Source organism: Pseudotabrizicola sp. L79, from assembly GCF_036553525.1.
Taxonomy (GTDB): Bacteria; Pseudomonadota; Alphaproteobacteria; order Rhodobacterales; family Rhodobacteraceae; genus Pseudotabrizicola.
On record NZ_JAZHDA010000041.1, the window covers coordinates 168,594 to 280,952 of the forward strand.

Sequence of the window (112,359 nt, forward strand, 5' to 3'; positions counted from 1 at the left end):
GCTGTGTTCTGGGCATTTGCCGCGACGGTGGCACCTGGAGCCGGGTGAAATAAGCAAGCTTCGGGTCGCCCTGCCCGGCCGGAACGGCCTATAAGGCCCAAAAGGCGGGGCACCATGCAGCGACAAGACTGGATCATGATTGCGACCCTCTCTGTGCTTTGGGGAGGGTCGTTTCTTTTTGTGGAAATCGGGCTGGAGGCGCTGACACCCCTGCCGCTGGTCTGGTGGCGCGTGGCCCTGGCGGCGCTGGTGCTGGCCTTTGCCCTGCCCGTCATGGGGATTGCCTTTCCCGGGCGTGGCAGTTGGGCTGCATTGCTGGGGATGGCCGTTTTGAACAACATCCTTCCGTTTTCACTGATTGCGGTGGCGCAGGGCGAATTGACGGGGGCCTTGGCCTCTGTGCTGAATGCAACGACGCCGCTGTTTACCCTGCTGTTGGCCCATCTGTTGACCCAGGATGAACAGATCACCCCCGCCAAGGCATTGGGGTTGGGGTTGGGCTTTGGCGGCGTGGTGGTCATGCTGGCCGGGGGCGAGATGGGCGGCGCGCTGGTGGCCAAGCTGTGTTCCTTGATGGCCGCGATCAGCTATGCCTGTGCTGGTATCTTCGGGCGCCGTTTTCGGCGCATGGGGCTGGCGCCGTTGGCAACGGCCTTCGGGCAGGTGACCGCATCGGCGCTGGTGCTGACGCCGCTTGTGGTGCTGGCCGCCCCCCCGTGGGATATGGGCTGGCCGGGCGCACGCGTGGCGGGGGCCATCCTTGCGCTGGCGGTGCTGTCAACCGCCTTGGCCTATGGGCTGTTCTTTCGCATTCTTGAACGGGTCGGGGCCACCAACCTGTCGATTGTCACCTTTCTGATCCCTGTCAGCGCCACGTTGTTGGGGGCGGTGGTTCTGGGCGAACGGTTGTTGCCACAGCATCTGGTCGGCTTTGCGCTGATTTGCGCGGGCCTGGTTGCGATTGATGGGCGGGTGCAGAAATGGCGACAGCGCTAAGCGATGCTGACTGGCAAGCCCTGTGCCAGCGCCTTTCCCAGGGCGGGCTTTACGGCGTGATCACGACGGGCATTTTCTGCCGCTTCGGCTGTGGCGCGCGCAGGCCGCTGCGGGCGAATGCGATCAGGCTGGAGTCACCGGCAGAGGCCATTGCCCTTGGGCTGCGGCCCTGCAAGCGGTGTTGCCCAGATGTGCGAAAAGGGCAAGATCTGGCCCCCTGAACCCCGCTTTCAGGGGTTCCATTGCAGGAAATTGGCAATCAGCCGCAGGCCGGTGGTTTGCGATTTTTCAGGGTGGAACTGGGTGCCCACCATGGTGTCGCGGCCAATGATGGCCGTGATATCGCCCGCATAATCGCAGTGCGCCAGACGCTGGGCCGGATCGGCAACCTGAAAATGATAGGAATGCACGAAATAGGCGTGATCGCCGGTCTGGATGCCTGCAAGCACAGGGTGGGCATGGTCGATCACCAGATCGTTCCAACCCATATGCGGCACCTTGAACTGCGGATTGCCGGGGGTGATCTTGACCACCTCTCCCGCAACCCACCCAAATCCGCGAGTATCCTGATATTCGCGGCCCCAGGTTGCCATCATCTGCATGCCGACGCAGATGCCCAAAAACGGGCGCGCGCGTTGGGTGACAGCCTCTTCAATGGCATCAAACAGCCCACCATAGCTGCCAAGGGCCTTGCGGCAGGCCGGAAAGGCACCATCACCCGGCAGCACGATCCGGTCCGCGCGGGCCACATCTTCGGGGCGAGAGGTAACAATCACCTCGCCACCGCCCACCTCTTGCGCCATGCGCTGAAAGGCCTTTTCGGCAGAGTGAAGATTGCCGCTGTCGTAATCGACCAGAACCGTCAGGGTCATTGGTTTTCGCTGTGCTCCGCGCAAGAATTTGACAGGCTGACCTCGGGCCACCCCTGCTTACAAACTGCCTTTGGTCGACGGCAGCACCCCGACCATGCGCGGATCAGGCTCGACCGCCATGCGCAAGGCCCGCGCCACTGCTTTGAAAGCAGCCTCGGCAATATGGTGGCTGTTGATGCCGTGAATCAGATCGACATGCAGCGTGATCCCGCCATGGGTGGACAGGGCCTGAAAAAACTCACGCACCAATTCGGTGTCAAACTGGCCGATCTTGTCCGTTGGAAAGGGCAAGTTCCACACCAGAAAGGGGCGCGCCGAAAGATCAAGCGCGCAGGCCACCTGCGTGTCATCCATCGCCAGATTGAAATGACCATAACGGCGGATGCCCTTTTTATCGCCCAAGGCGCTGGCCACCGCCTGACCCAAGGCAATGCCGCAATCTTCGACCGTGTGGTGATCGTCGATATGCAGATCACCTTTGGCCATCAGCTGAATGTCGATCAGCGAATGGCGGGCCAGTTGGTCGATCATGTGATCGAAAAAGCCAACTCCGGTTTTGCAGTCATATTGCCCGGTGCCATCCAGATTGATCGACACTTTGATTTGCGTTTCGGCAGTGCTGCGAGTGAGTTCGGCACGGCGCATGGGCACCCCCTGTTTTCAGTTCATCGCCTTATAGGCTCGAGATTCGGGGTTGGGAAGAGATCAGACCCCGCTGCCTGGCCTTAGCCCTGCGGTAGCGCCTTCTGGCAACAGCGCGGCAAAGATTGCTGCCAAACCGGGCCATCCCTTTCGCCGGCAGCCCAAGCCGACTAGACTTTGGGCGAACACGGTAAAAAGTGACCCGCATGCCCGACCATCCGCCCCAGCGGCAAGACCACACGATCATGGCCATCGGCCAAAAAGGCCGCCTGCAATATGAAGCCGTTTTACTGGCGGCCTCGCTGCGGCTGACCAACCCCGATTTTGCCGGGCAGCTTTGCATTTGTGAACCACAACCGGGCCCGCTGTGGAAGCAAGACCCCCGGATGGATGAACCGGTGCGAGAGTTGCTGGAACATCTGGGTGCGGTGATCACGCCCTTTGAAAGCAAGGTCTTTGGCCAGTCGTATCCCTATGGCAACAAGATCGAGGCCCTGTCGGCCTTGCCGGACAAGCCATTTCTGTTTCTGGACACCGACACACTGATCATCGGCGATCTGGGCACCGTCGCCTTTGATTTTTCGACCCCATCGGCCAGTATGCGGCGCGAAGGCACCTGGCCGCAGATAGAGTTGTATGGGCCGGGTTATGGGCAGATCTGGAAATCGCTTTACGACAAGTTCAACCTGAGGTTTGAGCCGTCGCTGGATCTGAGCCAACCTGACGAATATTGGCAGCGCTATCTTTATTTCAACGCGGGCTGGTTCTTTCACGAAAGCCCCAAGTGGTTCGGGTCACGTTTCTTGACCTATGCGCGCGCCATTCTGGAAAGCCCTCCGCCGGAGTTGGTCTTGCAAGAAATGAGTCCGTGGCTTGATCAGATCGCCCTGCCCCTGGTCATTCATTCGTTCAAAGGTGGGCGTCCGGGGCCGGGGCTGGCCGGGCTGGATGGCGATGTCACCTGCCACTATCGCACCCTGCCCCTGCTTTACGCCCGCGAAGGCGACAGGGTCGTCGAGGTGCTGGAAACCGTAGCCGAAGACAAGACCCAGCGGCGCATTCTGCGCGATTATGAACCGATCAAGACCATGGTCTATCAGAACAAGGGCCGCAAAGCGCGCGGCCTGTTTGATCGCGACAACCTGCCCCGACGTGAACAGGTGATCCGCAACACACTGAAAAGAAACGGCCTTTGGCTACGCTAATACCGGCCACAGGCTCAGAACCAGCAACAGCGCCATAGTCCAGTTGAACACTTGCAGCCGGCGGTTGGTGGTCAACCATTGCCGCAGGGCCTGGCCCGCATAAGCCCAGACCGAAACCGACGGCAGGTTGGTGGCGCAGAACACGGCCGCCACAACGCCCATGGCCCCCCATCCGTCGCCCCCGGCGTAAACGGTTACCGCCGTCAAGGCCATGGCCCAAGCCTTGGGGTTGACCCACTGAAAGGCCGCCGCTTGCAGAAAGGTAAACGGGCGCCCGCCGGCATCGCCTTCGCGCGGGGGGGCGGCATGGGCGATTTTCCACGCCAGCCAAAGCATATACGCCACCGACACCACCTTAAGCGCCAGATCAAGCCCGGGCCAATGCGTGAAAATCTGCGCAAGCCCCACGCCAACCAGAAACACCATCAACCCGTGGCCCAGACTGACGCCCAGCATATGCGGAACCGTGCGGCGAAACCCAAAGTTCACCCCCGACGCCAAGAGCATCATGTTGTTCGGCCCCGGCGTGACCGAGGTGGCAAAGGCAAAGCCCACAAGGGCGAAGAGGATTTCCCGTGTCATGCGCAACATATTGCGGAAAATTGGGGAATTATTATTGCAATTGCATCGCTTTATAGCATTTATTTGCAATCCATGGCCAAGAATGACGACATAACCCACCGAATATTGCACGAGCTGCAACGCAATGGCCGCTTGTCCAATCTAGAGCTTGCCGAACGCGTTGGCCTCTCGCCTTCGGCGTGCCTGCGGCGCGTGCAAGATCTTGAACGGTCTGGCGTGATCAAGGGCTATCGCGCGGTGACGGACAGGGCGAAAATGGGCCTTGGGTTCGTTGCCTTTGTGACGGTCGGGCTGAACACACACACCAAGGCCGCGCAAGAGGCGTTTGAACGGGCCGTGGCGCGTGCCCCGCAAGTGATCGAATGCCACAACATCACCGGAGCGGTTGAATATCTGCTGCGGGTCGAGGCCGAGGATCTGGCCGCCTACAAGCATTGGCATACCGAAGTGCTGGGGGTGTTGCCGCAGGTGCGATCCATCACCACCTTTGTGGTGATGGACAGCCCCAAGGATCTGCGGGGCTAGCGCCGTTACAGCTTGGACAGCTTCTTTTGCAACTCGGCCAGTTGCTTTTTGATCTGCGCCAGATCATCGGCACCTGCCGCCGCATCGGCCCCGCCTGCGTCTTGTTCGGGGCCCGAAGCCGACCAGCCCGGCACGCCACCCATCATCGACTTCATGAACACTTCCTGCTGCTTGCGCATCGCCTGAAAGCCCGGCATCGCCGCCATCGGATTTGGAAAGGTGTTCATGTTTTCCATCATCTTCGACTGCCCCTCGCGCAGCATTTCAAAGCTGGCGGCAAGGAACTGCGGCACGACAGAATGAACATTGGTGGTATAGCTGCGCACCAGATCGGTCAGCACCGAAATCGGCAGCACGTTTTCGCCCTTTGACTCATGCTCGGCCACGATCTGCAACAGATACTGCCGTGTCAGATCATCGCCGGATTTCAGATCAACGATCTGCACCTCGCGCCCTTTGCGAATAAAGCCCGCGATATCTTCCAGCGTCACATAGTCAGAGGTTTCGGTGTTATACAGACGCCGACTGGCATAGCGTTTGATCAGCAAAGGCTTTTCAGTGTCGGCCATTGGCCCCTCCCACGTCTTTTTGCTTGTGCAGAGAAGCTTACGCAGGCGCGAAACAAAAAGAAAGCACTACAGAGGCACCCAAAGAAAAAGGCGGACCGCGAAGGGCCCGCCAAATCTGTTACGCCACTGGGAGGAGGTGTGGCGCAACGCCCGTAAGGGAATTACTTTGCAGCTGCAGCAGCTTTCTTGGCGACCGAGGTCACGTCAGCGGTTGCTTTTTTCACAGCGGCAGTTGCGTCTTCCGACATGTCCTTGCCAGCAGCCAGCATCAGCTCGACGGTTTCCATCTGCACTTTCTTGGCGACTTCAGCGAAAGCAGCCATGTTCTCGGCAGCCAGCTCAGCAGCAGCCGAAGCGAAATCGGTCGCAGCTTTGGTGTAGTCGGTCGGTTCGGTCTTGGCTTTCGACAGATCGCCCATCTTGCCCAGGGTTTCCTTGGCCCACTTGGCCGAGATCTCGGTCGATTTTTCAGCAGCTTCCAAAGCCACTTTCGACAGCTTCTCGCCCATGGCGGCTTGGGTCTTGAATGCATTTTGCATGGCCGAGGCGTCGACCGGGAACGAAGCCATCATGTCCTGCATAACTTTTGCGAAGTCTGGGGTCTTGGTCATTTCAATTTCTCCTGATCATCCGGGTGGTTCATCCCGTCTCTATGCCTGATCTTATACATGCTGCAGCGCAGCATTTCAATCATTATTCTGCAATGCAGCATTTCACACGGAGACACAGGATAAGCGGTTGATCCCGCACACAAAGTGACCCAAGGGAAACCACTCCCCCTGCCCTTAATCCCCCGCCAACACCGGTTTTGCGACCACGTAAGTGCCCGGAGCGGGGCAAAGAGCGGGGTTTGTCGAATCGCCCGGATTGCGCGCGGGAACCTGTTTGCCCGACCGTTTTTTCAGCCAATCGCGCCACCGCGGCCACCAGCTGCCCTTGTTGAACGTGGCACTGGCCTTCCAGTCCTCGGGCGCACCCTCGATCAAGGCCTCGTTGGTATAGTGCCCGTATTTGTCTTTGCTGGGCGGATTGATGATCCCGGCGATATGGCCGGATTCCGACAAGATAAAGGTCTTGTCCTTTGACCCCATCTGCCGCACGCCGTTAAAGCAGCCGCGCCAATGGGCTATATGGTCGGTTTCGCAAGCGATCGAACACAGCGGCAGGGTCACGCCAGCCAGACTGACCGGCTCTCCGAACACCGGAAAGGTGCCTTGGGCAAAGCCGTCGGTCTGGCACAGCCCGCGCAGATATTCGACCGCCATCTTGGCGGGCAGATTGGTGCCATCACCGTTCCAAAACAGCAAGTCAAAAGCGGGCGGCGCCTCTCCCATCATATAGCTTTTGATGGCTGGCTGATAAATCAGATCGTTCGAGCGCAAGAAGCTGAAGGTGCGGCTCATGAAGGTTTTGGACAAGATCCCGTCGCGCGCCGATTGCCGTTCGATGCCATCGACGAAATCATCTTCCAAAAACACGCCCACTTCGCCGGGGTCACTGAAATCGGTCAGCGTGGTGAAGAACGTGGCCGATTTCACCGATGTATCCCCGGCCCGCTGCAAATGCGCCAGTGTCAGGCCAAGGGTGGTGCCGGCGATGCAATAACCAACGGCATTGATCTGCTTTTCCCCGGTGATGCGCCGCGTCTCGGCCATCGCCCGCAAATAGCCGTCACGGATATAATCATCCATGCCCACATCGGCATAGCTGCTGTCAGGGTTGACCCATGACACCACAAACAACGTAAAGCCTTGATCGACGATCCATTTGATCAGCGAATTGGCAGGCTTGAGATCCATGATGTAGAATTTGTTGATCCATGGCGGGAACAGCAGGATCGGCGTCTGATAAACCGTTTCTGTTGTCGGCGCGTATTGGATGATCTCCATCATGCGGTTGCGATAGACGACGGCCCCTTCGCTGGTTGCGATGTTTTCGCCAACCTTGAACGCGTCCTTGTCGGCCAGGGTCACCAGCAGATCGCCACTGTTGGCCTCTATGTCGCGGACCAGGTTTTCCAAACCCTTGACCAGGCTTTCACCATCGGTGGCCACGGCCTTTTCCAGCGCATCTGGGTTGGTGCCCAGAAAATTGGTGGGCGAAAACATATCAACGATCTGGCGGGTAAAATATTCCACGCGCCGACGATCTGCCGGGTCAAGCAGTTCCATATCCTCGACGGCACTGGTGACGGCTTCTGAATTCAGCAGATATTGCTGCTTAAGGTAATTAAAGGCGGGGTGGGTTTCCCACAGCGGGTTCGAAAAGCGCCGGTCTTTCGGGGTGTGATCTTCGGGCGCCGTGAATTCGCCGCGCAACAGCTTTTGCTGGGCTTCGACGTAATGCTTCATGGTCTTGCCCCAATAGCCGACCTGATGCTCAAGAATTTTCGAGGGGTTTTGCATCATTTCGGCCAGATAAGCGGCGGCCGCCTTCATATAGACGTCAGAAGACGGGCCAGACAGCGCCGCGTCGGCCTGCTTTCGCTTGGCCAGAGCCGCCATAAGACGCTGGTTCAGCGCCTCGACCCGCGCAAGATTGGCCTGCAGACGCTCAAGCTTTTGGGCTGCGTCGTTCTCATCTGTTGTCATAATGATTTTTCCCCCCTATCGTGCCGCTGTGCAGCATAAGTCCGTAACTGTTTCGCAGCATAAGGCAGCATAACGTCGCGCTACCGGGGGGGAAAGCGACGATTTCGCCGGGCAATTCCCGGCATTGGAGACGCGAATGAAATACATGATGACCTACGATCTCATGGAAAGCGCCAGAAACACCAACGAATGGTTGGGGGCCACGGCGCGGGCCATGGCGTCTTATCCGGCCTTTGCGCTGTCGATGAACCCGATGTTCCAGATGACCGCCGCGTGGGGCCAGGTGACCGAGCGCACCTTTGCCCGCATGGTGGCCAAGCCTGACTGGGGCATCCGGTCGATCGTCGGCCCCGACGGCCAGGATCACCTTGTCGATGTGAAAACCGTGGTGGAACGCCCGTTTGGCGATCTGATCCAGTTTTTCGTGCGCCGCCGCGCCCCGATGAAGCGCAAGGTTCTGCTGGTGGCACCGATGTCGGGCCACTATGCCACGCTGCTGCGGTCAACCGTGCATTCGCTGCTGCCCGATTGCGATGTCTATATCACCGATTGGCACAATGCCCGCGACATTCCCGTCAGCGCGGGCAAGTTCGATGTCGAAGATTACACGCTGTATCTGGTTGATTACATGCGCCACCTTGGCCCCGACACCCATGTGATCGCCGTTTGCCAACCTGTGCCGCTGACCTTGGCCGCCACCGCCTATCTGGCGGGCGAAGACCCCAAGGCCCAGCCCCGCAGCCTGACGCTGATCGGTGGCCCGATCGACCCCGATGCCGCACCGACCGAAGTCACCGACTTTGGCAACCGCGTCACCATGGGCCAGCTTGAACAACTGGCCATCCAGCGCGTCGGGTTCAAATACAAAGGCGCAGGCCGTATGGTTTATCCCGGCTTGCTGCAACTGCACAGCTTTGTGTCGATGAACATGGAACGGCACTCCAAGGCCTTTTCCGAACAGATCATGCGCGTCGCCCGGGGCGAGGCCGCCGATCACGATGCCCACAACCGCTTTTACGACGAATATCTGGCGGTAATGGACATGACAGCCGAATTCTATCTTTCGACGGTTGAGCGGATCTTTAAGAACCGCGAAATCGCAAAGAACGAATTTGTCGTGGCAGGCAAGAAGGTTGACTTTGGCGCGATCACAGATGTGGCCGTGAAAATCGTCGAAGGCGCGCAGGATGATATCAGCGCTCCGGGCCAGTGCCTTGCGGCGCTTGACCTGCTGACCAACCTTCCGGCCGAGAAAAAGGCCAGCCATCTTGAAGACGGCGCCGGCCATTACGGCATTTTCGCCGGCAAATCATGGCGCCTGAACATCCGCCCGCTGGTGCTGAACTTCATCGACCAGAACTCTGCCGCGCCCGAGCAACCCAAGGCCAAGCCCGAGATCAAGCTGGCCCAAGCCTGATCAGCGCAGGATCATCGGCCCAGACAGGAAAGCCTCGATTGCGGAAGACACCGCTTCGGGGCTTTCCAACATTGGCAGGTGCCCGGCGTCGGGCAGAACCTTCAGCACCGACTTTGGCATCAGATCACGCGCGAATTCCTGACGCCGCAGGGGCACCACGCTGTCATGCTGGCCCGCGATGAACAGGGCCGGAACCTCGGCCTTGCGCAGGGTCTTTTGCTGGTCGGGGCGGCGCTGCAAGGCCCGGCACTGGCGCAGATAAACCCCCTCACCCAAGCCGTAAGCCATGTCACGCAGCAGCATTTGCAGCGCCGCACGGTCAGGCGTATCGGCCAGGGCGGCGTCGGGCACATCCTCGACAATTGCCTGTTTCAACCGGCCCGAGCGCGCGGCCACCATCCGCGCCTCGCGCGCGGCGGCGATCTGGGGCTGTTCCGACAACGGGTCGGTGGCCAGCAAGATCAGCCGCATCACCCGGTCGGGCGCACGGCGCAACATATCCAGCGCCACATTGCCACCCAGACCATGGCCCACCACCGTGAACTGCGCCGGGGCCGCCGCCAAAGCCAGTTCAGACTGACGCTCGATCGTATCGGCATCGCCCACAAACACCTGCACCGACCGCCCGGTGCCAAGCGTTACCATCTGCGGCAGAAAGGCGCGGGCATCCTGCATCAGCCCCGGCAAGAACAGGATCGGTTCCTTCATTTCAGCCAACCTGCGGCCTTACAGATTTGCCGCATCTGATCCCCCGGCCAAAACGTCTTCGATCGCTGCGGCAATCATCGCAAGACAGGGCGGCGTTGAAAAGCGGTGATCCGCCCCCTTGTGCAAGGTCAGGCGCAGATCGGGGCCGCTGGCATGATCCAGCAGGCGCAAGGCCACCGAAACCGGCACATCGGTGTCAGCCGTGCCCTGCAACAGGCGCACCGGAAAGGGCAGATCCAGCGGCGCCCGCAACACCAGCCGCTGACGCCCCTCTTCGATCAGACGGCGGGTGATGACATAGGGGTCGTCCGAATAGTCCGACGGCAATTCAACCCGCCCCTGCACCTGCAAGGCACGGCGCTGTGTGTCGTCAAATCCGGCCCACATGCTGTCTTCGGTAAAATCGGGCGCGGCGGCGATGCCGACCATTCCGGCAACCCGTTCGGGCAGGGCCCGTGCCAGCAGCAGGGCGATCCACCCCCCCATGGACGAGCCGACCAGAACCTGCGGCCCCTGCGTCAGATGGGTAATTGCCGCCTGCGCATCTTCAAACCAGTCGCCAATGGCCCCATCCAGGAACGCGCCCGACGACTGGCCATGACCGGAATAGTCAAACCGCAGAAAGGCGCGGCCCTGCTGCTTGGCCCAGTCTTCCAGGAAAAGCGCCTTAGAGCCCTGCATATCCGACCGAAAGCCCCCCAGAAAAACCACGCCCGGCCCCGAACCTGCGGTCTGGTGATAGGCAATGCGGCGGCCTTGGGGCGTTGTCAGAAACTGCGGCTGGGTCATGCAATCCTCCATTCGCTTGGCTTCTAGCGCCTCTGTGTTGACTTTGCCATGCCAAGGGCGCACAAGCCGCCCCGATATAACCCGCAACCGGGCGTTTCGTAGACGCCAAACCGACGAGGACGCCGCTATGGCCCAAATCTCCCTCACCTTTCCCGATGGCAACAAGCGCGTCTATGAGGCGGGTGTAACCCCGGCCGAAGTGGCTGCCTCGATTGCGCCCTCGCTGGCCAAGGCTGCGATTTCCGCTCAGGTGAATGGCGCCCATTGGGATCTGGCCTGGCCGATCCAGGCCGATGCCACGCTGTCGATCAACACGCTGAAAGATGATGGCCCCGCGCTGGAGCTGATCCGGCATGACCTGGCCCATATCATGGCCCGCGCCGTGCAAGAGATCTGGCCTGATGTGAAAGTGACCATCGGCCCGGTGCGCGATTACGGCTGGTTTTACGATTTTGACCGCGCCGAACCCTTTACACCCGAAGATCTTGGCCAGATCGAAGCCAAGATGAAACAGATCATCAACGCGCGCGATCCCGTGCGGACCGAGGTCTGGGACCGCGCCCGTGCGCTGGCCTATTACGAACAGCGCGGCGAGCCCTATAAGGTGGAACTGGTCAACAAGATCCCCGCCGATCAGGATTTGCGGATGTATTGGCACGGCGACTGGCAAGACCTGTGCCGTGGCCCGCATTTGCAACACACCGGTCAGGTGCCCGCCGATGCCTTCAAGCTGACGCATGTGGCCGGGGCCTATTGGCTGGGCGACAGCACGCGCCCCATGCTGCAACGCATCTATGGTGTGGCCTTCAAGAACCGCGATGACCTGAAGGCCCACATGACCATGCTGGAAGAGGCCGCCAAACGCGACCACCGCAAGCTGGGCCGCGAGATGGACCTGTTCCATATGCAGGAAGAAGCGCCGGGCCAGATCTTCTGGCACCCGAATGGCTGGAATATCTACACCACGCTGCAAGATTACATGCGCCGCCAGCAGCGCCGCGATGGCTATGTCGAGGTGAACACGCCACAGGTTGTGAACCGCAAACTGTGGGAAGCCTCGGGCCATTGGGAAAACTACCGCGAAAACATGTTCATCGTCGAAGTGGACGAAGAAGGCGCGCGGGAAAAAGTGGTCAATGCGCTCAAGCCGATGAATTGCCCCTGCCATGTGCAGATCTTCAACGTCGGGCTGAAAAGCTATCGCGACCTGCCGCTGCGCATGGCCGAATTCGGCTCTTGCGCCCGCTATGAACCCAGTGGCGCGCTGCATGGCATCATGCGGGTGCGCGGCTTTACACAGGATGACGCGCATATCTTCTGCACGCTGGATCAGATCGAGGCCGAGTCGAAAAAGTTCATCGAGTTTCTGGCCAAGATCTATGCCGACCTTGGCTTTGACAAATGGCGGGTGAAACTGTCCACCCGGCCCGAAAAGCGCGTGGGCAGCGATGAGATCTGGGACAAGATGGAGGCGGCACTGGCCAATGCCTGCACCGCCGCCGGATATGCCTATGAACTTTTCCCCGGCGAAGGCGCGTTCTATGCGCCCAAGCTGGAATTCGTGCTGACCGACGCCATTGGCCGCGACTGGCAATGTGGCACGCTGCAACTGGACCCGAACCTGCCCGAGCGGCTGGATGCCAGCTATATCGGCGAAGACGGGGCCAAGCACCGTCCCTTCATGCTGCACCGCGCCTGCCTTGGATCGTTCGAACGGTTCATCGGCATTCTGATCGAAAACCACGCAGGCAAACTGCCGCTGTGGCTGGCCCCGCGTCAGGTTGTGGTCGCCTCGATCGTGTCGGATGCCGATCCCTTTGTGCATGATGTCGTGGCCGCGCTGACCAAGGCCGGGATTCGGGCCGAGGCAGATACGCGCAACGAAAAGATCAATTACAAGGTGCGCGAGCATTCGGTGGGCAAGGTGCCGGTCATTCTGGCCGTCGGCATGAAGGAAGTCGAGGAGCGGACTGTTTCAGTGCGCCGTCTGGGTGAAACACAAACCCGCACCATGGCCCTTGACGCGATCATCGCCGACCTGGTGGCCGAGGCAACGCCACCCGACCTGCGCTGACCCTAAGCCATTGATAAATATGAAAGGCGTCGCATCGTGCGGCGCCTTTTTCGTTTGATCTCACCGATCCGTTACAGCGATCACGGCGGTTTTCCCTCTCAATCTCGTGACTGTGCACAGACCATCCGCCCCGACATGGTGACCCCATCGCCGCGATGCGATGTAACCAAAAAAGGGATGAACCAGATGTCTTACCAAGTGAAAACCCTCGCCGTGGCCGGTGCTTTGGCTGCCAGCTTTGCCGCCCACATCGCCACCCCCGGCGCCGCTGCGGGCGAGATGGAAAAGTGCTTTGGCGTGGCCCTTGCCGGCCAGAATGATTGCGCCGCGGGCCCCGGCACCACCTGCGCGGGCACCTCGAAAGTCGATTATCAGGGCAACGCATGGAAGCTGGTTCCCGCTGGCACCTGCACCACGATGGAACTGCCCGAAGGCCGCATGGGCAGCCTTGAGAAGCTTGACCGCGACATGGCGGGCTAAGGCCTGACCGCGACTGGGGGGCGTTGCGCCCCCCAGACCCTAAGCAAGATTTTGAAAAACCGATGAAAGGGGCCCTTGATGTTTGACACCCCCCCCAATGTTTTGCGCCAAACCCCGGGTGTGGGCTACAAGCCCCAGCATTTCAGCGCCCTGTTGGCCGATCCGGGCCCGGTGCGCTGGTTAGAGATTCATGCCGAGAATTACATGGGCGCCGGTGGGCGGCCCTTGGCGCAACTGCGCCATCTGGCAGAACGTTTTGCCATTTCGGTGCATGGGGTTGGCCTGTCCATCGGCGGCGAGGCCGACCTGGACAGCGACCATCTGGCCCGGCTGAAGCATCTGTGTGATTGGCTCAGGCCGGCAAGCTTTTCCGAACATCTGGCGTGGTCTACGCATGAAGGCAGCTTTCTGAACGACCTGCTGCCCCTACCCTACACCACCGCCACGCTGGCGCGGGTGGTTGACCATATCGACCGCGTGCAAGAGGTGTTGGGCCGACGCATGTTGCTGGAAAACCCGTCCACCTATCTGGCCTTTGCTGAAACGCAGATGGACGAGATCGACTTTCTGTCCGAAATTTCCCAGCGCACGGGCTGCGGCCTGCTGCTGGATGTCAACAATGTGCATGTGTCTTGCACCAATCAGGCACAGGATGCGGCGGCCTATCTGGCCCGCTTTCCACTGGATCGGGTGGGCGAAATCCATCTGGGCGGCCATGCCGAAGATATGGCCGACCATGGCATGCCGCTGCTGATTGATGCGCATGGCTGTGAAGTCGCAGATCCGGTCTGGGCGCTTTATGCGCAAACCCTGCGCTCGGGCGGGGCCAAGCCGACGCTGATCGAATGGGATAATGACGTGCCCGACTGGCCCGTTCTGGCAGCCGAGGCACAGCGGGCCGCCCGATTGCTGGAGCCAGTGGCATGACATCCGCCGAATTCGCCACCGCCCTGCTGGCCCCCGACGCCCCCCTGCCCGCCGGAGTGACCGATCCTTTGGGCCGCGCCGCACCGCGCCGGTTTGCGGTTTCTCGCAACAACGTGGTGGTCAGCCTGACCAAGGCGCTTGAAGATGCCTTTCCCGTCATCCGCCAGTTGGTAGGCCCCGAGTTCTTTGCCGCAATGGCCGGGGTTTTCCTGCGCGCCCATCCTCCTCAATCGCCGGTGCTGATGCTGTATGGTGCGGGGTTTGCAGGGTTTCTGAACGACTTTCCCCCCGTGGCGCACCTGCCGTATCTGGCCGATGTGGCGCGGCTGGAACAGGCCCTGCGGGAAAGTTATCACGCCGCCGACGCCCCCCCCGTGGGTGGCGAAACCCTTGGCCAGATCGGGATAGAGGCCCTGATGCAGCGCCGCTTGCGCCTTGCGCCGTCCTTGCGGCTTGTGGCGTCGGCCTTTCCCATCGTGTCGATCTGGCAGGCCAATCGGCAGGGCGGCGCGACGCCTCTGCCCCGGCCCGAAACCGCGCTGATCCTGCGGCCCGGATTTGACCCCATGCCGCATCTTTTGCCCCCCTGCGGGCAGCCCATCATCACCGCCATTCAAGCCGGCACCCCGCTTGGCGCAGCACTGTCTGCCGCCCCCGAGGATGAGGCCGCGCAGGTCTTGTCGCTGTTGCTGACTGGCCAGGCCATAGTGGAGATCTTGCCATGAAACCCCTTTTCGCCCCGTATGACCGCCTGACAGCAGCCATTGCCCGCACCGCTGTCGACCTGTTGCCGCTGCTGGCACGCCTGATTTTTGCCGGGGTGCTGGCCGGGTATTTCTGGGCTTCGGCCCTGACCAAGTTTGACGGCCCCCTTACCCCCAGTGTTGGCGCCTATGCACAAATCTTCCCCCGCGCGCTAGAGGCTGCGGGCTATAACCCCGGCGCGCTTGGGCTGTGGCATGGGTTGGTGGTGCTGGCGGGCAGCTATGCCGAGTTTGTGTTGCCAGCCTTGCTGATCCTGGGGGCGCTGACCCGTTTGGCCGCCCTGGGCATGATCGGGTTCATTCTGGTGCAAAGCCTGACCGACATACTGGGCCATGGCGCCGATGCCACCACCATCGGGGCGTGGTTTGACCGTATCCCAGATGCACAGATCATGGATCAGCGCGCGTTGTGGATGGTGCCCCTCTTGGTGCTGGTCACCTTGGGGGCCGGGCGACTTTCGGTGGATGCAATGGCCTTGCGCCTGCGCAAAAACCTGCCCGTTTCCGCCTGATTTCGGCAAGCGAGCACGAATCTTGCGCCAGCCTTGCCTGATTCTGCTTGATTTATGCCTTGGCTGCGGCATCCTGATTGCAAGTGACAACAGACTTTCTGCTCGCCTCTCTGACCGAAGGCCTGAAATCTGGCTGCACGGCCCATGGCAATTCCGCTGTGGGAGGGTTTGAGAGGAGAGACGGATGGCCACTGGCACCGTGAAATGGTTCAACGCCACCAAGGGCTTTGGCTTCATTGCACCTGATGATGGTGGGAAAGATGTCTTTGTTCATATCTCGGCCGTCGAGCGGGCGGGCCTGAAGGGGCTGAACGACAATCAGAAGATCGCTTATGAACTGCAATCGGGCCGTGATGGCCGTGCTTCGGCCAGCGATCTGCGACTGCTCTGAGCAGACCAGGAATAAAGACGGCCCGCGCCCTGTTGGGGTGCGGGCCGTGCTCTTTTGTCAGCCCAGCCAGACCTGTTGGGCGGCGGCGTCCCAGGCGATCGTCCAGCGGCCCTCATGTTCGATGACCGGGCGCTTCATCACTGTGGGCTGCTCGGCGATCTGAACCTCGGGCTCGGATTCGCGCAGGAAGGGGTTGAAGCTGCGATAGGTGGGCGAGGCCTTGTTGATCGCCCGGTCCCCGAATTCCTGCACGATGGCGGTAATTTCTGCGGCTGACAGCGGGGTGGCCCGCACGTCGCGGAACTGGGGGTCATGTCCTGCCTCTTTCAGGGCTTTCAGCGCCTTTTTGCAGGTGTCGCAGGTTGAGATGCCATAGAGGATCATGCCGGGCCCTTTGTCGATGCCTGTGTTAATCAGTGTCTCTGGCAGAGACGTTTTCAAAGCGCCAGCAACTCAAGAGCTTAGCGTTTCACATTAAGACATTCCTAACAGATGCCCCGCGGCGCGCCAAGGTTCAGTTGGTCAGCGCGCGGGTGATTGCCAGCCCGGCCCAGGCGGAAAAGGCGGTCAGCACCGCGCCCCAGGTGGTGTCTGTGACAACCATTGTCCAATGCCAGTCGCGCATGATGGCATAGCTGGTGAATTCATAAGTGCCATAAGCCATGGCCCCGATCACCGCCGCCGGGATCAGCACCCCGCCCCCCGATTTCAGCGCGGGCCACGTCACCAGATACAACAGCCCCGCCACATAGGCCGCATAGAACAGTGCTGCCGGGCCAAGCCGGATCGGATCGGCCATCAGCGCCCCGATATGGCGCGAAAACAACGGTTTCATCACCAAGGTCAGCATGATCGCATCCACGATCAGGAACACGGCAGCGGTTGAGACATAGAGGATGGCGACTTGCATGGGGCTTCTCCTTTGACCGATACCTAGTGCCCGCAAGCCCGCTGCACAGGGGCGCGTGTGATTTCAACCCAGATCACGACAGCAAAATCACGGCCCAAGCCACCCCGCCCGCAAGCGCCGTCAGCGCCACGGCGGCCGAGCCGCAATCCTTGGCCTTTTTGGCCCGAGGGTCGATCTGCGGCGAAAGGTAATCAACCACCTCTTCCACGGCGGTGTTCATCAGTTCAGCCGCCAGAACCAGCAGCCCCAAGGCAAGGATCAGCGCCCGTTCGCCCGAGGTCAGGTCCAGCCAAAAGGCCAAAGAGGCCGACATCAGGTTGACCAGCGTCCATTGCCGCAGTGTCTTTTCACTGGCCCAAGCCGCACGCCAGCCCTGCCACGACCACAAGACGGTATTGGCCAGCCGACGCGCTTCGGCCCGGATCAGATCATGCATGGTGTTTGCCCCATTCCGCCAGAAAGGCGCGGGTGCAGGTGACGACATGGGCAAAGCGGTCGCCGCCCAGATGTACCCCGCCATACCAGCGCGTGACGACCACGACCGTATCGGTCAGCCCCTCACGCTCTAGCATTTTCAGGATCACGGCCCCGGCGCCGGACTCGCCATCATCATTCTTGACCGGGCCTTCATCGCTTAGAACGACAGCCCAAGTGTTATGGGTGGCCTTGGCGAATTTCTTGGCCTTTTTCAGATGTTTGACAAAATCATCCACGCCCGCCCGGCCAGAAACAGCCCCGCCCGACACGGCATAGCGCGACCCACGGTCGCTGATCACATTCAAAAGCTGTAGCATGCGGCCCCTTCCCCCGCCCAAACTGGCGCGAGCCGCGGGCCACGTCAATCAGGTCTGACGCAAAGCGCCCCCGACTGATGATGTGGGCCTGACGTTGTGGGCCTAATGCTGCAAGGACAGAACCTCCAGCTCTCGCTTGTTGGGGCAGAACACCGGCAAGCAGGGCGAGGTGGCCGCAGTTGCCAGCCAAGCGGTGCAGGCGGCCTGTTGCGAACAGGCCTGACAGCGGTTCACCAAGGTTGCCAGTTCGGCCCGGCTGAGCCAGCCATCAACCACCGCCGTGGGAAGGTTGACCCCCAGCACACGCGCCATGCCACGGGTCAGGCCCCAGGCCATTGGGGCTTCGGAATAGCCTATCATCTTGTGCCGTCCTTTTGTTGCGCCAAGGGTCGGCGCACAGCCGACCCTGATGCCAGCAGCCTGCGCCCAACGACGCAACCCCGCCTTGACGCAGATCAAAGCTGCCGGGGGTGACGGCGCGGTGCGCCCACGCTGCGGCTGATGGCGCGCGATACCTCTTCTAGCCGGGCGATGTCTTCGGGCCGCAGATCTGCGCCGCGCGCCGCGTGCAGGGCGCGTTCGGATTGCGCAATGGCCTCGGGGCCGAAATCGGCAGGCGAAAGCTGGGCCAAGGCCAGCAAGGATTTTTGCAGCCGCAGCTGAACCGAGACCTTGGCCGCGCCATCATGGGCAATGGCGGGAAACACATCATCGAACAGATCGCGCACATTCAGCGGCGGCACCATGATCAGCGGATAGGCGGGTTCATTCGGGCTGCGATCGGCCCAATGCGACAAGACCCGCACCGCGCGGCCCAGAACATCGATCGCCGTGCCGGGGTCGTTTACCGCAGGCGACAGCGCCCGTTCGGCAATTTCGGTCAGCACGCACAGGCCAAAGCGCGGGTCTTGGTCAAAGGTGCGGGCGTCATTGATTGTAAACGCCTCTTGCACCTGGGCATCCAGATCGGCCTTGATCCGGGGCGAGGCCCAAAGCAAGGCCGCGGCCGGGTGCAAAAAGCTGCCCGGCAGGCAGGCCAGTTGCATCAGAGGTTGCGAGCTGCCGCCAGACACAGATTGCACGATGGTGGTCAGGCGCGGCAGATCGACATGGCACAGATAGCCGATCTTGGGCGCAAGAACGGGCCGCCAGCCCTTGGGTGCGGTAGGGCCATCGGCGGGAATGCCGCCAAGGGCGGGCCGTTTGGCGCGGGCCACCAGGGCGGCGGTGGCGGCCTTTTCAACCCGGTCGGTGGTATCGGCCATGCGGCCAAAGGTGGTCAGATGCTGAATCCAGCGGATCAGCGCCACCACGACCAGGGCAATCACCACGATGGTGGCGAAGAACAGGACGACCAGCCCCTGATTGCCAAAGGCCCCGGCCTCGACCCCGATGATGCCGACGATCGAGAACAGGAACGCCCCGATGAAGGTGGACAGCACGGTTTGCGAGGTGCGATCTTGCAACAGCAGGGCAACGGCACGGGGGGTGACGGCAGCCGTGGCCCCCGAATAGGCCGAAACCATGATCGACAGCGAAAAGGTGGTGACCGCCAGCATGGACGAGGCGACGATGTTCAGGATGCCGTTCACCGCGCCGGCGCCTGTCATCTCTTCCATCTCTGCGGGCAGGATCGGGCCCAACAGCCGGGCCAGTGGCACGATGGCGATGCCCAGAACCGCAAAAGCCGCCGCCCGCACCCATAGCTTGCGCGACAGGTGGCGCAGGATAAAGGCAATTCGGGTTTGTGCGATGGACATGGGGAACCTGCAGGGCTGGGGGGGCCAGTATGGCGGCTTATTGGAACTTGGCAACAACCCGGCGGATGGTTTCCTTGCGCTGCGCATTGGGCGGGTGGGTGCCCAGGAACTGGTCGCCCGGATCGGGCAGGCGATCAAAGAACGCAGAGCCCCGGATCGGATCATAGCCCGCGCGCAGGGTGATTTCGGCACCAAGGGCATCGGCCTCCAGCTCGAACTCTTTCGCATAGCTGCGCGCGCCAAAGGTGGCCCCGGCCTGTTGCGCGGCCCGGATCTGATCGGGGCTGGCGCCGGTCATGCTGGCCAGAACGCCGGCCACCATGGCGCCGGTGACGGCCGTTTGCTGGGTTTGCGGAATGTGGTTGGCGATGTGATGGGCGGCCTCATGGCCGACGACAAAGGCCACCTCATCGGGGTTGCGGGCATCGGCGATCAGGGCAAGGGTAAAGCCCACCACCGGGCGGCCATCGCGGTCCAGCGTCTGAAAGGCGTTGGGGGGCTGATTGGGGCGGTCATCGACCACGATCAGAAAGTCGCAATTGGCGCGTGGCCGGGTTTCGATGCAGACCTGTTCGGCCACCGGCTCCAACCGTTCCAGCACCGAGACAAAGTTGCGCGCCGCCTGTTCGGGCGCCAGCGGGCCGGGGTCGGCGGCATTGGCCGACACATCGGGCGCGGGCGTGGCGACCGGCCCGGTGGCCGTGACCGGCACACAGGCAGACAGGCCACCGGCCAAAAGGACAAACCCCAGAAGACCCCGCATCAACAACGCCTCGACTCTTTTTCTTTTGTCCAAGGATAGCAGGCTGGGGGGCAAGGGAAAGGCCAAGTCCGCCGAAACGGCGCGATCACGCGAAACTGAATGTCGCAAATGCGGTAGAGGCAAGGCACCCACTCTGCCAGCCTGCCATCTGCCCCCCTTGCACAAAAGGCCCGCGATATGACGCCCAAGCTTGCCCCCTTTGCCGATCAGATCAGCTTTCCCAAGGCCCCGGTGCGCAATGCCGCTGGCGATACCGGGGCGATTGCCGAGACGGTAAGAACCATTCTGGCCGCCGTGCAGGCGCGGGGCGATGCGGCGCTGCGCGACTTTTCGCGCCAGTTCGACGGGGCCGAGATCGAGCAGTTCGAGGTCAGCGCCGCAGAGCGTGCGGCGGCCTTGGCCGCGCTTGACCCGCAGACCCGCAAGGATACTGAATTTGCCATTGCCAATGTGCGGGCCTTTGCGCAGGCGCAACTGGCGACCATGCTGCCGCTGGAGGTAGAGTTGCTGCCCGGCCTGCATCTGGGCCATCGGGTGATCCCGATCCGCACGGTGGGCTGCTATGTGCCGGGCGGGCGCTATCCGCTGTTGTCGGCCCCGATCATGACGCTGGTTCCGGCGCGGGTGGCGGGCTGCGAAACCGTGATTGCCTGCCTGCCGCCCAATGCCCACCCCGCGATGATTGCGGGCTGCCATCTGGCCGGGGCCGACCGGATCTTTCGCATCGGTGGCGCGCAGGCGATTGCGGCCATGGCCTATGGCACCGAAACCATTCCGGCGGTGGACAAGATCATGGGGCCGGGCAATGCCTTTGTGAACGAGGCCAAGCGACAGGTCTTTGGCCCGGTGGGCATCGATGCGCTGGCAGGCCCCTCTGAGATTTACATCGTGGCCGATGAAACCGCGCGGCCCGAAATGGTGGCGACCGATCTGCTGGCGCAGGCCGAACATGATGTGCGCACCCGTGTGGGGCTGATCACCACCAGCCGCAGCCTGGCCGAGGCGACGCTGGCCGAGGTCGAGGCGCAACTGGCCACCCTGTCCACCGCCGCTGTCGCAGGCGCGGCCTGGCGCGATTATGGCGAGATCGCCCTGTGTGCCACCGAGGCCGCGATGATCGCCTATTCCGAACATATCGCGGCCGAGCATTTGCAGGTGCATACCCGCGACCCGCATGCCACGGCGGCCAAGCTGTCAAACTATGGGTCGCTGTTCATCGGCGAACGGGCCAGTGTGGTTTATTCCGACAAATGCTGCGGCACCAACCACACCCTGCCCACGATGGGTGCGGCGCGCTATACCGGCGGGCTGTGGGTGGGGTCTTATGTCAAGATCTGCACGCATCAATGGCTAACCGATCAGGCCGTGCAGGCCGTGGCCCCCCCGGCCTGCCGCCAAAGCGCCTCGGAGGCGTTGGAGGGCCATCGCCGGGCGGCGGCCATGCGGTTGCAATCCAACATGCGGTCGTGACCGCGCCATTTTGCAATTGCAGCGCCCCGAAAACCGGCCCACGATGGCGATATGTTTACCATAGAACACGAATTCGACTCGACCGTGATCACGCTGATCGACGAAGGCCATGACGGCCTGATGGCGGATGTCACCATCCTTGCCTTTGATGATTGCGTGGTGCTGGAGCAAGAAGACCCACTGACGGGCGAGGTGGTGCGCGTGTCGCTGTCGATGGCGCAACTGACCGATCTGGCGGCGGCGCTGGACCTGCCCGAAGGCAGCTATCGGCTGGATCGCCCCGCCAAGGGCTAGGGCCGGTCGGATCAATCCAGCCGAAAGGTCTTGTCGCGTGCCGTTGCGCCGCGCAACAGCGTCAGGCGGGTTTTCGCCACGCCAAGGGCATGGGCCAGCGTCTCGGCCACGGCGGCATTGGCGCGGCCATCTTCGGCCGGAGCGGTGACGGCGATGCGAAACACACCGCCTTGCAGCGACAGGCCAGGCTGCCGCGCGCGGGGCGTGGCGCGCACCGCAAATTCAGCGCCCGGTTGGGCCAGATGGGCAAAGGCGCCTTTGGTCATGGTTTGTCCTTTTTGCGCAGTGTGGCCCAGCCTTGGCGGCGCGGCAATTGTCTGCGCCATCTGGCAATCGCGGCCCCAAGGGCTTAGTTTTGCGCCAGACCACAGGAGAACCCCATGCCCCCGCGCAATCAGGCCGCCCTTGATTTCCTGGCAAGCCGCAGATCGCTGCCCGCCAAAACCTTTACCGCCCCCGTGCCCAGCCGTGCCGAAGTGACCGAGATTCTGGCCGCGGCGACCCGCGTGCCCGATCATGGCAAGCTGGAACCCTGGCGGCTGCTGGTTCTGGGCCGCCCGGCCCTGACCGGCTTGGCGGATCTGGCCGAAGCGCGGGCGCGTGATCTGGGCGGGGATGCCGAAAAGATCGCCAAGGGGCGCGGGCAATATGACCTTGGCCATTTGGCAGTGGTGGTGATTTCCAGCCCCGTCGCGCATGAGAAGATCCCCCAGGTAGAGCAGGTTTTGTCGGCAGGTGCGCTGTGCATGAACATTGTCAGCGCGGCAACGGCCGCGGGCTGGGGGGCCTGTTGGCTGACCGGTTGGCCCGCGCATGATGCCACGTTTTGCCAGCAGGCCTTTGGCTGCACGGCGGGCGAAACCGTGGCCGGGATCATCCATATCGCCACCGCCCCCGTCACCCCGCCCGACCGGCCCCGGCCGGACCTTGCGGCCAAGGTGACATGGCAGGGCCTGGAGGAGTAAGGCGATGATCTTCGCCGATTTTCTGAAAGCGGTTGGCCAATTGACCGACCGGCGCTTTCGCCGCGTGATGGGCATTGGTGTGGCGCTGTCGCTGGCGCTGCTGGTGGGCGTTTATGCGCTGTTCCTGATGTTCATCCAATGGGCCACGCCCGAGGCGGTGCAGATCCCCTTTGTGGGCCCGGTCGAGGGTTTGCAGACCTTGCTGTCTTGGGCCTCGGCCTTGTTCATGATCGGGCTGTCGGTGTTCTTGATGATGCCCGTTGCCTCGGCCTTTACCGGGCTGTTTCTGGACGAGGTGGCGCAGGCTGTCGAGGATCGCCATTACCCCGCCCTGCCGCCAGCGGCGCATGTGCCGTTCATGGACAACCTGATCGAGAGCGTGAATTTCTTTGCCGTGCTGGTGGCGGTGAACATCGGCGCCCTGCTGCTGTATGGCTTTGCCGGGCCGTTCATTCCGGTGGTGTTCTGGGCGGTGAACGGGTTTTTGCTGGGGCGCGAGTATTTCACCATGGTGGCCACGCGATGCATCGGGCGGGCGGGGGCCAAGGTGTTGCGGCGGCGCTATCGCGGCCAGATCTGGCTGGCGGGAACCTTGATGGCGGCGCCTTTGTCGGTGCCGCTGGTCAACCTGCTGATCCCGGTGCTTGGGGCCGCGACCTTTACCCATCTGTTCCACCGCCTGCAAAGCCAGCGTTAGACAGAACTGCCGGGGCGGGGGAAAGTCCCTGCCCCGGCATGGTTTTAGATGCGAAAGCGGATCAGGCCGCCCAGTCCCATGGGGTGCTGAAGCTGCCGAGGGTTTCGCGCACCCGTGCCTCATCCACCTCGCCCGATTTGGAAAGTTTCGCCACCAGACCGCGCTTTTTGTCTTCGGCAACCGACGTGACGGTGACGGGCAGATTGGCCTTGGCAAGGGTGGCATCGAAGATGCGCGTGATGGCCAGCCGCCGCAGATCGGGCTTGAAGACCTTGCCCACAGCGGTTTTCGGCAGTTCGGGCAGGATTTCCAGATATTTCGGCAGGGCCGCGCGTTCGTGGATATGCTGGTTGGCATAAGTCATCAGATCTTCGACCGTGACCGTGGCCCCCTTGACCAGTTCGACATAGGCGCAAGGCAATTCGCCGGAATGGGCATCGGGTTGGCCGATGGCCCCGACAAAGGCCACGGCTTCGTGGCCCATCATCGCCTCTTCGATGATCGCCGGGTCGATGTTATGGCCGCCACGGATGATCAGATCCTTGGCGCGACCGGTGATGAACAGATAGCCATCGGCATCAATCCGGCCCAGATCGCCGGTGCGCAGAAAGCGGCCTTCGGCAAAAAGATCGCGGTTCTTGTCAACCTCGGTATAGGTTGAGCCATCGAAAACGCCGGGGTTGGAGACGCAGATTTCGCCGATCTGATCGACGCCGCAATCGCGGAAGCCGTCGGCAGTTTTGTGCAGGATGCGCACATGGGAATAGGGAAACGGCAGGCCGACCGAGCCGATTTTCTTGGTGCCGCCCGGCGGGTTGATCGACACAAGGCAGGTGCATTCGGTCAGGCCATAGCCTTCGACGATCTCGATGCCGGTTTCTTTCTTGAACCGGTTATACAGCTCGATCGGCAGCGGGGCCGAACCGGAAAAGGCATTTCGCAGCGACGAGATGTCGGCATTGATCGGGCGCTGCATCAGCGCGGACAAGGCCGTGGGCACGGTGACCAGATAGGTGTTCTTGTAACGCTCGATCAGCTTCCACAGATTGTCGAACACGCCTTCGCCGCGATAGCCCGCCGGGGTGGGAAACACCACATGACAGCCCGAGGCGATGACCGACATCATGATCGGATAGGCCGCAAAGACATGGAACAGCGGCAGCGGGCACATGATGCTGTCTTGTTCGGTGAACAGCAGTTCACGCCCCAGCCAGCCATTATAGACCATGCCCGACACCTTGTGCTGGGCGACCTTGGGCATGCCGGTGGTGCCGCCTGTGTGGAAATAGGCAGCAACGCGGTCGGCGTGCTTGTCTTCAAAGGTCAGACGGTCGGCGGGCTGTTTGGTCAGTTCGGCATTGAACGATTTGACATTCGCGGCATGGTGCAGCGGGTTCTTGGGCCGAATCAGCGGCACGATGAACCGTTTGGCGCCCGACAGATAGCCGACCAGATCGACCTCCAGAACGGTTTTCACATTGGGGGCGTGGCGCACGGCCTCGGCCACCTTTTGCGGCACATCGGTTTTCGGAAAGGCCTTGAGCGTGACAACAACCTTGGCCTTGGTTTCGCGCAGAATGGCGCTGATCTGTTCGGGTTCCAGCAGGGGGTTGATCGGGTTCACGATACCCGCCACCGCCCCCCCCAGCAGCGTGACGGCGGTTTCAAGGCTGTTGGGCAGCACATAGGCCACCACATCGCCTTCGTTCACGCCAAGGCTGCGGAACAGATTGGCCGCCTGTGTGACCTTGGCGTGCAGGTCTTTCCACGACAGGGTAAGCGATTTCGAGGTGGGATCAGACAGAAGCTGATAGCTGATTGCCGGACGGGCCCCATGTTTGGCCGTGGTCTGACTGATGAATTCATACATCGTCCGTGCCACTGGCCGATCGGCCCAGGACATCTCGGCCTCAATGGCTTTGACATCCGCGGCGCTCGCGAAATCTTTCATGGTAACCTCCCCTGATGGCCCCGTTGATGGGGGGCCTTTTCTCCCGTCGCATGAAGATGGGCATAAAACAGGCATTTGCCAAGGCATCTGCGCCCGCCGAACGCCGCGCGGAACGCAACGTCAAAGCGGCAACACCCGATCTGTCGCCGTGCCGGGCTTATGCGGCGCCGTCGGTGAATTGCAGCCGCGCAAGGCGCGCATACAGCCCGCCTTGGGCCACCAGATCGTCATGCTTGCCAATGGCGACGATCTGGCCGGCCTCGAACACCACAATCCGGTCGGCGCGTTTCACCGTGGCAAGGCGGTGCGCCACCACCAATGTGGTGCGACCGCGGGCCAGTTCTTCGACCGCCTGCTGCACCAGCCGTTCGGATTCGGCATCCAGCGCCGACGTCGCCTCGTCCAGAAGCAACACGGGGGCGTCGCGCAGAATGGCACGGGCAATGGCGATGCGTTGCTTTTGCCCCCCCGACAGCATCACGCCGCGTTCCCCCAGATAGCTGTCATAGCCCTGCGGCAATGCCATCACGAAATCATGGGCCGCCGCCGCACGGGCCGCGGCCTCTACTTCGGCATCGCTGGCCTCGGGGCGGCCAAAGCGGATGTTTTCACGCGCAGAGGTGGCAAAGATCACCGGATCTTGCGGCACCATCGAAATGGCCCGGCGAAAATCGCTGCGGGCCAGATCGCGCAGATCATGGCCATCCAGACGCACCGCCCCCTGTTGCGGATCATAAAACCGCATCAGCAGTTGCAAGATCGTGGTCTTGCCCGCGCCCGATGGGCCGACCAGGGCAATGGTTTCGCCGGGGGCAACATGCAGCGACACCTCTTGCAGCGCCGAGGTGTCGGGGCGGGCGGGATAGCGGAACGTCACCCCTTCAAAGGCGATGTCGCCGCGCACCGGGCGTGGCAGGGCCTTTGGCTGGGCTGGGTCATTCACCGGGTCTTCGGCATTCAGCAATTCGACCAGACGCTCGGTCGCGCCCGCTGCGCGCTGCAATTCGCCCCAGATTTCCGACAGGGCGCCGACCGACCCTGCCACCATGACGGCATAGATCACGAACTGGATCAGCTCGCCCGGACTCATCACCCCGCCGCGCACATCGCGCGCGCCCATCCACAGCACACCGACAATGCCGGTAAACACCAGAAAGATCACGATGATCGTCATGATGGCGCGGGTGCGAATGCGGGTCTTGGCCGAAAGGAACGATTTTTCAGTGACATCGGCAAAGGCCGCGCGGGTGGGGCCTTCGTGGGTAAAGGCCTGCACGGTTTGCACCGATGACAGCGCCTCAGAGGCCGAACCAGAGGAACTGGCGATCCAATCCTGATTTTCGCGCGACAACTGGCGCAGGCGGCGGCCCAGAATGACAATCGGCACCACAACCGCCGGAACGATCAGCAGCACCAGCCCCGTCAGCTTGGCCGAGGTGAGGAACATCAGCACGATGCCGCCCAGCAAGATCAGGGCGTTGCGCAGGGCGATGGAAACGGACGAGCCGATCAGCGACAGGATCAGCGTGGTGTCGGTGGTGATGCGCGACAGAACCTCGCCCGTCAGCAGCTTTTCGAAAAAGGCGGGCGACAGGCCCATCACCCGATCAAACATCGCGCGGCGAATATCGGCCACCACACGCTCGCCCAGACGGGTGACAAGGTAGTAGCGCAGGCCCGACCCAAAGGCGAACAGGGCCGCGATCACGATGGCAGCGGTGAAATAAAGGTCGAGAATCTCGGCCTCGGCGTTGAAATTATCGACCACCCGGCGCACGGCCATGGGCAGGATCAGGCTGACCGTCGCCGTCAGAACCAGGGCCGCAATCGCCAGCCCCAGCAAGGTGCGATAGGGTTTCAGGAACGGCACAAGCCCCCCCAACGCCCCCACTTTTTTCGAGCGGGCGCGATCTTCGGTCTTTGCGTCGGTCGGTGCCATGCAGTCTTTCCCCGTCTGTCGGGCCTTGCGGCCCCGTCCTGTTCTGCGCCGCATGGGTTTAGGCAGTTCGGCGCGATGGGGCAAGCGCCGCGATTGCCGCGCCCCCTTTTCGTTCGCGCCGGGCTGTGCCACGGTCGCCGGCAGGGGGACGATATGATGCGACCGACTGCCTTTGTCTTTGACGCCTATGGCACCTTGTTTGATGTGGCCGCCGCCGCGCGGCTTGCCGCCGCCGAACCGGGTGGTGCGGCCTTGGCCCAGCTTTGGCCCCGCCTGGCCGAGGACTGGCGGCGCAAGCAACTGGAATACACCTGGCTGCGCGCGATCATGAACCGGCATGCCGATTTCGCCCAAGTCACCGCCGATGCGCTGGATTGGGCCTTAGAGGCGCAAGGATTGGCCGACGACCCCGCGCTGCGCGCCCGCCTGCTGGCGCTATATGATGAACTGGCCGCCTATCCCGAGGTGCCCGGCGTCTTGCAGGCGCTGAAAGACGGGGGCGCGCCGCGCGCCATTTTGTCGAACGGCACGCCTGCCATGCTGGCCTCGGCCATGCGCGCGGCTGGGATCGTGCCACTGATCGACTGCGCGATTTCGGTGCAAGAGGTGGGCATCTACAAACCCGCGGACAGCGTTTATGCCCTGGTCGAGGCGCATCTGGGCGTGCCACCTGCGCAAGTTATGTTCGTATCGTCCAACGGCTGGGATATTGCAGGGGCGGCGGGATTTGGGTTTCAGACAGCTTGAATGAACCGTGCCAAGGCCCCGGTTGACCGCCTGCCGCACCGGCCTGACCATATCTTGCCAGACCTGACCCCTTTGCCCGACTTTCTGTGAAAAGGCCCCTTGATGACTGATTTCTTCACCGCCGAAGATGGCACCCGTCTGGCCTTTCGCGATCAGGGCGCGGGCCTGCCCGTTCTGTGCCTGCCGGGGTTGACCCGCACCATGGCCGATTTTGACGATATGGTGCCGCATCTGCCCCCCTGCCGCCTGATCCGCATGGATTATCGCGGGCGGGGGGCCAGCCAATGGACGGGCGCGGCCAGCTATACCGTGCCGCAAGAGGCCAAGGATGCGCTTGATCTCATGAACCATCTGGGGGTGGAACAGGCGGCGATCATCGGCACCTCACGCGGGGGGCTGATCGGCATGTATCTGGCCGCCGTGGCCCATACCCGGCTGAAGGGGCTGTTGCTGAACGATGTCGGCCCCGAGATCAACAAGCCGGGGCTGGATCGTATCTTTGATTATGTCGGCCGCAATCCGGTGTGGAAAACCCATGCACAGGCCGCTGCCGCCCTGCCCCAGGTCTCGCCCGGCTTTGCCGATGTGCCCCCCGACCGCTGGCTGGCCGAGGCCAAGCGGCACTATAGCGAAACCGACAGCGGGTTGAAGATCACCTATGACCCGGCCTTGCGCACCGCGTTTCTGGCCGCGTTCGAGGGCCCGCCCGTGGACCTTTGGCCGCTGTTTCAGGCCACGGCGGGCCTGCCCCTGGCGCTGATCCGGGGGGCGAATTCCGATCTGCTGTCGCCCGAGACAACCGCCGAGATGCGACGCCAGCGGCCCGACATGATCTTTGCCGAAGTGCCCGACCGCGCCCATATTCCCTTTCTGGACGAACCCGAATCTGTCGCGGCCATTCGCGCCTTTCTGGAGGCCTGCGCATGACACCCCAGATGATCAAGGATGCCGCCGCCCGGTTGCGGGGCCATGCCCGCGTCACGCCCCTGCTGAACGCGCCCCTGCTGGATGCGGCCTTTGGCAAGCGGATTTTCGTCAAGGCCGAATGCCTGCAACTGACCGGATCGTTCAAGTTTCGCGGCGCGTGGTCGGCGGTCTCGGCGCTGCCCCCCGGTGTATCCGGGGTGCTGGCCTATAGTTCGGGCAATCACGGCCAGGGCGTGGCACTGGCCGCCGCGCGGCATGGGCTGGCCTGCGTGATCATCATGCCCGCCGATGCGCCCGCCATCAAGATTGCCAATGTCCGCGCCTATGGGGCCGAAGTGGTGCTGTATGACCGTGCCACCGCCAACCGCGATGCCCTTGGCGACAGGCTTTGCGCCGAACGTGGCCTGCATCTGATCAAGCCCTTTGATGATGCTCAGGTCATCGCAGGCCAGGGCAGCGTGGGGCTGGAACTTGTCGATCAGGCCGCCGAGGCCGGGATCACGCAGGCACAGGTGCTGGTCTGCTGCGGGGGCGGCGGGTTGTCGGCGGGCATTGCCACCGCCCTTGCCGACCGCGCCCCCGGCCTGCGCGTGCACCCCTGTGAACCGGTTGGGTTTGATGACATGGCCCGCTCGCTGGCCAGTGGTCAGCGGCAGGCGAACACGGCCGCCACCGGGTCGATCTGTGATGCGATCCTGACGCCTGCACCGGGCGAGATGACCTTTCCCATCTTGCAGCGCCTTGCCGGGCCGGGGCTGACCGTCAAGGACACCGAGGCGCAGCGGGCCATGGCGCTGGCCTATACCCATCTGCGCATCGTGCTGGAACCGGGCGGGGCGGTGGCGCTGGCTGCTGCCCTGTTCCGCGACACATCACCTTGCGTGATCGCCATCGCCAGCGGTGGCAATGTTGACCCCGCGCTGTTCCGCGAAACCCTTGCCCATTACGCCTGAGGCCCCATGCCCCTGACCTTTCTGCCCGACCTGCGCCTGAATGCCGAAATCTCTGGCCCTGTGGACGGCCCGCCTGTGGTGTTTCTGCACGGCTTGGGCACATCGCTGCACATCTGGGACGAGGTGGTGCCGCATCTGCCCAAGAACCGCCTGATGCGGCTGGATATGCGCGGTCATGGCCTGTCAGATGTGCCGGATGGCCCCTACAGCATGGGGGCGCTGATCCATGATGTCGAACGCATGATGGCAGCGCATGCGATGAAAGAGGCGGTGATTGTCGGCCTGTCAATCGGCGGGCTGCTCGCGCAGGGGCTGGCGACCAAGCGGCTGGATCTGGTGCGCGGCATGGTCTTGTCGAACACCGCGGCCCGCATCGGCACTGCCAGCCAATGGCGCGACCGGATCGAGACGGTGCGCCAGGGTGGCCTTGCCGCCATCGAAGACGCCACGATGGAGCGCTGGTTTGGCCGCAAATGGCGCGATCTGCCCGAAATGCCCACCTTTCGCGAGATGTTCCGGGCCACTGCGGCCGAGGGCTGGATGGGCGGGGCCGCAGCCATTGCGGGCACCGATTTCTACACCCCCACCGCCGCGCTGACCCTGCCCACGCTGGTGATTGCCGGGGCCAATGATGCGGCCACCCCGCCCGATCTGGTGCGCGAAACCGCCGATCTGATCCGGGGCAGCCGCTATCATCTGATCCGGGGGGCGGGCCATGTGCCGACGGCGGAAAAGCCCGTCGAATATGCAACGGTGCTGCGCGATTTTCTGGAAAGCATCGGCCATGGCTGAGTTTTTGCTGATCCACGGATCGGGCCACGGGGCATGGTGCTGGCACCGGGTGATCCCGGCGCTAGAGCGCCTTGGCCACAACGCCCGCGCCATCGACCTGCCGGGCCACGGGCGCGACCGCACCCCGCTGGATCAGGTCACGCTAGACAGCTATGCCGCCGCCATCACCGGGGCGTTGCGCGTGCCCACCATTCTGGTGGGCCATTCGATGGCAGGCTATCCGATCACCGCAGCGGCCCAGCGTGATGCCAGCCAGATCGCGGCACTGGTCTATCTGTGCGCCTATGCGCCCCGCTCGGGGCTGTCGCTGGCCGATATGCGCCGGGCCGGGCCACGCCAACCGCTGGCCGGGGCGATCCGGGTGGATGAAACCCGCACGGCCTTTGGCTTTGACCCGGATGCGGTGAACGATCTGTTCTACCACGATTGCGATGCCGAGGCGCAGGCCCTGGCCGCGCTGTGCCTGTCGCCGCAGCCGATCGTGCCGCAGGAAACCGCGCTGACGCTGACCGCACAAAGCCAAAGCCTGCCGCGCCACTACATTCGCTGCACCCAAGACCGGACCATTCCCCCCGAGTATCAGCAGGTGATGGCCGCAGATTTCCCGCCCGACCATCACACCACCCTGCCCTCGTCGCATTCTCCGTTCTTTTCCATGCCCGACAGGCTGGCCCAACGGCTAAGCGAGATTGCGCAGGGCCTGAGCCCGGCCTAGGGTGGCCGCCGCCCCCTGTCGGGGCACGGCATCCCGATGTTTCAAAAACCCCACCTCTCGCTTGCGTTCATTCTGGCCACGGTCACGCTTGATGCCATCGGCATTGGCCTGATCTTTCCGGTCATGCCCGACCTGATCCGCGAGGTGACGGGCAATGACATCGCCGATGCCGCCCTGTGGGGCGGGCTGCTGGCCACGTCTTTTGCGGTGATGCAATTCCTGTTCGGCCCCATTCTTGGCGCGCTGTCGGATCGGTTCGGCCGCCGCCCTGTGCTGCTGGCCTCGCTGTTGATCATGGCCATCGACTATATCGTGATGGCGCTGGCCCATACGATCTGGCTGTTGATGGCGGCCCGCATTGTGGCGGGCATCACCGCTGCCACCCATGCCACGGCCACCGCCTATGTCGCCGACATCACCCCGCCCGAGCAGCGCGGGGCCCGCTTTGGCCTGATCGGCGCGGGCTTTGGCATCGGTTTTGTGTTGGGGCCGATGATTGGGGGCCTGCTGGCCGGGGTGGATACCCGCGCGCCCTTTTGGGTGGCGGCGGGGCTGGCCTTTGCCAATCTGATCTTTGGCGCGCTGGTTCTGCCTGAAACCGTCACCCCCGCGCTGCGCCGCCCGTTTCGCCTGTCGCGCGCCAATCCGTTGGGGGCGTTGCGCGCCATGGCCGATCTGCCCGGCACCCGGCTGACACTAGCGTGCTTTTTGATCCTTGGCATTGCGATGAATGTCTATCCCTCGGTCTGGGCCTATTACGGGCAAGCCCGCTTTGGCTGGGATTCGGGGATGATCGGCCTGTCCTTGGGCATCTATGGCATTTCCTATGCGCTTGGTCAGGCGCTGCTGGTTGGCCCGATGATCCGGCGCTGGGGGGAACACCGCGCCGCGCATTACGGCATGTGGGTCGATGCCGCCACTCTGGCCGCCATCGGCCTTGTCACCTCGCCCGTCGCCGTTCTGATGCTGACCCCGATCACGGCACTGGGCGGGGCGGTGACCCCGGCGTTGCAGGCCCTTGCCTCACGCGCGGCACCCGCCGATGCGCAAGGACAGGTGCAAGGCGTGCTGGCCAGCCTGAATGCGCTGGCGATGATCGCGGCCCCCCTGATCATGACCGGCACATTTCAGCATTTCACCAGACCCGAGTCCCCGGTCTTTGCCCCCGGAGCGCCCTTTCTGCTTGCCTCGGCCCTGATGCTGATCTGCATTGCCCTGCATGTGCTGGGCCCGCGCTTGGGGCGATATCTGCGGCGCTGACCACCCATTTGCGCCACGTCCTGTCGCAAACCGGTTTGCACCTGTGGCCGCGACCAGTATCGTGGCGGAAAATACCCACGGGGAAGATGGGGCGTGCCTGCGCGGGCATCGCCCACTCAGCCCGGTTTCAACCTGCGAAAGGCCGCCCATGAAGCTTAAGGATCTGGAAATCTTCATCGTGGCCCCGCCTTTTCCGGGCTGGGGCGGGCGCTATTGGATCTTCCCCAAGGTCACCACGGATACCGGAATTGTGGGCTATGGCGAATGCTATGCCTCGACCGTTGGGCCAAAGGCCATGGTGGCGGTGATCGAAGATGTGTTTTCGCGCCACATGCAGGGCGAAAACCCCGAAAACATCGAACTGATGTTCCGCCGCGCCTATTCGTCAGGCTTTACCCAGCGGCCCGATCCGACGGTGATGGGGGCGTTTTCGGGGCTTGAAATCGCCTGTTGGGATATCTTGGGCAAGGCGCGCAACCGCCCGGTCTGGGCGCTGCTGGGGGGCAAGATCAACCAGCGGATTCGCAGCTATACCTATCTTTATCCCGAACCGGGGCAGGAATCGGCTGATTTCTGGGTTGATCCCGATGCCGCGGCGGCGGCGGCGGTGCGGTTCATGGATCTGGGCTTTACGGCGGTGAAATTTGATCCGGCCGGCCCCTATACCATTCGCGGCGGCCATGAACCGGCGATGAGCGACATCACCCGCTCGGTCGCCTTTTGCAAGGCGATCCGTGCAGCCGTGGGCGACCGGGTGGATCTGCTGTTTGGCACCCATGGCCAGTTCACCACCCCCGGCGCCATCCGCATGGGCCGCGAGTTGGAACCCTATAACCCGCTGTGGTATGAAGAACCGATCCCGCCGGACAATCTGCTGGAATTCGCTGAGGTGGCGAAATCGGTGCGGGTGCCGCTGGCCACGGGCGAGCGGATGACGACCAAGGCCGAGTTTGGCACCCTGCTGCGCGCAGGTGGCGTCAAGATCTTGCAGCCCGCACTTGGCCGGGTGGGCGGCATCTGGGAGGCCAAGAAGATCGCCGCCATGGCCGAAATCTTCAACGCCGAAATGGCCCCGCATCTTTATGCGGGCCCGGTGGAATGGGCGGCGAATGTGCATTTCGCCGCCTCGATCCCGAACCTGCTGATTGCCGAGACAATCGAAACCGGGGGCGCGTTCCACCAAAAGCTGATCCGCAATTCGATCACATGGGAAAACGGCTATATTCTGCCGCCCGAGGCCCCCGGCCTGGGGATCGAGTTTGACGAAGATGTGGCCCGCGCCCATCCCTATGACGGCAACGGCCTGCACCTTCAGATGCAAGAGGCGCCTTGCGACTATTCCGAAGGCAACCGGTTTGAGGGCGGCGCACCTTCGACGCTGCCGCACAAGACCTGACACCTGCATGATGGGCCGCGCGTCCCGGGTTTTGAGGCGGGCGGTTTGGCGCGCGCGGTTTGGGCCAGCTTTACGACCGCTCGGCCTTGGGGCCGAACCCTGCCGTCAGCGCCCCGGTCGGCTTTTTACGCGCCCGCAGTGCGGCAAGCGCCTCTTCGACCAGCCCGTTGCAACTGGCGCAGACGGTAAAGGCGACACGCGCCGGATGCGCCTCTCCCAGATCATCGGCGGTGATCCACTCTTGCCCGGCGGGTCTTACAGCATGGCAAAAGGTGCATTTCTGATCCTCGGCCTCGGGCGTGTGCACCCAGACTTTCAGGGGCGCGGGGAAAGATTGCGCATCGCGCAAGTCATGCACCACCAGCACACGGCTGTCCTTCATCGGCTGCACCGTCATGTGAAACCGGCGCAGCATCGACGGGCTGTCGCAGCGGTAATCGATGCGAAACGCCTCCTGCATCTCGACGACCGTTTCGACGATGGTGCGGGTGATGCGCCGGGTTTCCTCATCGGCGATGTGATCCAGCAAGGATGTGGCCAGCACTTCATTCGAGCGCGCGGCCTCTCCGGCGTTTGACAGTGCAAACTCATCCCATTCGCCCCCGATCCAGAGCAAACGGAATTCCGTATCCAATACAAAATAGACCTGTTGGAACTTCAACGATCCGTCCGAATTCTGCGCAAATGCGCGGCCCCCCTTTGGCCGCTGCACAGTTTTGTCACGCAAGTTTACACTTTCGCAAGTCCTTTGAGCGAAACCGGAACAATATGTCACTTCATCCTGACAATATTTGACGCTTGGCCCGCGCCCAACAGGCCACGCGCGGTGCGGCAGATATCATCCACCGACAGGCCCGCAGCCGCATACATGCGGGCCGGGCTGGCCTGATCGATAAAGCAATCGGGCAGAGTCATGGTGCGGATCTGGCGGCCCCGCGCCAACAGCCCATGGGCAGCCAGATGGTGCAACACCAAGGCGCCGAACCCGCCGGTTGACCCCTGCTCGATGGTGATCAGGGCGGTATGGGTGTCCAGCAACTGCTCGATCAGGGCGGTATCCAGGGGCTTGGCAAAGCGGGCATCGGCCACCGTGGCCGAAATGCCTTCGGCCTCCAGCGCCTCGGCGGCGGCCAGAACCTCGGCCAGATGCGCGCCAAAGGACAACAGCGCCACATCCGACCCGGATTTCAGCACCCGCCCCTTGCCCAATGGCAGGGCCGTGCCCCGGTCTGGCATCTCGACCCCGCGCCCTTCGCCGCGCGGATAGCGAAAGGCAATCGGCCCGCTGTCATGCGCCACGGCAGTGGCGATCATATGGCACAGATCAGCCTCATCCCCGGCGGCCATCACGGTGAAATTGGGCAGATTCGCCAGAAAACAGATGTCAAAGGCCCCGGCATGGGTGGCCCCGTCCTGCCCCACCAGCCCGGCCCGGTCTATGGCAAAGCGCACTGGCAGGTTTTGCAAGGCCACATCATGCACGATCTGATCATAGCCGCGCTGCAAGAAGCTGGAGTAAATCGCGCAAAAGGGTTTCATCCCCGCCGCCGCCAGCCCGGCCGCAAAGGTCACGCCATGCTGTTCGGCAATGCCCACATCGAACACCCGCGCCGGAAAGCGCGCGGCCATCACATCCAGCCCGGTGCCCCCCGGCATCGCGGCGGTGATCCCGACGATGCGCGGGTCACGCGCGGCCTCATCCGTCAGGCGCTGGCCAAAGACGGCGGTATAGCTTGGGGCGTTTGACTTGGCCTTGACCTGCTGGCCCGTGGCCATGTCGAATTTCGCCACACCATGATATTTGTCATCGGCCCCTTCGGCGGGGGCATAGCCCTTGCCCTTGACCGTCACGGCATGGATCAAGACCGGCCCCGTGGCCCGCGCCCGCGCGGCGCGCAGGGTTGTCAGCACCTGCGCCATGTCATGGCCATCAATCGGGCCGATATAGTCAAAGCCGAATTCCTCGAACAAGGTGCTGCCACCCGGCATACCCGTCACCATCGCCCGCGCCCGCCGTGCGCCTTCGCGCATCGGGCCGGGCAAATGCGCCTCGACCCCATCGGCCACAGCCCTTAGCTTGGCCAAGGGGCCCTTTTCGGCAATCGTATTCAGATAGCGCTGCAAGGCCCCAACGGGTGGGGCGATCGACATGTCGTTGTCATTCAAGATCACGAACATGCGGCTTTTCAGGTGGCCGGCGTGGTTCATCGCCTCATAGGCCATGCCGGCGGTAATGGCCCCATCCCCGATCACGGCAATGGTATCGCCCACGGGCATGCCCATTTCGCGCCCGACAGCAAAGCCAAGGGCCGCACTGATCGAGGTTGACGAATGCGCCGCACCAAACGGGTCAAAATCCGACTCGGCCCGCTTGGTAAAGCCCGAAAGCCCCCCCTCTTGGCGCAGGGTCAGCATCCTGTCACGCCGCCCGGTGATGATCTTGTGCGGATAGCACTGGTGGCCCACATCCCAGATCAGCTTGTCCAGCGGCGTGTTGAACACCGCGTGAATGCCCACGGTCAGTTCAACCACCCCCAGAGACGACCCCAGATGCCCCCCCGTCTGGCTGACCACGCGGATCGTCTCGGCACGCAATTCATGGGCCAATCGCGCCAGTTCATCATCGGCCAGCACCTTAAGATCGGCAGGGCCGGTCACACGGTTCAACAGCGGGGTATCAGGGCTGATCTCGCGGGGGCCGTCGCTCATGGCTGCATCCTTTGCGATGAGGTCGGTGAAAAGGGGTGCCGTGCGGCAGGGCCGACACGGCACCAGGAGCCTGTTGCCAGCAGGAAGGGAACCGGGCTGTGGTTACGCCCAGGATCCGGGCAGGCGTGCGCCCGAATGAAGACGCCACGGCCGGGGGCATATGCCCGCGCCCGTGGCCGTAAGATCAGGCCAGCCGGTGCGCCTGCACCGTCTGCGGGGCGTCAAGCGCGCCATAGGGTGACGGGGCCTGTTTGCTTTCTTCGGGCAGCAGCAGGCCAACCGCATAGATCGCCCCCAGCAAGATCCCGATGGCCAGCAGGAAAGCCGCGGCATAGCCCGCGCCTTTCAGCATCTGGGCAAGGCCCCAATAGGTCAGGCGTGCCGTCCGTCCTTCGTCGAAATAATCGTCAGACATCACTTTCTCCTTAGTCGAGCGGCGCATAGCCATGTTCCTGAGCCCAGACAAACCAGTTATCAACCACCGTGCCTGTCAGCAGGATGCCAATACCGCCCGTCAGCGTGACCAGCACCGCAAACCACCAGGCCCAGCGGTGAATGCCTTCCATCGTTGCATTGAACCCCATGGTCCAGCGCCAGAACAGCGCAGCGCGTTCCGAGGCCGTGCCGCGGTCGGCGATCTGTTCCAGTTCACGGTCCCCGCCAAATCGGCTGACGGCCAGAATGGTTGCCCCATGCATCGCAAACAGCAGCGCCGCGCCATACAGGAAGACAATCGAAAGCGCGTGGAACGGGTTATAGAACAGGTTGCCATAGGTCAGGCTGAACAGGTTGGTCCAGTCAAGATGGCTGAAGATGCCATAGGGCACGGCATGGCTCCATGACCCCATCAGGATCGGGCGGAACAGGCCCAGCACCAGAAACAGCCAGATCGCACTGGCAAAGGCCCAGGACACATGCTTGCCCATCCCCAGTGCTACGGCACGCAGATAGGTGCGCACCCACCAGGCACAGACGCTGACCAGCAGGAAAAAGCTGGCGATCAGCCACAGCCCACCCTCGGCAATCGGGGCAAAGCCCAAGCCGTATTCTTCAGCCGGCGGCTCAAGGCTGAACCAGAACAGATCGCGCAGGAACACCGCAGGGTTGAACCCCGCCTGATACCAATACCAGGCCCCCACCAGCATGAACCAGATCGCGCCCGACGCAAGCGAGATAAGGCCCATGGCCCCCAGATAGATCGGGCCAAGCTGGGCGTTGCCGATCCAGCCCATCAGCGTGGAAAAGGTGGCCGATTTGCTGCGGTTGCTAAGATCCACGTCTTCGACAAGACCCATCTCGGCATGGCCCTGAACCTGGACCTGGGTAAAGATGTTCTGATACTCAGCCATTGACGCCTCCCGCGATATCGGCCCACCACGGCAGCTGCAGCCACCAGTCCCACCACACAACCCACTGGTCAAACCAGATCGTCCCCGAAATCACGATACAGATCGCCGACCAGAACCCGGCATTCAGCGCCAGCAACAGGCCCACGCGGTGAATGCCAAGCGTGCCGACCGAATAGCCGATCAGATCGCGGAAATAGGTATCTTCATGGTCCGGTGTCCGCATCTCCTTGCCCTTTTCGGGGTTGGCCGCCGACAGGATCAGCGCCCCGTGCAGGGCCAGGGCCAGTGCGTTCGTGAAAAAGAACGACACCGCAATCATATGCGCCGGATTGTAATGGAAATTCCCGTATGTATAGCCCGTGTTCGACACCCAATCGAGATGCGTCCAGATCCCATAGGGAAAGGCATAGCCCCAGGCCCCCATCAGGATCGGCCGGATCACCACCAGCGTCACATAGGCAAAGATCGCCACACCAAAGGCCACGGGCACATGAAAGCCCATGCCCAGCTTGCGGCAGATTTCAACCTCTCGCAACGCCCAGCTGACAAAGGCGCCAATCGCGCAGATCGTGATGATCTGCCACAATCCGCCCTGTTGCAGCGGGGCCGCCGCCAGACCCATTTCAACAGGGGGCGGGTTGATCGAAATTAGCCAGGGGTTCCAGGTTCCCTGCAGGACAGCGCCCCACAGGATCAAAAGCGTGCCAAGGGCGGCGAAAAAGAAGGTGGTGACCCCGAAAAAGCCCACATAGAAAGGCCCGACCCAAAAGTCGAAAAGGTTCCCGCCCACCAAAGTGCCACCGGGCACGCGGTATTTGCGTTCGAAGCTGAGCAATGCCATGCTCTTGTCTCCGCTGTTGCGGGACGGTCCTTTGCCGGGCGCGGGGCGCGGGAACGTGCCGAGGGTTTATAGGAAGGTCGGTTTGGTCGCGGGCAAGGCGAAACGCACCCCACCCGCGACCTGTGCGCGAGGCTTACTCGGCTGCAACGTAGCCATGCTTGGCTGCCGCGATGTCGAACCAGTTGTAGGCCGGTGTCGACAACAGCACGAGGTGGATCATCGCCGCCAGAAGGAACAGGAATACGCCCTGTGCCACAAAGACGCGACGGGGATCGAAAATCAGCCAGATCTTGTAGAATTTTGACATGTCTCGATCCTCCTCAGAACCACGGACGCCAGATATACACCGCCAAATGGGCGACAACGGCAACGGCTGAGAACAGCCAAAGCCCGCTCATGTAGACAGAGTGCAGCTCTTGCGCCTGCTCGTCGGTGAGACCTGTGAAACTCAGGTCGGATTTATCAGCCATACTATCCTCCGGATGGGCAGACTGACGCCGCATCCCCTGCGGCCGGGTCACGGTCTGGCCTCATGCCATTCCGCGTTTTTCGCCATGCCCCCTGTGACCGGGGCCATGTCGAACTGGTTCACCTGACGGGCGGGCGCACCGCGTCGGGGTATTGCGGCCCGATCAGGGCCGGAAAATCGTGGGCGTCAGGGCCTCGGCCTCGCGCCAGGCGCGGGCCAGTGGGCCATGCACAGGAAGCTGACGATCGCGCGCCACAGCCCACAGCCACGCCACGGCGGCAAAGGGGATCGCGGCCAGAAAGATCAGCGCGAAATAGGTGTAGAACTCGGCACGCGGGGTGCGCGCGGGGTAATGAGTCCGGGGTTCATGCCCACTGCCGGCGGTTTGGTCACTCATGTCGCAACTCCTTTGGGTTGGGGGGCGGGCGCGGTTATGCCACGCAGCGCCTCGACATCTTCCACGACAACACGCTCGGCCCCTTGGTCCAGCGCATGTTTCTCGGCCGCGTCCCGCAGATTGCGGGCCGCAGAAATTCGGGTCAGAACCGGGTGTTCTGCAATGATGCGGTCCAATGCGGCCTGCGCATCGGCATCCCACGGCATGTCACGGCGCAGGGTGGTGGGCGTGGCGGCGGCACTGTCCATCTCGGACCCCAGGGGCAGAATGTGGAACAGCGCGTCGAACAGCCCGTTGCACACCTCTTGCAAGATCCAGACCGTGCCGGCATAGCCCATGAACGGCGTGCCTGTGGCCCGGCGGATCGCAGCACCCGGGAAAGACGCGGCGATGAACGATGGCGCAGGCCCATGCCCGCCCTTCATTTCCGCCATATACATCTTCTCGTTGATCGCCCCCATCACGATCAGGGGCCGGGTGCGGCGCAGATCGGCGCGCACCGCCTCGTTATTGGTCTTTGCCCCCGCCTTGCGCGACACAGCAAAGGCACAAGGCAGGCCCATCTCCTCTTCCAGAAAATGGCGGATCCCACGGGCATAGGTGTCATTCGCCACCACCGCAAAGCTGGCGGTTGCAAAGAAATCTTGCGTCACGCTGCGCCACAGATCCCACAGGGGCTTCAGCGTCGAATGCTTTTCGCGCGCGATGAACGGCTCGGGGTCCAGCCCCAGCATCTCGCCCAGGGTGCGCAGGAACCGTGTCGTGCTGTCCAGCCCGATGGGGGCCTGCAGATAGGGCTTGCCCAGAACCTCGGCCAGACCGCGACCAAATTCGCGATACATCACGATGTTCACATCGGCATTCACCAGATTGCGCATCTCGGCCAGATGGGCACCCAGCGGCATCACCATATTGACCTCGGCCCCGATACCTTCGACCAGACGGCGGATTTCGTGCAGATCCGATGCCATGTTGAACGTGCCATACATCGGCCCAAGGATATTGACGCGCGGCGCCGCACCCTCGGCACGCTTGGCCTCCACCGGCATCCGGCCCTTGGTCATGCCAAATTCGGAAAAGATCCACGTCATCGCGCGGTCAGCGGCCTGCCACTGATCTTCGTCAATCGTGCGCGGCAAAAAGCGTTGGATGTTGGTGCCCGCAGGCGTCACACCGCCGCCAATCATCTCGGCAATGCTGCCCGTCACCACCACGGCGGGCAGCGCCGGGTCCAGCACCTTCCAGGCCCGCGCCATCGAGGCTTCGGTGCCGGATGACATTTCATCCTCGGCAAGGCCGGTGACGACAATGGGCAATTCATGCGGCGGCAGCGCATCGGTATAATGCAGCACCGAGGTGACAGGCAGGTTTTCACAGCCCACCGGGCCGTCGATCACCACTTGCAACCCCTTGACGGCACAGAAGGCATAAACCGCCCCCCAATACCCACCGGCCCGGTCATGATCTTGAATCAGCATTCAAAACCCTCCCGGACTTCATCTGTTCTCAAATATCCCGGGGTCCGGGGCAGCGCCCCGGGGGTCGGCCCAAGAGGTGCGGTGTCCATGTGAAGGCAGATCATATCATCGCCTCCGCCTGTGCAGCACGCGCCTGCTTGTCGAGTTTCTTCTGATGGGCCGCCCGGAAATCGGGGCGCAGATTCGGCGCGCCCTCCCAGATGCCAGCCGTATCTCCGGTGCCGACGCCTTCGAAAAAGGCCTTCATCCCCTCCATCCGGCCCTTGTTGGCCATGGCGGCATTGACCACCTGTGCCAGACTTCCGGCCCCCGCTGGCCCCATCAGGGGGCGGGCGGAAATCAGGTTGGTGAAATACAGCGACGGAATTCCGGCCGCCTTGGCCTTTTGCACCACCGGTGTGGTGCCAATCGCAAGATCCGGGGCAAAGGCCGCCATCGCGGCACAATCATCTTCCAGCGAGGCGCGGAATTTCACGGCCACACCGCGCGCCTTCAGCCAGTCTTCATCCGCCGCATTCCACGGGGTGCGCGGGCAAGCCGTGCCGACATAGGGCAGATCGGCGCCGCTTTCGATCAGCAGCCGCGCCACCAGCAGCTCGCTGCCCTCATAGCCCGACAGCGTGATCCGCCCCTTGATCGGGTTGGCGGCAAGGGCGGCCTTGATGGCCGGGCCAAAACTGGCTTGTGCCGCAGCGATCCGTTCAGAATCTACCCCATAGGCCGCACCAATCGCCGCCAGCCACGCCATCGTGCCATCATGGCCCACGGGGGCTGACCCCACGATCTTGCGCCCTGCGGCCTGAAATTCGCGGATCGCGGCGGTGTAGAACGGATGGATCGCCGCCACCACCTTGCTGTCCAGCGCCGCATAAAGCTCGCGCCATTCGCGGCACGGCACCATCGGCCCCGCGGCCAGCCCAAGGGGCGCCAACAGCGCGCCGATCATCATCGGGTCAGCCGGAAACATCTCGCCCAGCAAAGTTACGGTCGGGCGGTCCGCTCGGCCTGCCGCCGGGGCTTGCACCGGGCCTGCCATCACTTCCTTGCGGGCATAATTCAGCATCGACCCGGCCAGAACATCCTTGGCCTCGGCATGGGTTGGCACGCCAAACCCCGGCACATCAATGCCCACGATCCGCACGCCGTTGATCTCATCTGGCAACAACTTCAGCGGCACGCCGCTGGCTGTCGGCACACAGAGATTGGTCACCACGATCGCGTCATAGCGGTCAGGGTCTGCCATCTCATGCACGGCGTCGCGGATGTCTTCGAACAGCTTGCCCGTCACCAGCGTTTCACTGTTGAACGGCACATATCCCACCGACCGCCGCGCGCCGTAAAAATGCGACACAAAGGTCAGCCCATAGACGCAGCAGGCACTGCCCGACAGCACCGTGGCCACCCGGCGCATCCGCAGACCCACGCGCAGACTGCCGAAGGCAGGGCACATACTTTGCGGCTTGTCATGTGGGCCTTGCGGGTAATCGGCGGCATAGCGGTCCAAAACCTCGGAATTCCCCGCAGCCCGCGCAGCGTCCGTCATAGCCTGGGCGCCGGCATGGCACCCCATCCCATTGACGCCGCCGGTTTCGGGGGACTCGGTCATGACCGCCCTCCGCCGCGCTGCATCTGGCGCAGCGCCTCTTCCATCCGCTTCAGGGCGTCCAGATCACACATTGTCATACACCACTTCCAGGCTGACGGTTTCGCCCGCATATTTGCCGCGCATGTCGGTATCGGTTGCGGGTTCCAGCACGAAATCCTTGCCGGTGGTTTCGGCACTGAACAGGCCCAGAAGCCCATCTTGGGTCAAAGGCCTGGGGCGCAACGGAGGCGCATCGGCGACATTGCCCGCCAGTTCCTCAAACAAGGCCCCCCATTGCGTGGCATTGCTGCCAACGATCTGATAATTCGCCGATTTCCGGCGCAGATCATCATCTGCCGGGATGCTGGCCAGGATCGGAATGCCAACCGCTTCGGCAAAGGCCTTGGCCTCGCCCGTGCCATCATCCTTGTTGATCACAAGGCCCGCCACGCCGACATTGCCGCCCAGCTTGCGGAAATATTCCACCGCCGAGCAGACATTGTTGGCCACATACAGCGATTGCAGATCGTTCGATCCGACCACGATCACCTTTTGCGCCATGTCACGGGCAATCGGCAGGCCAAAGCCGCCGCAGACCACGTCGCCCAGAAAGTCGAGCAGGACATAGTCGAAATCCCAATCGTGAAAGCCCAGCTTTTCCAGCAGCTCAAAGCCATGGATGATGCCGCGCCCACCACAGCCACGGCCCACTTCCGGCCCACCCAGCTCCATCGCGAACACACCGCCGCGCTTGAAACAGACATCACCGATCTTCACCTCTTCCCCCGCCAGCTTTTTGCGGGTCGAGGTTTCGATGATCGTCGGGCAGGCCTTGCCGCCAAACAGCAGGCTGGTGGTATCGGATTTCGGATCGCAGCCGATCAGCAGCACCCGCTTGCCCATCTCGGCCATCATGTGGCTCAGGTTGGCAAGGGTGAAGGATTTGCCAATGCCGCCCTTGCCATAGATGGCGATGATCTGCGTCTTTTTCGACGGCGGATCGGCGGGCACTTCCAGTGTGGGTTCCTCGGCGGCTTCGTCGCGCAAACGGGCGTCGAATTCCTTAAGGTTCGGAATGTCGAGGGTCATGCGGCGTCCTTCCAGTCGAGAATCATCTTGAGGCAGGTGGCGTCTTCAAAAGCAGTGCGATAGGCCGTTGGGGCATCGGCACCGGGGTGGCGATGGGTGATCAGACCGTCCAGCGACAGTGCGCCAGACTCGATCAGCGCCCGCGTGGCGACCAGATCGGCGGGCTGCCATTCAGCGGCGATGCGCAGGCGCATTTCCTTCATAAAGGCAGGCGGAAAGGCAAAACTCAGGGCCTGGGTGTAAAACCCGCACAACACGATCTCGCCGCCGCGGGTCAGGCGCGGGATCAGGCTGTTCAGCAAATCGGGTGCGCCCGAGGCATCATAGATCGCGCGGTAATCGCGGCGTTCGTCATCGGCGGGGTCGATCACCTGATAGCCTGCGGCACCGTCACGGCGGGCGGGCGCTGTTTCCCAGACCACGGGGGCCGGGCCGCCCGCAACCAAGGTCAGCCGCGCCAACAGACGGCCCAAGGTGCCGTGGCCGATGATCAGATCAGGCAAGGCCGTGTTGAACCCGGCCAGCGCATGACGCGCCGTTGCCGCCAGCGCCAGCAGCGCCCCTTGCGCACCAATGCCCGCGTCAAGGTGGCAGACGCGCGATGCAGGCGTGACAAGACGCCGGGACGCGCCGCCAAACAAGCCGCGCAAATCGCCGTCAAAGCAATTCGCCCCCGGCACAAACACCCGATCGCCGGGACGATAGCCCGTTTCAGGCCCAGCCTCGACCACCTCGCCAAAGCTTTCATAGCCCGGCACCAGCGGATAGCCCGAACCCGGAAAGGCCGGCATCGAGCCTTGCCAGAACAGCTTTTCGGTGCCGGTCGAAATGCCGGAATAGGCGATATCCACCACCAAATCACCTGCCACCGGCGCCTTCAGCAGCGCCGAGTCAACGGCGATGGCCTTGGGGCCTGACAGGATGACAGCTTGGGTGTGCATCGTTTCTCCCTTGCGACTCGCGGCATTCGGATCAACCCGATGACAGCGATGGCGCCCATGTGTAACTTTATACTTACAGTCTGGTATGTCAATTTGAATAGACAGTATTCGCAAGAAACCTTGGACGCTGACTTGACCTCAGGCCCTGACAGACTCGACCACCGAGGTGACAAAGGGGCGCATCGGCCGCCGCATCGGCCTGGGCGCAAAGCCGTTTTCTTGCATGATATCAGATATTTCCCGCGCCGATCTGGTGCGGCCGGTATGCATGGCCATGGTATAGACGGCAAAATACACGTCGGTTTCCGGGCAGGGGCGATCGCCACCCGACATCGGTTCTGACACGATCAGCCGGCCACCCGGGGGCAAGGCTGCATGGGCGGATTGCATCAGGTGACGCACAACAGTGTCAGGATGATCATACAGAACCCGCACCAGACTGATCGCATCTGCCCCATTTGGCAGTGCCGTGTCGCGAAAACTGCCGGGATGCACCGTCAACCGTGGAATCGCCGGATCAGCCTTGGCCACAACGGCGGGCAGATCGAACAGCGACAGGTCAAGCGATGGATAGCGCGCCGCCACCGCCCGCAGAAAGGCCCCCGTGCCCCCGCCCACATCCATCAGACGCTTTCGGTCTGACAGATCAACCAGTCGCAGCGTATCGGCGGCGACAAGGCCCTGGCTGTCCGACATCAGGGCCGAATAGCGCGCGGCCAGATTGGCATCGGTCTGCGCCAACTCGCCAAAGACATAGGGCCAGAATCCCGCCAGTTCCGGCACGGTTTCGCCCCGAAAAAACGCCGCCGGATCGGCAAGGTCGCGATACAGCACCGGATGATGGCGCACCATCGCCTCAAGCCCCGGAACGGCCAGAAAAGCTGCCCCGCGCGGCGCAAGATGCCACAGACCAGCCCTGTGCCGCACCAGCCGCAGCGCCGCCCCGGCCTGCATCAGCACCCCAAGCCGGGCCAGCGGCATCTGGGCTGTTTGCGCCAAAGTGGCCGCATCGGCAGGCCCTTCGGCCAGACGGTGCAGCAGCCGCAATTCGACCAGCGCCAACAGGGATTGCGACTGCACAAACCCCGACAGAATGGAAAACAGCGCCCGCCCCTCGGCCCGCGCATGGCTGCGCAGGAAGGGCAGCCGTTCGGCAAGGGCATGAAAACGCGGCGACAGCGCCAGACGGGTCAACAGCCCCGGTCGGCGCGTAAGGATTGGACGATCAGGAACCGGGTGATCAGGCTGCGCCGTATCTACCACGGGTCAGCCCCGCGCCGAAGCCGACGGGATTTCCATGATCCGCCGCGCATAGGCCAGCACCATCTGTGCCAGCGCCGCCTCGCCAGGGCAGGACGGGATCGACGCGATGGCCCCAGAGAGGATATCCTCAAGATGCTTGCGCGCGCCATCTACCCCCAGCGACCGCACGGCCGAAGGGCGCTGCAGAACAACATCCTGACCAGCGGGCTTGCCCAAGGCTTCGGCGGGCGAAAGGGCGTCTTTCAGATCATCCGCCACCTGAAACGCTTCACCGATCAGCTTGCCCAGATCTTCCCACGGCTCGGCCTCATGGCCGGCAGCGATGGCCCCCATCTGCGTCGCCGCCATGAACAGCGCTCCGGTTTTCGACAGGTGATAGGCGTGCAAATTGACCTGCGGCTCGCTTTCCCACGCCTGGCCCGCGCAGATGCCCCGGCCTGCACCGGTGCTTTGTGAGAGCGCGGCAATCAACTGCAACGCACGCAAGGGCGCGCTTTGCCCCGCCTGCGCCAGAACCTGAAAGGCCAGCACAATCAGGCTGTCACCGGTCAGCACCGCCAAAGGCTCGCCAAAGGCGCGGTGGATGCTGGCCTTGCCCCGGCGCTGGTCGGCATTGTCAAAGGCGGGCAGATCATCATGCACAAGGCTGGCGCAATGAATCAGTTCAAGCGCCGCAGCCGCCGCATCGGTCAGATCCGGGGTATCATCACCACAGGCCCGCGCCACCGAAAGAAGAATCGTTGGCCGAATGCGCGCGCCCCCCGGAAACACCGCGTAAGGCAGCGCCGCCGCCAGCAGAGGCGGGGAAAACTCGGCCTTGGCCAAGGCAAGCGCGCGCGCCAAAGCCGTCTCGATGCGTCCATCCTGCGGCATGTGCGCCCCTTTTCCAGCCGGTGACCGTTGTTTTGAGTTTGGCATTTCGCCCGGCATGTGTAAACTTAAACTTACAGTGCAATGTAAGTTAAAGATGACATACGGGAGTCTCGGCGTGACCGACCAGCGGAAAGTCGTGGTGATCGGTGCCGGGATGGGTGGGCTTGCGGCTGCCATCCGGCTGAATGCGGCGGGCTGTGCTGTCACCGTGATCGAGATGGCCGATGGCCCCGGCGGCAAGGCCCGCGCCGTGCCCAGCGTGGCGGGGCCGGTTGATTGCGGCCCCACCGTTCTGACGCTGCGCCATGTGGCGGATGATCTGTTTGCCCTGTGCGGCACACGGATGGAAGATGAAGTTGATCTGATCACCCTGCCCCGTCTGGCCCGGCACTTCTGGCCCGATGGATCAACGCTGGATCTGTTTGCAGACCCCGAGGCCTCGTATGATGCGATCCGCGCCTTTAGTTCGGTGCGCGAAGCCGAGGCCTTTCGCCGCTTTGACGGACTGACCCGCGCATTGTTTCAGGCCTTTGACGCGCCGCTGATGCGCGCGGCCAAACCATCGCTGCCGCGCATTGCGGTGACAGCGGCGCAAAGGCCCGCGCTTTGGCCCGCCCTGCTGCCCGGCCTGACACTGGACGGGTTTCTGCGTCGTCGCTTCAGCGACCCGCGTCTGGTGCAGCTTTTTGGGCGCTATGCCACCTATGTTGGCGGCAGGCCCAGCCACAGCCCCGCCGTGCTGTCGTTGATCTGGCAGGCCGAGGCCGCCGGGGTATGGGCGGTGCGGCAGGGCATGCATGGGCTGGCGGCGGCACTGGCGCGGGTGGCGGCGGCACGGGGCGTGCGCTTTCGCTATGCCACCAAGGCACGGCGGATTTTGCGCCAGAACAACAGGGTTTCCGGGGTCGAGTTGGACCAGGGCAGCACCCTGCCCTGCGAGATCTGCATTTTCAACGGCGACCCTGCGGCGCTGCAAGACAACCTGCTGGGCGAGGCCCCGCGCGACGCCCTGCCAAAAGGTCGGATGCCGCCCAGCCTGTCGGCTTGGGTCTGGGCCTTTGCCGCCCGCCCACAGGGGGTGGATCTGGCCCATCACAATGTCTTTTTCACCGCCGACCCGGCGCAGGAATTCGGCCCCATCGGACAGGGGCAAATGCCGCTTGCGCCCACGCTTTACGTTTGTGCGCAAGACCGCGAATTGGGCCAACCGCCGCCCGCGATCGAACGGTTCGAGATCATCATGAATGGGCCTGCGGGCCATCCTTCTTTCCGCTCTGAGGATATGGCATGCCAAAGCAGAACTTTCCCGATGCTCAGGGCGCAGGGCCTGACCTTTTCGGCCCTGCCGGACCGGGCGGCACTGACCACGCCAGCCCTGCTGGCCCAAAGCTTTCCGGGCTCGCAGGGGGCGATTTACGGGGGCTCTCCCGAGGGGGGCTTGGCCGCGTTCAGGCGACCACTGGCGACAACGGGTTTGGCGGGGCTGTATCTGGCGGGCGGGGGCACACATCCGGGGGCGGGGGTGCCGATGGCGCTGTTATCCGGCCAGCACGCGGCGACGGCCGCAATGGCGGCCCCGACTTCCGGATCAAGGTCGGCCCCGGCGGCTATGCGTGGTGGTATATCGACGGCATCTCGGACGACCACACGCGCGCCGTCTCGGTGATCGGGTTTATCGGATCGGTCTTTTCGCCCTGGTATGGCTGGAGCGGACGCGCCACCCCAAGCAATCACTGCTGCATCAATGTGGTCACCTCGGGCCTGAACGGGCGGTTCACCATGACAGATCGGGGCACCGCAGCCCTGCGCCAAAGCCGCGACAGCCTGACCGTTGGCCCCAGCCAGATGCACTGGACGGGCCGTGAACTGGTGATCGAGATCAACGAATGGGGCGCTTTGCCGATGGTGGCCCCGGTGCGGGGGCGCATCGTGCTGACACCCGCCGCGATCACCGCGGCCGAAGTGGCGCTGACACCTGACGGGCATCACCTGTGGCGGCCCTTTGCGCCGATTGCCGATATCGAGGTTGATCTGGGCCCCGGCACGCGCTGGTCGGGGCATGGCTATTTCGACGCCAATTCCGGCACCCGCCCGCTAGAGCAGGATTTCCGGTTCTGGACATGGGGGCGCTTTCCGCTGCGGGACAGGACGGTCTGCTTTTACGATGCCATCCGGCGCGATGGCAGCACCTTGGCGCTGGGGGTGCAGATCGACAAGTCAGGTCAGGTGCACGAAATCGCCCCGCCCCCACTGACCCCGATGCGCCGCAGCCTGTGGGCGTTGCGCCGGGAAAGCCGCGCCGATGCGGGCTTTACCCCGCGGCAAACGCTGTCGCTGCTGGATGCGCCCTTTTATGCGCGCGCGCTGGTTGAAACCCGTATCGACGGCGAAACCAGCCTTGGCATGCATGAGGCGCTGGATCTGACCCGCTTTCGTCAGCCCGTGCTGAAACCGATGCTGGCCGTGCGGGTGCCGCGCCGCAGGGGCTGGGCCTTTCCCGATTAGCCTTTGCTAGGGCGCAGGTCAGGCTTGACCCGGCCTGACGCTTTGGCCTGAATGGCGCGTGGCGGGCGGTTCGGCATCGGCGGGGGGGGAAACATGAAGGTTCACATTCTGGACGACTGGTCAGATACCCTGCGCCACCTGCCCAGCTTTGCGCGCCTAAGCCCGCATCAGGTGACGGTCTGGACAGATCGGGCCGAAGGGGCCGACCTGGCACGGCGGCTGCAAGGGGCCGAGGCGATTTGCCTGTTCCGTGAGCGCACCCGGATTACCGCCGATCTTTTGGACGCCCTGCCCAATCTGCGCCTGATCTCTGGCCGCGGGGCCTGGCCGCATGTCGATGTGGCGGCCTGTTCAGCGCGGGGGGTGGCCTTTGCGTCGCGCCAACCGGATGAGACGCCAAACCGCGCCGCCGCCGAACTGACCTGGGCGCTGATCCTGGCGGCAATGCGCGACCTGCCCCGCCAGATGGCCCGCGCCAAGGCGGGACAGTGGCAGGGTGGTGTGGGGCGCACGCTGGCGGGGCGCACCATTGGCATCTACGGCTATGGCCGCATTGGTCGGCTGGTTGCCAGCTATGCCGGGGCCTTTGGCTGCAAGGTGATTTGGTGGGGGTCAGACGCAGGGCGCGCGCAGGCCGCAGCGGCGGGCGAGATCGTGGCGCCAAGCCGCGAGGCGTTCTTTGCGACGGCCGATGTGGTCAGCCTGCACCTGCGGCTGACGCCAGCCACCAACGGCATCATCACCGCCGCTGATCTGGCGGCGATGGGGCCGCAATCGGTGTTGGTGAACACGGCGCGGGCGGGGCTGATCGCCCCCGGCGCCTTGCTGTCTGCCCTGAATGCAGGCCGCCCCGGCATGGCCGCGCTGGATGTGTTTGACACCGAACCTGTCACCGACCCGAAGGATCCCATCCTGTCGCACCCTCGGGTGATCGCAACGCCCCACATCGGCTTTGTCACGGAAGACGAGTTCGATCTGCAATTCGCTGACATCTATGATCAGGTGAATGCCTTTGCGGCGGGCGACCCCATCCATCTGATCAACCCCAGTTTTTCGCCGCGCCGATGAATGCGGCAGCCCCCCGGCTTCCGCGCCCAGCCTTGATCAGGGCGGCGTTGCCCGGCCCCGTTCGTTCGTCGCCTGATGGCGGTTCTTGGGCAAGTGTGATGGCTTTATCCTTGCCGATGCCCTTGAGCATCGATCCTATGGCCGTTCCGCCTTGCTGTCCGGGCGGGCAAATCCCCGATGGCAGCCGGGGCATAAGGCGAAGCTTGCCCCCAAAGAGCGCTAGTTGGCCTTGGCTGACAGGATGCGGGCAATCGACTGCAGGATGATGCCACTGGTGTTTATGTCAAAATAATCAGACATCTGGATGTCTGACGAATGGTAGATCGCGCTTTTGAAGCCCTGATCGACTCGCGCGTTGCGGCGCACGAAGTGCAAAAGGCGATCTGTAAATTCGTCCTTTCGAACAGCCCGCCACAAGTACGCCGCTTTACTGCTGGTGGCCCGCAATGAGGCCCGGAACTCCGGCGCCCTTTGCGTTTCATTGGCAAAATCGGCATCCACCGCCCAAGCATCGGGCCCCCTGTTCAAGCCCAAACCTTGATAGGTGAACCAAGGTGACCGGTCGATTGGTGTTTCAGAGGGGGCGAACAGATTGCCGCGCGCCGTCCATTCTGTCTGCTGCGCAGCCATCAACACATCACTAAGGTATTTCGCCGCGAACTGATCGCCCACATCAAGCAGATGCAGCAAAGCCGGCTCTGCCCCAATGGGACCAAGGGTCGAAACCACATCCAGCAATTCCATCTTGGCATCGGCCCCACCCTCGGCGGTGAGTGGGTCATACGGGGAAACCGCCGTAATGCCCCAGGCACGCAGACCCGCAGCCGCATAGCTGGTGTAATGCGAGCGATAATCATCGACCAGCTTTCCACCTTGAATCGAGTTGAACCGGCCATCGACCACGACACTGTCAAAGTTCCACGAGGCCACAAGGTCTTCCACACCATCGACCGGCACCTGAAAACGGCGGAGATGATCAAGCGCCAATAACAAGCGGCCGGTATCGAACGAGTTGAAGCGTCGCCGTCCCCGACCCGAGGCCGTGTCGATTTCCTCAGGCGGCAGCTTCAGGCCGCTGCGCGTGGCGCGGGCGAGAGTTGCAAGAATCTTGTCAATCCGCCTCGAAAAATCCTGCTCGGTGATCAGGCCCAGTTCTGATGCAGCCATGATGGCGTTGATCTGACTTCCGACATCCCACATCGTTGAATAGGTATAATCGGTGTCGAACCCCCCATTATAGCGCAAGGTTGACGGGCAAAGCCCCGTGGATGCATGTGTGCCTTCGGCGAAGTAACGCCACGCCACCTGCGCATCGCCGATCAACTCCTCTCGCTCGGCACTGGTGATCGTTTGCAGGGCAGCCGCCGAGCGATGGATGAAAGCTTCGGTGCGTAGAAAGGCTGGCAGCAAGCCATCACCGGGCAAAATACGCCTGACATACTGGTCCAAGGGGAGAATGGCTGTCCCCGTTGCCGCATGGACTGGAGAGATCAGGGCCATCAGGCCCGATCGCATGGCCGCCGTTGCAACAGCCTGTGGCGAGATGACAACCACGCCGTCCTCGGCATCGTCAATCGCCTTCAGAAGGGTGGTGCCGGTCATCAGGGGGCCGTCGAAATAGGCCAACAATGGCAGATGCAGGGTAGCAGCAGAATCAAACCCACGCTGCGCAGTCGGATCGGGGTTGAGGGTAACCACCTGCCCTGTCGGCAGCATGTTTTGTGCAATCCAGCGATTGCCATTTGCCGGGTTGCCACGCCGCAAGGTTGAAATCGCGGGGGCACGAACAGGCCCGACACCGTCCAGCGGGTCGGACACCGCAATCCAATAGGCATCGCCATACGTTTCCGCCTGCGGGAATGTCCCGATGGCTGGGCCATGGCTGAACGGCACCCCCTTGGCGCTAAGCATTGCGTGAAACGCGGCCATCCCCGAATCCTGCCCATCGGGCGGTGTCAGCAAATGAAGCGCGAGGTGGCGTCGGAATTTGGCATCAATCCGCATTTGTAAATCGCGGGCAAGCGGCAGAGCAATGCGCTCATCGATCTCGGCCAAAAGCATTTCATCCGCAAACCGGCTTGCCAGAGTTGCTACGGTTTCGGCTGGGGCAGCGGCAAGAGATGCGGCCGAAACCGCCACGAGATGCTGTGCTGTTCGCCCCGAAAACGATGGAAGCACGGGTGTTTTTTGCAGACTTACACGCTCGCCGCCAGACAGCGACAGCACCCCGACACCAGACATTCGTGCGATCACTTCGGTCGGCCTGTCTTCGCCAATCGCCAGAACATTCCTGAACCCTGCCGATCTGACGCTGGCAACCGGCTTCGGATCAGCCTCAAAGCCGCAGGCAATCGTTCCAAGTCTGGCCAGCGATGCATCTCGCGCATCCTTGGGCCAGATGGCTTGCACAAGGTCGTGACGGGCTTGGGCAGCAGAGCGGGCCACCTGAAAAGGGCGCAACCGCGCAAGGTCTGGCGAAAAAGCGACAAGTTCGATAAGACCAGGAAAGGCCAGCAGGTATCGGCGCAGCAATGCGGAAACCGGATGATCTGGCTGCAACCCCTGTCCCTCCGCAGCCTCTGGTGCCACGATCAAATGCACAGGCAGCCCCTTGACCGTGAAAATGCCAAGAACCGCATCAAGGGCCTCGGGCGACGTTGAAACCCCAATATCGGTCAGGGCGACAAGGGTTCTGACAGGCTTGGGCGCGACCCAGCCAAAGGACGTGCGTGGCGCGGCAAAGGCGGGCGCAGCCGCCAAACCGGTCATGAACGTCCTGCGCTTCACACCGGCGCCTTGGCCTTGGGCGCCGCCAACCCCTGACGGCGCAGCTTGTTCCACCCCGCAAGACGCCCCGACACAGCTGACCACATCGCGCGATACACAGCGATGTAAAGCAGAGGCCTGAGAGCGAAGTTCATCAGCGGCACCACGAACAAAAGGCTAAGCTTTTCACGGCCATCATAGCGCAAGGCCCGCCATGCGACAAACAGATCGACAAACGGAATGGCTATTAGAACGGCCAAAGCATAGGGGGGCATATGCCCGATTTCGAGGGCTTCCCCCTTGAGCCAGGCAGAGCCAAACACGAAAGCGAACCATAGGAACATGATGTCGAGGAGTGGTGCCAACAGCGGCAGCACATATCCGAACAGGATCATATCAACCATCGAGAACAGCTTTCGCGGCCCCCACTCACCAAAGACCCCACGGTGCTTCCACAGGGTCTGCAAATTACCCAGTGACCAGCGCAGCCGTTGTTTGATGAACGACCGCACGTCTGACGGCGCTTCTGTGTACGACAGGGCATCTTCGGCATAGGCGACGCGATAGCCTGCTCGGCGGATCGTCAGTGTCAGGTCTGCGTCTTCGGTCAGGGTTTCGTTCGAATAGCCCCCGACATCGCGCAGGGCATCAACCCGCCATGCCCCCAAAGCCCCGGGCACAACCATGATGCCATCCAGAACCTCGTGGGCGCGCCGCCCAATCTGCTGGGCTGTGGTATATTCAACCGCCTGCATTCGGGTCAGCAGATTGTAGCGGTTGGCCACAACGACTGTTCCGGCAACCGCGCCCACCCGCCAATCGAGGAACGGGTGCACCAGATGCCGCAGCGCATCATGTGCAATGCGCGAGTCGGCATCAACACAGACGGCGATCTCGGTCTCTATCATCGCAAGGGCAGCATTCAACGCCCGCCATTTGCCTTGATTGGCCTGCTTAATCAGCCTCACCTGAGGGTGCTGGCCGAAATGCCGACTGACCAGCTCGGCTGTCCGATCAGTAGAGCCATCGTCCACTACGATTACCTTGAGATCAGGGTAGTCACATTGCAGCACGTTCAGTACCGACTGAAGAACAACCACCTCCTCGTTGAAGGCGGGGATCACAACGGTGACCGAAGGCAAAGAGCGCAACGGCGGCATCAAGGACAAGTCGCGGTGGCGGGCGAGCCGCAGATAGATGTAGGCCCGCACAAAGCTGGCGATCAGCGTTAACCAGAACAGCAGCAACACCAGTCCGAAGACGCCGCCGATAAACCGGAAGGAAGTGCCGTTGAATGCCGCCGAAATGCGCTCGGCGGGTGGCATCAATGCCTCGACCGTGGTGCCCAGAATGGTTGCCAGCGGCACGATTTCATAGCCTGCGGCGCGCAGGGCCGGCACCAGTTTGCGCACCGCTTCGGCCGTATGCATGCCTTCGCTGCGACCGTCATGCAAGACGATGACATTGCCGCCCTCTTTATCCAGCTCGGTCAGCACCTGCTGCACCATGGCATCCGCGCTGATGCCGTTCCAATCGGGGGGCACGATATCGGCGCCCGCAATGACAAGCCCCTCGGACTCGACCATCGCAAAGCTGGAGGCGATGCGCCCCTCGATTGGCCCCGGACCGCGCCCGTACGGCGGGCGATAGAGGACGGGCGTGAAGCCGGTCATGCCTTCCACAAGGTTACGAACGGCATTGATCTCGGTCAGCGCGCGCAACGGCGTGACATCCTCCATCCTTGGATGAAAGAAGGTATGCAACCCGATCAGATGCCCCTCTTCGGCCGCGCGCTCCAACATTTTGGGTGCCGAGAGCGCCGCCCGGCCCACGACAAAAAAACTGGCTGGGGTCTGAGTGTCGCGCAGTGCATCAAGGATCTGCGCTGTCGCCACCGGGTCAGGCCCATCGTCGAAAGTAAGTGCAACCTGGTTCGTCTTGCTGATACCAAATCGCTCCATCTGGCTTGGCCGGGGGAGGACCGAGTAATCTGCAGAGACGATGTGACCTGAGATCGGATCTGTCATCAGCACCCGCGTGCCGGGCGCGTCCTTTTGCACCAGCCGGTAGAACGACCCCTCACCCCTGTAGGCAACGTAATCGGGCAAAGTGACCGTTTTCAGGCGCTCTGCGGCCGGCAAAGCCGCAGCCTTGTCAAAGAGGGTCCAAAGGCTGCTGTCTTCTTCTCCCATCGTGGCAAGTGCCACATTCTGGATGCCATGCTTTTCAATAATTCTCAGGCTGTTGTGGGTGGTCACCGCATCAAGCATCCAAATTCGATGTCGTACACCACTCTCGTCGGTATAGCTGGCCGTACTATTACGACTCGTCCCTGCGAACTGAGGAGACGCACCATAGCGGCTGATCCGGGACATAGCCTCGGCATAGCTGATCGTTTCAGGGGTGGCCTGACCACTTTTCCAATCAACCGCACGACTGCCAAGCGCCACGATCAGGCGGTCTTTGCCGACCCGCCTCGCGATTTCGACGACCGTTGCCTCGAACCACGGCTCTGATGCCAAGGGCCCGGGGAGCGACCCCAGCCAAGGTTCATCATACATCGTGACAACGAACTGATCGACCGCGCCTACGATCTCGGGGCTGCGCCACAGCAGATCGTCTGGTGGCGTGATCACGCACAGACTGCGCCCCGCCTCACCAAGCCTCGCCCGCAACTCTTGCAGGAACGGAGCCAAAGCCGCCTGATAACGCAGTCGAAGGCCAGGAGCGCGAAGACAGATGCCAACTGCCTGTGTTTTCTCCGCAGCCTCAGTGATGTGGGTCACAAGAGCGTTTCTGTAAGTCGCACTTTCAAGCTTTGCTGCAAAACGGGCCGGATGCGCATCATAGGCTAACGAGACGATTGGCATAACCAACGGAGCTGTCGCCTTGTTCGCAAGAATGCCCTGCACGACCTGCGACATCTCGGCGTCGCCATCGATCTTCTTGAATGCAAAATCCTTTGCATCGATCTCAAACCATTCAGGCACAAGCACGTCAATCAAGGCGCAGTTTCGCACCAAGGAAAGAAACGATTCAATTGGAGACTGCGGCATGATGGCAAACACACGCGCAGCGCCGCTTGCCGCATAGGCCGCCGAAACCGTGCCGGGCCCGGAACGCGGGATCGAGCAAGGTGCAGACATGCCCCCAGACAAGGCGCCCCCCTCACCTGCACCATAAGATCCGGCTGCCGAAGCGTTGATAACGGAGGAAAGATCGCTGCCGTGCCGATGACTGTGACCAAGCACGGGTGGCAAGACAAAGGCCGCATCGTTTTCATCCATGCGTTGCAGATCGGGTCGCGGCACATCGACCGCCAGAGCCTGGCCGCTTGAACTTGGCCGCAGGATTAAAGATCCAAAAACGCTCATCCACACCAGAGAGAACAAAAAAGCGATCAGGATCGACAGCACAAGGACACGCCGACGTCGCCCGCCACGATCTTCGAAGACCGGGTTGACTGCGACCTTTTCGCTTTTCAGCTTGAAGCCGGGCGGAAGCATGACTCTCCTTCAGTATGGCCGCTGCACTGGAAGAATAGCGCTGATGGAGCAGTGTTGTCATCACAATGGGCGAAAATAAGTAGAATCTTTGTCAAACTGTATTCCTCAACAAATCAATCATCAGGATTTGAGAGCATTGTAAATGAAATACCCCAAGTCAAAAATGCGTCGCTCAATCCAAGATTGTAAAAGTTCCACAGTTCACCGCCTGATTGAAAGCTGTGATCATCCTGCGTCGCCCTAAGGAATTGCACCTCAAAACAATCGCTTCGCGTCATGCTCTGCAATGCCGTTCGGTACAATTCAAAGGATTTGATTCAATTTCACATGGGGCGAGGTCTACACCTGGAAATGCAGATAAACCTGGACAGTGCCTACAGGCCGCTAATTGCTGCACAAAAGACCCAAGGCTCAAAGATCATATGAGCTGTAAGATCGTTTCCAATACGCTTAAAACTTGAAACGTTTGAGCCGTCGCAATTAACGATGTTTCAATTAAAAAAGCCAATCCTCAGTCAGGCAAAGACAGCCAGACAAGAAAGGCATCATGACATGAGTAAAACACCCATTGCCCTGATTTGTGTATCGTCCCTCTTTTTTGCAATGCCCGTTTTTGCAGGCGCGGCCCAGTCCGGCCATGCACCACCTTTTGTTACAGCAGAAACGTCTTCCGCCACGACGACTTCAACCGCCATACCTGTAGCGTATCAAACGACTCCTGGACAAACCTTTTCAGTTTATTTGACGGGGTACAGTTTTTGGGACAATACCCCCCCGGGATCGGCGGCAATTGCGCGCCCAGTCCTCCGTAAAAGCGCAGGCGGTACGGGCACATACAATGATCCGATCACAATCGCCGTTGGCCACAGCTTTGCCACCGGCCGTCAAGTCTTGGATTTTCCGCCCGGCACTCGCTTTTACTTCCCAGCCCTGAAACGCTATGCAATCGTTGAGGATGTCTGCGGCGATGGCCCGACACCACAATTCGGCCCCTGCCATGTCGGTCGCAACGGCATGCCTTGGCTCGACATCTATGTTGATGGCAGGCAGGCAGGACAAGCCGCAGCCAATTCGTGCATGCGCCGAATTACAGGCGTGCACAAAGTCATCGTTGACCCTCCAAATGGTTTTCCGGTCGTCAAAGGGGCCCTGACAGAAAGCGGATGCCGAACCTGACCTGGGGCAACAGGCACTTGGGGCAACAGTCAAAACACGCCCCAAGTGGGCAACGGCAACAACCGTAGTGCCGGGCCAGAGATCCTTATTACCCGTGCGTTGTGGACCGAAGATGGAGAAGCGCTTCTTTACCTTTCCGAGAGAGCGCCTCACCCTCGACAACACATGACGTACCTTTCTGTCTGATCAGAAGGTTTTCCGGCGCGATCCTATCGTTGGAATGGAAGGCACCGTGCGGCGCGAATTCGTCTTGGCATCGCCACGACGAGGCAAACCCCAGAAGACTGTCCGTCGTGCAGCCATCGTTTGTAAGGAGCAACTTCCTTTTCCCCGCCAATGCGTCGCATAACGGGTGCCTCGCGACCCGACCACGGGTTCAGCTGGCAAAGGCGTTCATCTTTTTGGCAAAATGGTCTATAAATTGGAAGAAAGCTGTGAAACGATGCAAGTGTGCCCGTTGACACGAAAACAGGGCGGCCTGAACCGTGACTCAGCTTCCTTTTGTCAGTGCAAGGCCATGCAAGTCCTCCTGTTTTCCTAGGGCGGGCCGGGAAATAAAGACGTGAGTGATCGGCCCTTAAAGACTGTGCCCTGCCCCCCAAATCCGCGCCAGCGCTCTGGCGTCATGCGCTGGCCATTGACCCTGTCGGTGCTGATCCCGCTGGCCGCCGTTGCGCAATCGCTTGACCTCACGACCAGTCCCGCCAGCCCACCGGCCGAAAGCTTTGTGAACACCAGCGATCTGGCCACGCCAAATGGCACCGAGGTTTTGGTTGATCTCCCCAATGCCTTTCACTGGTCGCGCTATCAGCGGGGCACCCTTGGGGACTGGACTTATGTTCTTTACCCAGATGGCTCGGCCAAGGTGATGGATGGCAGTGATCGGCCCAGCGTTCACGTCACACTGACTTGCGTCAAAGCCGTGGCCTGCCAGATTACCGGCCAATCCGGGCAGGCCCTGACCATTTCCGCCACCCGAGAGGCCAAGCCCCCGGTGCCCGCCGCCCCTGATGCTCAAGGGGCGGCGATCTATCTTGCCCGCTGGATCTTGGCCGGCACGGGGCCTGTGCCCCCGATACCCGAACCTGCACCAGAACCGGCCGCAGATGCGCGCGACGATGCCTTGGCCACAGCTTCTGCCCCCAACAGCCAGCCGCCCGCCGCTGACAATCCAAGCGACGGCGATGCTGGCGAAGCCGGGCAGCCCGACCCGACGGCAACAGCGGAAAGGGACGATCTGCCACAACCGGCCCCTTTGGCCGAAGATGGCACCCTGGAGGTGGCCGATGCTGCCCCCGATGCACAAGCCGTTGCCGAGGCCAAGGCAGAGGCGCTGGCCAACTTGACCGACCCAGCCTGCCCCGAAACCGAGGCCTTCGTGCCCAATGAGTGCAGCCAGCCCGCCGGGCCCATCGCGCCAGCGGCCCGCCCAGGGGCCGTGCCATCGGCGCCCGCATCGGCCACCCTGCCCGTCACGCCACGCCCCGCCACCGAGGTCGCCCCCAGCCAACCCGCACCCGGATTGTCAGGCTTTGATCTGGCCTGCACCGTCACGGGCACCACCAGTTTGCAAGATGCCTCATCCAATCCCAAATCGCTGCGCTTTGCCAAACCGCGCGTCAGCCTTGGCTGCAACACCAAGCTGACAGACAGGCTGTCGCTGCGATTTTCCCTGGTTGGCTATGGCAATGCCAGTGATCAAGGCAGTTCCGACCCCGATTTCACCTATGCCTTCACCTATCGGCTGAACGAGTCGCTGAACCTTGGCTACAGCAATTACGGCGGCCAGTTCAGCGGCGCCAATGGTAACTTCCTTGACGCGCTGAAGGATGGCGACCTGCGCGCCAACTACAAACTGCCCGTGTTCACATTGCCGAACGGCAAGTCGTTGCCCTGCACCGCAAGCCTTGGCCTGCCAAACCCAGTCAAGGACAGTCTCAGCCTGTCCTGTGGCTATGCTGTCACCGACAGGTTCCGCATCGGCGGCACCATCAAACTTTACGCCCCGGGCGTGCAAGACACCTATCAATCCGACTACAGCTATACCGCCAGCTATCGCATTTCTGACGATTGGGTTTTGTCTTACAGCAATTACAGCAACAACCGCTGGCCGTGGAATCGCGGTGCAGACCCCGGCCCCGGTTTTCTGGGGGGGAACCTTTCGCTGACTTTCAAGTTCAGCCTGTAACCCCGGCAGAACGCCATCCTGCACCTGGGCCCTACACCCCCATGCGGTCGGGCTGGCTTTGACAGCCGGCGCTTTATCACGGATGTTCAATTGCTTGCGGCCTGCCCCGAAACCCAGCCAGAGCTGATGGAAATTGGTGTAGCCTGCGGATCTGAAACCGGCTGACCCCTGTTGGCCGTGCCCCCAACCCCAAGACAGCCCCAGCGGCAGGATGTTCATGACCCCACCCCAGATGATGATCTTTGCCATCCTTGCTGCCACGCTGGCGCTGTTCCTGTGGGGGCGGTTTCGCCATGACATCGTGGCTTTGGCAGCCCTGATGGCCTGTGTCATGGCCGGTCTGGTGCCCGCCGACAGCGCGTTCGAAGGCTTTGGCCACCCGGCCGTGATCACCGTGGCCTGTGTGCTGGTCCTCAGCCAGGGCCTGCAAAATACCGGTGCGGTTGACTGGCTGGCCCGCAGCGCCTTGCCGCGCACGGCAGGGCGGCTGACAGGGATGATCACCCTTTTGGGCCTTGGGGCGGCCCTGTCGGGGTTCATGAACAATGTCGGCGCCATGGCGCTGCTGATGCCTTTGGCGGTGGTGCTGTCTGACCGGCTGAAGCTGACCAATGGTCAGGTGCTGATGCCCTTGGCCTTTGGCACCATTCTGGGCGGCATGACGACGCTGATTGGCACACCACCCAACCTGATCGTTTCGGGCTTTCGGGCCGAGGCTGGTCTGGGCCATTTCGCCATGTTCGATTTTGCCCCGGTCGGTGTGGCCGTGGCCTTGGGCGGGGTGCTGTTCGTGGCGCTTGTCGGGTGGCGCTTGGTGCCGGCCCGCAAGGCTGCCGGGGGCGACGGCTTTGAAACCGGAACCTATTTCACCGAATTGCGCGTGCCACAGGACAGCAAGGCCGTCGGCCTGACGCTGAACGACTTTGAACGCGAAATCGAGGAAAGCGATGCGCAGATCGTGGGCCTTGTGCGCAACGAGGTGCGGATGACGGCCCCTCACGGCGGCCGCCATATCCGCGCGGGCGACATTCTGGTGCTGGAAGCCGAGGTTGACGCCTTGGCCGGGGTCTTGTCGGCCTTTGGCATGAAGCTGGAAGAACATGTCGTCAAAAAGCCGACCGATGCCGCGAAAAAGGCGGCCCTTGGCCTGGACATGGCCACCGAAGACCCCGACGCAGGCCAAGACGACCCGCCCCGCGATGCGGCCGATGCGATCGTGCTGCGCGAACTGGCTGTGCTGCCCGGTTCAACCATTGTGGGCCGTTCCGCCCGCGACCTGCACCTGCGCACGCGCTATGGGCTGAACCTGCTGGCCGTCTCGCGCGAGGGGCGGTCGCCCCGCACCAGGCTGCGCACACTCAAGCTGAATTCTGGCGATCTGCTGCTGGTGCAGGGCGAAGCCGAGGCCGTTTCTGGGTTTACCAACGACACCGGCTGTGTGCCGCTGGGCCTGCGCGATCTGCGGATCCCCGACAAGCGCATGGCGATGATTGCGGGGGCGATCATGCTGGGCTCGGTCGGCGTTGTGACCTTTGGGCTGTTGCCCGCGGCGGTGGCCTTTACCTTGGGGGTGCTGGCCTCGATGGTGGCGCGCACCGTGCCCCTGCGTCAGGTCTATACCGCGATTGACTGGCCGGTGATCGTGCTGCTGGCCGCCCTGATGCCCGTGGCTGCCGCCATGCAAACCACTGGGGCCGCTGATCTGCTGGCGCGTTTTTTGGTGCAGACCGTGGCACAGGGCAATGCCATTGCCGCACTGGCCGTCGTGCTGATCACCACGATGTTCTTGTCAGATGTGATGAACAACGCCGCCACGGCCGCCGTTCTGTGCCCCATTGCCTTGGGCATATCCAACACCTTGGGCGTCAATCCCGACAGCTTTCTGATGGCCGTGGCGATTGGCGCCTCTTGCGCCTTTCTGACGCCGATCGGGCACCAGAACAACACGCTGATCCTTGGACCCGGCGGGTTTCGCTTTGGCGATTACTGGAAACTTGGCCTGCCGCTGGAACTTCTGGTCGTCGCGATCAGCCTGCCACTGTTGCTGATCGTCTGGCCGCTATGACAGTGGCCAGACAGACCCACCGTCTGTTCCTCGACGTTAACGGAAAGGGATCTGACGCCTTACATCGCTCTGTCTCGGCAGCCGCCGCCCAAAGGACGGGCGGTGCCCAGACCAATTTCCTTGGATCACACGGCCCCAAAACCACACACAGACATCGAGCGACGAGTAAGGGCCCTGCCCCCTTCGCTTGCCTGTGATTCACCCCCGACTTGCGTGCCAGAACCATCATGTCGCAAGTAGCAATCGACAGAGCGAAGTCCGGTCGTTGTGCACTAGCCGCTATCGCTACCTTCGGTTTCAATCTTCAAGGGCTCTCCGCAGTGCTTGCAGTGTATCGCATCAAGGTCATGCCGGTTCAGCCCGCATTCCGGACATTTGTATTTGATTTTCGACGGTTGAAAAATGGCTCGGGCCAGTTGCACGAACAAAGCGACACCCACCACCATGATAAACACGGTCAACACCTTGCCACCTGGTGTCGTCATGGTGATGTCGCCGTATCCTGTGGTCGTCAGGGTTGCCACCGTGAAATACAGGGCGTCGATATAGCTGGTCAGACCGGCACCTTCATCGAAGGCTACGACAAAGACCAAGGATGTGGTGACAAAGATAAAGACAAACAGATTGACCGAAGCCAGAATTGCATCTTCGTGCCGACGAAAGAACAAGCTTTCGCGCCTGAGGTCGCGCAGCAGATGATAGGCGTGAATCAAGCGCAGGCCCCGCAAGACGCGCAGAAAGCCAAGGTTTTCGGTAATCAGCGGGGCCAAAAGCAACGACAGGATCACCGCGATATCCGCCAGAGTATAGATCTTGGTTAGATCTCGGCGCCGGTTCTCGGAAATCCACAGCCGGGCCATCAAATCGATCAGGATTGGCAAACCTAGCAAGGTGTTCATCATCGTGATCATAGACGAAGACGGAAGCGCCGCCGTCGCGATGAAGTAAACGATTGTCAGAGCGTCAAAGACAATCAAGCCATATCGAAAGCGCCGAGCTTTACGGCTTTGCCCTGTGTAGAGAAGTCTGATGGTGCGATGCAGATTTTCCATTAAAGAAAGCAACACTTCTGATGAGTGAAAGATATGGCGAAGCTGGCCAGAGGGCACGCTTTCCATCTTTACTGAAATGACGAGGGATTGGAACGGGCGGGCCAAAGTTCAACGACCTGGCTCAGCCAAAGATGCCCTATCGAAAAGGCCGGTCAGCTTATGGCCGTTGCCACCCCGCGGTTCGCCAGCCAAACGCACATGCCCCCTGCCGCTATTTCTGCTGCAGCCAAATCGCTCTATGCACTGATGTATGATCGGGTGTCGTCAGCCAGTTCAGCCTAAATTCTGCCCGCAAAGTAATCGGCGTGATCTGATCAATCACCGGAGGCATGCCACGCGCAACTGCGGTTGGAAAACGGCAAGGCCAAGATCAGACGCATGTTCTTAGCGCAAGGCAAACCCAAAACACGATTGCAGGCATTCAGGTGCCCAGCGCCGCCACGCTTCTGCACGACAATCGGGTTTTCGACCAGGCCCCGGTCCTTCAGAATTCGCGCGAAAGCACCATGACGGCAGGCAAACCACCAGCGCCAACGGTACAGTCAAGCGGGCCCAGTTGTGACTGAATGCCCCAAGCGGAGGCAACTTCGGAGAGTTTGGCCCCGTTCTGTGCGCCAGTTCCACGCGCAAACGATCGTCGAAGCGTTGTAGTCCACTCTTTGATTTGCTTTGCAAGGCTACCAGTGCCCATCAGGTATCAAGCAGGGATATCTCGAAAAGCTCCTCTGGGGACACAAGGCGCGGCGCAAGAAACTGGTCGACAGAGTATCGGCACATGGCTGCGACTTCAGCGCGCGCACCACCAAAACCATAGGGCCAATAATCTGGACCCAGCGCTGTACGCGCACGCTCCATGGATGCATTTAGCCACGGCAGGCTGATGCGGTTGGCCGACCCCAGCCAAACATCGCGCAGGCGCTCCAGCGCCATGTCGCGGGCGCTCGTAAAGCCTTCGTAAAGAGCCTTTGGCAGCCAAGGGTGGGCATCAGCCAGCGAACGACGCAACGCAATCACATGCATGATCGGAAAGAAGCCGGTTCGACGGTGCCAGTCCTGCTCGACACGTTCAAAATCGGGATACACCCGCTCAATCCGGGGGTCGCCCACCAGAAACGCATTCGGTGGATTAGGCGCTAGCAGTCCGTCGATCTCGCCAGCCAAAAGCAGACTCTGAAGCGTCTCACCGTCCTGGATCGGCTTTATGTGCAGATTTGCAGGCGGAGAAAGTGCGAGTCGCTCATGACGAATACCTTTGTCCAACGCCCCCGTGCGCCATGTCACATCTGTGGCAGCCACCCCGTGATCGTCGGCCATGATACCCCGCATCCACAGCGCTGCTGTCATCTGGTATTCTGGCACACCAATCGGACGGCCTGCAAAATCTGCGGGCGTTTCGATGCCACTTCCTGCGCGGCGATAAAAGCCATTGTGCCGAAAGGCGCGGCTGATAAAGGCAGGGATGGCCACATAGGCCGCCGTCCCCCGCGCGACTTGCAGGATATGACTCGACAAGGAAAGCTCGGTTATGTCGAACCGAGCCTCTTGAACAGCAATCGGAAAAAGAGTGCCGGTCGGCAAAATATGCGAGTCAAAAGAGACACCGGGAACGGAAACGCGACCATCATGAACTGGCATGACACGGTCATGATCCCAAGTGGCCAGCGACAAACGTAGAGCTTTTGTCATGTCGAAACACCTACAGTGTGGCAGATCAGGGCAAACCGGCCGCCATTCAAACTCAGATCAATCATGATTAATCCCCCATGATATCGATAATGAGCCATATTGAAGGCATTTCAAGTACCAGTTTGCAAACTCCATCCGGGACCCAGATCGGCGAAATCTGATCGAAACAGATCAGCCTGCGGCGACAGAATGACAACAAAGCCCCTGCTGTTGCAACAACAGCAATCTAAGGCGCCGAACGCACCCCTGCCCCCTGCACCGCAACTATACGCCGCCAACCACGGAGGGAAGCCTGCCCCTGCCAAACTGATGACCAGCCGAAGACGCACCGCGGAACACGCCAGCAAGATCAATTTGGCGCAATCACATTGATTCCAGCGGCCAGAAACGGTAACGTGGCGACGGTGCAGCGGAGAGACAGGTTTGAGTGACCAAGCGTTCGCCTCAGAGTCGCAGGGTGGCAAGCACGCCAAGCTGCATGATGTGTCAGATGCTGCAGCGGTTTCACAATTGCGGGCCTTCATTGCAGAAAGTGGCTTTGCAGCCGGAGATAGACTGCCCCCCGAACGCCAACTTGGCCCCGAAATCGGTCTTCGCCGATCATCCCTGCGCAAGGCGCTTAAGGTCTTGGTTGATGAAGGGGTTTTGTGGCGTCATGTCGGCAAGGGAACCTTTCTTGCCGACAATCCGGTGCAACCCCAACAGAATGATCTGATCGCTGTTGCGCGGGAAATCAGCCCCGCCGACGTCATGCGGGCACGAACAGCGTTTGAGCCGTCAATCTCGCGCGAGGCTGCACTGCATGCGTCGGCGGCAACCATTGCGCATCTGCAAGTGCTGGCTTCACGCACTCGGCGTGCCGCGACATGGCGTGAGTATCAGTTGCTCGACGCAGAGTTCCACCGCGCCATGGCAATAGCTGCGGCCTCTCCCACCCTTTTGGTCCTGTTTGATCAACTCAGCGCATTGCATAGAATGGTGTCGTGGGGAAAAGCCAAGCGAACGGGGCCCAAACCGCCAGACGATCACCCAAGTTTCTTGGAACATGACACCATCATTGCGGCGATCGCGGCCCGCGCACCGGAGGCGGCAGAAGAAGCAATGCGCCACCACCTGATGACAGTCGCCGCAAGACTCGACTTCTGACACCATCAACCGGCAAGCTTCGAGTTCAAGCCAAGGCCTCGGCGCTGTCGATCTTGCCCAAGAAACCATCAAACCTGCATGTTCAACCAAGCGAACACGCATTAGCGACGCAGCTTCACGCTCAGCCAAGTGGTGCGGGCGGTGGGACTCGAACCCACACGGGCATACGCCCCTCAGATTTTAAGTCTGGTCTGTCTACCATTCCAGCACGCCCGCAAAGACGTGTTTCGGGCGCCATTTCGGCCCGCCCCCCCCCCCATTAACGCTGCGAAGGCATGAAAACAATGCGTTACCGGGCGAAATCCCTGAAGGCGTCGTTTCCTCCTTTTGACCCCCGCAACAACATAGCCCAGCGCCGGCGGGGCGAAAGGGGGAACATGCAATTTCGGACTGCTCGCCCGAGCTTCAGGCCCGCATCGCAAGCAAAATGCGCTGCGTTGCGGCAATTGACTTTGCTCCCTATCCTGCCTTTATGTTCTCACGGCTTTGCAGGGAAGAGAGCATGAAGAAGGTATATCCGAACGCGGCAGCGGCGCTGGAGGGGGTGTTGTTTGACGGGATGTTCATTGCGGCGGGCGGGTTTGGCCTGTGCGGCATCCCCGAGCTTTTGATCGCCGCCATCCGTGATGCCGGCACCAAGGGCCTGACGGTTGCGTCGAACAACGCGGGCGTCGATGGCTTTGGTCTGGGCCAGTTGCTGGAAACGCGGCAGGTCAGGAAGATGATCAGCTCTTATGTGGGCGAAAACGCCGAATTCATGCGCCAGTATCTGAGCGGAGAGCTGGAGCTGGAGTTCAACCCGCAGGGCACTTTGGCCGAGCGGATGCGCGCCGGGGGGGCCGGTATCCCCGGCTTTTACACCGCCACGGGTGTGGGCACGGTGATTGCCGAGGGCAAGGATGTGAAAACCTTTGACGGGCGCGACTATATTCTGGAGCGCGGGATCGTGGCCGATCTGGCCATCGTCAAGGCCTGGAAGGCCGATCCGTCGGGCAACCTTGTGTTCCGCAAGACGGCGCGCAATTTCAACGTGCCTGCAGCCACCTGCGGCAAGATCTGTGTGGCCGAGGTCGAAGAGATCGTGCCCCTGGGCAGCCTTGACCCCGACACGATCCACCTGCCGGGCATTTATGTGCACCGGATTGTGCAAGGCAGCCATGAAAAGCGCATCGAGCAGCGCACCACCCGCAAGAAGGAGCAAGCGTAATGCCCTGGGATCGTAATCAGATGGCCGCGCGGGCGGCACAAGAGTTGCAAGATGGCTGGTATGTGAACCTGGGCATCGGGATTCCGACGCTGGTGGCCAATTACATCCCCAAGGGGATCGAGGTCACGCTGCAATCGGAAAACGGGATGCTGGGCATGGGCCCCTTTCCGTTTGAGGGCGAGGAAGATGCCGATCTGATCAACGCGGGCAAACAGACCATCACCGAACTACCGCAAACCGCCTATTTCGACAGCGCACAATCCTTTGCGATGATCCGGGGCGGCAAGATCGCGATGGCGATCCTGGGCGCGATGGAAGTGGCGGAAAATGGCGATCTGGCGAACTGGATGATTCCGGGCAAGCTGGTGAAAGGCATGGGCGGGGCGATGGATCTGGTGGCCGGCGTGGGCCGCGTGGTTGTCGTGATGGACCACACCAGCAAACACGGCGAGTCCAAGGTGCTGCGCGCCTGCACCCTGCCCTTGACGGGCAAGGGCGTGGTGGATCGGATCATCACCAATCTGGGCGTGCTGGATGTGGTTGAGGGCGGGCTGAAGATCGTCGAACTGGCCGATGGCGTGACCGAAGCAGAACTGCGCGCCGCAACCGAGGCGACGCTGGTAAACTAAGGCCAAAGCTGTCGCTGTGGACCAAGGGCTGCTGAGGGGGGCAATGCACCCCCCTTTTGCAAAAGCCGACCTGCGCCCAAGGATGGTGTGAACAGATCATGTGGCCGTTCAGCCGCCCGAGGCGATGACCTTGAACACACATGGGTCTGTGACCAGTTCGGGCGGTGTCTGGCACAGGCCCTGCGCGACCTGCCAGGCCGCCAGCACTTTGGGCACATAATCCCGTGTCTCGGCATAGGGTGGCACGCCATCATTGGCCCGCACCGCACCTTCGCCCGCGTTATAGGCAGCCAAAGCCATAAGTGGGTCACGGTCAAATTCGCCCAAAAGCCAATCCAGATAGGCCACCCCGCCCTTGATGTTCTGCCGGGCCTCAAGCGCGTCAGAGACGCCAAAGCGTTCGGCCGTTGCCGGAATCAGTTGCATCAGCCCCTGTGCCCCGGCCTTAGACAGCGCCTTTTCATTGCCCGCACTTTCCACTGCAATCACCGCCAGCACCAAAGCCGGCGAAACATTGGTGCCAATGGTGGCCGCCAGAATATCCTTGCCATGGGCCGTGGCCATTTCCTGCATCTTTTGCATACGCGGCGCCGCCACAGTGGCCCCCGCCGGGCCACGCGACAAGGTGGCCAGCGCAAGCGGAAAGCGATCAGCCACCGCGCTGCGGCTGGTGGGCACGGTTTGCCAGAACCAATCATAGGCCGCTGTCTTGACCGGCATCTTGGGTGCAGGGGTGGCACCGGGGGCTGCGGCGGGCTGCACGTCTTGGGTGCCGTCCTCGGTTGGCGCGCGGGGTTTGACCTTGGGCGCCAAAGCCAGAAGGCGGGCCTGTTCGACCGGGTCGATCTGCACCGTGATGCGTTTGCCTGCGGCAGAGCCCACCTTGATGCGCTTGAACGAGAAATCGCGTTCGCCCGTCAAACCTTCGGCCTGCGCCGAAACCGACGTGCAGATGATTCCCGCGATGAAAGCGCCTGTGATGAATCGCATCGCTGCTCGATGCCCATGTGTATTTTTCTTTTGGTAAGGCTGGCATGGAATCATGCAAAAAACCATCCCTCCCCCCGCAAATTGCCCCCAATTCTGGCAGTTTCGCCGCAATTGAACGCCCCTTTAGCGCCACCCTCGCCCAGTGCGAAAATTATTACCGTTTAGAATCATATTCTTAACCGATAATTTCCAACTATTTTCGCATGCCAGAAAAAGACCAGATCGCCTCCCAGAAGTTGCCACGATTGAACTGGATAAGAGGGTCATACCGAACGGCAGACGGGGCGGAACAGAGGCCAAACCGAAAGAGACGCCAGACGGTAGGAACGACCAAAGCAACACGTGAAACAAGAGAGACACACCATGAAACTGCTGAACATCTTCAAGAACTTCTCGAAAGACGAATCTGGCGCCGTGACCGTTGACTGGGTCGTTCTGACCGCTGCTGTCGTGGGTCTGGGCCTGCTCGTGATGAGCCAGATCACCCCGGCAATCGACGCTGCTGGCGCCCAGATCACCACCGACCTGCAAAACGCCACCGCTCTGGGCCGCTAATTACCAGATTGAGCGCAGGGCAACCGATGTTGTCCGCGTGATAAAGGGCGCGGTCCGGCTTTCGGGCCGCGCCCTTTCCCTTTCGGCACAAGGCTGAATTGGCTGACTGCAACAAGACGAAGACGGATCAAGAGACACCATTCTGCGGCGATCCATCGACTGCGGACCAGGGACGGAGCAAGACAGATGAAATTCGCCAAGACTTGGACATCTTCGATAGCGCGTTTTGCAAAAAACGAAAGCGGCGCTGTCACCGTCGACTGGGTTGTCATGACAGCAGCCATCTGCGGCATCGGTATGCTTTTGTTCACCCAATTGACGCCGATGATCTTTGAACAGGCCGCCACTGTGATCGCCACGGACATCAACAATGCGGCTTCGCGCCCCTAAGGCGCGCATCAGGAGGGGAACCTTTCATTCCCCGGGTTTGAAAAGGGTATAGTCATGCGTGGAATGTTTGGGCTTGTACTGGTTGCTGGGATCGGCCTCGCCGGATCCGCAGTTTACTTGGCCAAGGGATATATCGGCCAGACGCAATCGGCGCTGGCACAGCAACAACAGATGCTGGCCAAACTGGGTCCGATCACGCAGGTCTATGTGATGAAGGACCAGAAGAATTACGGAGAGCCATTGACCATCGAGGATGTCGAACTGGTCTATTGGCCGAAGAACTCGTTGCCCGAAGGCGCATTTTCCGATGCCGCCGTGTTGTTCCCGCCGGGCACCAATCAAGAACGCTATGTGCTGCGCACCGTCGAGAAGTTCGAACCCGTGCTGCCCGTAAAGATTACCGCACCCGGTGAACCGCCCGGATTGACGGGCCAGTTGGGCAAGGGCATGCGCGCCTTTGCCGTCAAGGTCGATGCCGTTTCTGGCGTGTCGGGATGGGTGCAGCCGGGCGATTTCGTTGACATCACCTGGACTGGCAGCGTCAATGGCATGAGCGGCGATCTGACACGGTTGATCGAAAGCTCGACCAAGGTGATTGCTGTCGATCAGCAGGCCGGGGCATCTTCAAGTGCTACAGTGGCGCGCACCGTTATTGTCGCCGCGACACCATCGCAAGTGGCACGCCTGACCCAAGCGCAAGCCACCGGACGCCTGACCCTGTCGCTGGTTGGTGCGTCAGCCGATGAAATCGACGGTCTTGTCGAGGTTGACCAGAACAGCCTTCTGGGGATCACGCAAGAGGCCGTTGTCGTCACCGAAGAGGCAAAGCGCTGCACCATCTTTCAGACCAAAGGCGGTGAACGGGTCGAAATTGAGATCCCCTGCACGAACTGATCAATGAAAATGAGGACGGGGCGGCACTGTATCTGGTGTCCGCCCTTGCCTCTTTAACGACTGATTGCGGCTTGTTGCAAGTTATCCACATAAGCTTCACCCAATAAGCGTTTGATTCTTGCAAATAAAGGCCTTTGCGGGCATCCTTTGGCAAAAGACGGGCAAGCAGACCCGAGATGAGGCGTGATCGAAAGGGCAGGTCACATGCATATGAACGGTATTCTGCGGGTTGGGCTGATCGGCCTTGCCTTAGCAACAACGACGATTTCTGGCTCGGTTTCGGCCGAGACGCTTCGGGTGATGCAAGGGTCTGTTTCGGCACCGTTGAAAGTGCCGATGAACCGCGCCGTTGTGGTGGAAAGTGACACACCCTTTGCCGAACTTTCGATCGCCAACCCCGGTATTGCCGACATCTCGACCCTGTCTGACAGGTCGATCTATGTTCTGGGCAAGACTCCGGGGCGCACGACGCTGACCCTGCTTGCACCGGACGGCACGCTGATTTCGAACGTTGATGTGCAGGTCACGCCTGACGTCGCCGAGTTCAAAGAGCGTTTGCAACAGATTTTGCCGGGTGAGCCGATCGAAGTGCGCACCGCCAATGATGGCATCGTGCTGTCGGGCACGATTTCTTCTGCGGCCAAGCTGGATCGTGCCCTTGATCTGGCCGAACGCTATGCGCCAGAACGGGTGTCAAACCTGATGAGCGTGGGCGGCACCCAGCAGGTCATGCTGAAGGTGCGCTTTGCCGAAATGCAGCGGTCGGTCGCCAAGAACCTTGGTGTGTCGCTGGCCGCATCGGGCGGATCGAAAATCGGGGTTTCTGGCGAAACTGGAACCTGGCTTTCCGGCGACAACGGTATTGGAAACCCGATCGAGGTTGAAACGGGCACGGCGGGCGCGCTGGCGCTTGGGTTTACCGCAGGGTCGGTGCAATTCGCCGTCTTGATGGAAGCGTTGGAATCAAAGGGTGTCGTTCGCACCCTGGCCGAACCGAACCTGACCGCCCTTTCCGGGCAAGAGGCCAAGTTCCTGGGTGGTGGCGAATATCCGATCCCGGTTCTCAGCTCTGACGGTGTCGGGATTGCATACAAACCCTTTGGTGTGGAATTGAACTTCACCCCGACAGTGGTGGATGGCGACACGATCAACCTGCAAATCAACGCAGCCGTTTCGTCGATTGATACAACGACAACGATCGAAGCCGGCGGCTTTACCATCAACGCCTTCAAGCGCCGCGAAACATCGACAACGGTCGAAATGCGCGACGGCGAAAGCTTTGCCATCGCCGGCCTGTTGCAAGACGACTTCCGCAACCAGAACAGCCAGATTCCGTGGCTGGGCGATGTGCCTGTGCTGGGAACCCTTTTCCGCAGCGCCGATTATCAGCGGAACCAAAGCGAATTGGTGATCATCATCACCCCGCACCTGGTAACGCCGGTGCAAGGCGATGTCTTTGCCCTGCCCACGGACCGGATCAGGCTGCCCACGGAACGCGAATTCTTCCTGACCGGTTCGGTGGCCAAACCCGCCACGGGCGCCGCTGGCGAGGTGGCGCGTCAGGGCTTTAGCAGCTCTTACGGCTATGTGATGGAGTAAGGCCATGCAAATGAGCACACGCACACTGCTTGTCATCACATTGGCCACCAGCCTTGGCGCCTGCGGCAGCCCTGCGGTTGACCGTCAGCTGGGCTATGAGGTGGATGAAGGCGGATTTGGCGGGGTGACCCGCACCAATTCGGCGATCATGGCCGGCGAAATCGACGCAACGCAGATCTTGTCGGCCCGATTTGCAAGCGAAGTGCCCAACACGATCACCTTTGCCTTTAACAGTGCGACCCTTACGCCCGAGGCGCGGCAGGTTCTGGCACAGCAGGCCAACTGGATCCGTCAGTTCCCCGAGCTGAAGTTCTCGGTCTATGGTCACACCGATCTGGTCGGGTCGAACGCCTACAACAAGGGTTTGGGCAAACGCCGGGCTCAGGCCGTTGTGAACTATTTTGCCAGCCAAGGCATCAGCAAGTCGCGACTTCAGGCATTGGTTTCTTATGGCGAAACCCAGCCCGCCATTGCGACCGAGGGCCCCGAACAGGCAAACCGCCGCACGGTGACCGAGGTTGCAGGCTTCCACAAACGGCTTGGCCCGCCGCTGAACGGCAAATACGCCGCCGTGATCGTGCGCACCTATATCGATGGCGCCACGCGCGACCATCCGCAAAACACCAAGCTGCCCACCCAGGTTGATCCGAACGGGTGACCAAAGGTTGCACTGCGAAAACCAAGGGCCGGTTCTCCGGCCCTTTTCTTTGTTGCGATTGCCGCAATTCGTCGTTTCCAATCGCGTAGAAATCAAAGTTTCACGGTTTTTCGGCCCCAATCCTGCCAAGATTGACCAGCAATTTGGCGTCAATGGAAACAGTCGCGGGGCTTTCCCGCACGGCACATTGGCGCATTTTTCAAGGCATCCCAGACCGGAAGGGAGCCTGCTTGCCACTGGCCGTCTTTGGATTGAGGACGTGAGGCGAGATGACGAACGTGGCAACACTTCAACCTGATCCGGCGCCCATCGTGGCTTGCACGATTTCGCGTGATGTACAGAATTTTGATCTGCTTATTGACGACATGGAAAACGAACTTGGCGAAAGCTGGGGGGATCTTTCCTTTGATGACGCCATTGTATTTCTGGGCCAACCCGACGCGGCCACCCTGGAATTCGTGGCCATCGCGGTAAATGCCGAGGATGAGGCCGATTTGGGCCGGATCAGCGACATCATTCGCAGCGCCAAGGCGCGCGATATCAAGGTGGTTCTGATCGCCGACCAATTGGGGCCGATGGCGCTGCACCATCTGCTGCGGCTAGGGGCGGATGACTTCGTTCCGTATCCCCTGCCCGAAGGTGCTTTGCATGATGCAATCACCCGAATTCGCATGCCGGCCCCTGTGGTCGCCCCCGCGCCCGAACCCGAAGATGCCCAACAGGACCAGGTCGCAGCGCCGAAGTTCAAGGCAAAGGGCGACCGTGAAGGCGTTGTCCTGCCCGTTCACGGCCTGGCAGGTGGCACCGGGGCTTCGACTTTTGCCGTCAATCTCGCTTGGGAATTGGCAACGATCTCCAAGACAGACGCCCCCCGCGTCTGCCTCTTGGACTTCGACTTCCAATATGGCTCGGCAGCCACCTATCTTGACCTGCCGCGCAAGGAAATGATCTTTGAAGTATTGACCGACACTGCGGCGATCGACAGCGATGCGTTCCTGCAGTCCATGTTGACCTTCAATGAAAAACTGCATGTTTTCACCGCGCCAGCTGACATGCTGCCGCTGGACATCATCAGCCCTGACGACATCGGGCGGCTGGTCGATATGGCGGCGTCGAACTTTGATTATGTCATCATCGACATGCCAAAGACGATTGTCAGCTGGACCGAGGCGGTGCTGAACCGCGCCCATGTCTATTTCGCGCTGATGGAGCTGGACCTGCGGTCAGCACAAAACGTGCTGCGGCTGATCCGCGCCCTGAAAGCCGAGGCGCTGCCCCATGAAAAGCTGCGCTATGTGCTGAACCGCGCACCCAAGTTCACCGATCTTTCGGGCAAAAGCCGTGTCAAGCGCATGGCCGAAAGCCTCGACATCTCTATCGAACTGCAGCTTCCCGATGGTAGCGTTCAGGTGACACAGGCCAATGACCATGGCCTGCCGCTGTCAGAAAATGCCGCCAAGAACCCGCTGCGCCGGGAAATCCAGAAGCTGGCGAAATCTTTGCACGATCTGAACAAGGGGGTCGAGGCCGGTAAGGGCTGAGACACTCAAGAGGGGCTGATTACATGTTCTCGCGTTTCAAAAAACCTGAACCGATGCCGGCGAATGCCGGTCTGAAGCCTGTTGCCGCCGCCGCCCCCGCAGCGCCGGTGGCCGCATCCACGCCAAAGCCCGTTGCCGTCGCACCGCGCGCCCTGCCCAATGCACCCGCCAAAACCCCGGCCGAGGCCGTGGCGTCAGACAAGGACAAAAAGCGGCGTGAACGGATGCAGGAGCTGAAGGTCGAGTTGCACAAGCGCTTGCTTGACAACCTGAACCTTGCAGCACTCGACAAGGCCTCTGAAGGGCAACTGAAAGGCGAAATCGCCTCGATCACCGCCGAAGCTCTGGATGAAATGAGCGTCGCCTTGAATTCGGCCGACCGCCAGGTGCTGCACCAAGAGCTGTATGACGAGGTCATGGGCCTTGGCCCACTGGAAACGCTGCTGAAAGATGAGACGGTCAACGATATTCTGGTCAACGGCCCCAAGCGCGTGTTCATCGAACGCGCGGGCAAGCTGCAACTGACCGACATCACCTTCAAGGATGAAAAGCACCTGCTGCGGATCATCGACAAGATCGTGTCGGCCGTGGGCCGCCGCGTCGATGAATCAAACCCCTATTGCGACGCCCGTCTGGCGGATGGGTCACGTTTCAACTGCATGGTGCCTCCGGTGGCCGTCGATGGCTCATTGGTGTCGATCCGTAAGTTCAAGAAAGACAAGCTGGGCATTCAGGATCTGGTCAAGTTCGGGGCCTTTACCGAAGAAATGGCCGCCTATCTGCAGGCCGCCGTGGCCACCCGCCTGAATGTGATCGTGTCGGGCGGCACGGGATCGGGCAAGACCACCACGCTGAACGCCCTGTCGTCTTTCATCGACAATACCGAGCGGATCCTGACCATCGAAGACACCGCCGAACTTCAGCTGCAGCAGGTTCATGTGGGCCGGATGGAAAGCCGCCCCGCGAACGTCGAAGGCAAAGGCGCTGTCACCCAGCGCGACTGTTTGCGCAACGCCCTGCGGATGCGTCCTGACCGCATCATCGTCGGCGAAACGCGCGGCGAGGAAGTGATCGACATGTTGCAGGCCATGAACACCGGCCACGACGGATCAATGACCACGATCCACGCCAACAGCGCCCGTGATGGCGTCAGCCGTCTGGAAAACATGATCGCGATGTCGGGCATTGAAATGCCGATCAAGGCCATGCGCAGCCAGATCGCAAGCGCGGTGAACCTGATCGTGCAGGCCAGTCGTTTGCAAGACGGCTCACGGCGCATGGTGTCGATCACCGAAGTGACGGGCATGGAAGGCGAAGTGATCTCGATGCAGGAAATCTTCCGTTACGAACGCCTCGGGATGGAGGCGAATGGCAAGATCATCGGCCGTTTCAACGCGACGGGCATCCGCTCGGCCTATTCAGATCGGTTCCGCCAATGGGGCTATGATCTGCCGTCGTCCATTTACGAACCCATTGTATAAAGGGGCCCCGCGCGATGGAAATCAGTGCCGCACCACTTATTTATCTGCTGATCTTTGCTGCCGTTGTGGTCATCGTTCAGGGCCTGTATCTGACGGTCTTTGGCAAATCGATCAGCCTTGACAGCCGGGTCAGCCGCCGTTTGCAGCTGATGCAAAAGAACTCGAACCGCGAGGAGGTTCTGGAGCAACTCCGCAAGGAAATGAGCCAGCACCTCGCCTCACGCGGGATCCCGCTTTACTCGCTTTTGGCGGACAAGGCGCAAAAGGCCAACATCGCCTTCACCCCCAAGCAATTGGTCATGATCATGGTGGCCATGACGGGCATTGCCTATGTCGGCCTGCTGCTTGGCACTGAAGTCACGCCCCCCGTGCGTGCAGCGGTCGCCGTAGTGATGGGCGTGGGCGGTGTCTATTTCTGGGTCAACAAGCAAGCCAAGAAGCGGATCACGCTGATGGAGGAACAGCTTGCTGATGCCGTCGAACTGATGGTGCGCAGCCTGCGCGTGGGGCACCCTTTCGCCTCGGCCATCGGCATTGTGGCCAAAGAAGTTCCTGACCCGCTGGGCACCGAATTTGGCGTGATCGCAGACGAAGCTGCCTATGGCCGGAACGTGGCCGACGCGCTGAAGTCTTTTGCCGAGCGGATGGACAACCAGGATTTGCGCTTTCTTGCGGTGGCCGTGGCCATTCAACAGCAATCGGGCGGTAACCTGGCCGAAATCCTTGATGGTTTGTCCAAGGTGATCCGTGCCCGCTATAAACTGTTCCGCCGCGTCAAGGCCATCACGGCCGAGGCGAAATGGTCAGGCATGTTCCTGTCGGGGTTCCCCTTGGGCGCGCTGGTCGCGATCAACATGGTTGACCCAAACTACTACGTCGATGTCAAAGATGCGCCGGTTTTTGTTCCAGCAGGGATCTTTGTGGGCGTGATGCTGACGATCAACGTCTTCTATATGAAGATCATGACGAATATCAAAGTGTAAGGGTGCGCCACCATGTTTGAGGCCTTGAACCAAACCCTGACTGATACCCTGGGGCCCGCTGGCCCGCTGCTGGCTTTGGGCGGTGTGGGTATTCTGCTGATCGTGCTGGCCCTGCCCACGATGCTGAAACGCGAAAAAGACCCACTGGAGCGCATTCGCCAACAGCGCATGGGCAAGGTCGAAACCGTTCAGGCCCTGCGGCGTGGTGGAAAATCTGCCGGTGCTGACAAGCTGGAACGCTTTGCCGGTTATCTCGAACCCAAAACGGCCGAAGAGCTTTCGGCTACGCGGCTGAAACTGTTGCGCGCGGGCTATCACTCCAAGGGGGCGGTGCGCATGTTCCACTTTGCGCAATTCGCCTTGGGCCTGGGTATTCTGTTCATCGGGTTGATTTTGGCGCTGCTAAAATCCAGCCAGCAGGAAATGACAGCCAGCACCCTTGTGATGTATACGATCTTGCCTGCTGCCATCGGCTATTATGCCCCGCAATATTGGGTGCAACGCCGCGTTCAGGGCCGCCAGCAGGAAATCACCGAAGGCTTTCCCGATGCGCTGGACATGATGCTGGTCTGCGTCGAGGCGGGCCAGTCGCTTGACCAGTCGATCATTCGCGTGGCGAATGAAGCGCGCGCCGGCTATCCGGCCCTTTCGGAAGAGTTTGAAATGGTCGCGCATGAGGTCAAAGCTGGCAAAGAGCGCGCGGTGGTGCTGCGCGATATGTCCGAGCGGGTAGGCTTGCCTGACATCACCTCGTTCACCACGACGTTGATCCAGTCTGCCAGCTTTGGCACCTCGATCGCTGACGCCTTGCGCGTGTATTCTTCAGAGATGCGTGACAAACGTGTGATGCGGGCTGAAGAAAAGGCAAATACCATTCCAACCAAGCTGACCTTGGGCACAATGCTCTTCACGGTGCCTCCGCTTCTGGTTATTCTGATCGGGCCGTCACTCTATAAATTCGCGGCGCAGATGACCGGAGGCTGACATCGCCCGCCCTGCCCATGTTCTGGTTGCCCTCGTTCTGGCATGCCTTACGCTCGCCGCCTGCACTGCGTCAGGCGGCGGTCTTTTTGGCGGCAATGCACAACGCAACACGCCCTATGGTGTCGACCCAAAGGGACAAGGCGTTGATGGGCTGCTGGTCGGCCATCGCCTGATGCAGGCCAAGGAATATGAACTGGCGCTAAAGGCCTATCTGCGGGCGGCAGGCGAACAAGGCTTTACGGTAGATGTGCTTTCGGCCCTGGGTTCGGCCAATCTGCACCTTGGTCGGCTGGGCCAATCCGAAGATCTGCTGCGCAAAGCGGTAGAGGAAGATCAGAATTTCGTCCCTGCACTGAACAATCTGGGCGTGGTCTTGATGGAACGTGGCAATTACGGCGATGCACGGCTGTTTTTCCAGCGTGCTTTTGCTGCCGATAGTGGCCAAACGGACGCGATTCGCGAAAACCTGATGCGTGCCATCGCGAAAACCGAAGATGCCGTGTATGCTGAGCCCGAGGAAACACCGAGGTTCACCCTCGTCCGGCGCGGCTACAGCACCTATGAACTGCTGTCCGAGCTTTGACGGGGCAAGGGCCCGAGCAGTCAAAGAGGACGCAAAATGCGCCGACCGATCTTCGTGGCACTGTGCCTGACCGGCACGGTTGCCCTGAGTGCCTGTCAAAAAAACTCTGATGCAGAAGTTCAGCGTGCGCTGAAAGATGTGAATGTCATCGACGAGTCGAACCTGTCAGACATCATGCTGACGGTGGGCGACCCGAACGAAGCCGTGGCCTATTTCGGTCGCGTGGTGAACGACAATCCCGACCGGATCGACGCCAAGCGCGGCCTTGGCAAATCCCTGATCCGGGCTGGCCGCGCACCCGAAGCGGCCTCTGTCTGGCGCCAGGTCGTTGCGCATCCCGAAGCCAATAACGAAGATCGCGTGTCGCTGGCCGATGCCTTGATCCGGTCAAATGACTGGCAGGGGGCCGAGGCCGAGTTGAACAAAGTGCCCCCCACCCATGAAACCTTTGAACGCTATCGGCTGGAGGCAATGGTTGCTGACAGCAAGAAACAGTGGAAAAAGGCCGACAGCTTTTACGAAATCGCTGCGGGGCTGACCACCAAACCCGCGGGCGTCTATAACAACTGGGGCTTTTCCAAACTGTCGCGCGGCGATGCGGCAGGGGCTGAAAAGCTGTTCATCCAGGCGCTGACCTTTGACCCCAACCAGTTCACCACCAAGAACAACCTTGTTCTGGCGCGGGGTGCGCAGCGCAAATACGATCTGCCGGTCGTCAAGATGACGCAAACCGAAAAGGCCGAGCTGCTGTACACGATGGGGCTTGCCGCCATCAAGCAAGGGGATGTCTCGGTGGGCAAGCAGCTTTTGCGCGAAGCCATAGACACCCATCCCCAGCACTTTGAAACAGCCGCCCGCAGCCTTGCGGCGCTTGAAGCATGACCCCCGGCGCGGCCGTTGCCTTGCTGCCCTTTGCCAGCGCGATTGGCATCTGGGTGGCGTGGAGCGATATGAAATTCATGAAAATCCCGAACAAGGCGGTGATCGCCCTGTTCCTTGTCTGGTTGGGGCCGGGGCTGCTGGCCGTGCCTTTGGCGGGCCTTTCATTGGAAGGCTGGCTTTGGGGCTGGGCCTTGGCAGGGATCGTTCTGGCCATCGGCTTTGTTGCCAGCACGCTGCGCCTTGTCGGGGCGGGCGATGCCAAATTCGCCGCCGCCATGGCGCCGTTTTTCGTCGCGGCAGATTTGCGGCTGGTGCTGGCGCTGTATGCGGCCTGCTTGCTGGGGGCTGTGGTCACACATCGGTTGGCCCGCTATGTCGGGCCACTGCGGGCGGCGACCTCTGATTGGGCCAGTTGGACGAACAAGGACTTTCCCATGGGATTGGCCCTGTCTGGAACACTGATTTTCCATCTTTTGCTCATAATTCAGGGCACATTCTAGCCTCTGGCCCTGCCCCGGCAGCGGCCGTTTGCAACAGCTTTCAGGTCTTAACGCGGTATCGCCATGAATATGCAACCAAAGCCGAATGTGCTTGCCCCCCCTATGCCAAAGTCGCTGGCCGAAACTGGGCTGTCGATGGTGATGATGCGCGACATCCTGCTGAAAACCATGTTCCGCATGAACATGAGTCTGGTGTCTGATCTGGCCCGTGCCGTCAGCCTGTCGGTGCCGTTGACGCAAGAACTGATCGACATTGCCCGTGGACAAAAGCTGGTCGAGGCGACGGGCACCCTGCACGCCGGATCAAGCAGTGAAATGGGGTATCAGCTGACCGACAGCGGCAAATCCCGCGCGCTGGATGCATTGTCACAATCGGAATATTACGGGGCCATGCCCGTGCCTTTGGCCGATTACGGCCAACAGATGAAGCGCCAGTCTGTGCGCGACATCAAGCTGACCCGCGATCAGCTGGTGGGCGCCATGGGGCATCTTATCCTGCCGCCTGATCTTTTGGGCCACCTTGGCCCTGCCGTCACCTCGGGCCGGTCAATTCTGCTCTATGGCCCGCCGGGTAACGGCAAGTCCTCGATCTCGAACGGCATCCGCGCCGCCATGGGGGACAAGATCTATATCCCTCGGGCGATCGAGTATTCGGGGCAGGTGATCACGGTCTATGACCCTATCGTGCATTCCGCCGCCGAAGAACAGACCGACGACCCCAACAGCCTGCGCCGCACCGGCAACCGCTTTGACAACCGCTATGTCTATTGCGAGCGCCCGACGGTGATCACCGGCGGTGAACTGACGCTGGATATGCTGGATCTCAAGTATAACCCGGTTGCCCGCACCTATCAGGCGCCCTTGCAGCTTAAGGCTTCGGGTGGGATCTTCATCGTCGATGACCTTGGCCGTCAAGCCGAACCGCCGCAAAAGCTGGTCAACCGGTGGATCGTGCCGCTGGAAGAAAGCCGCGATATTCTGGCGCTGCAATCGGGCGAAAAATTCACCGTGCCGTTCGATACGCTGGTGATCTTTTCAACGAACTTCCACCCGAATGAAATCTTTGACGGCGCGGCCCTGCGGCGGATCTTTTTCAAGATCAAGGTCGATGGCCCGACGCAGGAAATGTTCCTGCGCATCTTTGCCATGGTGGCCCGCAAAAAGGGCATGCCGCTGAACGAAGGCGCGCTGCTGCACCTGCTGAAAACCAAATATCCGACGATCAACAACATCTTTGCCAACTATCAGCCGGTGTTCCTGATCGATCAGATGATGGCCATCTGTGATTTTGAGGGCCTGCCCTATCAGATGACGCCCGATCTTATCGACCGGGCTTGGGCCAATATGTTCGTCAAAGACGAAAAAATCGCCAAATAATCGGCGCGCCCGTCAGAACGGCGGGCGACGCACCCCGGTTTCGGTGATGATCACATCCAACTGCTGATCCGTCGGCTCGATCGGCACTTGGGGCAATTGCTGGGCGTCAAAGGCGAAACCCACGGCCAAGGTGCTGTGCCGTGCCCGCAGCCCCTGAAGCGTGCGGTCATAGAACCCGCCGCCATAGCCCAGCCGATAACCACGCGCATCAAAGCCAACCAAAGGCACGATCAGCACGTCGGGATCCAGCCACGCCCCATCCGCCGGGATCAGGGCGCCAAAAGCCCCCTCTTCCATCGCGCAACCGGGTGTCCATTCGCGAAATTTCAACGCCTGCCCCTTGCCGATGATCACTGGCACACCCACCGGCCCATCATGCGCAGACATGGCAGGCAGGGGGTCAATCTCGGTGCGCATGGGCATATAGCCCGCCAAGACCTTGCCGCGAAAAGGGGCAAGAAAATCGGCCAAAATTTCGGCCGCCTGCCCCTGCCCTGCGGCAAACGCGGCTTTGCGGGCCGCAAATGCCGCCCGGCGCGCTGCGGCCTTTTGTTCGGTTACAACAGCATCCATGATGCAAGCCCCAGAAAGGTAAAGAACCCAACCACATCCGTCACCGTGGTGACAAACGGCCCCGAAGCCAGCGCCGGGTCGATGTTGAACCGCTCCAGCACCATCGGAATCACGATCCCGCCCAGCGCCGCGGCCATCAAGGTGAATACCATGGCAAGCCCGATCACTGCGGCCAAAACCGGCACGCCGAACCACACCGCCGCCACCCCGGCCATGACCAGACCAAAGATCAACCCGTTCAGTGCGCCCACGGCAACTTCGCGCCGAATGACGCGCGGCGCGTTCTGCGCGGTCAAATCGCGCGTGGCAATCGCCCGCACCGCAACCGTCATCGACTGCGTGCCAGCATTGCCGCCCATGCTGGCCACGATGGGCATCAACACCGCCAGCGCCACCATTTCATTGATCGTTTCGGCGAACAGGCTGATCACGACGCTGGCCAGAATGGCCGTCAGCAGGTTTACGAACAACCACAGCGCCCGGCCCTTGGCCGCCTCCAGCACCGTATCTGACAGGCTGGATTCATCATCCACACCGGCCATCCGCAAGATATCTTCCTGATGCTCTTCATCCAGCACGTTCATCGCGTCGTCGATGGTGATCACCCCGACAAGACGATCGTTTTCATCCACAACCGGGCAGGAAATCAGGTGATACTGATTGAACAGATAGGCGACATCGGCCTCTGGCTCGGTCGCCTCGACCGTGCGAAAGCTGTCTTCGACAATATCCTTCAACTTGACCTCGCGCCGGGCCGACAAAAGCCGCCCCAGCGTGATATAAGACACCGGCTTCATCCGAGGGTCGACAAGGATGACATGATAGAACTGGTCGGGCAGAAAATCGGCGCTGCGCAGATGGTCGATCATCTCGCCCACCGTCCAGTGTTCGGGCGCAACCACCACCTCGCGCTGCATCAGACGACCAGCGGAATACTCCGGGTAAGACAGCGCCCGTTCCACGGCAACGCGGTCAGCCGATTCCAGCGCCGACAGGATCACCGCTTGTGCCGGGGCTTCAAGGTCTTCCAGAATATCGACAACGTCATCGGTATCCAGATCGCGAACCGCCTCGGCCACCACCTCTGGCGGCAGGGATTCGATCACCTCTTCGCGGATCGAATCCGAGATTTCCGACAGGATTTCGCCATCAATTTCCAGCGAATACAGCCGCAACAGGGCGCGGCGATCATCTTCCGACACCTGTTCCAAAAGGTCGGCGATGTCAGCAGCGTGCAGGGGTTCCAGCAATTCGGCCACAAGGGCGGCATTGCCCGCCTCGACAGCATCCAGAACGGCCTCTACCCGGCGCACATCCAGGCCTTCTTCTTCTCTTTCCAGAATGTCGTCGGCCATTATCCCTCCAGCATTACCCGGACCCTGACGAAAGCAGTTTCGGGAAAACAAGGCGACCGGGCAAATTTACCCCGCAGCCTAGACCAGATACACTGCGGGCAAGCAGGGCGAAAGGGCAAGGCATGAAACTCCTTCTTGGGCAGGTTCTCCATTTCACGTCAGATCCCTTTGTCGATGGGCCGAGTGCCGCGCGGCTGGATGAGGCTGTGCTGATCGAGGCGGGCAAAATCCGCGCCATCGGCCCCTCTGCGCGCCTGCGTGCGGATCATCCGCAGGCCGAAATCATTGACCATGGACAGGCGCTGATCAGTGCAGGCTTTGTCGATGCCCATGTGCACTATCCGCAAACCGCCATCATCGCCTCTTGGGGCAAGCGGCTGATCGACTGGCTGAACAGCTATACCTTTCCCGAAGAAATGCGCTTTTCGAACATTGCTTATGCGCAAGACGTGGCAGATCGCTATATGGATTTGACACTTTCGAATGGCACGACGTCTTTTAGTTCGTATTGCACCATTCACCCCGAAAGCGTGGATGCACTTTTTACCGCTGCCGCGCGCACGAACAGCCGCATCTGGGCAGGCAAGACCTGCATGGATCGCAACGCGCCAGAGGGCCTGCGTGACACGCCCCAATCGGCCTATGACGACTCGGCCCGATTGCTGACGAAATGGCACGGGGTTGGTCGCGGCTCGTATGTCATCACCCCGCGCTTTTCCCCCACCTCTACCAAAGATCAACTTGCTGCCCTTGGCAGTCTTTGGGCACAGAACCCTGACTGCCTGATGCAGACGCATCTTTCGGAACAGGTCGATGAAATCGAATGGGTGCAATCGCTGTTCCCCACCGCGCGCGACTATCTGGACACCTATGAACGCCACGGCCTGTTGGGCAAGGGCGGGCTTTTCGGCCATGCAATCTGGCTGACAGATCGGGAAAAAGACCGCCTGCGCGAAGTTGATGCCAGCCTGATCCACTGCCCCACCTCTAACACGTTCATCGGCTCGGGCCTCTTCGCCATGGCGTCCCTGAAATCGGCGGGCCACCGCATCGGCCTGGCCACGGACACCGGCGGCGGATCTTCCTTTTCCATGCTGCGCACCATGGCCGCCGCCTATGAGGTGGCGCAGCTGTCGCACACGGCCCTGCATCCGGCCGCGCTGTGGTGGCTGGCCACTGTCGGGTCGGCCCGCGCCTTGCGTGCGGATCATCTGATCGGCAACATCGCGCCGGGGCACGAGGCAGATCTGGTGGTGATCGACCTTGCCTCGACCCCCGCCATTGAACAGGCCAGCAGACGGGCGACCGATATCTGGCAAGCGGTTTTCCCGACCATCATGATGGGGGATGATCGGGCGATACGTCAGGTCTGGGTGGCCGGAAAACCCGTGCGCGGCTGACAGGCCGGTTTAGTCAAAGCCAAATTCCCAGCCATCGGGCACGAAATCGAACTTCAGCCCGATTTCGCTTATCTGCCGCTCAACCTCCCAGATCGCATCGGGTGTCATGCGGATGGCGGACTTGGTGGCCACGATCAACGTCTCGCCTTCGCGGTCACGCTCGGTCTTGAAGCCTTGGGCTGACAGGGCTTTTTCAGCCGCACCCCAATTTGCGTCTGCCCCTTCGGCCAGCAGGTAAACCTCAAGAATGGAAAGGTCGGGCAGCGTTTCGCCCAGCTTTTTCAATTCGTCAAAGGTTTCAAACGTCTCGCGCTTTTGGCCATCAAAATCGTGTTTCATGTCACTTCCTAAGCTTTCCGGCCAATGCGGTCTGGCGCTCGATGACCCGGGGCAGATCTATCGTAGCCACCTGCCCCGATGCAACCACCCTGCGCCCCTCGACCAACAGATCGCGCACCCGCATCGGGCCGCAGAAGATCAGCGCCGCCACCGCATCCCAGTGCCCCGCAGCCTCAATGCCCGACAGATCCCAGATCGCCAGATCGGCGCGCTTGCCCACGGCGATCTGGCCGCAATCGTCCCGCCCCAGCACCTGCGCCCCGCCACGGGTGGCAATCTCCAGCGCCTCACGCGCGCCCATGGCGTCGGCACCCAGACTGACACGTTGCAGCAGCATGGTTTGCCGTGCCTCGGCCATCAGGTTGCCGGCATCATTGCTGGCCGACCCATCAACCCCCAGACCAACCTTGACACCCGCATCCCGCATCGCCCGCACGGGGGCGATGCCACTGCCCAGCCTGCAATTCGAGCACGGGCAATGCGCCACACCCGTTCCGGTTCGGGCGAACAGATCGATCTCTTGCCCATCCAGTTTGACGCAATGCGCATGCCAGACATCAGCACCCGTCCAGCCCAGATCTTCGGCATATTGGCCCGGACGCACCCCAAATCGCGCCAGACTATAGGCAATATCCTCATCGTTTTCGGCAAGATGCGTGTGCAACATCACGCCCTTGTCGCGGGCCAAAAGCGCCGCGTCGCGCATCAGATCGCGGCTGACCGAAAACGGCGAACAGGGGGCCAATCCAACCCTGACCATGGCCCCCGGTCGCGCATCATGAAAGGCGTCAACGACGCGGATCATGTCGTTCAAGATCGCCGGTTCGGTTTCAACCAGACTGTCAGGCGGCAGCCCACCAAGGCTTTCGCCAATGCTCATGGCGCCACGGGTGGGGTGAAAACGCAGGCCAATTTCGGCGGCGGCGTGAATTGTATCCTCTAGCCGGCTGCCGTTTGGGTAAAGATACAGGTGGTCTGACGTCAATGTGCAGCCAGACAGCGCCAGTTCAGCCAACCCGACCTGCGCACTGACGAACATCTCCTCTGGTCCGAAACGGGCCCAAATCGGATACAGGGTCTTGAGCCAGCCAAAAAGCAAGGCGTCCTGACCGCCGGGCACAGCGCGGGTCAGAGTTTGGTAAAGGTGATGGTGGGTGTTCACCAGGCCCGGCGTCACCGCGCAACCTTGGGCCAAAATCTCTTCCGCCCCAGAGGCTTGCAAGCCATGACCAACCGCTGCAATCGCCCCGTCGCGGATCAGGATGTCAGCCCGCTGCAGTTCGCGACGGTCATCGTCCATCGTGACGATGACATCCGCTTGTCTGATCAAGGTATCGGCCATCGGTGGTTCCCTGCCCCCCTTCGCTGGTACCTGCCGCAGGACGACAGAAGGGGAAAGGACCGCGCCCGCAGATCAAGTCTTAGCCAGCACAGGGCCGACGCGCAACCGGCTGTCAGCCGTTCAGCAGCGCCATAACCTCGGCATGAATGGTGCGATTGGCGGCGGCCAGCACTTGCCCACCCTGATGGCACGGGCCGCCCTGCCAATTGGTGACCACGCCACCAGCCGCTTCGATGACCGCAATCGGAGCCTGCACATCATAGGCCTGCAAGCCAGCCTCGACGACGACATCAATCATCCCGGCGGCAATCAGGCCATAGGCATAGCAATCCGTGCCATAGCGCGTCAGCTTGGCCTGCGCCGAAACGCGGCGAAAGGCCTCGGCCTCGGCGGCGGTGCCCACTTCGGGAAAGGTGCTGAACAAGATGGCCTGCGACAGCGGCCTTGCAGGCCGGGCTTTCAGCGCGGCTTCACCTGACGGGCCCACAACTCGGGCACGGCCAAAACCACCCTCAAAGCGTTCACGGATATAGGGCTGATCGATCAGGCCATAAATCGGCCCAGAGGCATCGGCGACCGAGATCAGAACGCCCCAAGTGGGGGTGCCCGACAGATAGCCGCGCGTGCCATCAATCGGATCAAGCACCCATGTCAGCCCCGATGTGCCCGCAACTGCCCCAAACTCCTCTCCCAAAACCGCATCCATCGGGCGCCGTTCTGCCAGAATGTCACGCATCTTTTGTTCAGACAGTCGATCCGCCACCGTAACAGGATCAAAGCGGTCGCTTTCCTTGGTATCGGCATCCAGACCGGCGGTGCGGAAATGCAGCAACGTCGCCTCACGCGCGGCATCGGCCAAGGCGTGGGCGGTGGATACAAGCTGATCAATGGTTTCAGGCGAAAGTCCGGGCATCTGCTCACCTTGCAAAAATGGGGCAAGACACCCCGCAAGGGGCGCTAACGCCGCCCCCCGCGCAGGTCAAGAAAAATGCGTCACGCCACGTCGCTGAGAACGCGCGCCAGATCAAACAGGCGCCGCCGTTGGGCCTCGGGGATGGCGTAGTAGGACCGGACCAGTTCCAATGCCTCTTTATCGGCCAACATATCCCCACCGGGGGCCGCCGCAGAAGCACCTTCGCCAGACAACCCTTCAAAAAAGAAGGCAATCGTCACCCCAAGGGACTGAGCAATATCCCAAAGCCGAGAGGCGCTGACCCGGTTCATGCCGGTTTCATACTTTTGAATTTGCTGGAATTTGATTCCAACCTTGTCCGCCAGTTGCTGCTGGGTCATGCCAACCATCCAACGACGATGGCGAATACGCTTGCCAACATGGGCATCGACAGGGTGCTTCATAATTTGCTCCGTACCAAGTTATTCATTCTGTAACATGCAACAAGCGTGCCAATTATGGAATTGTTTCCAATTGGCGCCACTCACTGCTCAATCCGGACCGATTTTCACCCAATCCAGTCGATGCTGTTGCACAAGTGAATCACAATCCACCTTCACGCAAAAGAGGCAGGACGCTCACCTGACACGCGCAAAACGAGTATTTCCTTTTGCAATGCAATTTGCAACGATTCTCGGCGCATCCTCGCATTCTGCACAACTGTTTGGCTTTGCGCGCAAGAAAATGTCCAGCTAGAAAGCAGTATTGACAGGAAAGGTGAAATTATGCGCCGATGGTTGATCGAAAATTTCAATGACGCCCCCAGACTGACAACCTGTGACATCGCCACCCCAAAGGCTGGCGAGGCACTGGTGCGGGTTCACGCTTGCGCATTGAACTTTGCCGATCTGCTGATGGCACAAGGCAAGTATCAGGAAACACCGCCAACACCCTTTGTCCCCGGCCTTGAGTTGTCGGGGGTCGTGACCGCCCTTGGCCCTGACACCGCAGGCCCCGCGATCGGCACCCGTGTTGCCTGTTACGCAGGCCAAGGCGGCCTGGCCGATTATGCCTGCCTGCCGGCCGACCGATTGCTGCCCCTGCCCGACGTGATGCCTTTTGATGATGCGGCGGCCTTTCTGGTGGCTTATGGCACGTCGCATCTTGCGCTGTCGCACAAGGCCCGGCTTGCACCTGGTGAGACTTTGCTGGTTTCGGGGGCCGCAGGGGGTGTTGGACTGACCGCGGTAGAGTTGGGCAAGCGGATGGGCGCGCGCGTTGTTGCCACGGCCCGCGGGCCGGCGAAACTGGACATCGCAATGCAAGCGGGGGCCGATAGCGTCATTGATAGCGACGCGCCCGATCTGAAGCAGCAGTTGCGCGACCTTGGCGGCATAGATGTGGCCTATGATGCGGTCGGCGGCAGCGCCTTTGACACCGCCCTGCGCGCGATGCGGCCGGGTGGCCGAATGCTGGTGATCGGCTTTGCCAGCGGCAGCGTGCCACAAATTCCGGCAAATCACCTGCTGGTCAAGAATGTTGATGTGATGGGCTTTTGGTGGGGCGGATACTTGCATTTTGCGCCCCGGCTTTTGACTGACAGCCTGGCCACCCTGTTCGACTGGTATCAGGCGGGCGGCCTGCGCCCGCATATCTCGGCCCGTCTGCCCCTTGAATCGCTGCCCGAGGGGCTGGAGATGCTGCGCAGCCGCAAGGCCACCGGCAAGGTGGTGATTCAGATCGCCTGACCCACCAGCGCAGGCTTGCCCGCCCGCGCGGCATAAGACCGACGGATCAATCCCGCCAGTTCCGTCACAGTCGGGCTGTGCACGGGCTGGGCCACATACAGATTCACCTTCATCCGCTTGAGTTCAGGCAAGGCCCCCCCGTGGGTCACCTTTTCGACATAAGGCGGTTCTGATCCCGCCAGCACGGTATGCACCGCAAGGTCGGCGCTGACGCTGGCCTCAATGGTCCGGGTCGAGTCGCTCTCGACCGCCATCTGCCAGGGAATGCCCGCCACATCCAACGCCGATTGAACGCTTTGACGGAAGATGCAGTTATGTTCATAGGCCAGCCGCAGGGGGCGTTGACGCCATGCCGTGCCGCCGGGGGCCCCAACCCAGATCAGCGGCAACTCGGCCAGGGTTTCCCCGGCCGGGTCCACACCATCTTCGGTGGTCAGGATGATATCGCATTCGCCCCGCCCAAATTGCGCCTTGAGCACGCGGGTAAACGAAGAAATCAGCGTCACCTTCATCTTGGGATAATTTCGCGCAAAATGCTGCAAAACCTGCGGGATCACCGGGTAAACAATGTCATGCGGCACCCCCAGCACAATCTCGCCATCATGCGGGTCACGCGTCAGCCGCCCCATCACCTCGTCATTCAGGGCCAACATGCGGCGGGCATAGCCCAGCAATTGCTCGCCTGCCGCCGTCAGCGAAACCTGACGCCCTGACCGATCCAGCAATTCAACGCCCAGCATCTCCTCCAGCCGCTTGATCTGCATCGAAACGGCGGATTGCGTCAGGTTCAAAAAGCCCGAAGCGCGCGTCACACCCCCCGCGTCAGCCACGGCCACGAAAGACCGAAGGGCGACCATGTCGAGATTGCGCGGCATATCAAGATTCCTGATTCCAGACTTCAAAACCATTCACTTCACTTATACATCGCGACACCCTATATCGTGCAAGGAAATTGATGCAGGCGCCCGATGGAGTCGCGCGCTGCAAGACCTCTGAAAGGAAAAGACCATGTTTGCCTCGCTCCACACCGCGACGCTGGCCACCCGGCGGGTTCAGTCGGTTGGCAGCGCCCCGCGCCTTCTGACGCTCGTGCGTGCTGCCCTTGCCGCGCGCCGCCAGCGCCAGTTTCTGGCCCGGCTTGATGACCGCACGCTGATGGATATCGGCCTGACACGGATGCAAGCTAGTGTCGAAGCTGAACGCCCGCTTTGGGAAGTGCCGCCAGCCGCCACGCGCGCTTGGGCCCTTTAAGAATCGGCCGCAGAAATCTGTTCCGCAAAACGCGAGTTTTCTGCCAAACCGCTTGAAATAGCCCCACAGGCTTCCGATATTGAACCCGAGCCTTGGTCTGATCAGTCAGACAGGGGCAACGGTTCAACTTCGGAGGCTTTATATGGCTGAGTATAACACGATCCGCACGGCCGGCGCAGGCGCGCAGGCCGCCGCACAAATTGACGTGGGCCTTCGCGCCCACATGAACAAGGTTTACGGCCTGATGTCCGTGGGCATGCTGCTGACGGGCGGCGTTGCTTGGGCTGTTGGCACCTCGGATGCCCTGCTGTCGATCTTCCGTGACCCGGTCACGCTGTCGCCCAACATTCTGGGCTGGATCGTGATGTTTGCCCCGCTGATCATGGTGTTTGCCTTTGGTGCAGTTCTGCAGCGCCTGTCCGTCGCGGCGGCGCAGCTGTTCTTCTATGCCTATGCCGCTGTCATGGGCCTGTCGCTGGCCTGGATCTTCAAGGCCTTTACCGGCGTGTCGATCGCCCAGACCTTTTTGATCACCTCGATCGCCTTCGCGGGCCTGTCGCTTTACGGCTACACGACCAAGAAGAACCTGTCGGGAATGGGCACCTTCCTGATGATGGGCTTGATTGGCCTGATCGTGGCGATGGTCGTCAATATCTTCCTCGCCTCGTCGGCCCTGGCCTTTGCCATCTCGGTCATCGGTGTGCTGATCTTTGCGGGCCTGACTGCCTATGACACGCAGAACATCAAGAACACCTACATCGAACATGCGATGGCGATGGATCAGGAATGGCTGGGCAAGGCCGCCATCATGGGCGCGCTGCAGCTGTATCTCGACTTCATCAACATGTTCATGTTCCTGCTGCAATTCCTCGGCAACCGGGAATAATCAACGCACCAGAACAAAGCTTGGGGCCGCCTTTGGGCGGCCCTTTTCTTTTGCGGCAAAGATGAAATGATGCCCCATCCAAAGGAGCGTCCGATGCCGCATTTCACCCCTGACCAGATCACACAAGACAGTTCCGATGGCACCGGCACCCCCTGCGGCCCCTACCGGGCACATCTGCTGTCAGACACCGGTGGCCTGACGCAATTCGGCGCCTTTATCGAGATCCTGCCACCCGGCTCTCGATCGGCGCTAAAGCATTGGCACGCGGCCGAGGATGAGTTGATCTACATGCTGGCGGGAGTGGTCACCTTGTGCGAAGGCGACAGCCAGACAGTGATGCGGGCAGGCGACACCGCCACCTTCAAGGCCGGCACGCCCATCGGCCATTGCCTTGAAAACCACAGCACGGCCGAGGCGCGTTATCTGGTCGTCGGCACGCGCGCGGCCAGCGATGTGGTCACCTATCCCGACCATGACCGCGTGCTGCGGTTTGATCGCGCGTCACAGACCCGCCACTACACCAGTGCCGCAGGCCAGCCCGCAAACAGCCCCTATGACGACTGACCGGCCCATCAACGGGGCCAGACACGCCAAATGCAAAAGACCGCCCCAAGGGGCGGCCCTATCGCATCAAAGGCAGGCGATCTTACTTGATCTTGCCTTCTTTGTATTCGACATGCTCACGCTTGACCGGATCGTACTTACGCACGGTCATCTTTTCGGTCATGGTGCGGGCATTCTTCTTGGTCACATAGAAGTGCCCGGTGCCCGCCGTCGAGTTCAGACGGATCTTGATCGTCGTCGGCTTCGCCATAGTCGTTCTCCTGCATCGAGGGGCCACAGCCCCCCGCGAAAATCCTTGAAGCCGCCTTTTACTTGGGCGTGGGTCAGAGTCAACAGCGAAACGCCACGTTCGACAGGAAATTGCGCGGATGGCCTATAAGCCGGATTCTGTCCGGGGTTTGGCCTTGCGACCGCCCCCTTGGATGACCATTCCTCTGCCCCCGCCGTTACCGGCGGGATCTAGCTGCCAACCCGGGCCTCTGGGCTGAAGTGTCCCTGCGGAGGTCTCTGCTGTCGCCTTTCGGCAGCCGCAGACCTTTCCGCACAAGGCCCCTATTCGGCATTGCTCCGGGTGGGGCTTGCCGTGCCGGCCCTGTTACCAGAACCGCGGTGAGCCTTACCCCACCGTTTCACCATTGCCCCGCATGCGAGGCTGTCTGTTCTCTGTGGCGCTTTCCCTGGGGTTGCCCCCGCCGGGCGTTACCCGGCACCCTTACTTCATGGAGTCCGGACTTTCCTCGCGCCCCTTGCGGGACACGCGGTCATCCAGCCATCCGCGCGAAACCGGGCTTACGCTTGGGCCGGGGTGGCGTCAACGGTCAAAGCGGCAAGGATTTGCAGATCGCGCGCATCCAGCGGCCCCGTGGCCCAAGGGCGATAGCGCAGGCGCAGGGCGCGCAGCAGCAGATCATCAGGCAGGTCGGTGGCATAGCCAAGCGCAAGCGCAAGCGGGCGAAATTGCGATGGCTGGGGGGCGGCAGGCAGGGGCAGTGATGGCCAAAGGGCCAGCCCCTGACGCGCCAGCCGCTGCCAGTCAAACCGGGGGCCGGGGTCGGATTTGCGGGCCGGGGCCATATCGGAATGGCCGATCACCCCACCGGGCGCAATGGCCCAGCGGTGCATCACCTGCCGCAGCAGCCGCTCAAGCGCCACCATCTGCGGTTCGGGAAACGGATGGTTGCCGCGGTTGGCCAGTTCAATACCGATGGAATGGCTGTTCACATCGGTAATCCCCGCCCATTCGCCCGCCCCGGCATGCCAGGCGCGAAAGGATTCATCGACCAACGCCTCGGCCTGACCAGTTTCAGAAATCAGCCAATGCGCCGAAACCTCGGCGTCAGGATCACACAGGCGATCCCGCGCCGCAGCGCAGCTTTCCATGGCCGTGTAGTGAATGACAATCAACGATGGCTTGGCACCGCCACGCCTTTCCGAAAAATTCGGCGACGGCAGTGTCACCGCAGCCGGAACGGCGACGGATCCCACGCGCAGGCATAGCCATCGCCATCGGGGTCAAGGCCCAAACGGTCACGCTCGGGCCCGCCTTTGGCCAGAAACTCGGTCTGCGCCAGATCAGGAGAGGCATAGCGGGCACATTTGGCCGCCGAGCTGCCCACCCCAAAGGACGACCGCCGATACAATTGAGTGCCCACCGGGTTGGTGGTGGCCAGTGCGTAATCTACGATATTCGGCCCCTGCTCACCCGGGCGGGTTGGCAAGGCGCCGGGTTGAATGACAACATATTGCGCGCGGTTCTGCTCGATGCGCTGCCGATCACTTTCAATCGTTTCACGCTGCGACACCGCCTGAAAATCGTTCTCATCCGAAATGCTGGGGTTCACCGCTGCCATCTCGCCCGATTCTTCGCGGATGTTCGATGGCGCATTGCCGCGCGGCCGCGAGGCTGCGGTTGACGGCACCGTCGGTGCCGCGCCGATCACGGCGGCGGCCGTCGATGGCTGCGACGGTGTTACGGCTGCGCCATCGGCCCGGTCAATCGCGGCCCCCACGACATCGGTCGAAAAGCCCGGCGGAACAATCGGATCCGGGCGGGCCGCTGCCGCCGCCTCACGCTGACGCAGATAGGAGTTATAGTCGCTGTAACCCGCCCCTGCCCCGCTGTCCGGCACTGTTGGCCCACAAGAGGCAAGCACAAGCAAGGATGCAGTCACAAGGCTGGGCAGTCGGGCGGACACAGGCATGTCGATTTGAACCGTTCAAGATGTTAAGCGCGGCCATTACCACCATTTTTGTGGCTTGGCCACAAATCCGGCGGCACGTTCCAGCACATAGGCGTGATTCAGCAGATTTGCCTCATCCCAGGGCCGGCCGATCAGTTGCAGGCCCATGGGCAGGCCCTTGGCATCCTGCCCCACCGGCACAGCCACCCCCGGCAAACCCGCCAGATTAAGGGTAACGGTAAAGACATCCATCAGATACATCTCAACCGGGTCTGCACCGCCCTTTTCGCCCAGACCAAAGGCTGGCGACGGCGTGGTGGGGGCCAGAATCGCATCAATGCCAGCCTCAAAGGCCAGTTCGAAATCACGCTTGATCAGCGCGCGCACGCGACGGGCGCGATTGTAATAGGCGTCATAGAACCCAGCCGACAGCACATAGGTGCCCGCCATGATGCGGCGCTGCGTTTCCGGGCCAAAACCTTCGGCACGGGTCTTTTCATACATCTCGGTGATGCCATCCCCTGCCGCCAATTTGGCGCGATGGCCATAGCGCACGCCATCATAGCGAGCCAGGTTCGACGATGCCTCGGCCGGGGCGATGACGTAATAGGCAGGCAGCGCGTATTTGGTGTGTGGCAGACTGATATCGACAATCTCGGCCCCTGCGTCACGCAGCATGTCCATGCCTTTGTCCCACAAGGCGGCCACATCGGCTGGCATGCCATCCAGCCGGTATTCGCGCGGGATGCCAATTTTCTTGCCCCGGATGTCGCCCGTCAGGGCGGCTTCGAAATCGGGCACGGCAATATCGGCGCTGGTCGAATCCTTGGGGTCATGCCCGGCCATCGCGCCCAGCATGATCGCCGCATCGCGCACCGATTTGGTCATCGGCCCCGCCTGATCCAGCGAGGAGGCATAGGCCACGACACCCCAACGGCTGACGCGGCCATAGGTTGGCTTGATGCCCGTGATACCGCAAAAAGCAGCTGGCTGGCGGATCGAGCCACCGGTATCGGTGCCCGTTGCGGCAAGGCACAGATCCGCCGCCACCGCCGCCGCAGACCCACCCGAAGACCCACCCGGGGTCAGCTTGCGATCATCGACCTGCCAAGGGTTGACCGCCGGGCCATAGCAGGACGACTCGTTGGACGAACCCATGGCGAATTCATCCATGTTCAGCTTGCCCAGCATCACTGCGCCCGCTTCCCACAGCTTGGAGGTCACGGTCGATTCGTATTCGGGACGAAAGCCAGCCAGAATATTCGACCCCGCCTGCGTCGGCACGCCCTTGACGGCGAACAGATCCTTGATGCCCACCGGAATGCCGCACATTGCGGGGGCCTCGCCGGTTTTCAGCCGCTCATCCGCCGCGCGGGCCTGTTCCAGCGCCATTTCAGGGGTTTTATGCACAAAGGCGTTCAGCGCATCGCCCGCATCCATGGCCGTCAGGCAGGCCATGGTCAGATCAACGGCCGAAATCTCGCCCTTTTTCAGCGCATCCCGCGCCGCTTCGATTGTCCAGCCATTCGCGCTCATTCCACCACCTTCGGCACTGCAAAGAACCCTTCGCGCGCATCGGGCGCGTTTTTCAGGACAGCGTCCTGAATGTTGCCATCTGTCACCACATCGGCCCGCCGCTTCAGCCGCTGCGGCGTGACGCTGGTCATCGGGTCAACCCCGGTCACATCCACTTCGTTCAGCTGTTCCATAAAGCCAAGGATCGACGACAATTTCTGCGCCAAGGCGGGCAGATCGGCGTCTTCAACCCGGATACGGGCCAGTTTTGCCACTTTGCGGGCGGTGTCGATATCGATGGACATGGGGGTTCCCTTTCCTTCACTGCGCCTCGTTTAGCCCCGCACCATCGGCCCTGCAAGGCCGAAGCCCCGCCTCAGCCTGCCAAGGCATCAGCCACGGCAAGGTCGGCCATGCGCAAAATCGCCTCGCGGGTGCTGGCCACGGCAATGAAACGGCCGTTGTGACAGAACTTGGCCCCCGCCACCCCGCTGGCCGATTCAAGTGCCGCATCGGTCAGCCCGGCCCAGGCGGCAGGCAAATCGGCGCGCAGGGCAAAGCTGCCCTCGCTGACGCGAATACCGTTCAGCGCCCAGTCTTCGTCACGGGGGTGGATGACGAACAGCAGATGCGACGCCCCTGCCCGGTCAATCGCCGCGCGATAGGGCATGCCCATCGGCAGCTCCAGCACGGCTGACTGCCCGGCATTGTCGATGGCGGCCAGAACCACATCTTCTGCCCGAAACTTGGCCAGCAATTGGGTGATCGTTGCATCGACAAAGGCACGGGCCACCGGCATGGCCTGCGCAAAGGCTGCATCTTCCGCCGCTGTGCTGCGATCATCATAGGGGGGCTTCAAACGCTCTAGCAAAACCGGCAGCGTCAGCCCCACCAGCGGGCCCGCAGCCGATGGATCCAGCGCCCCATTGTCCAGCAGATCAACAGGCAAAACAAAATCGAGGTCAAAGGCTGCGTGCAGCGCCGCCAGATGATCGGCTGGCACGGCCATGCTGCGCAGATAATCGGCCCCGAAATGCTGCCAGATCAGCCCGAAAGAGCTGTAGGGCTGCCCATCGGGGCGCAAGGGGGCCGGCTTTTGGTGGTGATCAAAGATCGCCTGGGCCGGATCATAATCGCGGCCCACGTCATAAATCACCCGATCGGCGGCCGGGGTAATCCAGTCTGGCGCACGGGTGCGCACCACTGACGCCTCTGGAAACAACCGGGTCAGAATGACCGAGCTTAACAGCTCATCCGCATGAAAGCCGCCGGAATGTGTCACCAGATACTGTGGCTTCATGCAGTCGGCCTGCTTTCAGTGGTTTGGCCCAACGGCCTGAATGTTGCGAAAGGGTGCTGTGACAACGCCCCGGCACATAGTTTGCTGGCTGTTGATCGGGCTGAAGTTGCCGCGATGAAGCCATGATATCGCATATAAATCAGAACATTACAATTCACCCATGTGAGACCGGCATAAAGATCCCACGAAAATCGGTAAACCTTATCGACCTTTAAGAAGGCAGCAAGAAAAAGGCAAGCCGAAGCGGGCCATTGACTGTTTCTTGTGGCGTTGGTCAGGCCACCGTTTTCGCGGAAATCAGAGAGCCGACATCGACGTAAATCGCGCCAATGCCCGATCGCTCCGGATTTCGGAAGGCGGAAATGCTTCCTTTGAGAACTGCCGCAAAAAGCAGATCGAACCGCCCGGCACCACGTTGGCTGGCATACGAAAGCGGATGAAGGCGGTTGTCGGAGCATTCCGGGATGTCCGGAAGCCTGGCGAGTGCCTCGAGGATCTCGTCGAGATGGGAACGGCCAAAGAGGACCTGGCGGACGGACCCGGGCGCATTTCTCGGGATCAAAGGCTGGACAAGGCCCTCCCGATAGAGTTTTTTTTTGCCGCTTGGTCGCCCCAAGGTAGTCTGGGACATCCCGCAAGGGAATTGCCGTTGCAAAAGCCTCGACCAGTGGAACCGTCCGAGCAACCTCAAAGACCATGTTTCCGACGTCCTTCTCAGTGGCATTGCCCGAGATGACCTCCATCTTCCGGAGAATGCGTGATAAACGTGGCCGCTCAATGCCAAGGGTCGCGGACAGGCTATAAAGGCTATGATACCGCCTCTCGTTCACTTCGACATCAAGGACCCTGGTCCCCGGCTCTACAGCGGAATGCTTGATGATATGGTCGCGAAGAATGTCGCGGATGGGTCCCGGATCAAGCGCGTTGCAACGACGATCCAGCCAATCAAAAAGCTGACCATATTGCGCGAGCGATCCTGCCTGAACCGCCGTTGCGGAAGAACTGCCGCGAATGGTGTCGAGGGCCTCTTCGATTGCCTCAGGGCCATCACTGTAAATGGCAAAGCCTATATCGGTCGCTTCTTCCGTCTCGGGGGCTGTCAACTTCGTGATGGCAACCTTATGGCCATGCTGCAAGATGGCGCCCAGCATTTCTGAGGCATCGAGGACCTGCTCGATGGTCTGACCGTCCATCCAGGTCTTTTCGGTGATCTTTCTTCCATCGAGCCGATCACGAAGCCAAGGCAAGTATGCCACGCCTTCAGCTTCGGCATCGAGGCCCATCCTCAGCACGCGATCAGCCAGACCAAGGCGCAAATTCGTTTGGCCAGCATTGGCCGCATCCATGAGCCAAATGTCATGGCGATCGCAGCGTGAGACATGGCGAAAGCCCCAGATCAGGCGGAAACGATAGTTCTCCAAACCGCCATCCTCATTAAGGCAAGCCGGACAGTAGCGGTTTGCTTGCTGGCTCAGGAAAGACTTTGAGATGGCCTCCCCGCGGAAACGCGCACCCCGTTGGGACACCCGAACGGACGCCCGTTGCAGGGCCTGAGAAGGCAGGCCGACAGCCTCGGCGAAGCCGTCCACGCTCTCCTCATGCCCAGACACGAAGTGCTGGCGGTTGATGCCGAAATCGCGGAGGAGGCGATCCATGCCATCGCCCGTGTGGAACATGGACAGGCGGTCCGCATAGGAAAGAAGCGTCTCTTCCGGATCAAGCGGAAAGGGCGGCCAAAGAGCCATCACTGCCCCCAACCGATAGCGAGAAGTTCCGACTTCACGGAAGCCCAATCAGAATTCTCGAAGGGGGTACGGTCAATGCCTCCATAGGATTTGCGGAATACCCGATCAGCCGCATCAAGCGTGACATTCCTTTGCTTCCTGATCAGAGCCGCACGCAAGATTTCCTTTGCAAGCCCGATGCTTTTCCCGACCTGTCCATGCTCCGCAAAGAGAATACGCTCAGGCAGCATATCCTCCTCAGAGACGTGAAGCCCAAGGATGTCGGCAGATTTGACGTAGTTCCTTCCAAAGGTTGCAGCTCCCCTTGTGGTTCTGGACCTGCGGTATGAAGCCCGCGACATCGACCAGCGCGTCGCCTCGCCCAAGAAGATCGACGAATGGTTCGAAGCCAAGACCAGGGGCCTGACCCCGGTGGCCAAGGCGACCCTGAAACAGCGTTGGGGCACCTTGCAAAGGGTGCTTTCCTCAAAGGATCGGCTGCAGCAAATCGCCAGTGACATCATCATGGATATGGAGGTCAAGCCTCGCCTGAAGGCCGGGCGGGGCAACGCCATGCTGGTGGCGGGGTCGATCCCCGAAGCGTGCAGGCTGTACGAGATCTTCCGCAACTCCGGTTCAGATCTCGCCGGCAAATGCGCCATCGTCACCTCTTACACACGCAATGCCTCGGAACTGACCGGCGAAGAGGCTGGGATGGGGGAGACGGAGAAACAATTCGTCTATCGTGTCTATGACCGGTTGATGACCGATCTGGGCTCGGATGAAGAGGCCTACGAGGCCGAGGCCCTGCGGAAATTCCGCAAAGAACCGGCGCAGATGAAGCTGCTGATCGTCGTCAGCCGCCTGCTGACCGGGTTCGATGCGCCGACCGCGACCTACATCTACATCGACAGGCAGATGCGCGACCATGGGCTGTTCCAGGCGATCTGCCGGGTGAACCGCCTTGATGGCGAAGACAAGGATTACGGTTATGTCGTCGACTACAAGGACCTTTTCAAGAACATCGAAACAGCCGTCGAGGATTACACCTCGGGCGCCTTCGACGCCTTTGATGCGGCCGATGTCGAAGGGCTAATCTCGTCGCGGGCGGAACAGGCGGGTTTCGACCTGATGACCGCCCGAGATGCCTGGTTCGGATTGTTGGACCCTGTCGAGCAACCCAAGGGCGATGAACAGATCCTTGCCTATTTCTCCAGCCCCGGAGGATGGGAGGTAGACCCTCAAGCCGATGAAAAGGCTCGCCGACGGCAGGCCATGTACCGATTGGCAGGAGCCTATGCCCGGGCATTTGCTTCCGTGGCTGAAGATCCGGCCTCCTCCGGCGTGAATGACCTTCAGCTGGCGCAATATCGGGGCGAGGTCGATCGGGCGATATCGCTACGTGATGCCGTGCGATTGCACAGCGGTGATGCCGTCGACATGAAGCAGTTTGAACCTGCGATGCGACACCTGATTGACACCTATATCAAAGCCGAAGAATCCGAGGTGATCTCACACTTGGACGATATCAGCCTGATTGACCTTGTTGCCACCAAAGGGGCAGAGGTTGAAGGTGCCCTTCCGGCTTCTCTGAAGAAGAAGCGCGAAAACGTCGCTGAAGCCATCGAAAACAATGTACGCCGGTTGATCATCGATGAAACGCCCGTAAACCCGAAATTCTACGAGCGCATGTCTGAATTGCTGACGGACCTGGTGAAGAAGCGAAAAGACGATGCTCTCGCCTATGCGGAATATCTGGAAAAGATTGCGGAGCTGGTCAGGGCCGTGAAGGCTGGGCATGGCGGAGCCTATCCCCCGACGATGACGTCTCCAGGGCGTAAGGCGCTTTACGATAACCTTGACCAGAATGAAGTGACCGCTTTGGCTGTCGACGATGCAATTCGCAGCACCGCCCAGACGGGTTGGCGCGGCAACAAGATGAAAGAGCGGATGCTGAGCCGAAAACTCAGAGAAACCCTCGGCACCGACGAAGAGGTCGATCGCATCATGGAAATCATCCGGGCGCATGATGAATACTGAAACCATTGAAATCGCAGGAATCTCGGTCGAACTCGTGCGCAAGCCGATCAAGAACCTGCATATCGGCGTTTATCCCCCAGCCGGCCGCGTGCGCGTGGCCGCGCCACCTGCGATCAGCGAAGATGCGGTTCGGGAGAGCGACTTGGCCTGTCCGTGCCTCGATGGGGTATCCGGATCATGAAAACCAAATGGGGAAGCTGTAATCCGGCCCATGGTATGGTCTGGATCAACCTCGACCTGGCCAAAAAGCCGCTCGTCGCGCTGGACTATGTCATCCTACATGAACTGGCGCATTTCATCTCGCCAAAGCACGACGATGCCTTCATCGCCGTCTTGGATCATCAAATGCCGGGTTGGCGGCAGATCCGGGCAGACCTGAATGCCCTACCGCTATAGAGTGGTGCGGAACGTGGATGTGGAATGGTCGTAGGACGGCGGTCAAAGCTGAAAGGGGAATTCCGGCCCATAACCACCGTCGACAGGCTTCGAGCGTGCGCTAACGCCCCGTCCTCTATGCATTCGTATGGTCTGTCTGCTTGCTGCCCTAAAAGCTGCCATTCATTTGGCCTGGCACTGGACCGAATGGACAATCGACATTGCATTGAGCAAGGAGCGACAGCTTTTCGCCTAGCGGTTTCCGCAGACAACGAGTTGATCGAATATCGGACAACCGTTCATGCAGGTTGGCCTGTGCGAGCAGCCGCCGCAGCGGTTGGAGGAAAAGTAACGTCGAAATGAGCGAACGTTTTCCGAGCCGTGCCAGATGTCCAGAAGCGAAGTGTCTTCATCGAGCGTGTCGCCTTCGACTAGGCCGCTCTGAAACGAGCAGGGATAAACTTTCATGTCTTCGGAAACGTATAGAGAGAACCGTCCTGCATCGCAGGCATCCACTAGCGCGTTGTTGGCATCCGTTCTGGCGAACACCCCGCTTACACAACATGCATCGAACCCGACCTTGAGCTTCGCATCAGTTGCGGTGGCTAGGCCGAAGAACTCATCGAGGCGATCGCTATGACGGAGCATCTTTTCCTCAAAGACCTTTCGCCCCGAGGGTTTGTAGTTAAGGAAGATGATCGCGTTGATCTTGCTAAGGAACTGGGGCGGATTGCGGAGCCAGTCGATCGCCGTGTCAACGCTGTCGCTGTCGATGATGAAATGCACATTGGTCTTGATATCGTGATCAGTCAGCAGGCCGATGGTTTCAGCTGTCTCGTGATAAGGAGCGTAAGCAGAGACCGCCACTGCGCCGCAATTGCGACGGGTCGCAGCCAATACCTCGTCGGTCAGTCCGCGTCCGTTGGTAGTGTAGTTTGGGACGATCCCTTTCGCCCAAGTGTAGTCAAGGATTTCGACGAAATCGGGGTGCTGGTTGGGGTTGCCGCCGCCCAGCGCGACTTGGAAAGTCCCCATCTCGGCCGCCTGGTCGATCACGCGCTTGTAATCAGCGAGCGCCATGTGCGACCCATGCCGGGTAGAGCTCTTGTAGCAAAACACGCAACCCTTGTCGCACCAGTTGGTAATTGAAATGTCCATAAGCTCGGGGCCGTGCGGCGACCAGAATGGCTCGCGCTTACCGGGATCGGGGACGCGGGCAAAGAAACCGGTTCGCGCGTTAAAGAAGGTCGAATAGCCGAGATCTTTGTAACGATTGACGCGCAAGCGCGCTTCACCAATAGTTGTCATAGGCATTGATAAAGAACCTTTCAGACTCGATCTCGAAAATCTCAGTGCAAAGCGTCATCTCGGCCAGATTGTTCTCGCTGCTAAAGCGGCCTATCGTGACCGTATCGCCGTTTACGATGCCCTGCTTCATACGATCGAGCACCTCCGGCGTAAAATGTTGCCGGTTCTCCGTTGTGTCGACATCCTCGACTCGCGTCAGGACTGTTCCGCGGTCGATCTGGGTCTTGAGCTCAGCGAACATGGCCTCGAAGAGTGGTGCCACAGGGCTGTCGGGACCGACCCCGGCCGCCGAGAAGAATTCGTCGCGCGACAGCATGTCCCGCGCGATATAGACAAACGAAGTCGACGAACTGTTCGAGACGAAATCCATCTTAATCTTCATGGCCGTCCTCCAGGTTGCGAATGCAGGCGACAACTGTGTCCCAGACATTGTCGTCATAGGCTTCCTCGAGCACGCCTCCGAGTGATTCAACCGCAAGGATGTGCGTCTTTTCGAGTTCGGCCGGGTCCAGATAAACTTCGCGCGTTAGTTCAAGATAGGCCGCGAGCGTCGGATACTCCACGCAATAATATTGGTCATACTGCGCACGCAAGTCGTCCGACCAAACGAACAGTTGGTTGTAGACACCTGTGAACAGCTGCGCGGCGAGCCCGGTCGGCTTGATCTTCAAGGCATGGAGAAATTCGCCGAGCGGCGGAATCCGGCGCACAGGCAGGACTAGAAATCTATCATTCATACCATCGCTACCTCGGATGCTGCGATGTCTGCTAGAAGCAGTTGCACTGCCGTGGCTCTGGCCGGCCCAACAAGCATCAATGCTTTGGCGGAATTGACTGCGCCCCCTGCTTCACGGAATAGGGCGGAGGTGCGTTCGCGTTCCATCCAGCCGGCGTGCGTGGCGGCGTGCAAGAAGAACGCGAGCCATTCCGGTGTGTGTTGCATCAGGCCGCGGCTGCCTTCGTCCCCCCCAACATCGGTCACGAGTTTATCGACACGTCGCCGCCACGCAAGCGGGTCGTAGTCGCGAAGGTCGCCGAAGATATCCTGAATGAAGGCGACGTGCCCCTTGTCTTCGAGGTCGTTCAAGTGGGCGATAAGCAAAGCGATGTTTAGCGACTCGGCTGTGTTGTGCCGGTGAAGCAGAAACAGAGCGACGCGCCGCCGCCGCCGAGCGGAGCTAGCGTCCGATAGAATGGCTTTAACGCGCGCAACGTCTTCGCTTGTTTGCACTGCGGGGGGTAATAGGTGGACGTTGAGACTGAAATGCTCGGCAAAGTTCGCTGCGGCCTCGCAAGCCGCGATCGCGGCGGCCTTGTTCGCTCTGCGCGCGAGCAGATAGGAATAGCGGAAGACGCCTTCATAAACCGGGCTGCCGGGCAAGTGGGCCAACGCTTCGGTCAATGCTCGGGCCTGCTGGGCATCGGCAAGATCGACCAACTGATAGGCGATGATAAAGTCCCTCAGCTCGTCATAGGTGAACGAGATGGCGAGATTGCCCACTCCCGCGAGGCCCTCGCTATCGACTTCCTGCCGTAGGATTACGTCGTCCTCGACGAAGCGCCGGACGACCTCTTGCTCTTGGGCAGTAAAATTGCGCACCGAAAGCTTGGAAAAATCGTCCGCTGCAAGCATCGACGCCGCAATCTTGAACAAGGTAGGCAGGGCACTCGTCCTGTGCTCTAGAGGGAAGGAGTCGATCTTCTTGCGGAGATAGTCGACGAACAGATCGCCCTTGTAGATGTCGGTCACGTGTCCGACATCGCTGCCCTCATGGCGTTCACAGAAGATCCGCAGCAGCAATAAGTCGTTCGCAAGGAACGCCTTCGCGCTCCCCCGCAACGAACCGCTGATGCGAAAATGCGCGAAGTAAGCGTTCAAGAGTCGTGACTTGCTATGCTTGGTCATTTCCGAACGCAAGTCGTTCACGCGGTGGATGTGCACTGCAAATGGCTCGTCCAGAATCGTTGCAAAGCGCTCATCGAAGAATTCGCTTCGGCATGTGATTACAAGCTTGATCCATTCATATTGGGAAACTGCGCTGCAAAATGCCTTGAGTTCTTCGTTGAACGATATGAGGTCGTTAACTTCGTTGATGCCGTCGATGACAATTATGAACGGCTTTTCGACGTCGTGCGCCACCTGTTCGAACAGCGTCAGATAATCGTGCAGTTTGGTGCCGTCGGGCGCGTATCGGTTGTGTTTGATGTAGTCAAACAGCCGGGTGCCCGGCGTGAAACCATTAAGTTGGCGCGCCGGGATGAACAGGCACGGAATTTCGAAAAGCCGAAACTGGTTCTCGACCAAGTCGCACACGAAATTGGTCTTTCCCTGTCCGGCCATACTGGTGATCAAGAAAATCTTGTTGCGGATGAGGCTGATCAGTGCGCGCGCATCGATCAATCGCGATGTTAGCCCGCTGGCGGCACTCTCGAGCCGGAACTGCGCGATCTTCCATCCCGCCGACTCTGGGTTCACAGGTTCGTAGCGAGCCTCGCCGGTCTCGCGCCGCCACGACAGTGGGCGAACCTTTGCCAACTCGACGCCGATCGCTTGGTCAACCTGGTCGAGCCAAACGCCCAATTCGGCGAAGGTTGCCGGCGCAGCGCTGAGCAAGCCGACATCGAACTCCGAAACCAGCTCTGGCTCGCGGGCAATTCTAAGGCTGGGTTTGAGGTGATCATAGCCGAAATTTCGAAGTTTATCCTGTATCTTGCGATAGAAGAACAACGGGTTGGCGAACAGCCTCATCTGCTCTTTGGTGGAGTGCGTTTCCACGAAGATCGTGGGGATATATTTGCGCGACGTCTTTTCAACCTCGATCTTCTCTGTTGAGAAGGCGAGAAATTTGTCGAGCTGCTCGCGGAACTTCACTTGGCTGTCGCGCTTCGCCCAGCCCGACGCGAGATAATGATCGATAGCTTCGAGCTTGGCGGTTTCAAGATGCCGCATCCGCACTAGGACATCGTCCAAATCGATCACGTGCGCTGCAGGATTGAATTGAATCGTGAGCGCCGCGATTGCTCGTTCCAGCGACTTTGCCGTGTACGAGGCCTGCTTCCCAGTCAGCGCAATCACATAAAGGCGATCGAAAGTCTTACTCAAGCTGTGCTCGTGAAACTTCTCGACCGTCTTCAATATCTTTCCGCTTGACCCGTCACTGGTCACCTGAAACGAAATCCTAGTTGTCGTACAGCCGAGGTCTACAGCCGGAAAGTTGACTTGGACTCGGTTCATGTTTTGCAGATCCGGGCAATCGAACACTAGTTTAACAATAGGGATCAGGAAGTCTTCAGTAACCGAATTGATGTCGAAGCGCCCGATGGCGTTAAGCGCCCTGATTTCATGGATCATGCGCGCGGCAAACTTGGCAATATTGTTGAGGTGGTCGTCTCGGTTCATCGGGAGTCCATCGAACTCGGGAATGTTGCGGCAAAGGTGCCGCCAAAATCATACTGTAACTGCTCAACAGGTTGATCCGCGAAGGACATGGAAGCTTCTCCCCTAATCGGCTGAATATCAGGGATAAGGAGGCGCTGCGCAAGCAAGGGCAGATACATGGTGTAACCTGTGTCGCGCTGGCCGGCGTTTTGAGTGGTACGCCGACTCAAGGAGAGCGGACACTGTCGTGCTTGCCGAAGGAGGATCGCTTTCCACAATCCAGCGTTAACAGATGGTAGTCCGGATGTGACCCCTAAGGGGCCGCCCGTCGATCCCACAGCGAACGGCCGCTTTCCGCCCCTAACCGCCTGTGGCGGTTCGCAGGGCCTTTCTGCACTCTTCGGGATTTAGAGCGGCAAGATCTTGCGTGCATGAACAAAGAACAAGGCCGCCCGGCGGCGACCCTTTGCATTCTTCGGTGCGGCAAGCTGAGCTTTGATCAGATGTCGCAAAATACACATGAGTTGCCGTAAGCACCTGCCAAAGGGCCCTTCGCGAAATCTTTACCCGGATTCCGTGGTATCTTTATCCGGATTTACAGCGTCAGTGCGTCCAGGCGCCCTTGCGATCTGTGGCGAAATTCTCGCCATAGCCGCGCTGACGGATGATCGCCTTGCGCGCCTTGGGTTGAACCAGATCATAGTCGATGCCCTTGGCCTTGGCATAGGCCTCGGCGGCCTCGGCGCTGTCAAAGCGCAGTTTCACCTGGGCCTGGGTATCATCCGACGATGTCCACCCCATCAGCGGATCAACCTCACGCGACGAGGCCGGGGCAAATTCCAGAACCCAAGTCTTGGTCTTGGCGGTGCCAGACTGCATCGCTGTCTTGGCGGGCTGATAGATACGGGCGCGCATGGTGTTCTCCGACAAAGCTGTGCCTATATGGGCGAAAAGGGGGGGATGGTTCAAGCACCAAGGCGCCGCACCGCCCCGGTTTCCGGTATTGGCGCTTGAAACAGAACAAAAACGGATCAAATCTACGCCCTTGCAAGGGAATCGTCCAATGCCGCACAACAATACCAACGCCCTGACCGAACGCCCGGACGTCCTGTCCAAGCCCAAGTTAGAGGGCGGCAGGCGGTTTGTCATGCAGACGCCGTTCCAACCGGCAGGCGACCAACCGCGCGCCATCGCGGAATTGGCCGCAGGGGTACTGGCAGGAGAGCATGATCAGGTGCTGCTGGGGGCCACGGGCACCGGCAAGACCTTTACCATGGCCAAGGTGATCGAAGAAACCCAACGGCCGGCCATCATTCTGGCGCCCAACAAGACATTGGCCGCGCAATTATATGGCGAATTCAAAGGCTTTTTCCCCGATAACGCGGTGGAATATTTCGTTTCCTACTATGACTACTATCAACCCGAAGCCTATGTGGCGCGGTCAGATACCTATATCGAGAAGGAAAGCCAGATCAACGAACAGATCGACCGGATGCGCCACTCGGCCACACGGGCGCTGCTGGAACGTGACGATGTGATCATCGTCGCCTCGGTCAGTTGCATCTATGGCATCGGCTCGGTCGAAACCTATTCGGCCATGACACAGGATCTGGTCGTCGGCCAAAGCTATGACATGCGCAAGGTGATTGCCGAATTCGTGGGCCAGCAGTATCGGCGCAATGAACAGGGTTTTCAGCGCGGGTCGTTCCGGGTGCGCGGCGATGTGGTCGAACTGTGGCCCGCCCACCTGGAAGATCGCGCATGGCGCTTTTCGTTCTTTGGCGAAGAGCTTGAATCCATTCTGGAATTTGATCCCTTGACCGGGGCCAAGACCGACACGTTCAAGCAGATCCGCATCTATGCCAACAGCCACTATGTGACCCCGCGCCCCACGATGCAGCAGGCGATCAACGGCATCAAGAAAGAGTTGCGCCAGCGGTTGGATCAGTTGGTGGCCGAGGGCAAGCTGCTGGAGGCGCAGCGGTTGGAACAGCGGACCAATTTCGATCTGGAGATGTTGGAGGCCACGGGCGTCTGCAACGGGATCGAGAACTATTCGCGCTATCTGACGGGGCGTGCCCCCGGCGAGCCGCCCCCCACCCTGTTTGAATTCATCCCCGACAATGCCATTGTTTTTGCAGACGAATCCCACGTTTCAGTGCCCCAGATCGGCGGCATGTACAAGGGCGACTTCCGGCGCAAGATGACGCTGGCCGAGCATGGGTTCCGCCTGCCTAGTTGCATGGACAACCGCCCACTGAAGTTTGAAGAATGGGATGCGATGCGCCCGCAATCGGTGTTCGTTTCCGCCACCCCCGCCGCATGGGAAATGGAGCAAGCGGGCGGCGTCTTTGCGGAACAGGTGATCCGCCCGACCGGGCTGTTGGACCCGGTGGTCGAAATCCGCCCGGTCGAGATGCAGGTGGATGATCTGCTGGACGAAATCCGGCGCGTGGCGGCACAGGGGTTGCGCATTCTGGTCACCACGCTGACCAAGCGGATGGCCGAGGATCTGACCGAGTATTTCCACGAGCAGGGCATCCGCATCCGCTATATGCATTCCGACATCGACACGATCGAACGCATTGAAATCCTTCGGGATTTGCGGCTGGGGGCGTTTGACGTGCTGGTTGGCATCAACCTGCTGCGCGAAGGTTTGGACATTCCCGAATGCGGTCTGGTGGCGATTCTGGATGCCGACAAAGAAGGCTTCCTGCGATCAGAAACCAGTCTGATCCAGACCATCGGTCGGGCCGCGCGCAATGCCGAAGGCCGGGTCATCATGTATGCCGACCGGATCACCGGCAGCATGGAACGTGCGTTGGCCGAAACCAACCGCCGCCGCGCCAAGCAGATCGCCTATAACGAAGAACACGGCATCACGCCGCAGACGGTGAAAAAGAACGTCGAGGATGTGCTGGCGGGCCTGTGGCAGGGCGACACCGACATGAGCCGTGTGACCGCCAAGGTGGAAAAGGCCAATGTCGGCCAGAACCTTGCCGCGCATCTGGATGCCCTGCGCCTGCAAATGCGCAAAGCCGCCGAGAATCTGGAATTTGAGGAAGCCGCGCGCCTGCGCGATGAGGTCAAGCGGCTGGAAGCGGTAGAGTTGACGGTGGCCGATGACCCGCTGGCGCGGCAATCGGTGATCGAGGAAGCCGTTGAAGATGCACAGAAAATGTCCGGCCGATCCACTGCCGGGCGGGCCGGGCAGCGCGGCGGCAACAAGCGGCGGCGCTAATGCGCGGCGATGGCGGTGGGGCCGGTCAAAGCGGCCTCATCCAGCCAGAGCGCGCCCTGACGAAAGCCGCCCCGCACTAGATGGCCGGGCGCACGCACCTCGGGGAAGTCGAGGGACCAATCGCGAAAACGGTCATTCGTGACGATCTTTGCGTTGTTTTCACGGGCCGCGGCAAGAATGATCGGATCGGCCGGGTTGCCCTTTGGCACGACCAGCACCTGATCGCCGGGCAAATCCAACAAACGCGCGAAATGGCGATCATCCAGATAGCGGTCGGTGATCTTGTAGCCAGCATTGGCGTCGAAAATGACACCGGGCTGAAAACCGCGGACGATCAGTTCATCCACCACCAGGCGCACGGTTTCGATCTTGGGCACGTCATCCTGCCAATGCATGACGTTTGACCCATCAATCACCACATGGCGCCGTGCAGCGGTTTTGCGGGCCTTGCGCGCCTGCAACGCATCGCGCAGCACCAAATACAGGCTGGCCAGAACAAGTGCCGTGGCGATGATGATATAATCGCCATAGGCCGGAATCAGCGCCGTTGCCAGCAGACCACAAATCGAAAGCGCCCAAAGCAAAAGGGACGTGCGCATTCAAACATCCATCAAAAAATCGATCGGCTTCAGGTTAAAGCACGCCTGACACTTCATACATGACAGGCTCAAATCCCTTGCACAAGCCATTGATAACCCGGTTCCTCTCACGCATTTCGGGGCTGCGCAGCATGGCCTGATAGGCTGCGCGGTCCTTCCATTGCGAATAATTGCAGATCCGGGTTCTTGCATCGTTAATATGCAGCGCCGCCGCAATGAAACCGGGCTGATGGCACACAACTTCGGTAAAGGCGGATTGCAGGGCCTCGATCAGATCTTCGGCTGTGGCGGGGGTCATCTCAAAAGTCGTGATGACGGTTTGCCCCTGAAACGGATTGGAAATTTGCAACATCTCGGCTACCTCCGATGGCGATCATGCCACAGATGGGCCGTTTATGAAATTGCTGGATCAGAACCACCCGATGTTTCGCAAACCTTGGGTGCGGTGGACAACGGTGCTGTTTCCGCTGTTCTGGGGCGGGGTCGAACTTTGGCTGGGCAACCCCGGATGGGGATTTATCTTTTTCGCAGCAGGGGCTTATGCCTTTTACTGGCTGATCTGGAAAGGGCCGGATCAGCCGTCTTGAAGCAGCAAGGCCACCTCGGCGGCAAGGGCCTGCACTTCGGCGCTGGCGGCCGATTTTCCGGCCTCGACCACGGCCAGACCTTTGCCCAAAGTCTCGGCATAGGCGACACGTTGGCCAAGGGTTGTTTTCGCCACGGCCGAGAGTTTTTCGGCGGCTTCGGCGATCTCTCGGGCCAGATTGGTGTTGGGTTTGACGCGGTTCAACACAACATATGGCCTGCGATTTTCGCGCGCCACAAGATCAAGCACGCCATCGGTGGCCCAAAGATCAACTTGCGATGTGGCAACCGGGATCAGCACCAGATCGGCCTCGCGCAGGGCGGGGCGCAGGTCTGCGTCAACTTTGGGCGGCGTATCCACGATCACCAAGTCATTGGTTTTGCGTAGCTTTTCACATTCATAACTGACGCCCCAGGCGCTTGCGGTGGAAAGGTCAAGGCCGGGGTCGCCCAAGGCCTCGCGCCGGGTCATGAACCAACGGCCAAGGCTGCCCTGCGGATCGGTGTCAAGAAGGGCTATCTTCATGCCCTGCCTCGCAAATTCCACCGCAAGGTTGATCGCCAGAGTGGTCTTGCCGGACCCGCCCTTTTGCTGTGCAACCGTAATGACCTTGCCCATTCCATCCCCCTATGCCGCAGCGCAGCATAGACTGATTCGACCTGCACGAACAGGCCGGAAACGGCGGCGTGGTTCAGCCGTGGGATTGGCGTGGTTTTTCCGTGATACATCTGTGGTCACAGGCGTATCACAGCCCCCAGCGGCACGTCGGGCCGCGCCGGGATGAAAACCGGGCTGGCAGGACGGGTCGGGCTGAAGCCCGACCTAAGGTCAGCTGTCCATCTTAAGCGCGCTGATGAACGCCTCTTGCGGGATCTCGACCTTGCCGAACTGGCGCATCTTCTTTTTACCCGCCTTTTGCTTTTCCAGCAGCTTGCGTTTGCGCGTGGCGTCGCCGCCATAGCACTTGGCGGTCACGTCCTTGCGCATCGCAGACAGTGTTTCGCGCGCGATCACCCGGCCGCCAATGGCCGCCTGAATCGGGATCTTGAACATGTGGCGGGGGATCAGGTCTTTCAGCTTTTCCACCATGGCGCGGCCACGCGATTCCGCGCGGTCACGGTGCACCATGATCGACAAGGCATCGACCGGTTCGTCGTTCACAAGGATCGACATCTTGACCATATTGTCTTCGCGATATTCCGACAGCTGATAGTCAAAGGACGCATAGCCCTTGGTCACCGATTTCAGACGGTCGTAGAAATCGAACACCACCTCGGCCAAGGGCAGGTCATATTCGACCATGGCCCGCGCGCCAGCATAGGTGAGGTTCAGCTGAATGCCGCGCCGATCCTGGCACAGCTTGAGCACATCGCCCAGATATTCGTCGGGCACCATGATGGTGGCCTTGATGCGCGGTTCTTCGATGTGATCGACAAAGGTCAGGTCGGGCATGTCGGCGGGGTTGTGCAATTCGCGCACCTCGCCATCCTTCATGAACAGCTTGAACACAACCGAAGGCGCGGTGGTGATCAGATCAAGGTCATATTCGCGTTCCAGACGGTCACGCACGACCTCGAGGTGCAGCAGGCCCAAGAAGCCCATGCGGAAGCCAAAGCCAAGAGCGGCAGAGGTTTCCATTTCATAGCTGAAGCTGGCGTCGTTCAGGGCCAGCTTTTCGATGGCGTCGCGCAATGCCTCAAAATCATTGGCATCAACCGGGAACAGGCCACAGAACACCACCGGCTGCGCGGGTTTGAAGCCGGCCAGCGGCTTTTCGCAGCCCCGCTTTTCATGGGTGATCGTATCGCCCACGCGGGTGTCGCGCACCTGTTTGATCGAGCCTGTCCAGATGCCGATTTCGCCGGGCCCAAGCTCGGCAATATCGACCATCTGGGGTTTCAGCACGGCCAGCTTGTCAACGCCGTAAACCGCGCCGGTCTGCATCATCTTGATGCGGTCGCCCTTGCGGATGATACCGTC

Annotated in this window: 115 protein-coding genes, 1 tRNA gene, 1 other RNA gene and 1 pseudogene (2 of these 118 running past the window's edge); 55 read left to right on the forward strand and 63 right to left on the reverse strand. The window is 61.0% G+C overall.

Annotated features, from left to right (window positions below):
* The 3 genes from V3C85_RS03500 to V3C85_RS19435 form a co-directional block, all read left to right on the forward strand.
* Positions 1-53, forward strand: the 3' portion of a protein-coding gene (locus V3C85_RS03500; protein ID WP_331793693.1) for a DUF2147 domain-containing protein. 349 nt of this gene lie to the left of the window's left edge; 53 of the gene's 402 nt are visible here — the last part of the coding sequence; its start codon lies beyond the left edge, outside the window; it ends in the stop codon at positions 51-53.
* Between the two features lie 61 nt (positions 54-114).
* Positions 115-996 carry a DMT family transporter gene (locus V3C85_RS03505; RefSeq protein WP_331793694.1) on the forward strand — a complete coding sequence of 294 codons (882 nt, stop codon included), beginning with the start codon at positions 115-117 and terminating at the stop codon, positions 994-996.
* Positions 981-1,217: an Ada metal-binding domain-containing protein gene (locus tag V3C85_RS19435; RefSeq protein ID WP_445941973.1), complete on the forward strand. Its 237-nt coding sequence runs from the start codon at positions 981-983 to the stop codon at positions 1,215-1,217. Before V3C85_RS03505 ends, V3C85_RS19435 begins: the two co-directional genes overlap by 16 nt.
* Before the next feature lie 9 nt (positions 1,218-1,226).
* On the opposite strand, the gene hisH is transcribed toward V3C85_RS19435, so the two are convergent.
* Positions 1,227-1,868 carry an imidazole glycerol phosphate synthase subunit HisH gene (gene hisH / locus V3C85_RS03510; RefSeq protein WP_331793695.1) on the reverse strand — a complete coding sequence of 214 codons (642 nt, stop codon included), beginning with the start codon at positions 1,866-1,868 and terminating at the stop codon, positions 1,227-1,229.
* 57 nt (positions 1,869-1,925) lie between these two features.
* Positions 1,926-2,513, reverse strand: a complete 588-nt coding sequence (gene hisB, locus V3C85_RS03515) for an imidazoleglycerol-phosphate dehydratase HisB (RefSeq protein WP_331793696.1) — start codon at positions 2,511-2,513, stop codon at positions 1,926-1,928.
* Positions 2,514-2,716: 203 nt separating this feature from the next.
* On the opposite strand from hisB, the gene V3C85_RS03520 reads away from it, so the two are divergent.
* Positions 2,717-3,715, forward strand: coding sequence for a hypothetical protein (locus V3C85_RS03520; protein ID WP_331793697.1), 999 nt, complete (start codon positions 2,717-2,719; stop codon positions 3,713-3,715).
* Here the strand turns inward: V3C85_RS03520 and V3C85_RS03525 are convergent.
* A complete protein-coding gene (locus V3C85_RS03525; protein ID WP_331793877.1) occupies positions 3,707-4,297 on the reverse strand; it encodes a LysE family translocator in 591 nt (196 codons plus the stop codon). The genes V3C85_RS03520 and V3C85_RS03525 overlap by 9 nt on opposite strands.
* A gap of 72 nt (positions 4,298-4,369) precedes the next feature.
* On the opposite strand from V3C85_RS03525, the gene V3C85_RS03530 reads away from it, so the two are divergent.
* Positions 4,370-4,822, forward strand: coding sequence for an Lrp/AsnC family transcriptional regulator (locus V3C85_RS03530; protein ID WP_331793698.1), 453 nt, complete (start codon positions 4,370-4,372; stop codon positions 4,820-4,822).
* 5 nt (positions 4,823-4,827) lie between these two features.
* On the opposite strand, the gene phaR is transcribed toward V3C85_RS03530, so the two are convergent.
* The 3 genes from phaR to phaC all read right to left on the reverse strand — a co-directional run bounded on the left by phaR (position 4,828) and on the right by phaC (position 7,982).
* Positions 4,828-5,391 (reverse strand): polyhydroxyalkanoate synthesis repressor PhaR, encoded by a 564-nt coding sequence (phaR, locus tag V3C85_RS03535; protein WP_331793699.1) that lies wholly within the window; start codon positions 5,389-5,391, stop codon positions 4,828-4,830.
* A gap of 161 nt (positions 5,392-5,552) precedes the next feature.
* A complete protein-coding gene (locus V3C85_RS03540; protein ID WP_331793700.1) occupies positions 5,553-6,002 on the reverse strand; it encodes a phasin family protein in 450 nt (149 codons plus the stop codon).
* A 174-nt stretch (positions 6,003-6,176) separates the two neighbouring features.
* Complete coding sequence (gene phaC / locus V3C85_RS03545; RefSeq protein WP_331793701.1) at positions 6,177-7,982, reverse strand: class I poly(R)-hydroxyalkanoic acid synthase; 1,806 nt, start codon at positions 7,980-7,982, stop codon at positions 6,177-6,179.
* Positions 7,983-8,118: 136 nt separating this feature from the next.
* On the opposite strand from phaC, the gene phaZ reads away from it, so the two are divergent.
* Positions 8,119-9,399 (forward strand): polyhydroxyalkanoate depolymerase, encoded by a 1,281-nt coding sequence (gene phaZ / locus V3C85_RS03550; RefSeq protein WP_331793702.1) that lies wholly within the window; start codon positions 8,119-8,121, stop codon positions 9,397-9,399.
* On the opposite strand, the gene V3C85_RS03555 is transcribed toward phaZ, so the two are convergent.
* Positions 9,400-10,107 (reverse strand): alpha/beta fold hydrolase, encoded by a 708-nt coding sequence (locus V3C85_RS03555; RefSeq protein ID WP_331793703.1) that lies wholly within the window; start codon positions 10,105-10,107, stop codon positions 9,400-9,402.
* Between the two features lie 18 nt (positions 10,108-10,125).
* A complete protein-coding gene (locus V3C85_RS03560; protein ID WP_331793704.1) occupies positions 10,126-10,896 on the reverse strand; it encodes an alpha/beta hydrolase in 771 nt (256 codons plus the stop codon).
* A 127-nt stretch (positions 10,897-11,023) separates the two neighbouring features.
* Between V3C85_RS03560 and thrS the strand changes: the two genes are divergently transcribed.
* From thrS to V3C85_RS03590, 6 genes are all read left to right on the forward strand, one after another.
* Entirely contained in the window at positions 11,024-12,970 is a 1,947-nt protein-coding gene (thrS, locus tag V3C85_RS03565) for a threonine--tRNA ligase (protein ID WP_331793705.1), read from the forward strand.
* A 186-nt stretch (positions 12,971-13,156) separates the two neighbouring features.
* Positions 13,157-13,450, forward strand: coding sequence for a BufA1 family periplasmic bufferin-type metallophore (locus V3C85_RS03570; protein WP_331793706.1), 294 nt, complete (start codon positions 13,157-13,159; stop codon positions 13,448-13,450).
* A 78-nt stretch (positions 13,451-13,528) separates the two neighbouring features.
* Entirely contained in the window at positions 13,529-14,377 is an 849-nt protein-coding gene (bufB, locus tag V3C85_RS03575; protein WP_331793707.1) for an MNIO family bufferin maturase, read from the forward strand.
* On the forward strand, positions 14,374-15,102 hold the full coding sequence (locus tag V3C85_RS03580) for an HvfC/BufC N-terminal domain-containing protein (protein WP_331793708.1): 729 nt from the start codon (positions 14,374-14,376) through the stop codon (positions 15,100-15,102). Before bufB ends, V3C85_RS03580 begins: the two co-directional genes overlap by 4 nt.
* A complete protein-coding gene (locus tag V3C85_RS03585; RefSeq protein WP_331793709.1) occupies positions 15,099-15,653 on the forward strand; it encodes a DoxX family protein in 555 nt (184 codons plus the stop codon). Before V3C85_RS03580 ends, V3C85_RS03585 begins: the two co-directional genes overlap by 4 nt.
* A gap of 184 nt (positions 15,654-15,837) precedes the next feature.
* Positions 15,838-16,044, forward strand: coding sequence for a cold-shock protein (locus V3C85_RS03590; protein WP_331793710.1), 207 nt, complete (start codon positions 15,838-15,840; stop codon positions 16,042-16,044).
* Between the two features lie 57 nt (positions 16,045-16,101).
* Here V3C85_RS03590 and V3C85_RS03595 read toward each other — a convergent pair whose 3' ends face one another.
* The 7 genes from V3C85_RS03595 to V3C85_RS03625 all read right to left on the reverse strand — a co-directional run bounded on the left by V3C85_RS03595 (position 16,102) and on the right by V3C85_RS03625 (position 20,271).
* Complete coding sequence (locus V3C85_RS03595) at positions 16,102-16,428, reverse strand: arsenate reductase family protein (protein ID WP_331793711.1); 327 nt, start codon at positions 16,426-16,428, stop codon at positions 16,102-16,104.
* 130 nt (positions 16,429-16,558) lie between these two features.
* Positions 16,559-16,954, reverse strand: a complete 396-nt coding sequence (locus tag V3C85_RS03600) for a DUF2177 family protein (protein ID WP_331793712.1) — start codon at positions 16,952-16,954, stop codon at positions 16,559-16,561.
* Between the two features lie 73 nt (positions 16,955-17,027).
* Positions 17,028-17,390 (reverse strand): diacylglycerol kinase, encoded by a 363-nt coding sequence (locus V3C85_RS03605; protein WP_331793713.1) that lies wholly within the window; start codon positions 17,388-17,390, stop codon positions 17,028-17,030.
* Entirely contained in the window at positions 17,383-17,748 is a 366-nt protein-coding gene (locus V3C85_RS03610; RefSeq protein ID WP_331793714.1) for a YigZ family protein, read from the reverse strand. Before V3C85_RS03610 ends, V3C85_RS03605 begins: the two co-directional genes overlap by 8 nt.
* Positions 17,749-17,850: 102 nt before the next feature.
* Complete coding sequence (locus V3C85_RS03615; protein WP_331793715.1) at positions 17,851-18,108, reverse strand: DUF6455 family protein; 258 nt, start codon at positions 18,106-18,108, stop codon at positions 17,851-17,853.
* A 95-nt stretch (positions 18,109-18,203) separates the two neighbouring features.
* Positions 18,204-19,508 (reverse strand): DUF2254 domain-containing protein, encoded by a 1,305-nt coding sequence (locus V3C85_RS03620; RefSeq protein WP_331793716.1) that lies wholly within the window; start codon positions 19,506-19,508, stop codon positions 18,204-18,206.
* A gap of 37 nt (positions 19,509-19,545) precedes the next feature.
* Complete coding sequence (locus V3C85_RS03625) at positions 19,546-20,271, reverse strand: M48 family metallopeptidase (RefSeq protein WP_331793717.1); 726 nt, start codon at positions 20,269-20,271, stop codon at positions 19,546-19,548.
* Positions 20,272-20,448: 177 nt separating this feature from the next.
* Here V3C85_RS03625 and hisD point away from each other — a divergent pair, with 177 nt between their 5' ends.
* Both hisD and V3C85_RS03635 read left to right on the forward strand, forming a co-directional pair.
* Positions 20,449-21,741 (forward strand): histidinol dehydrogenase, encoded by a 1,293-nt coding sequence (gene hisD, locus V3C85_RS03630; protein ID WP_331793718.1) that lies wholly within the window; start codon positions 20,449-20,451, stop codon positions 21,739-21,741.
* Positions 21,742-21,792: 51 nt separating this feature from the next.
* Positions 21,793-22,035 carry a hypothetical protein gene (locus V3C85_RS03635; protein ID WP_331793719.1) on the forward strand — a complete coding sequence of 81 codons (243 nt, stop codon included), beginning with the start codon at positions 21,793-21,795 and terminating at the stop codon, positions 22,033-22,035.
* Between the two features lie 11 nt (positions 22,036-22,046).
* Here V3C85_RS03635 and V3C85_RS03640 read toward each other — a convergent pair whose 3' ends face one another.
* Complete coding sequence (locus tag V3C85_RS03640; protein ID WP_331793720.1) at positions 22,047-22,301, reverse strand: DUF167 domain-containing protein; 255 nt, start codon at positions 22,299-22,301, stop codon at positions 22,047-22,049.
* A 114-nt stretch (positions 22,302-22,415) separates the two neighbouring features.
* On the opposite strand from V3C85_RS03640, the gene V3C85_RS03645 reads away from it, so the two are divergent.
* Positions 22,416-23,000, forward strand: a complete 585-nt coding sequence (locus V3C85_RS03645; RefSeq protein ID WP_331793721.1) for a nitroreductase family protein — start codon at positions 22,416-22,418, stop codon at positions 22,998-23,000.
* 4 nt (positions 23,001-23,004) lie between these two features.
* Positions 23,005-23,697: an EI24 domain-containing protein gene (locus V3C85_RS03650; RefSeq protein WP_331793722.1), complete on the forward strand. Its 693-nt coding sequence runs from the start codon at positions 23,005-23,007 to the stop codon at positions 23,695-23,697.
* 61 nt (positions 23,698-23,758) lie between these two features.
* Here the strand turns inward: V3C85_RS03650 and V3C85_RS03655 are convergent, their stop codons facing one another.
* Together V3C85_RS03655 and V3C85_RS03660 are read right to left on the reverse strand one after the other, a co-directional pair.
* Entirely contained in the window at positions 23,759-25,648 is a 1,890-nt protein-coding gene (locus V3C85_RS03655; RefSeq protein WP_331793723.1) for an acyl-CoA synthetase, read from the reverse strand.
* A 157-nt stretch (positions 25,649-25,805) separates the two neighbouring features.
* On the reverse strand, positions 25,806-27,587 hold the full coding sequence (locus V3C85_RS03660) for an ABC transporter transmembrane domain-containing protein (protein WP_331793724.1): 1,782 nt from the start codon (positions 27,585-27,587) through the stop codon (positions 25,806-25,808).
* A 156-nt stretch (positions 27,588-27,743) separates the two neighbouring features.
* On the opposite strand from V3C85_RS03660, the pseudogene V3C85_RS03665 reads away from it, so the two are divergent.
* The 7 genes and pseudogenes from V3C85_RS03665 to V3C85_RS03695 all read left to right on the forward strand — a co-directional run bounded on the left by V3C85_RS03665 (position 27,744) and on the right by V3C85_RS03695 (position 34,377).
* Positions 27,744-28,424 (forward strand): annotated as a pseudogene (locus tag V3C85_RS03665) (haloacid dehalogenase type II).
* 12 nt (positions 28,425-28,436) lie between these two features.
* Positions 28,437-29,261: an alpha/beta fold hydrolase gene (locus V3C85_RS03670; RefSeq protein ID WP_331793725.1), complete on the forward strand. Its 825-nt coding sequence runs from the start codon at positions 28,437-28,439 to the stop codon at positions 29,259-29,261.
* On the forward strand, positions 29,258-30,214 hold the full coding sequence (locus V3C85_RS03675; RefSeq protein WP_331793726.1) for a threonine ammonia-lyase: 957 nt from the start codon (positions 29,258-29,260) through the stop codon (positions 30,212-30,214). The genes V3C85_RS03670 and V3C85_RS03675 overlap by 4 nt, the downstream gene beginning before the upstream one ends.
* A 6-nt stretch (positions 30,215-30,220) precedes the next feature.
* Positions 30,221-31,006, forward strand: coding sequence for a 3-oxoadipate enol-lactonase (gene pcaD, locus V3C85_RS03680; protein WP_331793727.1), 786 nt, complete (start codon positions 30,221-30,223; stop codon positions 31,004-31,006).
* On the forward strand, positions 30,999-31,721 hold the full coding sequence (locus tag V3C85_RS03685) for an alpha/beta fold hydrolase (RefSeq protein ID WP_331793728.1): 723 nt from the start codon (positions 30,999-31,001) through the stop codon (positions 31,719-31,721). Before pcaD ends, V3C85_RS03685 begins: the two co-directional genes overlap by 8 nt.
* 36 nt (positions 31,722-31,757) lie before the next feature.
* Positions 31,758-32,981, forward strand: coding sequence for a TCR/Tet family MFS transporter (locus V3C85_RS03690; protein WP_331793729.1), 1,224 nt, complete (start codon positions 31,758-31,760; stop codon positions 32,979-32,981).
* Between the two features lie 148 nt (positions 32,982-33,129).
* On the forward strand, positions 33,130-34,377 hold the full coding sequence (locus V3C85_RS03695; RefSeq protein WP_331793730.1) for a mandelate racemase/muconate lactonizing enzyme family protein: 1,248 nt from the start codon (positions 33,130-33,132) through the stop codon (positions 34,375-34,377).
* 70 nt (positions 34,378-34,447) lie between these two features.
* On the opposite strand, the gene V3C85_RS03700 is transcribed toward V3C85_RS03695, so the two are convergent.
* The 14 genes from V3C85_RS03700 to V3C85_RS03765 all read right to left on the reverse strand — a co-directional run bounded on the left by V3C85_RS03700 (position 34,448) and on the right by V3C85_RS03765 (position 47,371).
* Positions 34,448-35,104 carry a hypothetical protein gene (locus V3C85_RS03700; RefSeq protein ID WP_331793731.1) on the reverse strand — a complete coding sequence of 219 codons (657 nt, stop codon included), beginning with the start codon at positions 35,102-35,104 and terminating at the stop codon, positions 34,448-34,450.
* Positions 35,105-35,148: 44 nt separating this feature from the next.
* Positions 35,149-37,086 carry a 1-deoxy-D-xylulose-5-phosphate synthase gene (gene dxs, locus V3C85_RS03705; RefSeq protein WP_331793732.1) on the reverse strand — a complete coding sequence of 646 codons (1,938 nt, stop codon included), beginning with the start codon at positions 37,084-37,086 and terminating at the stop codon, positions 35,149-35,151.
* A 184-nt stretch (positions 37,087-37,270) separates the two neighbouring features.
* Entirely contained in the window at positions 37,271-37,501 is a 231-nt protein-coding gene (pufX, locus tag V3C85_RS03710) for an RC-LH1 core complex protein PufX (RefSeq protein WP_331793733.1), read from the reverse strand.
* 10 nt (positions 37,502-37,511) lie between these two features.
* Positions 37,512-38,435: a photosynthetic reaction center subunit M gene (gene pufM / locus V3C85_RS03715; protein WP_331793734.1), complete on the reverse strand. Its 924-nt coding sequence runs from the start codon at positions 38,433-38,435 to the stop codon at positions 37,512-37,514.
* The gene (gene pufL / locus V3C85_RS03720) at positions 38,428-39,276 is read right to left on the reverse strand and encodes a photosynthetic reaction center subunit L (protein WP_331793735.1); all 849 of its coding nucleotides are present in this window, start codon (positions 39,274-39,276) and stop codon (positions 38,428-38,430) included. The genes pufM and pufL overlap by 8 nt, the downstream gene beginning before the upstream one ends.
* Before the next feature lie 133 nt (positions 39,277-39,409).
* The gene (pufA, locus tag V3C85_RS03725) at positions 39,410-39,583 is read right to left on the reverse strand and encodes a light-harvesting antenna LH1, alpha subunit (protein ID WP_331793736.1); all 174 of its coding nucleotides are present in this window, start codon (positions 39,581-39,583) and stop codon (positions 39,410-39,412) included.
* Between the two features lie 13 nt (positions 39,584-39,596).
* Complete coding sequence (gene pufB, locus V3C85_RS03730; RefSeq protein ID WP_331793737.1) at positions 39,597-39,746, reverse strand: light-harvesting antenna LH1, beta subunit; 150 nt, start codon at positions 39,744-39,746, stop codon at positions 39,597-39,599.
* 162 nt (positions 39,747-39,908) lie between these two features.
* Positions 39,909-40,142 carry a cytochrome PufQ gene (gene pufQ, locus V3C85_RS03735; protein ID WP_331793738.1) on the reverse strand — a complete coding sequence of 78 codons (234 nt, stop codon included), beginning with the start codon at positions 40,140-40,142 and terminating at the stop codon, positions 39,909-39,911.
* A complete protein-coding gene (gene bchZ, locus V3C85_RS03740) occupies positions 40,139-41,620 on the reverse strand; it encodes a chlorophyllide a reductase subunit Z (protein WP_331793739.1) in 1,482 nt (493 codons plus the stop codon). The genes pufQ and bchZ overlap by 4 nt, the downstream gene beginning before the upstream one ends.
* A gap of 100 nt (positions 41,621-41,720) precedes the next feature.
* Positions 41,721-43,226, reverse strand: coding sequence for a chlorophyllide a reductase subunit Y (bchY, locus tag V3C85_RS03745; protein WP_331793740.1), 1,506 nt, complete (start codon positions 43,224-43,226; stop codon positions 41,721-41,723).
* A gap of 63 nt (positions 43,227-43,289) precedes the next feature.
* On the reverse strand, positions 43,290-44,294 hold the full coding sequence (locus V3C85_RS03750) for a chlorophyllide a reductase iron protein subunit X (protein ID WP_331793741.1): 1,005 nt from the start codon (positions 44,292-44,294) through the stop codon (positions 43,290-43,292).
* A complete protein-coding gene (gene bchC / locus V3C85_RS03755) occupies positions 44,291-45,235 on the reverse strand; it encodes a chlorophyll synthesis pathway protein BchC (RefSeq protein WP_331793742.1) in 945 nt (314 codons plus the stop codon). The genes V3C85_RS03750 and bchC overlap by 4 nt, the downstream gene beginning before the upstream one ends.
* 138 nt (positions 45,236-45,373) lie before the next feature.
* Entirely contained in the window at positions 45,374-46,453 is a 1,080-nt protein-coding gene (locus V3C85_RS03760) for a methyltransferase (RefSeq protein ID WP_331793878.1), read from the reverse strand.
* 48 nt (positions 46,454-46,501) lie between these two features.
* Complete coding sequence (locus V3C85_RS03765) at positions 46,502-47,371, reverse strand: polyprenyl synthetase family protein (RefSeq protein ID WP_331793743.1); 870 nt, start codon at positions 47,369-47,371, stop codon at positions 46,502-46,504.
* Between the two features lie 94 nt (positions 47,372-47,465).
* On the opposite strand from V3C85_RS03765, the gene crtD reads away from it, so the two are divergent.
* From crtD to V3C85_RS03780, 3 genes are all read left to right on the forward strand, one after another.
* Positions 47,466-49,037, forward strand: a complete 1,572-nt coding sequence (gene crtD, locus V3C85_RS03770; protein ID WP_331793744.1) for a 1-hydroxycarotenoid 3,4-desaturase CrtD — start codon at positions 47,466-47,468, stop codon at positions 49,035-49,037.
* The gene (gene crtC, locus V3C85_RS03775) at positions 49,034-49,876 is read left to right on the forward strand and encodes a carotenoid 1,2-hydratase (RefSeq protein ID WP_331793745.1); all 843 of its coding nucleotides are present in this window, start codon (positions 49,034-49,036) and stop codon (positions 49,874-49,876) included. Before crtD ends, crtC begins: the two co-directional genes overlap by 4 nt.
* A 93-nt stretch (positions 49,877-49,969) precedes the next feature.
* Positions 49,970-50,944, forward strand: a complete 975-nt coding sequence (locus V3C85_RS03780) for a D-2-hydroxyacid dehydrogenase family protein (RefSeq protein WP_331793746.1) — start codon at positions 49,970-49,972, stop codon at positions 50,942-50,944.
* Between the two features lie 219 nt (positions 50,945-51,163).
* Here the strand turns inward: V3C85_RS03780 and V3C85_RS03785 are convergent, their stop codons facing one another.
* A complete protein-coding gene (locus V3C85_RS03785; protein ID WP_331793747.1) occupies positions 51,164-53,713 on the reverse strand; it encodes a DUF3131 domain-containing protein in 2,550 nt (849 codons plus the stop codon).
* A gap of 14 nt (positions 53,714-53,727) precedes the next feature.
* Positions 53,728-56,406: a glycosyltransferase gene (locus V3C85_RS03790; protein WP_331793748.1), complete on the reverse strand. Its 2,679-nt coding sequence runs from the start codon at positions 56,404-56,406 to the stop codon at positions 53,728-53,730.
* A 1,362-nt stretch (positions 56,407-57,768) separates the two neighbouring features.
* Here V3C85_RS03790 and V3C85_RS03795 point away from each other — a divergent pair.
* The 3 genes from V3C85_RS03795 to V3C85_RS03805 all read left to right on the forward strand — a co-directional run bounded on the left by V3C85_RS03795 (position 57,769) and on the right by V3C85_RS03805 (position 62,645).
* The gene (locus V3C85_RS03795; RefSeq protein WP_331793749.1) at positions 57,769-58,392 is read left to right on the forward strand and encodes a hypothetical protein; all 624 of its coding nucleotides are present in this window, start codon (positions 57,769-57,771) and stop codon (positions 58,390-58,392) included.
* A gap of 625 nt (positions 58,393-59,017) precedes the next feature.
* Positions 59,018-60,580 carry a hypothetical protein gene (locus tag V3C85_RS03800; RefSeq protein WP_331793750.1) on the forward strand — a complete coding sequence of 521 codons (1,563 nt, stop codon included), beginning with the start codon at positions 59,018-59,020 and terminating at the stop codon, positions 60,578-60,580.
* 217 nt (positions 60,581-60,797) lie between these two features.
* A complete protein-coding gene (locus tag V3C85_RS03805) occupies positions 60,798-62,645 on the forward strand; it encodes an SLC13 family permease (protein ID WP_331793751.1) in 1,848 nt (615 codons plus the stop codon).
* A 272-nt stretch (positions 62,646-62,917) separates the two neighbouring features.
* Here V3C85_RS03805 and V3C85_RS03810 read toward each other — a convergent pair whose 3' ends face one another.
* Entirely contained in the window at positions 62,918-63,697 is a 780-nt protein-coding gene (locus tag V3C85_RS03810; protein ID WP_331793879.1) for an ion channel, read from the reverse strand.
* 690 nt (positions 63,698-64,387) lie between these two features.
* On the reverse strand, positions 64,388-65,383 hold the full coding sequence (locus tag V3C85_RS03815; protein ID WP_331793752.1) for a 4,5-dihydroxyphthalate decarboxylase: 996 nt from the start codon (positions 65,381-65,383) through the stop codon (positions 64,388-64,390).
* Between the two features lie 483 nt (positions 65,384-65,866).
* On the opposite strand from V3C85_RS03815, the gene V3C85_RS03820 reads away from it, so the two are divergent.
* Positions 65,867-66,529 (forward strand): FadR/GntR family transcriptional regulator, encoded by a 663-nt coding sequence (locus V3C85_RS03820; protein ID WP_331793753.1) that lies wholly within the window; start codon positions 65,867-65,869, stop codon positions 66,527-66,529.
* 130 nt (positions 66,530-66,659) lie between these two features.
* Here the strand turns inward: V3C85_RS03820 and V3C85_RS03825 are convergent.
* Positions 66,660-66,745, reverse strand: a tRNA-Leu gene (locus tag V3C85_RS03825).
* 286 nt (positions 66,746-67,031) lie between these two features.
* On the opposite strand from V3C85_RS03825, the gene V3C85_RS03830 reads away from it, so the two are divergent.
* Together V3C85_RS03830 and V3C85_RS03835 are read left to right on the forward strand one after the other, a co-directional pair.
* Positions 67,032-67,736 carry a CoA transferase subunit A gene (locus V3C85_RS03830; RefSeq protein ID WP_331793754.1) on the forward strand — a complete coding sequence of 235 codons (705 nt, stop codon included), beginning with the start codon at positions 67,032-67,034 and terminating at the stop codon, positions 67,734-67,736.
* Positions 67,736-68,365 carry a 3-oxoacid CoA-transferase subunit B gene (locus tag V3C85_RS03835; protein ID WP_331793755.1) on the forward strand — a complete coding sequence of 210 codons (630 nt, stop codon included), beginning with the start codon at positions 67,736-67,738 and terminating at the stop codon, positions 68,363-68,365. The genes V3C85_RS03830 and V3C85_RS03835 overlap by 1 nt, the downstream gene beginning before the upstream one ends.
* A 108-nt stretch (positions 68,366-68,473) precedes the next feature.
* On the opposite strand, the gene V3C85_RS03840 is transcribed toward V3C85_RS03835, so the two are convergent.
* Positions 68,474-69,355, reverse strand: coding sequence for a lytic transglycosylase domain-containing protein (locus tag V3C85_RS03840; RefSeq protein ID WP_331793756.1), 882 nt, complete (start codon positions 69,353-69,355; stop codon positions 68,474-68,476).
* Between the two features lie 363 nt (positions 69,356-69,718).
* On the opposite strand from V3C85_RS03840, the gene V3C85_RS03845 reads away from it, so the two are divergent.
* From V3C85_RS03845 to V3C85_RS03905, 13 genes are all read left to right on the forward strand, one after another.
* Complete coding sequence (locus V3C85_RS03845) at positions 69,719-69,910, forward strand: Flp family type IVb pilin (protein WP_331793757.1); 192 nt, start codon at positions 69,719-69,721, stop codon at positions 69,908-69,910.
* A gap of 186 nt (positions 69,911-70,096) precedes the next feature.
* Complete coding sequence (locus tag V3C85_RS03850; RefSeq protein WP_331793758.1) at positions 70,097-70,300, forward strand: hypothetical protein; 204 nt, start codon at positions 70,097-70,099, stop codon at positions 70,298-70,300.
* Between the two features lie 63 nt (positions 70,301-70,363).
* Positions 70,364-71,194 (forward strand): Flp pilus assembly protein CpaB, encoded by an 831-nt coding sequence (gene cpaB, locus V3C85_RS03855; RefSeq protein ID WP_331793759.1) that lies wholly within the window; start codon positions 70,364-70,366, stop codon positions 71,192-71,194.
* 204 nt (positions 71,195-71,398) lie between these two features.
* Positions 71,399-72,793, forward strand: coding sequence for a type II and III secretion system protein family protein (locus tag V3C85_RS03860; protein WP_331793880.1), 1,395 nt, complete (start codon positions 71,399-71,401; stop codon positions 72,791-72,793).
* A gap of 4 nt (positions 72,794-72,797) precedes the next feature.
* Positions 72,798-73,451: an OmpA family protein gene (locus tag V3C85_RS03865; protein ID WP_331793760.1), complete on the forward strand. Its 654-nt coding sequence runs from the start codon at positions 72,798-72,800 to the stop codon at positions 73,449-73,451.
* A gap of 269 nt (positions 73,452-73,720) precedes the next feature.
* Entirely contained in the window at positions 73,721-74,992 is a 1,272-nt protein-coding gene (locus V3C85_RS03870; protein ID WP_331793761.1) for an AAA family ATPase, read from the forward strand.
* A 23-nt stretch (positions 74,993-75,015) separates the two neighbouring features.
* The gene (locus V3C85_RS03875; RefSeq protein WP_331793762.1) at positions 75,016-76,473 is read left to right on the forward strand and encodes a CpaF family protein; all 1,458 of its coding nucleotides are present in this window, start codon (positions 75,016-75,018) and stop codon (positions 76,471-76,473) included.
* Between the two features lie 14 nt (positions 76,474-76,487).
* The gene (locus tag V3C85_RS03880) at positions 76,488-77,456 is read left to right on the forward strand and encodes a type II secretion system F family protein (RefSeq protein WP_331793763.1); all 969 of its coding nucleotides are present in this window, start codon (positions 76,488-76,490) and stop codon (positions 77,454-77,456) included.
* 12 nt (positions 77,457-77,468) lie between these two features.
* Positions 77,469-78,440, forward strand: a complete 972-nt coding sequence (locus V3C85_RS03885; protein WP_331793764.1) for a type II secretion system F family protein — start codon at positions 77,469-77,471, stop codon at positions 78,438-78,440.
* A 22-nt stretch (positions 78,441-78,462) separates the two neighbouring features.
* Positions 78,463-79,023 (forward strand): tetratricopeptide repeat protein, encoded by a 561-nt coding sequence (locus V3C85_RS03890; RefSeq protein ID WP_331793881.1) that lies wholly within the window; start codon positions 78,463-78,465, stop codon positions 79,021-79,023.
* A 36-nt stretch (positions 79,024-79,059) separates the two neighbouring features.
* On the forward strand, positions 79,060-79,905 hold the full coding sequence (locus V3C85_RS03895) for a tetratricopeptide repeat protein (RefSeq protein WP_331793765.1): 846 nt from the start codon (positions 79,060-79,062) through the stop codon (positions 79,903-79,905).
* Entirely contained in the window at positions 79,902-80,405 is a 504-nt protein-coding gene (locus V3C85_RS03900) for a prepilin peptidase (RefSeq protein ID WP_331793766.1), read from the forward strand. The genes V3C85_RS03895 and V3C85_RS03900 overlap by 4 nt, the downstream gene beginning before the upstream one ends.
* 63 nt (positions 80,406-80,468) lie before the next feature.
* Positions 80,469-81,782, forward strand: coding sequence for an ATPase (locus V3C85_RS03905; protein ID WP_331793767.1), 1,314 nt, complete (start codon positions 80,469-80,471; stop codon positions 81,780-81,782).
* A 12-nt stretch (positions 81,783-81,794) separates the two neighbouring features.
* Here V3C85_RS03905 and V3C85_RS03910 read toward each other — a convergent pair whose 3' ends face one another.
* Positions 81,795-82,355, reverse strand: coding sequence for a 5-formyltetrahydrofolate cyclo-ligase (locus tag V3C85_RS03910; protein WP_331793768.1), 561 nt, complete (start codon positions 82,353-82,355; stop codon positions 81,795-81,797).
* Positions 82,340-83,710, reverse strand: a complete 1,371-nt coding sequence (mgtE, locus tag V3C85_RS03915) for a magnesium transporter (RefSeq protein ID WP_331793769.1) — start codon at positions 83,708-83,710, stop codon at positions 82,340-82,342. The genes V3C85_RS03910 and mgtE overlap by 16 nt, the downstream gene beginning before the upstream one ends.
* A 122-nt stretch (positions 83,711-83,832) precedes the next feature.
* On the opposite strand from mgtE, the gene guaD reads away from it, so the two are divergent.
* Positions 83,833-85,110, forward strand: a complete 1,278-nt coding sequence (gene guaD / locus V3C85_RS03920; protein WP_331793770.1) for a guanine deaminase — start codon at positions 83,833-83,835, stop codon at positions 85,108-85,110.
* 9 nt (positions 85,111-85,119) lie between these two features.
* Here guaD and V3C85_RS03925 read toward each other — a convergent pair whose 3' ends face one another.
* From V3C85_RS03925 to V3C85_RS03940, 4 genes are all read right to left on the reverse strand, one after another.
* Complete coding sequence (locus tag V3C85_RS03925; protein ID WP_331793771.1) at positions 85,120-85,449, reverse strand: ribonuclease E inhibitor RraB; 330 nt, start codon at positions 85,447-85,449, stop codon at positions 85,120-85,122.
* 1 nt (position 85,450) lies between these two features.
* Positions 85,451-86,791, reverse strand: a complete 1,341-nt coding sequence (locus tag V3C85_RS03930; protein ID WP_331793772.1) for an 8-oxoguanine deaminase — start codon at positions 86,789-86,791, stop codon at positions 85,451-85,453.
* Between the two features lie 112 nt (positions 86,792-86,903).
* Positions 86,904-87,704 carry an inositol monophosphatase family protein gene (locus V3C85_RS03935; RefSeq protein ID WP_331793773.1) on the reverse strand — a complete coding sequence of 267 codons (801 nt, stop codon included), beginning with the start codon at positions 87,702-87,704 and terminating at the stop codon, positions 86,904-86,906.
* Between the two features lie 80 nt (positions 87,705-87,784).
* The gene (locus tag V3C85_RS03940; RefSeq protein WP_331793774.1) at positions 87,785-88,147 is read right to left on the reverse strand and encodes a helix-turn-helix domain-containing protein; all 363 of its coding nucleotides are present in this window, start codon (positions 88,145-88,147) and stop codon (positions 87,785-87,787) included.
* Positions 88,148-88,468: 321 nt separating this feature from the next.
* Here V3C85_RS03940 and V3C85_RS03945 point away from each other — a divergent pair, with 321 nt between their 5' ends.
* Positions 88,469-89,431, forward strand: a complete 963-nt coding sequence (locus V3C85_RS03945) for an NADPH:quinone oxidoreductase family protein (RefSeq protein WP_331793775.1) — start codon at positions 88,469-88,471, stop codon at positions 89,429-89,431.
* Here the strand turns inward: V3C85_RS03945 and V3C85_RS03950 are convergent.
* The gene (locus tag V3C85_RS03950) at positions 89,419-90,306 is read right to left on the reverse strand and encodes a LysR family transcriptional regulator (RefSeq protein ID WP_331793776.1); all 888 of its coding nucleotides are present in this window, start codon (positions 90,304-90,306) and stop codon (positions 89,419-89,421) included. The genes V3C85_RS03945 and V3C85_RS03950 overlap by 13 nt on opposite strands.
* Positions 90,307-90,439: 133 nt before the next feature.
* Here V3C85_RS03950 and V3C85_RS03955 point away from each other — a divergent pair, with 133 nt between their 5' ends.
* The 3 genes from V3C85_RS03955 to V3C85_RS03965 all read left to right on the forward strand — a co-directional run bounded on the left by V3C85_RS03955 (position 90,440) and on the right by V3C85_RS03965 (position 92,132).
* A complete protein-coding gene (locus V3C85_RS03955) occupies positions 90,440-90,682 on the forward strand; it encodes a DUF1127 domain-containing protein (protein ID WP_331793777.1) in 243 nt (80 codons plus the stop codon).
* Between the two features lie 142 nt (positions 90,683-90,824).
* A complete protein-coding gene (locus V3C85_RS03960; protein WP_331793778.1) occupies positions 90,825-91,568 on the forward strand; it encodes a Bax inhibitor-1/YccA family protein in 744 nt (247 codons plus the stop codon).
* Between the two features lie 93 nt (positions 91,569-91,661).
* Positions 91,662-92,132 carry a cupin domain-containing protein gene (locus V3C85_RS03965; protein ID WP_331793779.1) on the forward strand — a complete coding sequence of 157 codons (471 nt, stop codon included), beginning with the start codon at positions 91,662-91,664 and terminating at the stop codon, positions 92,130-92,132.
* 82 nt (positions 92,133-92,214) lie between these two features.
* On the opposite strand, the gene rpmG is transcribed toward V3C85_RS03965, so the two are convergent.
* From rpmG to V3C85_RS04005, 8 genes are all read right to left on the reverse strand, one after another.
* Complete coding sequence (gene rpmG / locus V3C85_RS03970) at positions 92,215-92,382, reverse strand: 50S ribosomal protein L33 (RefSeq protein ID WP_018301779.1); 168 nt, start codon at positions 92,380-92,382, stop codon at positions 92,215-92,217.
* Between the two features lie 110 nt (positions 92,383-92,492).
* Positions 92,493-92,909, reverse strand: an RNA gene (gene rnpB, locus V3C85_RS03975) — RNase P RNA component class A.
* A gap of 12 nt (positions 92,910-92,921) precedes the next feature.
* Positions 92,922-93,617: an N-acetylmuramoyl-L-alanine amidase gene (locus V3C85_RS03980; protein WP_445941974.1), complete on the reverse strand. Its 696-nt coding sequence runs from the start codon at positions 93,615-93,617 to the stop codon at positions 92,922-92,924.
* A complete protein-coding gene (locus V3C85_RS03985; protein WP_331793780.1) occupies positions 93,587-94,333 on the reverse strand; it encodes a hypothetical protein in 747 nt (248 codons plus the stop codon). The genes V3C85_RS03980 and V3C85_RS03985 overlap by 31 nt, the downstream gene beginning before the upstream one ends.
* 36 nt (positions 94,334-94,369) lie before the next feature.
* Positions 94,370-95,848, reverse strand: coding sequence for an Asp-tRNA(Asn)/Glu-tRNA(Gln) amidotransferase subunit GatA (gene gatA, locus V3C85_RS03990; RefSeq protein ID WP_331793781.1), 1,479 nt, complete (start codon positions 95,846-95,848; stop codon positions 94,370-94,372).
* The gene (gene gatC, locus V3C85_RS03995; RefSeq protein WP_331793782.1) at positions 95,845-96,132 is read right to left on the reverse strand and encodes an Asp-tRNA(Asn)/Glu-tRNA(Gln) amidotransferase subunit GatC; all 288 of its coding nucleotides are present in this window, start codon (positions 96,130-96,132) and stop codon (positions 95,845-95,847) included. The genes gatA and gatC overlap by 4 nt, the downstream gene beginning before the upstream one ends.
* 71 nt (positions 96,133-96,203) lie before the next feature.
* Entirely contained in the window at positions 96,204-97,127 is a 924-nt protein-coding gene (locus V3C85_RS04000; protein WP_331793783.1) for an MYG1 family protein, read from the reverse strand.
* On the reverse strand, positions 97,124-98,920 hold the full coding sequence (locus tag V3C85_RS04005) for a TniQ family protein (protein WP_331793784.1): 1,797 nt from the start codon (positions 98,918-98,920) through the stop codon (positions 97,124-97,126). The genes V3C85_RS04000 and V3C85_RS04005 overlap by 4 nt, the downstream gene beginning before the upstream one ends.
* 258 nt (positions 98,921-99,178) lie before the next feature.
* Here V3C85_RS04005 and V3C85_RS04010 point away from each other — a divergent pair, with 258 nt between their 5' ends.
* The 3 genes from V3C85_RS04010 to V3C85_RS04020 are packed head-to-tail and all read left to right on the forward strand — an operon-like array spanning position 99,179 to position 101,287.
* Positions 99,179-100,891, forward strand: a complete 1,713-nt coding sequence (locus V3C85_RS04010; RefSeq protein ID WP_331793785.1) for a type I restriction enzyme subunit R domain-containing protein — start codon at positions 99,179-99,181, stop codon at positions 100,889-100,891.
* Entirely contained in the window at positions 100,878-101,072 is a 195-nt protein-coding gene (locus V3C85_RS04015; protein WP_331793786.1) for a hypothetical protein, read from the forward strand. The genes V3C85_RS04010 and V3C85_RS04015 overlap by 14 nt, the downstream gene beginning before the upstream one ends.
* Entirely contained in the window at positions 101,069-101,287 is a 219-nt protein-coding gene (locus V3C85_RS04020) for a M48 metallopeptidase family protein (protein WP_331793787.1), read from the forward strand. Before V3C85_RS04015 ends, V3C85_RS04020 begins: the two co-directional genes overlap by 4 nt.
* Positions 101,288-101,518: 231 nt before the next feature.
* On the opposite strand, the gene V3C85_RS04025 is transcribed toward V3C85_RS04020, so the two are convergent.
* The 6 genes from V3C85_RS04025 to V3C85_RS04050 all read right to left on the reverse strand — a co-directional run bounded on the left by V3C85_RS04025 (position 101,519) and on the right by V3C85_RS04050 (position 106,868).
* Complete coding sequence (locus tag V3C85_RS04025) at positions 101,519-102,580, reverse strand: radical SAM/SPASM domain-containing protein (RefSeq protein WP_331793788.1); 1,062 nt, start codon at positions 102,578-102,580, stop codon at positions 101,519-101,521.
* Positions 102,558-102,956 (reverse strand): hypothetical protein, encoded by a 399-nt coding sequence (locus tag V3C85_RS04030; protein WP_331793789.1) that lies wholly within the window; start codon positions 102,954-102,956, stop codon positions 102,558-102,560. Before V3C85_RS04030 ends, V3C85_RS04025 begins: the two co-directional genes overlap by 23 nt.
* Positions 102,946-103,311: a hypothetical protein gene (locus V3C85_RS04035; RefSeq protein WP_331793790.1), complete on the reverse strand. Its 366-nt coding sequence runs from the start codon at positions 103,309-103,311 to the stop codon at positions 102,946-102,948. Before V3C85_RS04035 ends, V3C85_RS04030 begins: the two co-directional genes overlap by 11 nt.
* A complete protein-coding gene (locus V3C85_RS04040; protein WP_331793791.1) occupies positions 103,308-105,974 on the reverse strand; it encodes an SMEK domain-containing protein in 2,667 nt (888 codons plus the stop codon). Before V3C85_RS04040 ends, V3C85_RS04035 begins: the two co-directional genes overlap by 4 nt.
* Complete coding sequence (locus V3C85_RS04045; protein ID WP_331793792.1) at positions 105,971-106,183, reverse strand: hypothetical protein; 213 nt, start codon at positions 106,181-106,183, stop codon at positions 105,971-105,973. The genes V3C85_RS04040 and V3C85_RS04045 overlap by 4 nt, the downstream gene beginning before the upstream one ends.
* A 373-nt stretch (positions 106,184-106,556) precedes the next feature.
* Positions 106,557-106,868, reverse strand: coding sequence for an ETC complex I subunit (locus V3C85_RS04050; RefSeq protein ID WP_331793793.1), 312 nt, complete (start codon positions 106,866-106,868; stop codon positions 106,557-106,559).
* Positions 106,869-107,016: 148 nt separating this feature from the next.
* Here V3C85_RS04050 and uvrB point away from each other — a divergent pair, with 148 nt between their 5' ends.
* On the forward strand, positions 107,017-109,194 hold the full coding sequence (gene uvrB / locus V3C85_RS04055; RefSeq protein WP_331793794.1) for an excinuclease ABC subunit UvrB: 2,178 nt from the start codon (positions 107,017-107,019) through the stop codon (positions 109,192-109,194).
* On the opposite strand, the gene V3C85_RS04060 is transcribed toward uvrB, so the two are convergent.
* Together V3C85_RS04060 and V3C85_RS04065 are read right to left on the reverse strand one after the other, a co-directional pair.
* Positions 109,191-109,793 (reverse strand): NYN domain-containing protein, encoded by a 603-nt coding sequence (locus V3C85_RS04060; RefSeq protein WP_331793795.1) that lies wholly within the window; start codon positions 109,791-109,793, stop codon positions 109,191-109,193. The two genes, uvrB and V3C85_RS04060, sit on opposite strands and share 4 nt — an antisense overlap.
* 34 nt (positions 109,794-109,827) lie before the next feature.
* Positions 109,828-110,145 carry an antibiotic biosynthesis monooxygenase family protein gene (locus tag V3C85_RS04065; protein ID WP_331793796.1) on the reverse strand — a complete coding sequence of 106 codons (318 nt, stop codon included), beginning with the start codon at positions 110,143-110,145 and terminating at the stop codon, positions 109,828-109,830.
* Positions 110,146-110,188: 43 nt separating this feature from the next.
* On the opposite strand from V3C85_RS04065, the gene V3C85_RS04070 reads away from it, so the two are divergent.
* Positions 110,189-110,380: a hypothetical protein gene (locus V3C85_RS04070; RefSeq protein ID WP_331793797.1), complete on the forward strand. Its 192-nt coding sequence runs from the start codon at positions 110,189-110,191 to the stop codon at positions 110,378-110,380.
* Here the strand turns inward: V3C85_RS04070 and parA are convergent.
* The gene (parA, locus tag V3C85_RS04075) at positions 110,368-110,997 is read right to left on the reverse strand and encodes a ParA family partition ATPase (protein ID WP_331793798.1); all 630 of its coding nucleotides are present in this window, start codon (positions 110,995-110,997) and stop codon (positions 110,368-110,370) included. The two genes, V3C85_RS04070 and parA, sit on opposite strands and share 13 nt — an antisense overlap.
* Before the next feature lie 210 nt (positions 110,998-111,207).
* Positions 111,208-112,359 carry the 3' portion of a translation elongation factor 4 gene (gene lepA, locus V3C85_RS04080; protein ID WP_331793799.1) on the reverse strand. The gene runs 648 nt beyond the window's last position, so only the last 1,152 of its 1,800 coding nucleotides appear in the window; its start codon lies beyond the right edge, outside the window — the gene reads right to left on this strand; its stop codon occupies positions 111,208-111,210.

Bases quoted from the DNA above. Each gene is read 5' to 3' on its own strand.
- bchC (WP_331793742.1), bottom strand. From the start codon at position 45,235: ATGCACACCCAAGCTGTCATCCTGTCAGGCCCCAAGGCCATCGCCGTT.
- V3C85_RS03530 (WP_331793698.1), top strand. From the start codon at position 4,370: ATGGCCAAGAATGACGACATAACCCACCGAATATTGCACGAGCTGCAA.
- dxs (WP_331793732.1), bottom strand. From the start codon at position 37,086: ATGAGCGACGGCCCCCGCGAGATCAGCCCTGATACCCCGCTGTTGAAC.
- V3C85_RS03645 (WP_331793721.1), top strand. From the start codon at position 22,416: ATGCCCCCGCGCAATCAGGCCGCCCTTGATTTCCTGGCAAGCCGCAGA.
- V3C85_RS03765 (WP_331793743.1), bottom strand. From the start codon at position 47,371: ATGCCGCAGGATGGACGCATCGAGACGGCTTTGGCGCGCGCGCTTGCC.
- gatA (WP_331793781.1), bottom strand. From the start codon at position 95,848: ATGAGCGCGAATGGCTGGACAATCGAAGCGGCGCGGGATGCGCTGAAA.
- V3C85_RS04035 (WP_331793790.1), bottom strand. From the start codon at position 103,311: ATGAATGATAGATTTCTAGTCCTGCCTGTGCGCCGGATTCCGCCGCTC.
- V3C85_RS03560 (WP_331793704.1), bottom strand. From the start codon at position 10,896: ATGACCCAGCCGCAGTTTCTGACAACGCCCCAAGGCCGCCGCATTGCC.
- V3C85_RS03690 (WP_331793729.1), top strand. From the start codon at position 31,758: ATGTTTCAAAAACCCCACCTCTCGCTTGCGTTCATTCTGGCCACGGTC.
- V3C85_RS03585 (WP_331793709.1), top strand. From the start codon at position 15,099: ATGAAACCCCTTTTCGCCCCGTATGACCGCCTGACAGCAGCCATTGCC.
- V3C85_RS04015 (WP_331793786.1), top strand. From the start codon at position 100,878: ATGATGAATACTGAAACCATTGAAATCGCAGGAATCTCGGTCGAACTC.
- rpmG (WP_018301779.1), bottom strand. From the start codon at position 92,382: ATGGCGAAGCCGACGACGATCAAGATCCGTCTGAACTCGACGGCGGGC.
- phaZ (WP_331793702.1), top strand. From the start codon at position 8,119: ATGAAATACATGATGACCTACGATCTCATGGAAAGCGCCAGAAACACC.
- V3C85_RS03895 (WP_331793765.1), top strand. From the start codon at position 79,060: ATGCGCCGACCGATCTTCGTGGCACTGTGCCTGACCGGCACGGTTGCC.
- guaD (WP_331793770.1), top strand. From the start codon at position 83,833: ATGAAACTCCTTCTTGGGCAGGTTCTCCATTTCACGTCAGATCCCTTT.
- V3C85_RS03940 (WP_331793774.1), bottom strand. From the start codon at position 88,147: ATGAAGCACCCTGTCGATGCCCATGTTGGCAAGCGTATTCGCCATCGT.
- V3C85_RS03905 (WP_331793767.1), top strand. From the start codon at position 80,469: ATGAATATGCAACCAAAGCCGAATGTGCTTGCCCCCCCTATGCCAAAG.
- V3C85_RS04050 (WP_331793793.1), bottom strand. From the start codon at position 106,868: ATGCGCGCCCGTATCTATCAGCCCGCCAAGACAGCGATGCAGTCTGGC.
- thrS (WP_331793705.1), top strand. From the start codon at position 11,024: ATGGCCCAAATCTCCCTCACCTTTCCCGATGGCAACAAGCGCGTCTAT.
- gatC (WP_331793782.1), bottom strand. From the start codon at position 96,132: ATGTCCATCGATATCGACACCGCCCGCAAAGTGGCAAAACTGGCCCGT.
- V3C85_RS03590 (WP_331793710.1), top strand. From the start codon at position 15,838: ATGGCCACTGGCACCGTGAAATGGTTCAACGCCACCAAGGGCTTTGGC.
- V3C85_RS04065 (WP_331793796.1), bottom strand. From the start codon at position 110,145: ATGTTGCAAATTTCCAATCCGTTTCAGGGGCAAACCGTCATCACGACT.
- V3C85_RS03935 (WP_331793773.1), bottom strand. From the start codon at position 87,704: ATGCCCGGACTTTCGCCTGAAACCATTGATCAGCTTGTATCCACCGCC.
- V3C85_RS03785 (WP_331793747.1), bottom strand. From the start codon at position 53,713: ATGACCGGTTTGGCGGCTGCGCCCGCCTTTGCCGCGCCACGCACGTCC.
- V3C85_RS03750 (WP_331793741.1), bottom strand. From the start codon at position 44,294: ATGACCCTCGACATTCCGAACCTTAAGGAATTCGACGCCCGTTTGCGC.
- V3C85_RS03540 (WP_331793700.1), bottom strand. From the start codon at position 6,002: ATGACCAAGACCCCAGACTTCGCAAAAGTTATGCAGGACATGATGGCT.
- V3C85_RS03965 (WP_331793779.1), top strand. From the start codon at position 91,662: ATGCCGCATTTCACCCCTGACCAGATCACACAAGACAGTTCCGATGGC.
- V3C85_RS03950 (WP_331793776.1), bottom strand. From the start codon at position 90,306: ATGCCGCGCAATCTCGACATGGTCGCCCTTCGGTCTTTCGTGGCCGTG.
- V3C85_RS03925 (WP_331793771.1), bottom strand. From the start codon at position 85,449: ATGAAACACGATTTTGATGGCCAAAAGCGCGAGACGTTTGAAACCTTT.
- parA (WP_331793798.1), bottom strand. From the start codon at position 110,997: ATGGGCAAGGTCATTACGGTTGCACAGCAAAAGGGCGGGTCCGGCAAG.
- V3C85_RS03870 (WP_331793761.1), top strand. From the start codon at position 73,721: ATGACGAACGTGGCAACACTTCAACCTGATCCGGCGCCCATCGTGGCT.
- bchY (WP_331793740.1), bottom strand. From the start codon at position 43,226: ATGACCGAGTCCCCCGAAACCGGCGGCGTCAATGGGATGGGGTGCCAT.
- V3C85_RS04000 (WP_331793783.1), bottom strand. From the start codon at position 97,127: ATGAAGCCACAGTATCTGGTGACACATTCCGGCGGCTTTCATGCGGAT.
- V3C85_RS03810 (WP_331793879.1), bottom strand. From the start codon at position 63,697: ATGGAAAATCTGCATCGCACCATCAGACTTCTCTACACAGGGCAAAGC.
- bchZ (WP_331793739.1), bottom strand. From the start codon at position 41,620: ATGCTGATTCAAGATCATGACCGGGCCGGTGGGTATTGGGGGGCGGTT.
- pufX (WP_331793733.1), bottom strand. From the start codon at position 37,501: ATGTCTGACGATTATTTCGACGAAGGACGGACGGCACGCCTGACCTAT.
- V3C85_RS04060 (WP_331793795.1), bottom strand. From the start codon at position 109,793: ATGCGCACGTCCCTTTTGCTTTGGGCGCTTTCGATTTGTGGTCTGCTG.
- bufB (WP_331793707.1), top strand. From the start codon at position 13,529: ATGTTTGACACCCCCCCCAATGTTTTGCGCCAAACCCCGGGTGTGGGC.
- V3C85_RS04025 (WP_331793788.1), bottom strand. From the start codon at position 102,580: ATGCCTATGACAACTATTGGTGAAGCGCGCTTGCGCGTCAATCGTTAC.
- V3C85_RS03505 (WP_331793694.1), top strand. From the start codon at position 115: ATGCAGCGACAAGACTGGATCATGATTGCGACCCTCTCTGTGCTTTGG.
- V3C85_RS03830 (WP_331793754.1), top strand. From the start codon at position 67,032: ATGAAGAAGGTATATCCGAACGCGGCAGCGGCGCTGGAGGGGGTGTTG.
- V3C85_RS03555 (WP_331793703.1), bottom strand. From the start codon at position 10,107: ATGAAGGAACCGATCCTGTTCTTGCCGGGGCTGATGCAGGATGCCCGC.
- hisB (WP_331793696.1), bottom strand. From the start codon at position 2,513: ATGCGCCGTGCCGAACTCACTCGCAGCACTGCCGAAACGCAAATCAAA.
- V3C85_RS03635 (WP_331793719.1), top strand. From the start codon at position 21,793: ATGTTTACCATAGAACACGAATTCGACTCGACCGTGATCACGCTGATC.
- V3C85_RS03615 (WP_331793715.1), bottom strand. From the start codon at position 18,108: ATGATAGGCTATTCCGAAGCCCCAATGGCCTGGGGCCTGACCCGTGGC.
- V3C85_RS03795 (WP_331793749.1), top strand. From the start codon at position 57,769: ATGAGTAAAACACCCATTGCCCTGATTTGTGTATCGTCCCTCTTTTTT.
- V3C85_RS03835 (WP_331793755.1), top strand. From the start codon at position 67,736: ATGCCCTGGGATCGTAATCAGATGGCCGCGCGGGCGGCACAAGAGTTG.
- V3C85_RS03800 (WP_331793750.1), top strand. From the start codon at position 59,018: ATGCGCTGGCCATTGACCCTGTCGGTGCTGATCCCGCTGGCCGCCGTT.
- cpaB (WP_331793759.1), top strand. From the start codon at position 70,364: ATGTTTGGGCTTGTACTGGTTGCTGGGATCGGCCTCGCCGGATCCGCA.
- pufQ (WP_331793738.1), bottom strand. From the start codon at position 40,142: ATGAGTGACCAAACCGCCGGCAGTGGGCATGAACCCCGGACTCATTAC.
- mgtE (WP_331793769.1), bottom strand. From the start codon at position 83,710: ATGGCCGACGACATTCTGGAAAGAGAAGAAGAAGGCCTGGATGTGCGC.
- pufM (WP_331793734.1), bottom strand. From the start codon at position 38,435: ATGGCTGAGTATCAGAACATCTTTACCCAGGTCCAGGTTCAGGGCCAT.
- V3C85_RS03840 (WP_331793756.1), bottom strand. From the start codon at position 69,355: ATGCGATTCATCACAGGCGCTTTCATCGCGGGAATCATCTGCACGTCG.
- V3C85_RS03860 (WP_331793880.1), top strand. From the start codon at position 71,399: ATGCATATGAACGGTATTCTGCGGGTTGGGCTGATCGGCCTTGCCTTA.
- pufB (WP_331793737.1), bottom strand. From the start codon at position 39,746: ATGGCTGATAAATCCGACCTGAGTTTCACAGGTCTCACCGACGAGCAG.
- V3C85_RS03520 (WP_331793697.1), top strand. From the start codon at position 2,717: ATGCCCGACCATCCGCCCCAGCGGCAAGACCACACGATCATGGCCATC.
- V3C85_RS03580 (WP_331793708.1), top strand. From the start codon at position 14,374: ATGACATCCGCCGAATTCGCCACCGCCCTGCTGGCCCCCGACGCCCCC.
- V3C85_RS03610 (WP_331793714.1), bottom strand. From the start codon at position 17,748: ATGCTACAGCTTTTGAATGTGATCAGCGACCGTGGGTCGCGCTATGCC.
- hisH (WP_331793695.1), bottom strand. From the start codon at position 1,868: ATGACCCTGACGGTTCTGGTCGATTACGACAGCGGCAATCTTCACTCT.
- hisD (WP_331793718.1), top strand. From the start codon at position 20,449: ATGACGCCCAAGCTTGCCCCCTTTGCCGATCAGATCAGCTTTCCCAAG.
- V3C85_RS03900 (WP_331793766.1), top strand. From the start codon at position 79,902: ATGACCCCCGGCGCGGCCGTTGCCTTGCTGCCCTTTGCCAGCGCGATT.
- V3C85_RS04020 (WP_331793787.1), top strand. From the start codon at position 101,069: ATGAAAACCAAATGGGGAAGCTGTAATCCGGCCCATGGTATGGTCTGG.
- V3C85_RS03805 (WP_331793751.1), top strand. From the start codon at position 60,798: ATGACCCCACCCCAGATGATGATCTTTGCCATCCTTGCTGCCACGCTG.
- V3C85_RS03815 (WP_331793752.1), bottom strand. From the start codon at position 65,383: ATGACAAAAGCTCTACGTTTGTCGCTGGCCACTTGGGATCATGACCGT.
- V3C85_RS03875 (WP_331793762.1), top strand. From the start codon at position 75,016: ATGTTCTCGCGTTTCAAAAAACCTGAACCGATGCCGGCGAATGCCGGT.
- V3C85_RS03660 (WP_331793724.1), bottom strand. From the start codon at position 27,587: ATGGCACCGACCGACGCAAAGACCGAAGATCGCGCCCGCTCGAAAAAA.
- V3C85_RS03655 (WP_331793723.1), bottom strand. From the start codon at position 25,648: ATGAAAGATTTCGCGAGCGCCGCGGATGTCAAAGCCATTGAGGCCGAG.
- phaR (WP_331793699.1), bottom strand. From the start codon at position 5,391: ATGGCCGACACTGAAAAGCCTTTGCTGATCAAACGCTATGCCAGTCGG.
- V3C85_RS03845 (WP_331793757.1), top strand. From the start codon at position 69,719: ATGAAACTGCTGAACATCTTCAAGAACTTCTCGAAAGACGAATCTGGC.
- V3C85_RS03780 (WP_331793746.1), top strand. From the start codon at position 49,970: ATGAAGGTTCACATTCTGGACGACTGGTCAGATACCCTGCGCCACCTG.
- V3C85_RS03640 (WP_331793720.1), bottom strand. From the start codon at position 22,301: ATGACCAAAGGCGCCTTTGCCCATCTGGCCCAACCGGGCGCTGAATTT.
- V3C85_RS03675 (WP_331793726.1), top strand. From the start codon at position 29,258: ATGACACCCCAGATGATCAAGGATGCCGCCGCCCGGTTGCGGGGCCAT.
- V3C85_RS03880 (WP_331793763.1), top strand. From the start codon at position 76,488: ATGGAAATCAGTGCCGCACCACTTATTTATCTGCTGATCTTTGCTGCC.
- V3C85_RS03985 (WP_331793780.1), bottom strand. From the start codon at position 94,333: ATGCCTGTGTCCGCCCGACTGCCCAGCCTTGTGACTGCATCCTTGCTT.
- uvrB (WP_331793794.1), top strand. From the start codon at position 107,017: ATGCCGCACAACAATACCAACGCCCTGACCGAACGCCCGGACGTCCTG.
- V3C85_RS03525 (WP_331793877.1), bottom strand. From the start codon at position 4,297: ATGACACGGGAAATCCTCTTCGCCCTTGTGGGCTTTGCCTTTGCCACC.
- V3C85_RS03865 (WP_331793760.1), top strand. From the start codon at position 72,798: ATGCAAATGAGCACACGCACACTGCTTGTCATCACATTGGCCACCAGC.
- V3C85_RS03605 (WP_331793713.1), bottom strand. From the start codon at position 17,390: ATGCATGATCTGATCCGGGCCGAAGCGCGTCGGCTGGCCAATACCGTC.
- phaC (WP_331793701.1), bottom strand. From the start codon at position 7,982: ATGACAACAGATGAGAACGACGCAGCCCAAAAGCTTGAGCGTCTGCAG.
- V3C85_RS03960 (WP_331793778.1), top strand. From the start codon at position 90,825: ATGGCTGAGTATAACACGATCCGCACGGCCGGCGCAGGCGCGCAGGCC.
- V3C85_RS03595 (WP_331793711.1), bottom strand. From the start codon at position 16,428: ATGATCCTCTATGGCATCTCAACCTGCGACACCTGCAAAAAGGCGCTG.
- V3C85_RS19435 (WP_445941973.1), top strand. From the start codon at position 981: ATGGCGACAGCGCTAAGCGATGCTGACTGGCAAGCCCTGTGCCAGCGC.
- V3C85_RS03625 (WP_331793717.1), bottom strand. From the start codon at position 20,271: ATGCGGGGTCTTCTGGGGTTTGTCCTTTTGGCCGGTGGCCTGTCTGCC.
- V3C85_RS04040 (WP_331793791.1), bottom strand. From the start codon at position 105,974: ATGAACCGAGACGACCACCTCAACAATATTGCCAAGTTTGCCGCGCGC.
- V3C85_RS03600 (WP_331793712.1), bottom strand. From the start codon at position 16,954: ATGCAAGTCGCCATCCTCTATGTCTCAACCGCTGCCGTGTTCCTGATC.
- V3C85_RS03930 (WP_331793772.1), bottom strand. From the start codon at position 86,791: ATGGCCGATACCTTGATCAGACAAGCGGATGTCATCGTCACGATGGAC.
- V3C85_RS03670 (WP_331793725.1), top strand. From the start codon at position 28,437: ATGACTGATTTCTTCACCGCCGAAGATGGCACCCGTCTGGCCTTTCGC.
- V3C85_RS03620 (WP_331793716.1), bottom strand. From the start codon at position 19,508: ATGTCCATCGCACAAACCCGAATTGCCTTTATCCTGCGCCACCTGTCG.
- V3C85_RS03850 (WP_331793758.1), top strand. From the start codon at position 70,097: ATGAAATTCGCCAAGACTTGGACATCTTCGATAGCGCGTTTTGCAAAA.
- crtD (WP_331793744.1), top strand. From the start codon at position 47,466: ATGACATACGGGAGTCTCGGCGTGACCGACCAGCGGAAAGTCGTGGTG.
- V3C85_RS03885 (WP_331793764.1), top strand. From the start codon at position 77,469: ATGTTTGAGGCCTTGAACCAAACCCTGACTGATACCCTGGGGCCCGCT.
- V3C85_RS03945 (WP_331793775.1), top strand. From the start codon at position 88,469: ATGCGCCGATGGTTGATCGAAAATTTCAATGACGCCCCCAGACTGACA.
- V3C85_RS04030 (WP_331793789.1), bottom strand. From the start codon at position 102,956: ATGAAGATTAAGATGGATTTCGTCTCGAACAGTTCGTCGACTTCGTTT.
- V3C85_RS04070 (WP_331793797.1), top strand. From the start codon at position 110,189: ATGAAATTGCTGGATCAGAACCACCCGATGTTTCGCAAACCTTGGGTG.
- V3C85_RS03910 (WP_331793768.1), bottom strand. From the start codon at position 82,355: ATGGATGCTGTTGTAACCGAACAAAAGGCCGCAGCGCGCCGGGCGGCA.
- V3C85_RS03695 (WP_331793730.1), top strand. From the start codon at position 33,130: ATGAAGCTTAAGGATCTGGAAATCTTCATCGTGGCCCCGCCTTTTCCG.
- pufL (WP_331793735.1), bottom strand. From the start codon at position 39,276: ATGGCATTGCTCAGCTTCGAACGCAAATACCGCGTGCCCGGTGGCACT.
- pufA (WP_331793736.1), bottom strand. From the start codon at position 39,583: ATGTCAAAATTCTACAAGATCTGGCTGATTTTCGATCCCCGTCGCGTC.
- V3C85_RS03685 (WP_331793728.1), top strand. From the start codon at position 30,999: ATGGCTGAGTTTTTGCTGATCCACGGATCGGGCCACGGGGCATGGTGC.
- V3C85_RS03570 (WP_331793706.1), top strand. From the start codon at position 13,157: ATGTCTTACCAAGTGAAAACCCTCGCCGTGGCCGGTGCTTTGGCTGCC.
- pcaD (WP_331793727.1), top strand. From the start codon at position 30,221: ATGCCCCTGACCTTTCTGCCCGACCTGCGCCTGAATGCCGAAATCTCT.
- V3C85_RS03650 (WP_331793722.1), top strand. From the start codon at position 23,005: ATGATCTTCGCCGATTTTCTGAAAGCGGTTGGCCAATTGACCGACCGG.
- V3C85_RS03955 (WP_331793777.1), top strand. From the start codon at position 90,440: ATGTTTGCCTCGCTCCACACCGCGACGCTGGCCACCCGGCGGGTTCAG.